Source organism: Halobaculum rarum (assembly GCF_040025155.1).
In the GTDB taxonomy this organism is placed as follows: Archaea; Halobacteriota; Halobacteria; order Halobacteriales; family Haloferacaceae; genus Halobaculum; species Halobaculum rarum.
Window position 1 is genome coordinate 506,107 of record NZ_CP157275.1, and the last position, 107,137, is coordinate 613,243.

At 70.0% G+C, this 107,137-nt stretch carries 118 protein-coding genes and 1 tRNA gene (2 of these 119 running past the window's edge); 50 read left to right on the top strand and 69 right to left on the bottom strand.

Annotated features, from left to right (window positions below; all coding sequences use genetic code 11):
* Positions 1-346, bottom strand: the 5' portion of a protein-coding gene (locus ABJD39_RS02640) for an adenylate kinase (protein WP_348611767.1). Its footprint begins 281 nt before the window's first position; 346 of the gene's 627 nt are visible here — the first part of the coding sequence; its start codon is at positions 344-346; its stop codon lies beyond the left edge, outside the window.
* A gap of 153 nt (positions 347-499) precedes the next feature.
* On the opposite strand from ABJD39_RS02640, the gene ABJD39_RS02645 reads away from it, so the two are divergent.
* Positions 500-979: a hypothetical protein gene (locus ABJD39_RS02645; RefSeq protein WP_348611770.1), complete on the top strand. Its 480-nt coding sequence runs from the start codon at positions 500-502 to the stop codon at positions 977-979.
* A 65-nt stretch (positions 980-1,044) separates the two neighbouring features.
* Here the strand turns inward: ABJD39_RS02645 and ABJD39_RS02650 are convergent, their stop codons facing one another.
* The 5 genes from ABJD39_RS02650 to gatD all read right to left on the bottom strand — a co-directional run bounded on the left by ABJD39_RS02650 (position 1,045) and on the right by gatD (position 4,241).
* Positions 1,045-1,293 (bottom strand): hypothetical protein, encoded by a 249-nt coding sequence (locus ABJD39_RS02650; RefSeq protein WP_348611773.1) that lies wholly within the window; start codon positions 1,291-1,293, stop codon positions 1,045-1,047.
* A gap of 51 nt (positions 1,294-1,344) precedes the next feature.
* The gene (locus tag ABJD39_RS02655) at positions 1,345-1,596 is read right to left on the bottom strand and encodes a hypothetical protein (RefSeq protein ID WP_348611775.1); all 252 of its coding nucleotides are present in this window, start codon (positions 1,594-1,596) and stop codon (positions 1,345-1,347) included.
* A 64-nt stretch (positions 1,597-1,660) separates the two neighbouring features.
* Positions 1,661-1,975 (bottom strand): hypothetical protein, encoded by a 315-nt coding sequence (locus ABJD39_RS02660; protein ID WP_348611778.1) that lies wholly within the window; start codon positions 1,973-1,975, stop codon positions 1,661-1,663.
* A gap of 41 nt (positions 1,976-2,016) precedes the next feature.
* Positions 2,017-2,970, bottom strand: coding sequence for a GNAT family N-acetyltransferase (locus ABJD39_RS02665; RefSeq protein ID WP_348611781.1), 954 nt, complete (start codon positions 2,968-2,970; stop codon positions 2,017-2,019).
* Positions 2,967-4,241, bottom strand: a complete 1,275-nt coding sequence (gene gatD, locus ABJD39_RS02670; protein WP_348611784.1) for a Glu-tRNA(Gln) amidotransferase subunit GatD — start codon at positions 4,239-4,241, stop codon at positions 2,967-2,969. The genes ABJD39_RS02665 and gatD overlap by 4 nt, the downstream gene beginning before the upstream one ends.
* Positions 4,242-4,423: 182 nt before the next feature.
* On the opposite strand from gatD, the gene ABJD39_RS02675 reads away from it, so the two are divergent.
* Together ABJD39_RS02675 and ABJD39_RS02680 are read left to right on the top strand one after the other, a co-directional pair.
* A complete protein-coding gene (locus tag ABJD39_RS02675; RefSeq protein ID WP_348611786.1) occupies positions 4,424-4,951 on the top strand; it encodes a hypothetical protein in 528 nt (175 codons plus the stop codon).
* Positions 4,952-5,070: 119 nt separating this feature from the next.
* Positions 5,071-5,598, top strand: a complete 528-nt coding sequence (locus ABJD39_RS02680; RefSeq protein WP_348611789.1) for a hypothetical protein — start codon at positions 5,071-5,073, stop codon at positions 5,596-5,598.
* Positions 5,599-5,658: 60 nt separating this feature from the next.
* On the opposite strand, the gene ABJD39_RS02685 is transcribed toward ABJD39_RS02680, so the two are convergent.
* Both ABJD39_RS02685 and ABJD39_RS02690 read right to left on the bottom strand, forming a co-directional pair.
* Entirely contained in the window at positions 5,659-6,345 is a 687-nt protein-coding gene (locus tag ABJD39_RS02685) for an ArsR family transcriptional regulator (RefSeq protein WP_348611792.1), read from the bottom strand.
* A 26-nt stretch (positions 6,346-6,371) separates the two neighbouring features.
* Positions 6,372-7,091: a DUF1405 domain-containing protein gene (locus ABJD39_RS02690; RefSeq protein ID WP_348611795.1), complete on the bottom strand. Its 720-nt coding sequence runs from the start codon at positions 7,089-7,091 to the stop codon at positions 6,372-6,374.
* A 184-nt stretch (positions 7,092-7,275) separates the two neighbouring features.
* Here ABJD39_RS02690 and ABJD39_RS02695 point away from each other — a divergent pair, with 184 nt between their 5' ends.
* Genes ABJD39_RS02695 through ABJD39_RS02705 form a run of 3 tightly spaced genes read left to right on the top strand, consistent with a single transcriptional unit; the run spans position 7,276 to position 10,184 of the window.
* A complete protein-coding gene (locus tag ABJD39_RS02695; RefSeq protein WP_348611798.1) occupies positions 7,276-8,034 on the top strand; it encodes a DUF1405 domain-containing protein in 759 nt (252 codons plus the stop codon).
* A gap of 56 nt (positions 8,035-8,090) precedes the next feature.
* Positions 8,091-9,233, top strand: coding sequence for a hypothetical protein (locus ABJD39_RS02700; protein WP_348611801.1), 1,143 nt, complete (start codon positions 8,091-8,093; stop codon positions 9,231-9,233).
* Positions 9,234-9,290: 57 nt separating this feature from the next.
* The gene (locus tag ABJD39_RS02705) at positions 9,291-10,184 is read left to right on the top strand and encodes a carbohydrate ABC transporter permease (RefSeq protein ID WP_348611804.1); all 894 of its coding nucleotides are present in this window, start codon (positions 9,291-9,293) and stop codon (positions 10,182-10,184) included.
* 48 nt (positions 10,185-10,232) lie between these two features.
* Here the strand turns inward: ABJD39_RS02705 and ABJD39_RS02710 are convergent, their stop codons facing one another.
* From ABJD39_RS02710 to ABJD39_RS02720, 3 genes are read right to left on the bottom strand one after another with little or no spacing between them, the layout of a single operon-like run.
* Entirely contained in the window at positions 10,233-11,171 is a 939-nt protein-coding gene (locus tag ABJD39_RS02710; protein WP_348611807.1) for a DUF6293 family protein, read from the bottom strand.
* Between the two features lie 46 nt (positions 11,172-11,217).
* Positions 11,218-12,696: a sodium:solute symporter family protein gene (locus ABJD39_RS02715; RefSeq protein WP_348611810.1), complete on the bottom strand. Its 1,479-nt coding sequence runs from the start codon at positions 12,694-12,696 to the stop codon at positions 11,218-11,220.
* Positions 12,689-12,916: a DUF3311 domain-containing protein gene (locus ABJD39_RS02720; protein ID WP_348611813.1), complete on the bottom strand. Its 228-nt coding sequence runs from the start codon at positions 12,914-12,916 to the stop codon at positions 12,689-12,691. Before ABJD39_RS02720 ends, ABJD39_RS02715 begins: the two co-directional genes overlap by 8 nt.
* Positions 12,917-13,159: 243 nt before the next feature.
* Between ABJD39_RS02720 and ABJD39_RS02725 the strand changes: the two genes are divergently transcribed.
* Positions 13,160-14,278 (top strand): glycosyl transferase family 2, encoded by a 1,119-nt coding sequence (locus ABJD39_RS02725; RefSeq protein WP_348611816.1) that lies wholly within the window; start codon positions 13,160-13,162, stop codon positions 14,276-14,278.
* 78 nt (positions 14,279-14,356) lie between these two features.
* Positions 14,357-14,956, top strand: a complete 600-nt coding sequence (locus tag ABJD39_RS02730) for an NUDIX hydrolase (protein ID WP_348611819.1) — start codon at positions 14,357-14,359, stop codon at positions 14,954-14,956.
* Between the two features lie 21 nt (positions 14,957-14,977).
* On the opposite strand, the gene ABJD39_RS02735 is transcribed toward ABJD39_RS02730, so the two are convergent.
* Both ABJD39_RS02735 and ABJD39_RS02740 read right to left on the bottom strand, forming a co-directional pair.
* Positions 14,978-15,118: a hypothetical protein gene (locus tag ABJD39_RS02735; RefSeq protein WP_348611821.1), complete on the bottom strand. Its 141-nt coding sequence runs from the start codon at positions 15,116-15,118 to the stop codon at positions 14,978-14,980.
* 40 nt (positions 15,119-15,158) lie between these two features.
* On the bottom strand, positions 15,159-15,323 hold the full coding sequence (locus tag ABJD39_RS02740) for a hypothetical protein (RefSeq protein ID WP_348611824.1): 165 nt from the start codon (positions 15,321-15,323) through the stop codon (positions 15,159-15,161).
* A gap of 279 nt (positions 15,324-15,602) precedes the next feature.
* On the opposite strand from ABJD39_RS02740, the gene ABJD39_RS02745 reads away from it, so the two are divergent.
* The 3 genes from ABJD39_RS02745 to ABJD39_RS02755 all read left to right on the top strand — a co-directional run bounded on the left by ABJD39_RS02745 (position 15,603) and on the right by ABJD39_RS02755 (position 18,457).
* A complete protein-coding gene (locus ABJD39_RS02745) occupies positions 15,603-16,409 on the top strand; it encodes a DUF7388 family protein (RefSeq protein WP_348611827.1) in 807 nt (268 codons plus the stop codon).
* Positions 16,410-16,490: 81 nt separating this feature from the next.
* Positions 16,491-17,258: a creatininase family protein gene (locus ABJD39_RS02750; protein WP_348611830.1), complete on the top strand. Its 768-nt coding sequence runs from the start codon at positions 16,491-16,493 to the stop codon at positions 17,256-17,258.
* Positions 17,258-18,457, top strand: a complete 1,200-nt coding sequence (locus ABJD39_RS02755) for an NAD(P)/FAD-dependent oxidoreductase (RefSeq protein ID WP_348611833.1) — start codon at positions 17,258-17,260, stop codon at positions 18,455-18,457. The genes ABJD39_RS02750 and ABJD39_RS02755 overlap by 1 nt, the downstream gene beginning before the upstream one ends.
* Positions 18,458-18,474: 17 nt before the next feature.
* Here the strand turns inward: ABJD39_RS02755 and ABJD39_RS02760 are convergent, their stop codons facing one another.
* Entirely contained in the window at positions 18,475-19,083 is a 609-nt protein-coding gene (locus ABJD39_RS02760) for an Hsp20/alpha crystallin family protein (protein ID WP_348611836.1), read from the bottom strand.
* A 2-nt stretch (positions 19,084-19,085) separates the two neighbouring features.
* Positions 19,086-19,244, bottom strand: a complete 159-nt coding sequence (locus tag ABJD39_RS02765; protein WP_284061866.1) for a DUF7559 family protein — start codon at positions 19,242-19,244, stop codon at positions 19,086-19,088.
* 119 nt (positions 19,245-19,363) lie between these two features.
* Here ABJD39_RS02765 and ABJD39_RS02770 point away from each other — a divergent pair, with 119 nt between their 5' ends.
* From ABJD39_RS02770 to ABJD39_RS02785, 4 genes are all read left to right on the top strand, one after another.
* Positions 19,364-20,245, top strand: coding sequence for a DUF429 domain-containing protein (locus ABJD39_RS02770; protein ID WP_348611840.1), 882 nt, complete (start codon positions 19,364-19,366; stop codon positions 20,243-20,245).
* Positions 20,246-20,326: 81 nt separating this feature from the next.
* A complete protein-coding gene (locus ABJD39_RS02775) occupies positions 20,327-20,569 on the top strand; it encodes a hypothetical protein (RefSeq protein ID WP_348611843.1) in 243 nt (80 codons plus the stop codon).
* Positions 20,570-20,730: 161 nt separating this feature from the next.
* Complete coding sequence (locus tag ABJD39_RS02780) at positions 20,731-22,512, top strand: radical SAM protein (protein WP_348611846.1); 1,782 nt, start codon at positions 20,731-20,733, stop codon at positions 22,510-22,512.
* On the top strand, positions 22,512-23,321 hold the full coding sequence (locus ABJD39_RS02785) for an MBL fold metallo-hydrolase (RefSeq protein WP_348611849.1): 810 nt from the start codon (positions 22,512-22,514) through the stop codon (positions 23,319-23,321). Before ABJD39_RS02780 ends, ABJD39_RS02785 begins: the two co-directional genes overlap by 1 nt.
* Before the next feature lie 28 nt (positions 23,322-23,349).
* On the opposite strand, the gene ABJD39_RS02790 is transcribed toward ABJD39_RS02785, so the two are convergent.
* Positions 23,350-23,562 (bottom strand): DUF7511 domain-containing protein, encoded by a 213-nt coding sequence (locus ABJD39_RS02790; protein WP_348611852.1) that lies wholly within the window; start codon positions 23,560-23,562, stop codon positions 23,350-23,352.
* Positions 23,563-23,704: 142 nt separating this feature from the next.
* Here ABJD39_RS02790 and ABJD39_RS02795 point away from each other — a divergent pair, with 142 nt between their 5' ends.
* Both ABJD39_RS02795 and ABJD39_RS02800 read left to right on the top strand, forming a co-directional pair.
* Complete coding sequence (locus ABJD39_RS02795; protein ID WP_348611855.1) at positions 23,705-24,463, top strand: YkgJ family cysteine cluster protein; 759 nt, start codon at positions 23,705-23,707, stop codon at positions 24,461-24,463.
* Between the two features lie 129 nt (positions 24,464-24,592).
* A complete protein-coding gene (locus ABJD39_RS02800) occupies positions 24,593-25,006 on the top strand; it encodes a TRAM domain-containing protein (protein ID WP_348611858.1) in 414 nt (137 codons plus the stop codon).
* A 74-nt stretch (positions 25,007-25,080) separates the two neighbouring features.
* Here ABJD39_RS02800 and ABJD39_RS02805 read toward each other — a convergent pair whose 3' ends face one another.
* The 3 genes from ABJD39_RS02805 to ABJD39_RS02815 form a co-directional block, all read right to left on the bottom strand.
* Entirely contained in the window at positions 25,081-25,623 is a 543-nt protein-coding gene (locus ABJD39_RS02805) for a CARDB domain-containing protein (RefSeq protein WP_348611861.1), read from the bottom strand.
* An 86-nt stretch (positions 25,624-25,709) separates the two neighbouring features.
* On the bottom strand, positions 25,710-26,135 hold the full coding sequence (locus ABJD39_RS02810; RefSeq protein ID WP_348611864.1) for a universal stress protein: 426 nt from the start codon (positions 26,133-26,135) through the stop codon (positions 25,710-25,712).
* Between the two features lie 118 nt (positions 26,136-26,253).
* Positions 26,254-28,239 carry an ATP-binding protein gene (locus ABJD39_RS02815; RefSeq protein ID WP_348611867.1) on the bottom strand — a complete coding sequence of 662 codons (1,986 nt, stop codon included), beginning with the start codon at positions 28,237-28,239 and terminating at the stop codon, positions 26,254-26,256.
* 150 nt (positions 28,240-28,389) lie between these two features.
* Here ABJD39_RS02815 and ABJD39_RS02820 point away from each other — a divergent pair, with 150 nt between their 5' ends.
* Positions 28,390-28,722 (top strand): DUF7113 family protein, encoded by a 333-nt coding sequence (locus tag ABJD39_RS02820; RefSeq protein ID WP_348611870.1) that lies wholly within the window; start codon positions 28,390-28,392, stop codon positions 28,720-28,722.
* A 234-nt stretch (positions 28,723-28,956) separates the two neighbouring features.
* Here the strand turns inward: ABJD39_RS02820 and ABJD39_RS02825 are convergent, their stop codons facing one another.
* Complete coding sequence (locus tag ABJD39_RS02825) at positions 28,957-30,213, bottom strand: DNA double-strand break repair nuclease NurA (protein ID WP_348611872.1); 1,257 nt, start codon at positions 30,211-30,213, stop codon at positions 28,957-28,959.
* A gap of 116 nt (positions 30,214-30,329) precedes the next feature.
* Between ABJD39_RS02825 and ABJD39_RS02830 the strand changes: the two genes are divergently transcribed.
* Positions 30,330-30,995: an HAD family hydrolase gene (locus tag ABJD39_RS02830; protein ID WP_348611874.1), complete on the top strand. Its 666-nt coding sequence runs from the start codon at positions 30,330-30,332 to the stop codon at positions 30,993-30,995.
* A 43-nt stretch (positions 30,996-31,038) separates the two neighbouring features.
* On the opposite strand, the gene ABJD39_RS02835 is transcribed toward ABJD39_RS02830, so the two are convergent.
* The 3 genes from ABJD39_RS02835 to pan1 form a co-directional block, all read right to left on the bottom strand.
* A complete protein-coding gene (locus ABJD39_RS02835; protein WP_348611877.1) occupies positions 31,039-31,440 on the bottom strand; it encodes a hypothetical protein in 402 nt (133 codons plus the stop codon).
* Positions 31,440-31,949 (bottom strand): DUF2240 family protein, encoded by a 510-nt coding sequence (locus tag ABJD39_RS02840; RefSeq protein ID WP_348611879.1) that lies wholly within the window; start codon positions 31,947-31,949, stop codon positions 31,440-31,442. The genes ABJD39_RS02835 and ABJD39_RS02840 overlap by 1 nt, the downstream gene beginning before the upstream one ends.
* Positions 31,950-32,072: 123 nt before the next feature.
* Positions 32,073-33,290 (bottom strand): proteasome-activating nucleotidase Pan1, encoded by a 1,218-nt coding sequence (pan1, locus tag ABJD39_RS02845; RefSeq protein ID WP_348611882.1) that lies wholly within the window; start codon positions 33,288-33,290, stop codon positions 32,073-32,075.
* Between the two features lie 127 nt (positions 33,291-33,417).
* On the opposite strand from pan1, the gene ABJD39_RS02850 reads away from it, so the two are divergent.
* On the top strand, positions 33,418-33,684 hold the full coding sequence (locus tag ABJD39_RS02850; protein ID WP_348611885.1) for a MarR family transcriptional regulator: 267 nt from the start codon (positions 33,418-33,420) through the stop codon (positions 33,682-33,684).
* 51 nt (positions 33,685-33,735) lie between these two features.
* Here ABJD39_RS02850 and ABJD39_RS02855 read toward each other — a convergent pair whose 3' ends face one another.
* Positions 33,736-34,509 carry a helical backbone metal receptor gene (locus tag ABJD39_RS02855; RefSeq protein ID WP_348611888.1) on the bottom strand — a complete coding sequence of 258 codons (774 nt, stop codon included), beginning with the start codon at positions 34,507-34,509 and terminating at the stop codon, positions 33,736-33,738.
* Positions 34,510-34,706: 197 nt separating this feature from the next.
* Between ABJD39_RS02855 and ABJD39_RS02860 the strand changes: the two genes are divergently transcribed.
* The 3 genes from ABJD39_RS02860 (at position 34,707) to ABJD39_RS02870 (ending at position 36,973) form a co-directional block, all read left to right on the top strand.
* Positions 34,707-35,705, top strand: coding sequence for a transcription initiation factor IIB (locus tag ABJD39_RS02860; protein ID WP_348611891.1), 999 nt, complete (start codon positions 34,707-34,709; stop codon positions 35,703-35,705).
* Between the two features lie 57 nt (positions 35,706-35,762).
* Entirely contained in the window at positions 35,763-36,470 is a 708-nt protein-coding gene (locus ABJD39_RS02865) for a type I 3-dehydroquinate dehydratase (RefSeq protein ID WP_348611894.1), read from the top strand.
* 110 nt (positions 36,471-36,580) lie between these two features.
* Positions 36,581-36,973: a DUF7575 domain-containing protein gene (locus ABJD39_RS02870; protein ID WP_348611897.1), complete on the top strand. Its 393-nt coding sequence runs from the start codon at positions 36,581-36,583 to the stop codon at positions 36,971-36,973.
* Between the two features lie 45 nt (positions 36,974-37,018).
* On the opposite strand, the gene ABJD39_RS02875 is transcribed toward ABJD39_RS02870, so the two are convergent.
* The 5 genes from ABJD39_RS02875 to trpC all read right to left on the bottom strand — a co-directional run bounded on the left by ABJD39_RS02875 (position 37,019) and on the right by trpC (position 42,280).
* Positions 37,019-38,212: a 3-dehydroquinate synthase II gene (locus tag ABJD39_RS02875; RefSeq protein WP_348611900.1), complete on the bottom strand. Its 1,194-nt coding sequence runs from the start codon at positions 38,210-38,212 to the stop codon at positions 37,019-37,021.
* A 165-nt stretch (positions 38,213-38,377) separates the two neighbouring features.
* The gene (locus ABJD39_RS02880; protein ID WP_348611903.1) at positions 38,378-39,175 is read right to left on the bottom strand and encodes a 2-amino-3,7-dideoxy-D-threo-hept-6-ulosonate synthase; all 798 of its coding nucleotides are present in this window, start codon (positions 39,173-39,175) and stop codon (positions 38,378-38,380) included.
* Between the two features lie 44 nt (positions 39,176-39,219).
* Positions 39,220-40,146: a tryptophan synthase subunit alpha gene (gene trpA / locus ABJD39_RS02885; RefSeq protein ID WP_348611906.1), complete on the bottom strand. Its 927-nt coding sequence runs from the start codon at positions 40,144-40,146 to the stop codon at positions 39,220-39,222.
* A 2-nt stretch (positions 40,147-40,148) separates the two neighbouring features.
* Positions 40,149-41,477, bottom strand: a complete 1,329-nt coding sequence (gene trpB, locus ABJD39_RS02890) for a tryptophan synthase subunit beta (RefSeq protein ID WP_348611909.1) — start codon at positions 41,475-41,477, stop codon at positions 40,149-40,151.
* Positions 41,474-42,280 (bottom strand): indole-3-glycerol phosphate synthase, encoded by an 807-nt coding sequence (trpC, locus tag ABJD39_RS02895; protein ID WP_348611912.1) that lies wholly within the window; start codon positions 42,278-42,280, stop codon positions 41,474-41,476. Before trpC ends, trpB begins: the two co-directional genes overlap by 4 nt.
* Positions 42,281-42,369: 89 nt before the next feature.
* Between trpC and ABJD39_RS02900 the strand changes: the two genes are divergently transcribed.
* Positions 42,370-42,861, top strand: coding sequence for an MGMT family protein (locus tag ABJD39_RS02900; protein ID WP_348611914.1), 492 nt, complete (start codon positions 42,370-42,372; stop codon positions 42,859-42,861).
* A 51-nt stretch (positions 42,862-42,912) separates the two neighbouring features.
* On the opposite strand, the gene ABJD39_RS02905 is transcribed toward ABJD39_RS02900, so the two are convergent.
* From ABJD39_RS02905 to lonB, 3 genes are all read right to left on the bottom strand, one after another.
* Positions 42,913-43,260, bottom strand: a complete 348-nt coding sequence (locus ABJD39_RS02905; RefSeq protein WP_348611917.1) for a hypothetical protein — start codon at positions 43,258-43,260, stop codon at positions 42,913-42,915.
* A gap of 121 nt (positions 43,261-43,381) precedes the next feature.
* Complete coding sequence (locus ABJD39_RS02910) at positions 43,382-44,290, bottom strand: CPBP family intramembrane glutamic endopeptidase (RefSeq protein ID WP_348611920.1); 909 nt, start codon at positions 44,288-44,290, stop codon at positions 43,382-43,384.
* Positions 44,291-44,299: 9 nt separating this feature from the next.
* On the bottom strand, positions 44,300-46,435 hold the full coding sequence (gene lonB / locus ABJD39_RS02915; protein ID WP_348611923.1) for an ATP-dependent protease LonB: 2,136 nt from the start codon (positions 46,433-46,435) through the stop codon (positions 44,300-44,302).
* A 166-nt stretch (positions 46,436-46,601) separates the two neighbouring features.
* Here lonB and ABJD39_RS02920 point away from each other — a divergent pair, with 166 nt between their 5' ends.
* From ABJD39_RS02920 to ABJD39_RS02930, 3 genes are read left to right on the top strand one after another with little or no spacing between them, the layout of a single operon-like run.
* Entirely contained in the window at positions 46,602-47,165 is a 564-nt protein-coding gene (locus tag ABJD39_RS02920; protein WP_348611926.1) for a nicotinamide-nucleotide adenylyltransferase, read from the top strand.
* Between the two features lie 7 nt (positions 47,166-47,172).
* On the top strand, positions 47,173-48,006 hold the full coding sequence (locus ABJD39_RS02925; protein ID WP_348611929.1) for an SAM hydrolase/SAM-dependent halogenase family protein: 834 nt from the start codon (positions 47,173-47,175) through the stop codon (positions 48,004-48,006).
* Between the two features lie 39 nt (positions 48,007-48,045).
* Positions 48,046-48,642: a trimeric intracellular cation channel family protein gene (locus ABJD39_RS02930; protein WP_348613687.1), complete on the top strand. Its 597-nt coding sequence runs from the start codon at positions 48,046-48,048 to the stop codon at positions 48,640-48,642.
* Positions 48,643-48,718: 76 nt separating this feature from the next.
* Here ABJD39_RS02930 and thsA read toward each other — a convergent pair whose 3' ends face one another.
* A complete protein-coding gene (thsA, locus tag ABJD39_RS02935) occupies positions 48,719-50,278 on the bottom strand; it encodes a thermosome subunit alpha (RefSeq protein WP_348611932.1) in 1,560 nt (519 codons plus the stop codon).
* A 213-nt stretch (positions 50,279-50,491) separates the two neighbouring features.
* Between thsA and ABJD39_RS02940 the strand changes: the two genes are divergently transcribed.
* On the top strand, positions 50,492-51,325 hold the full coding sequence (locus tag ABJD39_RS02940) for an amidohydrolase family protein (protein WP_348611935.1): 834 nt from the start codon (positions 50,492-50,494) through the stop codon (positions 51,323-51,325).
* 41 nt (positions 51,326-51,366) lie between these two features.
* On the opposite strand, the gene ABJD39_RS02945 is transcribed toward ABJD39_RS02940, so the two are convergent.
* Positions 51,367-52,281: a glycosyltransferase family 2 protein gene (locus ABJD39_RS02945; protein ID WP_348611937.1), complete on the bottom strand. Its 915-nt coding sequence runs from the start codon at positions 52,279-52,281 to the stop codon at positions 51,367-51,369.
* Between the two features lie 99 nt (positions 52,282-52,380).
* Positions 52,381-52,653, bottom strand: coding sequence for a MarR family transcriptional regulator (locus ABJD39_RS02950; RefSeq protein WP_222607189.1), 273 nt, complete (start codon positions 52,651-52,653; stop codon positions 52,381-52,383).
* 295 nt (positions 52,654-52,948) lie between these two features.
* Between ABJD39_RS02950 and ABJD39_RS02955 the strand changes: the two genes are divergently transcribed.
* A complete protein-coding gene (locus tag ABJD39_RS02955; protein ID WP_348611941.1) occupies positions 52,949-53,341 on the top strand; it encodes a PPOX class F420-dependent oxidoreductase in 393 nt (130 codons plus the stop codon).
* 120 nt (positions 53,342-53,461) lie between these two features.
* Positions 53,462-54,166 (top strand): class I SAM-dependent methyltransferase, encoded by a 705-nt coding sequence (locus ABJD39_RS02960; protein ID WP_348611944.1) that lies wholly within the window; start codon positions 53,462-53,464, stop codon positions 54,164-54,166.
* Positions 54,167-54,220: 54 nt separating this feature from the next.
* On the opposite strand, the gene ABJD39_RS02965 is transcribed toward ABJD39_RS02960, so the two are convergent.
* Both ABJD39_RS02965 and ABJD39_RS02970 read right to left on the bottom strand, forming a co-directional pair.
* On the bottom strand, positions 54,221-54,712 hold the full coding sequence (locus tag ABJD39_RS02965; RefSeq protein ID WP_348611947.1) for a universal stress protein: 492 nt from the start codon (positions 54,710-54,712) through the stop codon (positions 54,221-54,223).
* A 284-nt stretch (positions 54,713-54,996) separates the two neighbouring features.
* Positions 54,997-56,421 carry a KaiC domain-containing protein gene (locus ABJD39_RS02970; RefSeq protein ID WP_348611950.1) on the bottom strand — a complete coding sequence of 475 codons (1,425 nt, stop codon included), beginning with the start codon at positions 56,419-56,421 and terminating at the stop codon, positions 54,997-54,999.
* 202 nt (positions 56,422-56,623) lie between these two features.
* Here ABJD39_RS02970 and ABJD39_RS02975 point away from each other — a divergent pair, with 202 nt between their 5' ends.
* Positions 56,624-57,445 (top strand): NAD(+)/NADH kinase, encoded by an 822-nt coding sequence (locus ABJD39_RS02975; RefSeq protein WP_348611953.1) that lies wholly within the window; start codon positions 56,624-56,626, stop codon positions 57,443-57,445.
* 34 nt (positions 57,446-57,479) lie between these two features.
* Here the strand turns inward: ABJD39_RS02975 and ABJD39_RS02980 are convergent, their stop codons facing one another.
* The 4 genes from ABJD39_RS02980 to ABJD39_RS02995 all read right to left on the bottom strand — a co-directional run bounded on the left by ABJD39_RS02980 (position 57,480) and on the right by ABJD39_RS02995 (position 62,724).
* Positions 57,480-58,148: an HD domain-containing protein gene (locus ABJD39_RS02980; RefSeq protein ID WP_348611956.1), complete on the bottom strand. Its 669-nt coding sequence runs from the start codon at positions 58,146-58,148 to the stop codon at positions 57,480-57,482.
* Between the two features lie 93 nt (positions 58,149-58,241).
* Complete coding sequence (gene carB / locus ABJD39_RS02985) at positions 58,242-61,595, bottom strand: carbamoyl-phosphate synthase large subunit (RefSeq protein WP_348611959.1); 3,354 nt, start codon at positions 61,593-61,595, stop codon at positions 58,242-58,244.
* Positions 61,596-61,770: 175 nt separating this feature from the next.
* Entirely contained in the window at positions 61,771-62,304 is a 534-nt protein-coding gene (locus ABJD39_RS02990; RefSeq protein ID WP_348611962.1) for a DUF5815 family protein, read from the bottom strand.
* A gap of 123 nt (positions 62,305-62,427) precedes the next feature.
* Positions 62,428-62,724, bottom strand: a complete 297-nt coding sequence (locus tag ABJD39_RS02995; RefSeq protein WP_348611965.1) for a hypothetical protein — start codon at positions 62,722-62,724, stop codon at positions 62,428-62,430.
* A gap of 130 nt (positions 62,725-62,854) precedes the next feature.
* On the opposite strand from ABJD39_RS02995, the gene ABJD39_RS03000 reads away from it, so the two are divergent.
* Positions 62,855-64,216 carry an NAD(P)/FAD-dependent oxidoreductase gene (locus ABJD39_RS03000; RefSeq protein WP_348611968.1) on the top strand — a complete coding sequence of 454 codons (1,362 nt, stop codon included), beginning with the start codon at positions 62,855-62,857 and terminating at the stop codon, positions 64,214-64,216.
* 82 nt (positions 64,217-64,298) lie between these two features.
* On the opposite strand, the gene ABJD39_RS03005 is transcribed toward ABJD39_RS03000, so the two are convergent.
* Entirely contained in the window at positions 64,299-64,592 is a 294-nt protein-coding gene (locus tag ABJD39_RS03005) for a translation initiation factor (protein WP_348611971.1), read from the bottom strand.
* 126 nt (positions 64,593-64,718) lie between these two features.
* Positions 64,719-65,981, bottom strand: a complete 1,263-nt coding sequence (gene icd / locus ABJD39_RS03010) for an isocitrate dehydrogenase (NADP(+)) (RefSeq protein WP_348611974.1) — start codon at positions 65,979-65,981, stop codon at positions 64,719-64,721.
* Between the two features lie 121 nt (positions 65,982-66,102).
* Here icd and ABJD39_RS03015 point away from each other — a divergent pair, with 121 nt between their 5' ends.
* The 3 genes from ABJD39_RS03015 to ABJD39_RS03025 all read left to right on the top strand — a co-directional run bounded on the left by ABJD39_RS03015 (position 66,103) and on the right by ABJD39_RS03025 (position 69,935).
* Positions 66,103-68,163 carry an aldo/keto reductase gene (locus ABJD39_RS03015; protein ID WP_348611977.1) on the top strand — a complete coding sequence of 687 codons (2,061 nt, stop codon included), beginning with the start codon at positions 66,103-66,105 and terminating at the stop codon, positions 68,161-68,163.
* Positions 68,160-68,999, top strand: a complete 840-nt coding sequence (locus tag ABJD39_RS03020; protein ID WP_348611980.1) for a CDP-alcohol phosphatidyltransferase family protein — start codon at positions 68,160-68,162, stop codon at positions 68,997-68,999. Before ABJD39_RS03015 ends, ABJD39_RS03020 begins: the two co-directional genes overlap by 4 nt.
* A 72-nt stretch (positions 69,000-69,071) precedes the next feature.
* Positions 69,072-69,935 carry an isoaspartyl peptidase/L-asparaginase gene (locus ABJD39_RS03025; RefSeq protein WP_348611983.1) on the top strand — a complete coding sequence of 288 codons (864 nt, stop codon included), beginning with the start codon at positions 69,072-69,074 and terminating at the stop codon, positions 69,933-69,935.
* Positions 69,936-69,951: 16 nt separating this feature from the next.
* Here the strand turns inward: ABJD39_RS03025 and ABJD39_RS03030 are convergent, their stop codons facing one another.
* Positions 69,952-70,761 carry an alpha/beta fold hydrolase gene (locus ABJD39_RS03030; RefSeq protein ID WP_348611985.1) on the bottom strand — a complete coding sequence of 270 codons (810 nt, stop codon included), beginning with the start codon at positions 70,759-70,761 and terminating at the stop codon, positions 69,952-69,954.
* Positions 70,762-70,939: 178 nt separating this feature from the next.
* The gene (locus tag ABJD39_RS03035) at positions 70,940-71,797 is read right to left on the bottom strand and encodes a DUF63 family protein (RefSeq protein ID WP_348611987.1); all 858 of its coding nucleotides are present in this window, start codon (positions 71,795-71,797) and stop codon (positions 70,940-70,942) included.
* Positions 71,798-71,933: 136 nt separating this feature from the next.
* Between ABJD39_RS03035 and deoC the strand changes: the two genes are divergently transcribed.
* A complete protein-coding gene (gene deoC, locus ABJD39_RS03040; RefSeq protein WP_348611989.1) occupies positions 71,934-72,635 on the top strand; it encodes a deoxyribose-phosphate aldolase in 702 nt (233 codons plus the stop codon).
* A gap of 43 nt (positions 72,636-72,678) precedes the next feature.
* On the opposite strand, the gene ABJD39_RS03045 is transcribed toward deoC, so the two are convergent.
* Complete coding sequence (locus ABJD39_RS03045) at positions 72,679-73,866, bottom strand: PQQ-binding-like beta-propeller repeat protein (protein WP_348611991.1); 1,188 nt, start codon at positions 73,864-73,866, stop codon at positions 72,679-72,681.
* Between the two features lie 200 nt (positions 73,867-74,066).
* Between ABJD39_RS03045 and ABJD39_RS03050 the strand changes: the two genes are divergently transcribed.
* From ABJD39_RS03050 to ABJD39_RS03060, 3 genes are all read left to right on the top strand, one after another.
* Complete coding sequence (locus tag ABJD39_RS03050; RefSeq protein ID WP_348611994.1) at positions 74,067-75,317, top strand: tRNA (N(6)-L-threonylcarbamoyladenosine(37)-C(2))-methylthiotransferase; 1,251 nt, start codon at positions 74,067-74,069, stop codon at positions 75,315-75,317.
* Positions 75,318-75,407: 90 nt separating this feature from the next.
* Positions 75,408-75,986, top strand: a complete 579-nt coding sequence (locus tag ABJD39_RS03055) for a S26 family signal peptidase (RefSeq protein WP_348611997.1) — start codon at positions 75,408-75,410, stop codon at positions 75,984-75,986.
* 119 nt (positions 75,987-76,105) lie between these two features.
* Positions 76,106-76,567, top strand: a complete 462-nt coding sequence (locus tag ABJD39_RS03060; protein WP_348612000.1) for a hypothetical protein — start codon at positions 76,106-76,108, stop codon at positions 76,565-76,567.
* 50 nt (positions 76,568-76,617) lie between these two features.
* Here the strand turns inward: ABJD39_RS03060 and ABJD39_RS03065 are convergent, their stop codons facing one another.
* The 8 genes from ABJD39_RS03065 to ABJD39_RS03100 all read right to left on the bottom strand — a co-directional run bounded on the left by ABJD39_RS03065 (position 76,618) and on the right by ABJD39_RS03100 (position 82,242).
* Positions 76,618-77,583, bottom strand: coding sequence for a cation diffusion facilitator family transporter (locus tag ABJD39_RS03065; protein WP_348612003.1), 966 nt, complete (start codon positions 77,581-77,583; stop codon positions 76,618-76,620).
* A 102-nt stretch (positions 77,584-77,685) separates the two neighbouring features.
* On the bottom strand, positions 77,686-77,946 hold the full coding sequence (locus tag ABJD39_RS03070; protein ID WP_348612006.1) for a DUF7314 family protein: 261 nt from the start codon (positions 77,944-77,946) through the stop codon (positions 77,686-77,688).
* A gap of 4 nt (positions 77,947-77,950) precedes the next feature.
* Positions 77,951-78,415, bottom strand: coding sequence for a DUF7315 family membrane protein (locus ABJD39_RS03075; RefSeq protein ID WP_348612009.1), 465 nt, complete (start codon positions 78,413-78,415; stop codon positions 77,951-77,953).
* A 193-nt stretch (positions 78,416-78,608) separates the two neighbouring features.
* Positions 78,609-79,376 (bottom strand): cytochrome bc complex cytochrome b subunit, encoded by a 768-nt coding sequence (locus tag ABJD39_RS03080; RefSeq protein ID WP_348612012.1) that lies wholly within the window; start codon positions 79,374-79,376, stop codon positions 78,609-78,611.
* A 4-nt stretch (positions 79,377-79,380) separates the two neighbouring features.
* Positions 79,381-80,187, bottom strand: coding sequence for a cytochrome b (locus tag ABJD39_RS03085; RefSeq protein WP_348612015.1), 807 nt, complete (start codon positions 80,185-80,187; stop codon positions 79,381-79,383).
* 4 nt (positions 80,188-80,191) lie between these two features.
* Positions 80,192-80,578 carry a DUF7318 family protein gene (locus ABJD39_RS03090; RefSeq protein ID WP_348612018.1) on the bottom strand — a complete coding sequence of 129 codons (387 nt, stop codon included), beginning with the start codon at positions 80,576-80,578 and terminating at the stop codon, positions 80,192-80,194.
* 3 nt (positions 80,579-80,581) lie between these two features.
* The gene (locus ABJD39_RS03095; protein ID WP_348612021.1) at positions 80,582-81,211 is read right to left on the bottom strand and encodes a plastocyanin/azurin family copper-binding protein; all 630 of its coding nucleotides are present in this window, start codon (positions 81,209-81,211) and stop codon (positions 80,582-80,584) included.
* A 77-nt stretch (positions 81,212-81,288) separates the two neighbouring features.
* The gene (locus ABJD39_RS03100; protein WP_348612024.1) at positions 81,289-82,242 is read right to left on the bottom strand and encodes a DUF7319 domain-containing protein; all 954 of its coding nucleotides are present in this window, start codon (positions 82,240-82,242) and stop codon (positions 81,289-81,291) included.
* Positions 82,243-82,530: 288 nt separating this feature from the next.
* Here ABJD39_RS03100 and ABJD39_RS03105 point away from each other — a divergent pair, with 288 nt between their 5' ends.
* Positions 82,531-83,490 (top strand): cupredoxin domain-containing protein, encoded by a 960-nt coding sequence (locus ABJD39_RS03105; protein WP_348612027.1) that lies wholly within the window; start codon positions 82,531-82,533, stop codon positions 83,488-83,490.
* Positions 83,491-83,568: 78 nt separating this feature from the next.
* On the top strand, positions 83,569-84,054 hold the full coding sequence (locus ABJD39_RS03110; RefSeq protein ID WP_348612030.1) for a DUF7321 family protein: 486 nt from the start codon (positions 83,569-83,571) through the stop codon (positions 84,052-84,054).
* Positions 84,055-84,143: 89 nt separating this feature from the next.
* Here the strand turns inward: ABJD39_RS03110 and nth are convergent, their stop codons facing one another.
* A complete protein-coding gene (gene nth / locus ABJD39_RS03115; RefSeq protein WP_348612033.1) occupies positions 84,144-84,827 on the bottom strand; it encodes an endonuclease III in 684 nt (227 codons plus the stop codon).
* A 148-nt stretch (positions 84,828-84,975) separates the two neighbouring features.
* On the opposite strand from nth, the gene ABJD39_RS03120 reads away from it, so the two are divergent.
* Complete coding sequence (locus tag ABJD39_RS03120; RefSeq protein ID WP_348612035.1) at positions 84,976-85,110, top strand: hypothetical protein; 135 nt, start codon at positions 84,976-84,978, stop codon at positions 85,108-85,110.
* Between the two features lie 128 nt (positions 85,111-85,238).
* Here ABJD39_RS03120 and ABJD39_RS03125 read toward each other — a convergent pair whose 3' ends face one another.
* From ABJD39_RS03125 to ABJD39_RS03150, 6 genes are all read right to left on the bottom strand, one after another.
* Positions 85,239-85,541 (bottom strand): hypothetical protein, encoded by a 303-nt coding sequence (locus ABJD39_RS03125; protein WP_348612037.1) that lies wholly within the window; start codon positions 85,539-85,541, stop codon positions 85,239-85,241.
* Positions 85,542-85,680: 139 nt separating this feature from the next.
* Entirely contained in the window at positions 85,681-86,940 is a 1,260-nt protein-coding gene (locus tag ABJD39_RS03130) for a YihY/virulence factor BrkB family protein (protein WP_348612039.1), read from the bottom strand.
* An 87-nt stretch (positions 86,941-87,027) separates the two neighbouring features.
* A tRNA-Gln gene (locus tag ABJD39_RS03135) sits at positions 87,028-87,131 on the bottom strand.
* Positions 87,132-87,214: 83 nt separating this feature from the next.
* Positions 87,215-87,364 (bottom strand): hypothetical protein, encoded by a 150-nt coding sequence (locus ABJD39_RS03140; RefSeq protein WP_348612042.1) that lies wholly within the window; start codon positions 87,362-87,364, stop codon positions 87,215-87,217.
* Positions 87,365-87,456: 92 nt separating this feature from the next.
* Positions 87,457-87,894: a metal-dependent transcriptional regulator gene (locus ABJD39_RS03145; protein WP_348612045.1), complete on the bottom strand. Its 438-nt coding sequence runs from the start codon at positions 87,892-87,894 to the stop codon at positions 87,457-87,459.
* A gap of 2 nt (positions 87,895-87,896) precedes the next feature.
* Positions 87,897-88,382: a ferritin-like domain-containing protein gene (locus ABJD39_RS03150; RefSeq protein ID WP_348612048.1), complete on the bottom strand. Its 486-nt coding sequence runs from the start codon at positions 88,380-88,382 to the stop codon at positions 87,897-87,899.
* A 185-nt stretch (positions 88,383-88,567) separates the two neighbouring features.
* Between ABJD39_RS03150 and ABJD39_RS03155 the strand changes: the two genes are divergently transcribed.
* Together ABJD39_RS03155 and ABJD39_RS03160 are read left to right on the top strand one after the other, a co-directional pair.
* Positions 88,568-89,869, top strand: a complete 1,302-nt coding sequence (locus ABJD39_RS03155; protein ID WP_348612051.1) for an MFS transporter — start codon at positions 88,568-88,570, stop codon at positions 89,867-89,869.
* A gap of 75 nt (positions 89,870-89,944) precedes the next feature.
* The gene (locus tag ABJD39_RS03160) at positions 89,945-90,610 is read left to right on the top strand and encodes a DUF2391 domain-containing protein (RefSeq protein ID WP_348612054.1); all 666 of its coding nucleotides are present in this window, start codon (positions 89,945-89,947) and stop codon (positions 90,608-90,610) included.
* A 16-nt stretch (positions 90,611-90,626) separates the two neighbouring features.
* On the opposite strand, the gene sufD is transcribed toward ABJD39_RS03160, so the two are convergent.
* The 4 genes from sufD to ABJD39_RS03180 all read right to left on the bottom strand — a co-directional run bounded on the left by sufD (position 90,627) and on the right by ABJD39_RS03180 (position 97,178).
* Complete coding sequence (gene sufD / locus ABJD39_RS03165) at positions 90,627-91,835, bottom strand: Fe-S cluster assembly protein SufD (protein ID WP_348612057.1); 1,209 nt, start codon at positions 91,833-91,835, stop codon at positions 90,627-90,629.
* Positions 91,836-91,872: 37 nt separating this feature from the next.
* Positions 91,873-93,303, bottom strand: a complete 1,431-nt coding sequence (sufB, locus tag ABJD39_RS03170) for a Fe-S cluster assembly protein SufB (RefSeq protein ID WP_348612060.1) — start codon at positions 93,301-93,303, stop codon at positions 91,873-91,875.
* A 56-nt stretch (positions 93,304-93,359) separates the two neighbouring features.
* Entirely contained in the window at positions 93,360-94,274 is a 915-nt protein-coding gene (locus ABJD39_RS03175) for an ABC transporter ATP-binding protein (RefSeq protein WP_348612063.1), read from the bottom strand.
* Between the two features lie 138 nt (positions 94,275-94,412).
* Positions 94,413-97,178, bottom strand: coding sequence for a DNA-directed DNA polymerase (locus ABJD39_RS03180; RefSeq protein WP_348612066.1), 2,766 nt, complete (start codon positions 97,176-97,178; stop codon positions 94,413-94,415).
* Positions 97,179-97,415: 237 nt separating this feature from the next.
* Here ABJD39_RS03180 and ABJD39_RS03185 point away from each other — a divergent pair, with 237 nt between their 5' ends.
* From ABJD39_RS03185 to ABJD39_RS03195, 3 genes are all read left to right on the top strand, one after another.
* Positions 97,416-97,586 (top strand): DUF7331 family protein, encoded by a 171-nt coding sequence (locus ABJD39_RS03185; RefSeq protein WP_348612069.1) that lies wholly within the window; start codon positions 97,416-97,418, stop codon positions 97,584-97,586.
* 83 nt (positions 97,587-97,669) lie between these two features.
* Positions 97,670-98,182: a DUF7322 domain-containing protein gene (locus tag ABJD39_RS03190; RefSeq protein ID WP_348612072.1), complete on the top strand. Its 513-nt coding sequence runs from the start codon at positions 97,670-97,672 to the stop codon at positions 98,180-98,182.
* A gap of 47 nt (positions 98,183-98,229) precedes the next feature.
* Complete coding sequence (locus ABJD39_RS03195) at positions 98,230-98,649, top strand: DUF7346 family protein (RefSeq protein WP_348612074.1); 420 nt, start codon at positions 98,230-98,232, stop codon at positions 98,647-98,649.
* Between the two features lie 36 nt (positions 98,650-98,685).
* Here the strand turns inward: ABJD39_RS03195 and rad50 are convergent, their stop codons facing one another.
* Genes rad50 through ABJD39_RS03210 form a run of 3 tightly spaced genes read right to left on the bottom strand, consistent with a single transcriptional unit; the run spans position 98,686 to position 103,120 of the window.
* Positions 98,686-101,394 (bottom strand): DNA double-strand break repair ATPase Rad50, encoded by a 2,709-nt coding sequence (gene rad50, locus ABJD39_RS03200; RefSeq protein ID WP_348612077.1) that lies wholly within the window; start codon positions 101,392-101,394, stop codon positions 98,686-98,688.
* Complete coding sequence (gene mre11, locus ABJD39_RS03205) at positions 101,391-102,689, bottom strand: DNA double-strand break repair protein Mre11 (protein WP_348612080.1); 1,299 nt, start codon at positions 102,687-102,689, stop codon at positions 101,391-101,393. The genes rad50 and mre11 overlap by 4 nt, the downstream gene beginning before the upstream one ends.
* Positions 102,689-103,120: a hypothetical protein gene (locus ABJD39_RS03210; RefSeq protein WP_348612083.1), complete on the bottom strand. Its 432-nt coding sequence runs from the start codon at positions 103,118-103,120 to the stop codon at positions 102,689-102,691. Before ABJD39_RS03210 ends, mre11 begins: the two co-directional genes overlap by 1 nt.
* A 94-nt stretch (positions 103,121-103,214) precedes the next feature.
* On the opposite strand from ABJD39_RS03210, the gene yjjX reads away from it, so the two are divergent.
* Positions 103,215-103,748: an inosine/xanthosine triphosphatase gene (gene yjjX, locus ABJD39_RS03215; RefSeq protein WP_348612086.1), complete on the top strand. Its 534-nt coding sequence runs from the start codon at positions 103,215-103,217 to the stop codon at positions 103,746-103,748.
* A 43-nt stretch (positions 103,749-103,791) separates the two neighbouring features.
* Here the strand turns inward: yjjX and ABJD39_RS03220 are convergent, their stop codons facing one another.
* Complete coding sequence (locus tag ABJD39_RS03220; RefSeq protein ID WP_348612089.1) at positions 103,792-105,681, bottom strand: flippase-like domain-containing protein; 1,890 nt, start codon at positions 105,679-105,681, stop codon at positions 103,792-103,794.
* Between the two features lie 192 nt (positions 105,682-105,873).
* Between ABJD39_RS03220 and ABJD39_RS03225 the strand changes: the two genes are divergently transcribed.
* Complete coding sequence (locus ABJD39_RS03225) at positions 105,874-106,152, top strand: DUF7123 family protein (protein ID WP_348612092.1); 279 nt, start codon at positions 105,874-105,876, stop codon at positions 106,150-106,152.
* An 87-nt stretch (positions 106,153-106,239) separates the two neighbouring features.
* Positions 106,240-107,137, top strand: partial view of a pyruvate kinase gene (gene pyk / locus ABJD39_RS03230; RefSeq protein WP_348612095.1) — the 5' portion only. 860 nt of this gene lie beyond the right edge of the window; only the first 898 of its 1,758 coding nucleotides appear in the window; the start codon lies at positions 106,240-106,242; its stop codon lies beyond the right edge, outside the window.

The window sequence follows — 107,137 nt, forward strand, 5'->3', positions numbered from 1 at the left end:
CCAGCAGCTCGTCCTCGGGCACCTGGAAGAAGACCACGTGATCCAGCTCCGTCTCCTCGCTCAGGAACTCGGCCTGGTCGAGGTTTCGCGGGTAGCCGTCGAGGACGAAGCCGTCGGCGTTCTCCAGGGCGGCGACGACGATCTCGTTGACCACGGGGTCGGGAACGAGCTCGCCGGCGTCCATGAACTCGCCGGGCGTGCCGTACTCCGTCTCCATGTCCTTGTTCTGCCGGAGCGCGTCGCCGGTCGTGATGTGGTCGAGGTCGTACTCGTCGGCGAGTCGGGTCGCCTGGGTACCCTTGCCGGCGCCCGGCGGACCGAGCAGCAGGATTCGGTGGTCTGCCATATCTGCACGCTCCGGGGCCACGGTGAAAGGCGTGCTGAATCCGGCGCGGTTCGCGGGGTCGAGCCCCCGTGGCGACCGGCGGCGGACGGGCGCGACGTATGGCAGCCGAACGGGAGCACCCGGTTTTTACGCCGGTTCGCCGTATGAACGGACATGACCCGATTCGACGCCGACACGTCGGCCGACCGGCGGAAGCTGTTCGCCGACGCCGTCACGGCCCACCGCGAGCGCGGCAGCGCCTTCCTCACGGTCGAGGTGGAGCCCCCCCGCGAGGAGATCCGATTCGACGAGTCGAGCGACGAAGACGACCCCGATGAACCGGCAGACGGCGAGGCGCACACCGAGGACGGGGAGTCACCCGAGGGGGAGGCGCCCCCGCCGTGGGTCCAGTTCGCCGAGAAGACGTTCAACCTCGACTGCACCGACGGGGAGCTTGCGCGCCTGCACGACCTGCTCGAGGAGTATCCGGAGTTCCGGATCGACGAACAGGAGACGCCCGAGGAGGCCGAGGGAACGAACGTCCGCATCTCGGCGCGGTCGGACGCGAACCGCCTCGCGGGCTTCCTCGACCGCGCGTTCGCGGAGGTGTACGACCAGCCCGACGACTACCGGGCGTGGGTCGTGCAGGTCTGAGGCGGGAGCGACGCCGGCGACCGCGTCGGCGGCCCGGGACGGCCGTCGTGCGACGCCCGTTCCGCTTACTCGCGCTCGATGAGGAGGTACAACAGCACGACCGCGCCGGCGCCGAAGACGGAGACGAACAGGCCCGCCAGCACCGTCGCCAGCGCCCACAGGGTCTCGTCGGTTCCTCGACGGTCTTTGGCGTCCTGATACACCCAGTACGCCATGCCGACAGGGAGCAACAGCGAGAATATCAACAGGAGGATGAAGAACACGACCAGCAACTCAACGCCGCCGGGGACTCCGAACAGTGGAAGGGGGACCATGTCCGGCCGATCAGACGCGATCAGCAAAACCGCGTCGGTTTAAGCCGTGATCTAGTCGCGGATGACGACGAAGTAGTACACCGCGAACGCGATGAGGAACCCGATGAGGTTCAACAGCAGCGACGCCAGCGCCATCGCCCCGGCCCACAGCTTCGGGGAGTCCGTCCGGCGGCTCTTGGCGTCCTGGTAGGTGAAGTAGCCGACGACGACGGCGACGATAACGTTCAGGAGGCCCAGAATACCGGGGTCGATGAGACCGAACTGGAGCGGGAGCGCCGCCGCGGTCGCGATTGTAACGTCCATGCCACCGGACGCCGCGCCCGAGGGATAACTCCTCCGGCACCACTCGTCGCGGCTCCTGCCGGACTCACTCGTCGCGTTGGGTGTTTCCGTACCGCTCTCCGGCGTCTGGCACCGGATGGTCGCGGCCGGCGACGACGTACAGCGCGGCGAGAACGAACAGGGCGATCGTGCTGGTCACGCCGACGAGGACCGCGGCGGTCGGCCACGCGCGGGGATTGTCGCTGCGGAGCCCGGCGTCCCAGCCGACGAGGCCGGCGACGCAGGCGGTCGGAACGAGTCGGAGCAGCAGCGTCCACGCGAGATCGGTGCCGCCCGGGAGCGTCCCGAACAGGGGTGGCAGCGACGGGAGAACCGGAAGGAGGATGTCGGCGGGGAACACGCTCCGAGACACCTGATGACGGACGAAAAACGGTTCGGTCCTCAGAACAGCGACTCGTCGGTCAGGTCCGCCGCGAGCACGAAGTCCGGCTCGTCGGAGACCGCCGTTCGCGTCGCGGCGGCGTCGGACACCCAGCGGACGCCCTCGGGGATCAAGATCCGGGTCGCGTCGATGCCGCGGTCGGCGGCGTCGCGGGCGATCGCGTCGATCAGCGCGTCCAGCGCCTCGGTGTCGTCCCACGCGGCGGCGTGATAGACACCCCACGTCTCCTCGACGCCGTCCTCGTTCTCGCGGTCGTACGTGTACGCCAGCGCCGACATGGCCCGGGTGCCGCCGTCGACGACGGCGAACAGGGCGTCGCGATCGGCGGCGTCCCGGAGGTCCGCGCGCGTCAGCTCCGAGCAAGCCCACGATTCCTCGTCGTCCATCGCCAGCCCGCGGAGGTGCTCGCGCGCGTCGCTGCGGCTCCAGTACGCCCACGCCGCGTCGGGGTCGGCGACCACGTCGAGCGCGGGCTCGGCGTCCGCGTCCGGATCTGGCTGGAGCCAACGGAACTCCGTCGCCGGATCGAAGCCGACCGAGCGCGACTGCCCCAGCCCGGCGACGTTCCACGAGAAGACCATGTTCCGGCAGACGACCGCCCCGCGGTCGCGCGCCCAGCGAAACGCCGCCCGCGAGAGCTCCGGCGAGAGGTTCCGGCCGCGGTAGTCGGGGTTGACGCGCATCGCCTGCGCCCACGCCTCGGTGTCCGAGAGCATGACGCACTGGAGGACGCCCGCCACGTCGGCCCCGTCGTCCACGTCGACGACGAGCGTGCGCTGATCCGGCCCGTCGGTGTCGACCATCTCGTCGAACACGTCCGGGAGGTAATCGCCGTGTCTGTCCCCCCAAGTGTCCTGCGTGAAGCTGACGACGTGTTCGACGTCCGACTCGCGGGCCTGCCGGATCGCGAACTCGTGGTCGGGGTCGTCGCGGGCGAGTTCCCGTCCGGTCATACCCACGGTTTCGACTCCTCGGTCAGCTCGCCCGCCAGGTCGCGGCCCATCGCGTCCTCGGCGTCGGCGACGTTCGCGAGCGCCCACAGCAGCTTCACCTTCGCCGTGCCCGGGAGGGTATCGCCGGCCTCGACGACGCCCGCGTCGAGGAGGTCGCGGCCGGTGTCGTACACGCGGTCACAGACCCGGCCCTCCAGACACTGACTCGTCATGGCGACCGTGGTGCCGTCGTCGACGAGTTCCTCGAATCGCGGGATCAGGTCGGTGTGGACGTGTCCGAGGCCGGTGCCCTCGATCACGACGCCGGACTTCCCGTCGAGGTAGTCGAGCGCGGCGGGGTCCATCCCGGGCGTGAACTTCACCAGTTCCACGTCCTCGACGAGGTCGGACGCGAGCGCGAGGTCGTCGTCGCCGCGGCGGGCGTACGCCTTCCCCTCGCGGTAGGACACGTCGACGTGGTCATCGTGAGGGTCGTACTCGACGCGACCCAGCGGCTCGGCGCCGACGGTCTCGAAGGCGTCCCGGCGGGAGGTGTGGTTCTTGCGGACGCGCGTGCCGCGGTGGAGCGCGCAGTGGTCGTCCGAGGGCGTCCCGTGCATACAGACCATCACCTCCGCGCAGTCGGATTTGGCGGCCTCGACGGCGCAGACGGCGTTCATCACGTTGTCCGAGGAGGGACGGTCGGCCGAGCGCTGGCTGCCGGTGAACACGACCGGAACCGGCGTGTCGAGCATGAACGACAGCGCCGACGCGGAGTACTGCATCGTGTCGGTGCCGTGCATGACGACGACGCCGTCGGCGCCCGCCTCGATCTCCTCGCGGACCGCCTCGGCGAGGTCGGTCCAGATCTCGGGGTTCATGTTCTCCGAGAGGATGTTGGCGACGACGCGACCGCGGTAGTTCGCGCGGCCCGCCAGATCCGGCACGGCGCGGAGGACGTCCTCGGCGTCGAAGCGGGCGGTGACCGCGCCGGTGCGGTAGTCGACGGTGGAGGCGATGGTGCCGCCGGTGGAGATGAGCGCGACCGTCGGGAGGTCGTCGTCGAACGCGACCTCGGAGGCGTCTGCCTCGTCGTCGTCACCGTCGGCGTCGACGGCTCGGGCGCCGCGTTCGAGCACATCGACGGCGGCGTCGGCGCGGTCGACGCCGACGTTGTACCCGCCCTCCAGCTTGAGCACGAGATGCTTCTCGTCGCTCGACGGCATCAACACGCCCTCGTCGGTGACGCCCGCGTGCTCGACGCGGACGCGGTCTCCGGGGCTCGGGGTCATACGCGGTGATAGCGGCCGGGGCGAACTTGAACCTGCCCGTCCGCGGTTCCGGCGGGGGGTTTCGGTTGCGGGCGCCGGGAACGCGCCGTGTGTCGAACTGGCGCGGTCACCACCCGCATGCGAGCGGTTGCGTCCCCACGGATGGCACAAGAGCCATGAGCGAGCGCCGCCGACGTGGAGGCATGTCGAAGAGTCTGGAGGAGCTGCAGGAGCTCGCCGAGCGCGACGGCGCCGGCGACCCGTCCACGGACTCGGCAGCGAACTCGCCCGACCGGGGCAGCGAGGTCGGGGAGGCTGACCGCGGGAGCGCCGACGGGGGCTCGCGCGCGCTGCTGGGACGGACGCCGTTCTCGGCGAAGGGCTTTCTCCTCACGTTCGTCGTGCTCCTCGCCGGACTGATCGCGGGCTCCGCGGTACCGCTGGTCGGCGGGCTCGCACGGTACCTCGGGCTGTTCGCCGCCGCGTTCGCCCTCGGTCTGGGCCGCTCGCGTCGAGCGTACCTCGAAACCGCCATCGCGGGCGCGCTCGCGGCCGGCGGCGCGTTCCTCCTCGGGACGTTGACGACGGGAACGCTCCTCGTCGGGACGAGCCTGCTCGCCGACTACGGGCTCCCGGTCGCGGGCGTCGGCGTCACGGTCGGCGTTCTCCTGTCGGTCGCTGGCGTGTACTTCGGGCGAGACCTCCGCGACGGGTTGACTCGAGATATCTGAGCGCCGTCGCCGTTCGGGGCGGGTCCAGGAAGTCTCGCGGGCGGTGGTGCTCGTCGACCGCGACGCCGAGCGATAGCTCCCGGCTAACTACGACCACGCTCCGAGTCGGCGATGCCACGGTGCAACTCGACGCGTTGGGCGGGCTCCTCGGGCTGGCTCTGGTCTTCCTCGTCGTGATCCTGATCGTGTCTCTCGTGCTAGCGATCGGGGCGATCGCGGTCGCACTCGTCTCGCTGCCGTTGCTCACGGTACTACCGACCGTCAGGTCGGGATTCCTCTCGGCCGCGACATCGCTCTCGGGTACCCCGGCGGACTCCGTGACTGAACCGTGGCCGCTCGCCGTGTACGTCGTCGGCGTCGACAGCTACGGGCTCGCAGTGCTCCTCGTGGTCGTGATAGCCGTGAACGGGATCGGACTGTTCGAGCCGTCGAGTAGCCCCGACGTCGGCGCTGTCCTCTACGGACTACTTATCGCCGCGACGCTCGCGGTCGTCGTCATCGTCGCTGGCCTCCGTCTGCTGTCCCTCGGTCGGATCCGGGCGCTCGGCGAGTGGGCCGTATTTCTCGTCGTCGTCGCGGCGCTCACGCTGGTTGCATCGTTCGTGGTTCCGGCGGCGCTGTTCGGACTGCTCACGCACTTCCTGTAGGTTCACGAACGGAGATCGCCCGGGAGGGTCACCAGCTCGCTGCCGGGGACTACCCGACGGTCACCCGACGAGTTGCCAGCGGTCGGACTCGAGCGCGAGCAGGTCTGCATCCGCGAGCCGTCGCAGCCCGTCCTCGACGGCCTGCGGATCGGCGTCCACTTCCTCGACGACGGCACGGTGTGAGCCGTCGGTCGAGGTGACCGCGGCCAGAAGCTTCGCATAAAACCGGGAGTCCGCGTCGACGCCGAGTCGGTCGTTCACCCGGTCGAGGAGGTCGCTCATTCGCCCGTGAACCCACCGCTGTGCGAGCGAGAGCTCGTTCTCCAGATCCTGTAACTCGTCGAACTCGGCGGCCAGCTCGGCCAGCTCCCCGCCGTCGGCGGCCGCGTCAGCGCCGCTGTCGACCGATCGAAGCTCCAGATCGATATGCATGTGCGGGCAGCTGCCCTGGATATCGAGGCTCGGGTTCGCGGGGTACGCGGACTTCGTGCCGAACCCGTGCCGGGAGACGTTCACCTCCAGGCGCACGTCGCGGGCGATGTGGAAGTACTTCCGCCGTCGGTCGTCGGTGTGGCTCTCGATGAGGCCCGCGTCCTCCAGTTTCCGCAGGTGGTCGATGACCGCCTTCGGCGACACGCCGAGGTACTCGCTGATCTCGGTGACGTAACACGGCTTGTGCGAGAGCAGCCGGAGAATGCGCCGGCGGTTCTCGTTTCCGAGGAGATCAAGCAGTACCGCGGAGTCCATACACGCGAGGTAACTGCTCGGTGTATTTAAGTACCGCGTCGACGGTCGTCGCCATCGCCCGACGGCAGGACGGCGGCCGCGACCGCGACCGCGACGAATGTCGCCGCGAGCGACCCCAGCGCGAGCGTCCAGCCGGGGTCGTACCGGACGGGCGGGTAGTTCGCGAGCGGGAGTCCGAGGAGGTAGCCGTAGTCGAAGAGGTCGTTCGCGAGCGCCAGCAGCGCGACGCCGCCCAGGATCGGCCGCGAGGTGCGCCCGACGCGAGCGATCAACAGCGCCTCCGCGAGGAAGGCGGCGTGCGTGGCGAGGATCCCCCAGTACGCCCACAGCGAGTCGGCGTCGAAGCCGACGTACAGGTCCGTCGGAAGGTCGGGCCGAATGAACGGGACGTTGAGCGCGACGAACGTCCACAGCCCCGTCTTGACTAGCCACACGACCGCCAGCGTCGACAGCACCGACAACAGCGTCGATCGCGGCACCGACGAGAGTCGGTACCCGGCGAACGGAACCAGCGCCGCGAGCACGAGTGTGCCGAGCGCGACCGCCGTGGGCGAGTCGCCGTACAGCGGCCACAGGTACGTCGCCACCGCGGGCATCGTCTCTACGTAGTAGCGCACGCCGACGAGGAAGGCGAGCGCGTTGACGACGAGGAGCAGCCCGAGCGTAACGGGCGTCGTGAGGTAGAACTCGGCGAGCGCCTCCGGGACGGGGTTGCGCGTCCGTCGCGCCTCGGTGTCGTCAGCCACGGTCTTGGCGCGACTTCGACCGCCGCCGGCTTAATCGGGAGTGGTTCCGGTTCTGCTTTTCCGCGGCGACAGACGCGGCGGCGACGCGGAGGCAACGCGGCGTCGTTACGAGCCGGCCACGCGTCGACGCCGTCGCGCACCGCCACGGCTAAGCCGCCGACGCGACACCACACGCCACACCCGAATGAGCCTCCTCGCCGACCTGACCGCAGCCGACGGTCTCCCCGAACGTCCCGACCTCCCGTGGTACGTCGCGCCGCTTCCCCGCGCGGTCGAGAACCTCGGCCTCCGGCTCGCGTGGGTCGTCGTCGCGGTCAACCTCGTCGGCACCGCCTTCGGCTTCTGGTACTACGGCGTGCACCCGCTGCCGCTGTCGGATCCGCTGATCACCTGGCAGCTCGGCGGCACGCCGCCGAGCATGTGGGCCTTCGTCCCCGACTCGCCGGTCGCGACGCTGTTCATCGCGCTCGCGCTCGGCCTGTGGAAACTGGGGCGGTCGAACGAGTACGTGAACGCCCTGGCCTTCTTCGGCTGCTGGAAGCTGGGGCTGTGGACGCCGTTCGTCCTCCTTGCGTTCGCCGACGGCTTCACGGCCGCCAACCCGCTCCCGATGTATCTGTTCCTCCTGTTCTCGCATCTCGCGATGACCGTCGAGGGCTTCCTCCTCTATCGGATCTCGGGGTTCCCGGTGCGCGCGGTCGCCGTCGCAGTCGCGTGGTACGGCCTCAACGACGTGGTCGACTACTTCCTCCCGATCGCCGGGACGCCCCACCACACGCTCATGCCCGGACAGGTGCCCCTCGGGTCGGGGATCGGCTTCACCCACCCGTCGCCGACCCACGAGATCGCCGCCGCCGGCGCGGTCGTCCTCACGCTCACGGCGACGTTCCTCGTGCTGGCGACGCGGGTGAAGCTGCTCGAAGCCGGCGCGGACCGCACCTGATACCGGGAGCCCACGGACGGGCAAGGACTATCTCCCGCGGGGGAGACACGTCGGCCGTGAGCACACCCACCCTCTACCGCGCGATCGCCGACCTCCCGCTGACGATCGAGTCGGTGGGGCTCAGGCGACGCGCACGCGACACCTCCTCCGGGTTCGAGCGCGTGAGCACGACGTTCAGGCTGCGCGGCGACGGCGAGCTCGGCCGCGGCGAGGACGTGACCTACGACGCACCCGACCACGACGCGCTGTTCGCCCACCCCGAGCGCGACCCGCGGACGACCGCCGAGGGCGTGGAGTTCGCGGACGCGTTCGCCGGCGACTGGACGTTCCGCGAGTTCTCCACCCACCTCGACGACGTCGACCTGTTCCCGGCGGGCGAGCCCGAGCGGGAGACTGCCTACCCCTATCGCCGTTGGGCGGTCGAGTCGGCCGCGATGGACCTGGCGCTGCGACAGTCCGACACCGACCTCGCGAGCATCCTCGGACGCGAGCGCGACCCGGTCTCGTTCGCGGCGTCGACGCGACTGGGCGAGCCGCAGAGCGAGTCGGGAACCGACTCGGAGAGCCGAGCGGCGCAGCCGCGAGGCCCCACAGCGGACCGCGTGACGGCCATCGCCGAGCGCGTTCCCGGGATCGGCTTCAAGCTCGACCCGACCGACGACTGGACCGACGAGGTGGTCGCGGACCTCCCGACCGAACAGGTCCGCGTGCTCGACCTGAAGGGACTGTACGAGGGGACCGAGGTGGACCAAGAGCCGACCCCCGAGTTCTACGAGTGGGTGCTGGAGTCGTTCCCGAACGCCGTCATCGAGGACCCGGCGATCACCGACGAGACGCGCGGCGTCTTCGCGGGCGATGAGCACCGCGTCTCATGGGACTATCCGATCACCGGCGTCGCGAGCGTCGAGGACCTCCCGTGGGAGCCGGAGTGGCTCAACGTCAAGCCCTCGCGGTTCGGGACGCTGGAGTCGCTGTCGGACACGCTCGAGTGGGCCCGCGAGCGCGACGTGACGCTGTACGGCGGCGGGCAGTTCGAGCTGGGCGTCGGTCGCGACCAACTGCACGCGCTGGCATCGGTGTTCTACCCCGAGGGTCCGAACGACGTGGCGCCCGGCGCGTTCAACGACCCCGCGGTTCCCGAGCGCCTGCCGGGGACGCCGCTCGCTCCGTCGGCAGCCCCGCGCGGGTTCGAGTTCTGAGTTCGAGGGCTCCCTCGGAGGTAAATCGTTATCTGTCGTCTCACGCACGGGGAACCCATGGCGAGGGACGACGGTCGGGTCGCACGCGCGACCGACAACGCGATCCGGCATCCGACCGCCGTCTACCGACTCCTGTTCGCGGTGGCGACGGGTTTCTTCCTGCTGTTCGCTCTGTTCCCCCTCTACTGGCTGTTGGTCGTCTCCGTGACGCCGACCGGAACGTCCCCGGCGCTCGTCCCCGCCGCAGTGACGCCCACGAACTACCTCGCGGTCGCCGCGTCGGAGTTCCTCAGGTACGTGTTCAACAGCCTCGTCATCGCCGGGAGCACGACCGCCGTCGTGGTCGTCGTCGCGAGCCTCGCGGGGTACGCCTTCGGACGCTTAGAGTTCCCCGGAAAACGGGGGCTGCTGCTGGTCACGTTGTGCGTCGCGTACTTCCCGCCGGTGGCGTTCATCGTCCCGCTGTTTCGGCTGCTCTCGGGGGCGCTCTCCTGGTCGGCGTTCGGGGTCACCGTGACGAGCCCGGATCTCTTCAACACCCCGGCCGGGCCCGGCGTCCCCCTGACGGGGCTGACGATGCCGCTGGCGATCTTCGTGTTGACGACGTTCTTCGACCGGATCCCGGACACCCTCGAGGACGCCGCGCGCGTCGAGGGGACGACGCGGCTCGGCGCGCTCGCCCGGGTGATCGTTCCGCTGTCGCGTCCGGGGGTCGCGACGGCGGCCGTGTTGACGTTCCTCCAGGTGTACACCGAGTTCTTCTTCTCGCTGCTGATGACGAACGGCGACCCCGGGGACTGGGCGCCGTTCGTGCCCCCGCTTCGCGGGCTCGCCCCGGCGAACGCGTCGTTCGCCGCCGCGGCCGCGGTGACCGCGCTCCTCCCGGTTCTCCTTCTGCTGGCGCTGGCCGACGACCACATCGTGACCGGACTGACAACCGGGTACAGGTAGCCGGCGCGGTCGGACGGTCGATCGAGAGCGGGGGTCGTCGGTTCGGTGTCACCAATCGTAGTCGGTCGCGTCGTCGGCGGCGTGGGCGCGCACCCACAGCTCCCCAATGCGCGAGAGGCGCGTCCGGTAGGACTTCCCGTGTGACTCCTGTTCGACGTACCCCTTCCCGCCGGGGCCGAGGCGGTCGACGTTGTAGATGACCTTCGAGCGGAACGAGTCGGTGTACTCCTCGTTCAGCTCGGCCGCCAGCGCCTTCGCGAGTTCGCTGACCGACTCGAACTCGCCGTCCTCGCCGAGCTTGTAGAGGATCACCTCCTCGAAGGGCTTCACGTTCGAGAAGGAGGCGACCGGGAGCTCGATGATGTGTTTGCCGTCGACCTCCTTGGCGCCGATGGTCGTCCCGCGCTCGTCGAACTCGGCGAGCAGGTCCGTCGCCGTCGAGAGCCGCTCGCGGATGCGGTCGGCGGCGACGCCGGCGACGGATTCGGCGTCGCCATCCTCGACGGCCGCCAGCAGATCCCGCAGGAGGTCCCGGTTCGACCGGAGCTCCTCGGCCAACTCGGTTTCGAGGTACTTCTCGGGCGCCGTGTAGTAGGTGTGGATGCGGTCGCGGTCGGCCTGCCGCTCCAGCGTGACCGAGTGGGCCGCGGTCGCGAACGCGAACGAGACGGGCCGGGGCATCGAGGAGACGTTCACCCACACCTCGCGGCCCGCGTCGAGCTCCTCGTTGATGAGGTCGTACGCCTGCTCGAAGGCGGCGTCGTAGTCGTACACGTCGGCGATGGGCACGCGCTCGGTTTCCGCGCCGAGCAGGTTCCGGAAGTCCGTCTCCAGCTTCTGCGAGAGCTTCCGGGAGTACTCCACGTTCGCCTCGCTCCCGACGGCGCCCTCCAGCAGCACGACCCGGTCCACGTCGAACTGGTCGCGGACCAGCGGCGCGATGAGCCGGTCGTAGTCGAAGCCGACCGGGACGACGTGCGTCTGCATGCTCGGGTGGTGATCCGGTGGCGGGAAAAGCGTGCCGTGGCGCGGTTCAGTCGGCGCCGACGCCGAACTTCTCGGCGTTCTCCGCGGGCGCGCTCGCGGTCACCGTCGACACCGCGACCGTCGCGGCCAGCGACAGCAGCATGCACCACAGCGCGAAGTCCCACGTGAGATACGTCGCCGGCAGCGGGAGGAACACGTGCGCGAGGTACGCGACCTCCGCGCTCGCGACCCCCGCGAGCATCCCCCACTCGGTCGTCCCGCCCCAGTACAGCGCCAGGATCAGCGGGATCGTGAGCTGTGCGTACCCGCCGAAGGCCGTATCGCCCAGCGTGACGAGCACGTCCAGGCCCCCGCCGCCGCCGACGAGCAGCGACGCGAGGAACGTCGAACCCGCGAAGACGGCGACGCCGACGCGGGCGACCCACCCCTCGCGCTCGTCGCTCGCGTCGGGCGCGACGAACGGCCGGTAGAGGTCGCGCGTGAAGTACGACGACCCCGACAAAAGCATCGAGTCCGAGGAGGACATCATCGCCGCCAGCGCGCCCGCGATCACGAGCGCCGCGAACCACGCGGGCGTGTACTCGTTCAGAAGGATCGGGAGGACGTTGCTCCCGTCGGGCACCTGAATCCCCAGCCCGACGGCCCACGACCCGAGCAGGAACGCCGGGACGAACAGCAGGAGCACGAGCACCGGCCACAGCGCGAACGAGCGCTTGAGCGTCTCGACGCGGTCGGCCATGAAGAACCGCTGGTTCACCTGCGGGAACGCGGCGACGCCGAAGGCGATGACGACCGCCTGCGCGATCATCCACTGCGGCGAGTAGAGCCCGCCGCCCAGCGAGGCGAACTCGGGCGCCGCGTCGGTCATCCCGGCCGTCAGCGCCGAGATCCCGCCCGCGGTGGAGGCGATCCACGCGACCGCAAGCCAGATCACGCCGAGCATGAACACGCCCTGTAGCGTGTCCGTCCACGCGACCCCGCGCAGCCCCGAGAGGCCGACGTACACGATCATGAACACCGTGATCAACGCGGCGCCGGCCCAGTACGGCACCACGCCGTCGGTCAGCCCCACCAGCGCCTGCCCGGCGCCGATCTGCTGGAGCATCACGTACGGGAACAGCCACAGGAGACTCACGCCGGCGACGAGCCCGCGCAGCGCCGTCGAGTCGAAGCGGTCGCCCAACATCTCTCCGAGGGTCACGTAGCCGTGCGCCTTCCCGACGAGCCACTGCTTGTACCCGATCGCGTACCACAGCAGCGCGAACAGGATGCCGTCCATCAGCCCCATCACGAGGATCCACTCCGGACCGGCCGAGAACGCGAGGTTCGGCCCCCCGAAGAACGTGAACGCCGACAGCAGCGTCGCGAACGTTGTGAACAGCAACACGACCGTCCCGACCGAGCGGGACGCGAGGTAGTAGTCCTCGGCCGTGCGGTCGGTGAGCCGGTACGCCAACACGCCGATCGCGAGCGCGATCACCAGATAGCCGACGACGACGCCCAGCGAGACGGCGAGATCAGCCACGCCGGATCACCTCCGCGTCGACGCCGCGGTCCCACGCGCCGCCGCGCGCGAACGCCGCGAACGTCACGCTCGCCAGCGCCATCCAGCCGACGTGCCACCACAGCCACAGCGGCAGCCCCGCGACGACCGTCGCGTCGCCCCAGAGGAACCAGGGGACCGCGAACGCGACGAGCAGGGCGAACGCCGCGATCCACAGCGCGTCACTTCGAGTTCGCGTCATCACGCGGTGGTAGTCGTTCATACACAATGAATGTTGTCTGATTACCTCTCCGTACACAAGTTCGAAGAGAAATTCTCTTCGATACGTCGGTCGGTGCTGTCGCGTTCCTTCCGTCCGCGGTCGAGTCGGGTCGCGGCGGGAGCGATCGGGCCGACTGGAGCGAACGGGACCGACGGGACACGTTCCCCGTCGGCGCGCCCGCTATCCCCGGATTTATTCGCCGCGCAGTCCTGTGATCCCTCGATGGAATACGTGCAGGAGCGCGTCGCCACGCTCCACGCGTTCGGCGAGGGAGCGCCCGACGCGCCGGCCGACCGTGCGGCGGTCGTCGTGCCGATGACCGAACGCGAGTACGCCGGGCTCGCCGCCGAGCGCGTGCTCTCGGAGCTTTCGGCGCTCGACCCCGCGAAGGTGATCGTCCCGCTGCGCGCGCCCGCCGACCGCGTCGGCGCCTTCCGCGAGTGGCTCGACGGCTTCGACCTCCCGCTGGAGACGCTGTGGTGTGACGGCCCCCGCGTGGCGGACCTGCTCGACGACGCCGGACTCAACGGCAAGCGCGGGAAGGGACGGGACGTGTGGCTGGCCCTGGGGCGCGCACTCGACTCGGAGTACGTCGTCCTCCACGACGCCGACACGAAGTCGTATTCGCGGGAGTACGTCCGGCGGCTGCTGTTCCCGCTGGCGAACGGCTTCGAGTTCTCGAAGGGGTACTACGCCCGCGTGGAGAACGGACAGCTGTACGGGCGCCTCTTCCGGCTGTTCTACACCCCGTTGGTGCGCGCGCTTCGCGACTCGGCTCCCGACTCGGAGTTCCTCGAGTACATGGCGGCGTTCCGCTACGCGCTCGCCGGCGAGTTCGCCGCGACCAGCGACGTCGTCGCCGCGTTGCCCGTCCAGCGCACGTGGGGGCTCGAGGTCGGGACGCTCGCGGCCGCCTACGACGCGGTCGGCGTCGACGGCGCCGCGCAGGTCGATCTCGGCAGCTACGAGCATGACCACCGAGCAGTATCCGGGCCGACCGGACTCTCGGATATGAGCCGGTCGGTCGGCGCGGCGCTGTTGCGCGCGGCCGAGGCGCACGGCGTCGACCCCGACTACGACGCCCTGCCGGACGCCTACCGCACGGCCGCCGAGTCGTACGTCGACCGCTACGCAGCCGACGCCGCGTTCAACGGGCTCTCCTACGATCGGAGCGGCGAGCGCGATCAGGTGCGCACGTACGCCGCGTCGATCGCGCCGCCGGGCCCGGACACGCGGCTGCCGCCGTGGGAGGAGGTCGCACTGTCTCCGGCCGAGGTGGCCGCCGCGGCGACGGCGGACGCCCGCGACGCCGCGAACGGCGAGGTTGCCGACGACGACTGAACGTGTTCGGGTCGACGGCGACCGCGCCACGTCTGACACGACCGCACGGTTGAAGCCGGACGGGCGACCATAGCTGGTATGGACTTCGAGCGCGCTCGTCGGTACACCCCCGTCGAGGTGACGGACGCCGAGCGACGCGCCGCGGTGCTGGCGCCGGTCGTCGACCGCGGCGGCGCGCCGCATATCCTCTTCACGAAGCGGGCCGACCACCTCGGGAGCCACCCCGGCCAGATGAGCTTCCCGGGCGGCGGGGTCGAACCCCAGGATATCGATCTCACCGCGACGGCGCTGCGGGAGGCGAACGAGGAGATCGGCCTTCGGCCCGAGGAGGCCGACGTCGTCAGCCGCATCGACGACATCCGGACCGTCTCGGAGTACGCGGTCACGCCGTTCGTCGGCACCGCGCCCGACCGGACGTACGTCCCCAGCGACGACGAGGTCGCCGAGATCGCGATCCTTCCCGTCTCGGAGTTGACCGCCCGCGAGAACTACGAGTCGGAGCGTCGCGATCACCCCTACTACGGTGAGATCCGGCTCCACTTCTTCCGTGTCGACGGCTACACCGTCTGGGGGGCGACCGGCCGCATGCTCGTCCAACTGCTCGAACTGCTCACCGACTGGGAGATGCCGCCGGACGTCGACCGCGTCGTCGACCCGGACGCCGACCTTCCGGTGTGATCGCGGTCGACTGACCCGCCCTCAGACGTAGCTGAGAACGACGAGCGCGAGGAAGAACAGTCCCAACGTGCCCGCCAGCACGAGGATGGAGACGACGCGGCTCGACTGGACGACGCTCCGGCCGCCGTCGTCCGCGCCCACGATGAGGTTGCTGATGTCCACGGTACCGATAGGCGGCGGGTCCACAAGTAGTCGGCGCCGTTCAGACGTAGCTCACGACGACGAGTGCGAGAAAGAACAGCAGGAGGACGCCCGCAAGCGCGATCGACGCCTTCACCCACCCGTCGACGCTCCCGTACCGGTCCGAGATCGACCGCTCCCCGCTCGTGACGATCGGACCGCGATCGGCGCCGCCTGGGTCGGACATACGACGCTCGTGTTCGGCTAGAGACAAGAATCCTCGGCCCGCGGCGCCGATTCTGACGAGAACGCCACGCTTATTCCCGCGAACGTGTTCACGGGAGATATGGCCGCACAGGCGATGGATCGCGTTCCGCGACGGTCCTAGTTCTCTCTCGACGACACCGCCGCCGCCGGGATCCGATTCTTCGACGAGACGGCAGTCGCCCCGTTCGACCGTTCCGACCGACCCCGCCGACTCGACGGACTCGGCCGGCTCCGCCGACCAGCCTCACCGCTCCTACCAATGACACTCACCGCATCCGAAACAGCCGACAGCGTCGCCGCCCGAACAGGACTCGACGGGATCGCCCTCAAGCCGACCGAGTGCGACGTGTCCGTCGCCGCCGACCTCCCGGTCGACCTCGTGTGTCTCGACTACGAGGGCCGCGAGGCGTTGCCGGACGCCGACGCGCTCGCGGACCTCGCGGGGTCGGTCGACCTCCGGGTGACGACGCCCGTTCGCGCCGACGGGTTCGACCCCCGCGGCGACGACTCGCTGGTCGCGACGCTGCCCGACGCCGCCGAGCGCGTGCTCGTGGCGGGCCACGGCGCGTACCTCACCGACGACGAGCGCAAGCGCGCGGTCGCGCCCCGCCTCGGCGACGCGGCGGCGACGGTCCGCGAGGCGGGGGGAACGCCGTGGGTCGGCACCGAGGGCGTCGAGCGCCTCGCGCTCGCGGCGGGCGGCGTCCAGTACGACCTGCTCTCGCGGTCGACCGAGCGCGACGTGCGTGGGCTGCGGGCGGCCGGCTTCGAGGGCGAACTCGCACTCTATGCGCCCGTTGTCCCGACAGACGACGAGGACGCCGTTCTCGACGCCGTGGGCGCGTACACGGCGCGTCGCAAGCCCGTCCGCGAGGCGCTCCCCGAGGGCGCCGCGACCGATTCTGCGGCGACGGGGCGTGCCCGCGAGGTGCTCTCGGCGGCGGTGCGCGACTTCGCGCTCGTCGGCGACCCCGAGACGGTCGGCGAGCGCGTGCGCGACCTGAAGGCCGTCGGCGTCGACCACGTCGTCGGTTACCCGGCGATCGGCGTCGACAGCCTGCGTTGACATCCTCCCCGCGGTAAGTCGCGACGCCTCCCCCCGGTCCACCACCCGAACGCCTACCTTCCCGCACGCGGACCGGCCGGTATGCGACTGCTCCACGAGGAGACGACGACGAGCGCGGGCGAGGCGGTCGACGACGCTGTCGAGGTGGCGATCCTGCCGACCGGCTCCGTCGAACAGCACGGGCCGGCGCTCCCGCTGGGCACCGACTTCCTCGCGGCCGAGGCCGTCGCCCGGGGGATCGACCGCGACGACGCCGTGGTGCTGCCGACCGTCCCGGTCGGCGTCTCGGCGCACCACCGCCAGTTCGACGGGACGCTGTGGGCCGAGCCCGAGACGTTCGAGGACTACGTCGGCGAGATCGCGGCCTCCGTCGCCAGCCACGGCGTCCGTAAGCTCGTGTTCTGCAACGGCCACGGCGGGAACAGCGACGCGCTTCGCCGCGCGGCCCGACGGCTCCGCGGCGATCAGATCGCGTACGCCGCGCCGTGGAACTGGTGGTCGAGCCTCGAGGGCCTCGACGAGGAGCTGTTCGACCAGTCCGGGATCGGCCACGCCGACGCGATGGAGACCAGCATGGTCGCCCATCTCGCGGGCGATCTCGTACGCGACGCGCTGCTGGAGGAGGCCGAGGCGGGCGCGGCCGACTCGTGGGGGAAGGAGGTCCACGGCGCGGCGGTCGGCTTCGACACCGCCGACTTCTCCGAGTCGGGCGCTGTCGGGGCGCCGACCGAGGGCACCGCCGAGAAGGGTCGGAAGCTGTTCGAGCAGGCGACCGGCGAACTCGACGCGCTCGTCGGCTGGCTGGCTGAGCAGCCGTTCGACGCGCTCACCCCGGAGCCGCACCGCTGATGGCCGGGCGCGACCCGAGCACGGGTACCGGCTCGGCGACCGGCGACGGCGTGCGCGTCGCGGTCGTCGGCGGCGGCGCCGTCGGCGTCACCGCGGCGTACGACCTGGCGGTCGCCGGCGCGGACGTGACGCTGTTCGAGAAGGGCGACATCGCCTCGGGCGCCTCCGGCCGCGCCGCGGGTGTCCTCTACGACGCCTATGCCGAGGACGTGGACGCCGAGACCGGTGCGCGCGCGCTGGAGCGCTTCCGGCAGCTCTCGGGCGTCGGCGACTTCACGTTCACCGACTGCCCGTACGTGATGCTCGCGCGCGAGGGCGACGACGACCTCGCGGAGGCGATCCGCGGCGCGGCCGAGCGGATGCGCGTCCACGACCGCGAGGTGGAGACCGTCGACGGCGACGAGCTGGGGGAACGGTTCCCGAGCCTCCGCGTCGACGACGTGGCCGTCGCGGCCGTCGCGCGCAACGCGGGCTGGACCGATCCCGGGAGCTACGTGACCACGGTCGCCGACCTCGCCGCGTCCGTGGGCGTCGAGATCCGAACCGACAGCGAGGTCGCGGTGTCGACGGCGCCCCCGGGCGTGGCCGTCGTCGACGAGGCACCCGTGACCCGGCGGTTCGACGCCACCGTCGTCGCCGCGGGCGCGCACACGAAGCGGCTGCTCGCGGACGCCGGGATCGCGGTCCCGCTGAAGCCCTACCGCGTGCAAGCGCTCGTCTCCGGGCGCCCGTACGACGGCCCGATGTGGTACGACGCCTCGTCGGGCGTGTACGCGCGCCCGCACCCCGCGGGGCTGCTCGCGGGCGACGGCACCGTCCCGGCCGAGGCCGACCCGGACGAGTGGGATCGGGAGGCCGACGACTGGTTCCTCGCGGACGTGGGCGGGACGCTCCGCGACCGTGCGGGCCACGATCCGGACGTGGAGCGCGCGTGGGCCGGGCTGTGCACGGCGACGCCCGACGGGGATCCCCTGCTCGGCGAGGTCGCCGACGGCGTCTTCGTCGCCGCCGGCTGGCAGGGTCACGGGTTCATGCGCGCGCCGGCGACGGGAGAGGCGATCGCACAGCAGGTGCTCGGCGAACGCGAGGGCATTCGGCAGTTCGATCCCGGGCGCTTCGACGGCGACGAGGCGTTCGAGATCAGCGAGGGGATGGCCGTCGAGACGGACGCGGACGACGGACCGGAGAACCGAGACTGAGCGTCGGTCGGGAGCGACTACGTCTCGTCGGTGTCCGCGTCGTCCGTGTCGTCTGCCTCGGCGTCCGCGTCGGCCGCAGCGTCCCCATCCTCCGCGTCCTCATCGTCGTCTCCGGCGTCCGCGTCCTCCTCCATGTCCAACTGGACCGGCTCGTCCACCTCGTCGTCGGCTTCGGCGTCCGCGTCGGCGTCACCGTCCTCGACGGCGACGGAGCCGCCGGCCACCTTGGGAACGCGAACGCGGAGCGTGCCGTGGTCGGTGAGCGTCGAGGAGGCGTCCTCGGGTTCGACGGCGGCGCCCGGGGGAAGCTCCGCGCGGCCGTCGAGCGCGAGCCCGCGGCCGGGGAAGCGCATGTCGAACCCCTCGTGGAAGTCGCGGAAGCGGTCGATCCGGACCTCGACGGCGCCCTCGTTGAACCGAACCTGTACGTCGCTGCGCTCGGCCCCCGGGGCGTCGAAGACGACGAGGAACGCGTCCTCGGACTCCAGCAGGTCGTACGCGAGCGGCGACTTCTCCTGTACCGTCGCGACACCGCGCCCGACGCGGTCGAGCACCGTGTTCACGGCCGACTCCCCGACATCCTTCAGGCGGTCCGCCCCCTCGGCGAACTGGTCTCGTTCGGGCATGGTTACAGCTCGATCTCCTCCAGGCAGTCGGTCCCCCCGCACAGCGGGCACGACAGGTCGGCGACCGTGTGGTCGTCGGCGATGTCGTAGGTGTAGTGGTTCTCGAACATGTCGAGCTCGCAGTCGGCGCTGGTGCACTTGACTTCCTTCGTGGCGGGCATACCCCGACTTGGGTCGCACGCGGCATAAACGACGTGGGGAGGGCGGGGCGTTCCGGTATCTCGAAGCCCTGCCGTCCGGACCCGCCGCGGCTTTGGTCGTCGCATCCGTTCGGACGGACGTGTCTCAGATCCCCGACCCGAAGGCGGTGTACGGCATCGACCTCAGCGCCGCCGCCGCGAGCGCGGGTGCCGACACCTGGGTCGCGCGCTGCGCCGTCGACGGCGACGCGCTCGTCGTCGACGAGTTGGCGTCGGCCGCCGAGTTCCTCGACCTCGATTCGACCGCCCGCGACGACGTGCTTCCGGCGCTGGCCGAGCGTCTCGGCGGCGTCGACGGCCCGTCAGCCGCAGGGATCGACGTGCCGTTCAGCCTCCCGGCGTGGGTGCTCGGCGACCGCACGTGGCGCGAGTTCGTGGCGGCGACGCCCGAGCGGTGGGGCGTGCTCGACGAGGTCGACGACCCCCGTGACCTGTACGACGCGGTGCGAGAGGCGGCCGACCCCGACGCCGGACGCCCGCTCCGGCGCGCGACCGACGACGCTCACGGCGGACAAGAGCCCGCCGGGTTCCGGATCAAAACGCAGACCTACTACGGCATCTCCGTGCTGCTCCGGCGGCTGATCGAGCGCGAGGGCGTGTGCGTCCCGCCGGCACTGCCCGTCTCCACGGTCGACGGCGCCGACGGCGATCAGCGTCCCCGCCTCGCCGTACTGGAGACGTATCCCGCGTCAGTGTTCGACCGCCTCGACGGCGCCGACCGGACCGGCTACAAGAAGACCCAGCGCCGGCACGTCGAGGCGCGCCGTCGGAACGTCGCGGCGCTCGTCGACGACGGCGTTCGCTTCGCCGACGACGCCGCCCGCGACTGCGCGGTCGCGACCGACGACGCGCTCGATGCGGTCGCGGCAGCGTACGCCGCCGCGCGGAACTACCGGACTGCGCTCGATCAGGACGACGACCCGGATGCGCGCGACCGACTGGAAGCGCGGATCTACGCCTGAGGCGGCGTTCTGGGCGTGGAGCGGAGGATCCGACGCAACACTGAATAGCTCGGCCGTTCCACACAATGTGGGGTGACACCAATGCGCACGAGACGGCGAGAACACGAGCGAGAACGGCGCGCCCGGGAGGCGGCCGACCGGGAGGAACGACGGGACGCCGAGGCGACGGTGGCGGAGCCGCCGCGGACGGTCGACGACCTGCTCGACATACTGGCCGACGGCGACGGGCTGACGTACGAGGAGGCGGCGCTCGTCGGCGGGATCGAGGAGGGGGTTGGCGGGTTCGAGGCGGACGGCGACGCGCGGACCCGCGGCGGCTGGTGACTCGGGAGTGCCGTGCCCGCGAGGGTGAACGACCGACGACCAACGGAGCGCGACCCCGGACCGGCGGAAAGCGATCCCGGACCGCCGGGGAGCGATCCCGGATCCCCGGGGATCGACCCCGGACCGCACGGCTTTAGCCGCTCGGCCCGCCATCGACGGCTATGACCGCGCCGGACCCCAGCGACCTCTCCGTCACGATCGTCGACGGCTACGTTGACGAGCCGGCGCACTTCGGCGTGCCCCCCTACATTTCGACGTACCCACGCTTCACCGCGGGCGCGCTCGTCGACGCGGGCGTCCCCGAATCGGGAATCACCTACCATACCATCGACGAGCTGCGCGACGAGCGGCGCAAGTGGGCCGACGTCGCCGACGCCGACCTCATGATCTACGTCGGCGGGATGACCGTCCCCGGCAAGTACGTCGGGGGGACCCCCGCCGAGCCCGACGAGGTGCGCGAACTCGCGTGGACCGCCGACGGCGTCACCCTGCTGGGCGGCCCGGTTCGCTTCGGCGTCGGCGACGAGAACGCCGGCGCACAGGAGATGGAGCGCGACGACCTCGACTACGACTTCGTCGCGATGGGCGACGTGGAGGCGGCCGCCTTCGACATCGTCGAGAGCGGGCTGGAGGGGTTCGGCAACCGCATCCGCGACTACGACGAGGTGGCCCGCTGGTCGAGCATGGGCGCGTTCGTCGTCGAACAGCACCCCAACCACCCCGACTACCTCATCGTGGAGCTGGAGACCTCCCGCGGCTGCGCCTACCGCTGTTCGTTCTGCACGGAACCGCTGTACGGCGACCCCGACTTCCGTACTGCCCCCGACGTGGTGTCGGAGGTGGACGCCCTCTCGGATCACGGCGTCCGCCACTTCCGGCTCGGGCGGCAGGCCGACATTCTCGCGTTCGGCGGCGACGGCGAGGCGCCCAACCCCGACGCGCTCCGACAGCTGTACGGCGGGATCCGCGAGGTGGCCCCCGACCTCCGCACGCTCCACCTCGACAACATGAACCCCGTGACGATCACCGACTACCCGGAGGCCTCTCGCGAGGCTATCGAGGTGATCGCGCGGCACAACACCCCCGGCGACACGGCCGCATTCGGCCTCGAATCGGCCGACCCCGAGGTCCGCGAGAAGAACAACCTCCTCGTCAGCGCCGAGGAGTGTCTGGAGGCCGTCCGCGTCGTCAACGAGGCCGGCGGCTGGCGCCCGGGCGAGTCGCCCGCGGACGCGCCCAGTTTCGGTGACTCCGCCCCGCGGCGACTCCCCAAGCTCCTGCCCGGGATCAACCTCGTCCATGGACTGGAGGGCGAGACCAGCGAGACGTTCGAGCACAACAAGGCGTTCCTCGATTCCGTGATGGACGAGGGGCTGATGCTCCGGCGGGTGAACGTCCGACAGGTGATGGCGTTCGAGGGCACCGAGATGGCCGAGACCGGCGCGCGCCTCGCCCGCGAGCACAAGAAGGAGTTTCAGGCGTACAAACGCGAGGTGCGCGAGACGGTCGACCGGCCGATGCTGGAGCGCGTGATGCCCACGGGAACCGTCCTCCCGGACGTGTACCTGGAGTACCACGAGGACGGCACCACCTTCGGTCGGCAGCTCGGCACCTACCCGATCCTCGTCGGCATCCCCGGCGAGCGCGAACTGGGCCGAACCGTCGACGTGGCCGTCGTCGACTGGGGCTACCGCTCGGTGACCGGTGTCCCGTACCCGCTCGATCTCAACGGCGCCTCGATGGACGAGCTGACCGCGATCCCGGGAATCGGCAAGGGGACGGCGGGCGACCTGATCGTGAATCGCCCGTACGCGAGCGCCGCCGACGCCGCCGAGGTCGCGGGCGCCGACGTCGACCTGACGCGCTTCGCCGGGGCCGGCATCCCCGGCGTCGACGCCGATGCGGAGTACCCCGGCGCGCCGGCCCCGCGGAGCGCGGACTGATGAGCGAGTCGACGGGCACCGGCGAAGCCGGCACACACGTCGACCGCTTCTCGGTCCCCGTCGACACTCGCGCACCGGGCGGGACGACGAACGCGTACGTCATCGGGACCGACGAGACGCTGCTCGTCGACCCGGCGGCCCGCACCGACACGCTGGACACCGTCGTCCGCGAGAAGGTCGCCGACCACGTCGCCGTCACGCACGCCCATCCGGACCACGTCGGCGCGGTCGCGGCGTACGCCGCCGAGACGGACGCGACCGTCTGGGCGCGGCGGGGGTACGAGGACCGCTTCGTCGACGCGACCGGCGTCGAGCCCGACCGCACGTTCGTCGCCGGCGACCGCGTCGGCCCGGCGACGGCCGTCGAACTCCCCGGCCACGCCCCCGACGGGGTCGGCTTCGAGACCCGGAACGGCGTCGTCTGCGGCGACGTGGCCGTCGCCGAGGGGAGCGTCGTCGTCGCGGCCCCCGAGGGGGACATGCGCGCGTACCTGACGGCGCTCCGTCGCCTCCACGCCCGCGATCCGCCCGCGCTGTTTCCCGGGCACGGCCCCCGGATCGACGACCCGCAGGGCGTGTGCGCCCGTTTGATCGACCACCGGCTCGCCCGCGAGCGCGCCGTGCTCGCGGCGGTTCGTGGGGGCGCGACCGATCTGGACGAGGTGCTGGAGGCGGCCTACGAGAAGGACCTCACGGGCGTCAGGGATCTCGCTCGCGCGACGGTGCGGGCGCACGTCGAGAAGTTGGCATACGAACGGCGCGTGCGCTGGGAGGCGTCGACGGGGACGGTCGAAGCCGCCGGCGAGTGAGCGTCGCCGTGGGGCCGTGGTTGTCTGCTTAGCGGGCGTCGTCGAGCGCGACGAGGCAGTCGGCGTTGACCGAGAGCCACGTCGTCACGAGCTCCACATCGTCGGCGTCCTCGGGGTACAGCGTACACCGGTCCGGCTCGCCGTCGTGGCGAACCACCGCCGCTCGAAGGCCCGAAGGGGCCGAAAAGCGGGGGTCGGGCGTGCGCACGTCCTCGGGTGACCGGTCGGATGTGGCCGACATACTCGTGTCAAAACAACGAAACTACTTAAATCTCGCTAAGACAGGTCCGGGCCGATACCGAGCACTCCGGAGAGATGGAGATCGGACGGATCCCGACGGGGCGCCCGACGACGTTTTGTTCGCGAGGGGCCCACGACCAGGCGTGCAGCCGCTAGAGGACGAACTGGAGCGCGCGCGGGCCCTCGACGTGGGCGAGTTGGCCGACGCCGTCGAGGCGATCGGCTTCGAGTGCACGCGCTGTGGTGCCTGCTGCAAGAGCGAGGCGGACGATCCCCACACCGCGACCGTGTTCCCCGACGAGGTGCGGCGGCTCCAAGCCGCAACCGCCGCGGACGCGTCCGACGGCGACGGTAGCGACGGCGACGGCGACGCCCGCGACTGGCGCGACGTGGCCCGTCCGATGCCGTACGGACTGACCGAGGGCGACGACGGCCCGGAGGGGGAGACGTTCGAGTGGGCCCTCCAGACCGACTCCTGCGGCGACTGCGTGTTTTACCGTGAGGACGATGACGGCGTCGGCGCCTGCGGCGTCCACGCCGACCGGCCGCTCATCTGCGAGACGTACCCGTTCTCGGTCGACCTCGGCGGGACGAGCCAGCCGATGGGAGAAGTGGTCGACAGCGTCGCGCTGGGAGCACAACGGGAAGCCGGTGAAGCCGGCGACGCCGACGGGAGTGTCCGCGCCCACGAGTGTGAGGGACTCGGCCGCGACATCGACCGCGCGGACGCCGAGTCGCTGGCGGCCGCGCTGAAGGAGCGGGCGGTTCGCGAACTGGAGGAGGCGATCGGCGTCCGCGACGCCTACGAGCCTGTGTCCACGGGTCCGGGGGAAGTCGTCGTCCACGACTCGGAGGGAGCCAAGCGACCGGACGGAAGCCGGCTCGACGAGGGACGCGACTGATGAGGGAACCGTAGCGCGACCGGCGGCGGGACCGATTCACTCCGCGACCGGACACGGGGATCGGGTCGCTCCCGTGCGGCGGTAGGTATATGTCACATCGCCCGAACGTGCCGGTGGAGGGATATATCCGTGGAAATCTCCGACGAACTCATCTGTCTGTTCAGCGCGGACGTCCGCGAGAAGGGCGACCGATACACGATCGAGATCCCGAAGCGCGAGGTCGACGCCGGGTCGGTGGTCCCCGGCGGCGTGTACCGCGTGGCGCTCATCGAGCGCGACGGGGCCGACGCCGGCGGCGACGACGCCGACGCGACGGAGTCGACCGCGACCATTGACGGTCCGCAACCGCCGGTCGAGCGCGGCGAGATCCGGTACGTCGAGATAGAGGACCTCGGGAAGCAGGGCGACGGGATCGCCCGCGTCGAGCGCGGGTACGTGATCATCGTCCCCGACACCGAGGTCGGCGAGCGCGTGAAGATCGAGATCGCCGAAGTGAAGTCCAACTTCGCCGTCGGCGAAGTCATCGACGAAGACGACGACTGACGACGCCGCCGGTCGGTTTTCAAGCCAACCGACGAGCGGCCGCGTCGCCGGCGCGGCCGTGGTTGATTGTCCCGTTACCGTCGTCTGTAGACGGTTCCGGCGATGACCGCCAGCGACCCGACGAGCGCGGCGAGCGCGTACTCGGGCGTGTCGATGTCGCCGCCGAGCCCCTGGCGTTCGACGGTGACGCTCATCGGCTCGGAGGCGTCGTAGCGGTGCGCGTAGCCGTCGCCGTACACGACCACCTGTAGCCCGTGGTCCCCGGGCGTGCTCGCGTCGACCGACTGCGTGACCGAGACCGTCTCGCCGGGCGCCAGCGACTGTTTCCGTAGCTCGTAGGAGTTCGTCTCGTTGGCGGGACTCACGACGTTGAGGACGACGATCGCCGTCGTACGCTCCTCGCCGGTGTTCTCGACGGTCACCGACAGCTCCGTCGACTCCCCGGCGGTCAGCGTCTCCCCGTCGAGCGTCGCCTCGGTGAGACACACCTGCTGGGCTCCGTTCGACTGACACGACGCCGCCTGGGCGCCGACCGTTCCCCCGACGGCCGGCCCCACGAGCAACCCCGCGATGATCAGTACGACTGCGCCGCGAACGACCGCGTTCCGCGCTCCCATACCCGCACTCGGTCCGGGACCCGACCTAAACCCTCGCCCGCGGCTATCGAAGTTGAAACCGTGCCGGCACGGACGGCGGGGTCACCTCACCTGACGACCGTTACCGGCATCGGGGCGTTGCGGACGACGGCCTCCGCGACGCTGCCGAGCACGATCCGCGAGATCCCGCTGCGACCGTGGCTCCCCACCACGATGTGGTCGGCGTCGTGGTCGCTCGCGTACCTCACGATGGCGGCTGCGGGCTTGCCGACGGTCGTCCCGGTCTCGACTGAGCCGTCGACGTCGAGCGACTCGACGGCGTCCGCGAGCAACCCCTCGGCCTCGGACTTTCGGCGCTCGTACCACTGCTCGGCGCCGCTGGGGATCCCCGCGCCCGCCGCGTGTCCTGCCTCCGCCGGGTCGATAACGGTCACCAAGAACAGGTCGGCGTCGCCCCACTCGTCCGCCGCGAACGAGAGGGCGGCGCTCGCCTGCTCGGAATCGTCCACGCCGATCACGATGCGTTCGGTCATAGCTGAACGATCCCCACACGACGAGAAAAAGGTCCTCCCGGCGCCGACGGAATCGACGGTCGAACGGAGGGTACACGCGGTGCCCGCGGCGAACCGCCATCCGCGGTCTCGCCGGCGATCACTCCCCGTGGCGAGTGAGACAGATCGGCAGCCCCGTCACCTCGACCGGCTCGGAGTTGTCCGGGGAGTAGACGACCTGCTGGCCCTTCTCCATGTACGGGACCTTCTTCGCGAGCGACGGCGGGATGTTGACCGAGGAGATCGCCTCCTCGTCGCCGAGGTTGAGCACGAGCCGGGTGTTCACCTGCTTGAACACGGGGTCGGCGATGTCCTGCGGGTCCTGCGTGACGAGGAACAGCCCGAGCCGCTCCTTGCGCCCCTGCTTGGCCGCCTCGGTGAACGTGTTGACCACCTGCCGCGCCTGGACGTTGTCGGCGCCCGAGAGGAAGTTGTGCGCCTCGTCCATGCCGAGCACGAGCGGCGTCTCGTCGATACGGGCGCTTCGCGGCGAGTTCGAGAGCTTGTCGTCGACGAGCATCGCCGACACCGCGAGCACGAACATCTCCTTGGCGCGCGCCGACGAGAGGTGATACGTGGGCACGACCGTCAGCCCGCCGGGGCGCACGAGCGTCGTGTCCAGCTCCGTGATCGGCTTGGCGTCCTGATCGAACACGCCGGAGGGAACGCCCCGCACGCGCCGCTTCACCGCGTCGAACGTCGCCTCGTGGACGCGGCCGGTCTCGTCGAGCTCCTCCTTCAGCGCCGGGTCGTCGAGGAAGTTCAGGAACTGCTGATACGTGCCGCCGTCGTAGTTGCGGAAGAACCGGTTGAGGAGCGTGAGCAGCGCGGGGTACTGGTTCTCGTTGAGCGAGGCGCCGGCGACGAGCCACGGCATGTCGTACTCGTCGACGACCGAGAACGGGATCGTGAACTCCACCTGCTCGGCGCGGTGTCCCCTGCCCGGGTAGCTGACGCCGGCCTCCTTCGGCACGAGCGCGACGGTGTCGTCGTGGCCGCCGTAGGCGACGCGCTCGCGCTCCAGCCGCCGCGCCCACTCGTCATCGAGCGCGGGGTTGTCGTCGTGCATCTGGGCGTACTCGTCCTGCGGGTCGAACATCACGACCGCCGCGCGCGCGTCGCGCCCGTCGTCGGTCTCGTAGGTGCGGCCGAGGTACTGCCGGAGGACGTTCTTCGCGCCGTGGGTCTTCCCCGAGCCCGTGCCGCCGGCGACGAGCGTGTGCCGGAACACCAGCGGGTCGCCGTCCGCGTAGTCGTCCTTCAGCCGGTAGTCGACCGTCGGCGGCTCGGCCGCGGTTCGGACCTTCTCCCCGCCGACCGAGAGGTGGCCCAGGAAGACGCCCTCCTCCGGGATCGCGAGCCCGGTTTTGATCTGTTCGGCGTCGCGGGCCTGCCGGACGAGCGCGCCCGGCTTGGGCACGCGGTCGACCATCCGGCGTTTGAGTTCATCGCCGTCGCCGGACTGCGTCCGGCTTTCCGAGGCGCTTCGCGCCTCGCCGTCGGTAAACAACACCGCGACCGGTGACAGCTCTGCGATGTACTTGTAGTCGGCCTCGGTGAAGTCGCCGGGGCCCGTCCGCATCCGCCGGCGCGCGGTCAGCTCCGTCGCGTCGTCGGTGCGGAACTCCTGGTCGTATTCGAGCGCCGTGATCCGGCAGAACAGCTGCTCTCCGTCGGGGTACGGGACGAGCAGATATTTCCCGATCCTGACGTCCTCGCGGTTGCCGGCGGTGACGAACGCCTTCAGGCTCGTCTCGTCGTCGTCCTCGGCCACGCGCAGCCCCTGTGCGACCGAGATCGTCCCGAGGCCGTCGGCGGTGGCCGCCTCGGCGGCGTCCATGGCGTACTGGGCGAACCCGGAATCCGGGTCGGCCGTCGCGTCCGGGCCAGTTCCGGCGCCCGCCTCGGCGTCCGTACTCGCCTCGCTGTCGCTGCCGGCGGTCGAGTCGGCGCCGTCCCTGCTCACCTCGGCGTCGTCGCCGGCGGTCACGTCGGCCCCGTCGGCTTCCCTGTCCCCGCCGCTCGACTCGTCGAATCGCCCGGGGTCCTCGAAGTCGCCGAGGTTCGGCTCTCCGGCGTCGGTCATGTCACGCCCTGTGGCGCGCGGGGTGAAAACCGTATCCGTCGCCAGACGCGTTCGGGCGCCTCGCCCGATGCGACCGGTTCCATTGCTCGGTGTGACCGGTCACGTTACCCGATGCGACCGCTTTTCCGACTCGGCCGGCTACCTGCGGATATGTTACTGGTCCGCGGGAGCGGCGGCGGTACGGCGCTCACCGGCACGATCTACGAGCGTGGCGAGGAGGCGCCGTCGTTCAAGGGCGCGCCCGACGAGGACGCGCCGTACGTGTGGGTGTGCGACGCGTTCTACCAAGTCGAGTCCGGCGGCTCGGAGCTGATCGTCGACGGCGAGCCCATCCGCGTCGCCTTCGAGTCGCCGGCGCCCCGCGGCTTCGACACCCGCGATCAGGCGGTCGCCGCCGCCGAGGAACACGTCCGCACGCAGTTCGCCCGCGTCGGCGTCCCCGAGCGCGACGTGGAGGTCGAAGTCGAGAAGGCGGAGCCGTAGCGCGGATCGGATCTCACGACTCGCCGGTTCAGTGGACGGCTCGGCACGGGGACCTCGCCGTCGTGATCCGAGCCGTTCACCGTCGCGGTCTCATGGTTCGAGAGACGGCTCCGCCGTCTCTCGTCATTACCAGACGCCGCCGGCGTCTGGTCAGTAGTCGGATTCCACCGGAATCCGACGACATCACGAAAGACGGCAAAGCCGCTTTCGAACGACTTCGTTCGACCGCGCACCTCACGGCTCGCCGTCCCCCCACCGGACGTCGTCATACGTCCGTAGGTGCTCCGCGCCGAAGCGTTCCTCGAACTTCCGCCGCAGCGCCTCCGTCTCGCCGACGCCGATCCGCGCCAGCTCGTCGGCCTTCGCCACGGGCGTCGGCGGCCCGGCCTCGGCGGCGACTTCCGAGACGACCTGCCGGGTGAGCCGCTCGCGTGTCTCCGGGTCGCCGGTGAACGCCGCCGGCGCCTCAACCTTGAACAGCACGTCCTCGCGGGGCTCGTACACGTGCATGTACGTCACCTCGTACCCCTCGGGCGCCGCGGCGCGTTCGACGCCGAGCGCGTCGCCGTCGCTCGCCAGCGGCGCGTCCGAGCCGCCCCGGGATCGCAGCCACGAGGTGAACGTGATCGCGTCGTCCGCGCGGTCGCCGTCCGGACGCCGCTCCAGCAGCCGGGTGAACAGCGCGGCGTCGTCGGGCCACGGCGCCTCGACCCCCTTTCGGTCGAGCGTCCGGGTGATGTACCCCGAGGTGGGGTTCTTCACGAAGCCCACCACGGGCACGCCGCGCTCGATGCACGACTCCACGAGCCGGACGTACGTCCGGACGGCCTCCCGAACCGTCTCGCCGTGGGCGACCTCGCGAAGCTCGCTGTCGCGGGTCGCCCAGTTCAGCAGCCGCTTGGGGTACAGCGGCCCGTCGAGCACGAGGAGGTCCGACACCTCGCCGCGTTCGAGGTGCTTGCGGGCGTGGTGCCCCTCCGCCAGCGACAGGGCGAGTTCGTGGACCATCTCGTCGGCGAACCGGCGACTCCGGGGCACCTTCAGCACGCGACGCTCGGAGTTGCCGTCGTCGTAGGGCATCCAGCCGTCGGGCACGTCGGGGAAGAACACCGTCGCGTCGTTGGCGTGGACGGTGACGACGATCGAGCGCGCGCCGTGGAGGTCGAGATCCGTGGGCTCGGCGCCCATCGCCGCCTGCGCCACGTCGACCACGAGGCCGTTCTTGAACGACGTGGGGTTCAGCGTCCCGGAGTCGACGCCGTGGCTCGTCTCGAACGGCCGGTCCGCGAGCGCGGCGTCCTCGACGGGCGTTTGTCGAAGTTCGTGGCCGCCGAGCGCCTCCAGCACCACCCGGCCGTCGTCGTTCAGCGGGTCGAGCCACTCCGCCCACGCCGTGCTCGCGAGGCCGTCGTGGTCGGCGTCATCGACCCCGTCGGCGATGGCCGAGGCGAGGTACGCGATGGTGTCGACGTGTACGGGGTCCAGCGTCACGGCCGAACGCGGGCGCCGGCGGCGCAAAAGCAGTGCGGTCGCCGTCGTGGAGGAACCGTGTCGACAGATCCACCGCCGTCGCTGTCTTCATACGCTCCCGTGTCCATCTCCCGCACGTGATACGCGCGGTCGGATTCGACCTCGACGACACGCTCGCCGTCCCCGAGCGCTCACGGACGCGGCTGCTCGCGGACGCGCTCGACGCCGGCGGCGCCACGGAGTTGACCGGCGCCGTCGACCGGGCGGCGTACCTCGACGCCCACGCCAACCACCGGACGGCGGACAGCAGAGTCCCCGTCTTCGCGGAGCTGCTCGACCCCCACGACGTCGAGGCGGACCCCGTCGACCTCGCGGACGCCTACCGCGAGGCGGTGACGACCGCCCTCGTCCCGGTGCCCGGCGTTCGCGACCTCGTCGCCGACCTGCGCGAGACGTACCGCGTCAGCCTGCTCACCAACGGCCCGGTGCGCGCGCAGTCGGCGAAGCTCGACTACCTCGACTGGTGGGACGCGTTCGACACCGTCCACATCTCCGGCGACCTCCCGGCCGGAAAGCCCGACGAGCGCGCGTTCGCGGCGCTGCTCGACGGGCTCGGAAGCGACCCGGAGGAGACGGCGTTCGTCGGCGATCACCCGGTCGAGGACGTACGAGGCGCCGCCGCGGCGGGACTGCGGACCGTCCACGTCCTCGGCGAGGGGGACGATCCGGCGCCGGAGGCGGACGCGACGGTCGCGCGCGACCGACTGGCCGCGGAGCTTCCGGGGATCCTTCGGGAGTTGTAACCCGGCGAGGACGCTGCTGTCGCCGCTTGTCCGGTCGCCGGTGTTACTCCGCGTCGGCGTTCACGACCGCACGAAACGCCGGCAGCACCCGCTTCACCTGCGCGCCGTCCTCGACGAAGACGACGGTCCGCGGCGGCGTGACCGCCTTCGGGCGGACGCGCACGCCGGCGTCCTCGGCGGCCTCGGCCGCGGTATCGGGCGCGGCGACGAACTCGACGCGCGCGCGGTCCGGGTGAACGAACACCTCCGCGATCGGGCGCTCGAAGCCCGACCCTTCTCCGACATCGACTCGGACGCGGTACGCGAGCGCGCCCTGCGTCGTCGGCTCCACCTCGGTATCCGCGTCGCTCACGCCCACCTCCGCGAGGATGTCGCGGTCGCCGACGAGTTCGGAGGCAAGCAGTTGCGCGATACGGACCCCGTCGGTCGTTCGGTCGGTGACCATCACGTCCCCCCCGTTGCGGCGTCGTCGCCGGCGGCGTCTCCTCCGTCGGGCCCGGAGTCGTCGCCGACAAGCAACTCCTTGCGTGCCGCGTCGGCGACGGCCTCTACGTCGACGCCGCGCTCACGCGCGACAAGTACCGCAGCCGTCTCCAGGGTCACGCCGATCTCGCGCTGTCGGCGGTTCGCGGCGGCGACGGCGTCGCGCTTCTCCATCCCGTCGGCGACGATCGCGTCGAGCGCCCGCTCGAACGTCGACTGTTCCCGGAGGATCGACTCGTCGGGAACGAAGTCGGCGGGGACGTGTACCTCGGCGGGGTCGAACGCCGCCACGAGGTCGCCGTCGTCCTCGGCGAGCAACCCCCTCGCCGTCGCGATGTCGACGAGGCGCTTCGCCTGGTCGGGGGAGAACCAGTCGCGGTCGAGCGAGAGCGCGACGACGAACTCCCCCTCGCCCATCCGATCCGTGCCCGCGCCGCGAAACGGCGCGGCGACGGCGGCCTCCAGCGTCATACCCGTCGGTTCGCCGCCTGCACCAAAAGCCGCTCGTTGCGCGACGCTCGCGCGAGTGAGGGGAAGCGGAACGCGGCGAAAACACGGGGAAACAAGCCCGGTGGGAACCGGAGACTGTCCCGATTACGCGAACGCGAGCGAGTCGTCGGCGTCGGTTCCCTCGGCCTGAGAGGTCTTCTCCCAGGCGCTGCGGAAGTCCGCCATCGTGATCTCGGTGCGGTCCTCGCGGATCGCGAACATGCCGGCCTCGGTGCAGACGGCCTTCACGTCCGCGCCGGAGGCGCCCTCGGTGAGCTCCGCCAGCTCCGCGAACTCAACGTCGTCGGCGACGTTCATATCGCGGGTGTGGATCTTGAAGATGAGCTCGCGGCCCTCGGCCTCCGGCTTGGGAACCTCGATGAGCCGGTCGAAGCGGCCCGGACGGAGGATCGCGGGGTCGAGCATGTCGAAGCGGTTCGTCGCCGCGATGATGCGGATCTCCCCGCGCTCGTCGAAGCCGTCCATCTCCGCGAGCAGCTGCATCATCGTGCGCTGGACCTCGGCGTCGCCGGAGGTCTTCGAGTCCGTCCGCTTGGAGGCGATGGCGTCGATCTCGTCGATGAAGATGACCGCGGGCTCGTTCTCGCGAGCGACCTCGAACAGGTCGCGCACGAGCTTCGCCCCCTCACCGATGAACTTGTGGACCAGTTCCGAGCCGGCCATCTTGATGAACGTCGCGTCGGTCTGGTTCGCGACCGCCTTCGCGAGCATCGTCTTGCCGGTGCCCGGCGGGCCGTGCAGGAGCACACCGCTGGGCGGAGTGATCCCGACCTCGGTGAACATCTCGGGGCTCTTCAGCGGCATCTCGACGGTCTCGCGCACCTCGTTCATCTGCTCGTCGAGCCCGCCGATGTCCTCGTAGGTGACCTCCGGCGAATGCTCGACCTGCATGACGCGGGCGCGCACGTCCGTCTCCTTCTCCAGCTTCTTCACCACGGAGAGGGAGTTGTTGACGGCGACGCGGTCGTCGGGATCGAGGTCCTCGCGCATCTCGTCGGTGACCTCGGTCAGCGCCTCCTGATTGTTGCCGTGCTGTTTGATCACCACGCCGTCCCCGGTCAGTTCCTGTACCGTCGCGACGAACAGCGGCGACTGCTTGAGCTTCTTGTTCTCGTGGGTAAGCCGCTCGAGCTTCTGCTGGTACTTGTTGTTCTCCGCGTTCGCATCCAGGAGCTTGTCGCGCATCTCCTCGTTTTGCCCCTCGAGAACCTCGAGGCGCTCCTGGAGGGCCTCGATCTTCTCCTGCTGCGACGCCGCCTCGTCCTCATAGGGGAGGTCGACGTCGTCAACGGTGTCAGTCATCGGCGAGACTAGGGCGGTGAGTACTAAGAGACTTCGGGTCGGGGTGAGGACCGTGGGAATCGGATGTTCTAGAATAATATCTCGAATAGAAACTATTAACAGTCGGTATCGCGTGGATCGAGACAGCATGAGCGCATCCGACGCCGAGGCCGTCGTCGACGACGCCTCGATCGACCGCTGGGAACGCGTTCGCGACCTGCCGCCGAGCGCGAAGCTGGTTGCGAAGGTACTGGAGTACGAGGACACGCTGAGCCAGAGCGATCTCGCCGAGGAGACGCTGCTCCCGCCACGGACCGTCCGCTACGCGCTGACTCGCCTGGAGGAGGTCGACGCCGTCGAGTCGCGGTTCTCCTTCACCGACGCGCGCAAGCGGCTCTACTCGCTGAACTTGTAGGCACTCCCCGCTGGATCTGTTGGCCGCCCGCGCACGGGTCGTCTCGTCCGTTCACCGCGTCGACTGCTCCGCCACGTCTACGTCGTGGAGCAGTTCGGCGAGTATCTCGATGCCATCGACCAGCCGCGAGCTCGGCTGGTTCAACAGCGAGTCGTCGATCACGTGAACCGCGGGATCGATATCCCACCCGCGGTCGGCGAGCGGCTCGGACTCGGGTTCGCGGTCCGCGCCACACCAGTGGAGCACCGCGTGATCCGGATCCGCGCGCTCGATCGCCGCGGCGTCGACCTCCCGCGAGCGCTCGCCAGCCGGGACGAACGGGCAGCGTCCGCCGGCGGCGGAAACGGCGTCCGGGACCCAGTTCCCGGCGGCCATCGGGGGCTCACCCCACTCCTCCGCGTAGACCACCGGGCGCTCCGCCGAGTCTTGAGGCACCGCCGCCCGGACCCGATCGACACGGTCCCGCAGGTCGCTCGCCAGCCGCTCGCCCGCGTCCCCGCGTCCGATCGACGCTCCGACGTCCGCGACAGACGCGAACACGTCGGCGAGCCGCGTCGGCTCGGCGTGAACGACCTCGAGCCCCCGATCCCGCAGTGCGGTCGCCGTCTCCCGCTGCAAGGGATCGCACGTCAACACGACCGTCGGTTCCAGCCCCTCGACGGCATCGAGGTCGGGGTTCGGCCAGCCGCCGACGACCGGCGGCCGCGAGCCCGAGTCCCACGGCTCACACGCGTGCGTCACCCCTACGAGCGCCTCGGTCGCATCCAGCGCCGCGACCGTCGCCGTCGCACTCGGCGCCAACGAGACGACGCGCTCGGTCACCATCGCGGAACGTTCACCATCGATAGGGCGTGAGACACACTCACATAAATACCTCCCGTCGTACGGTTTTACGATCACGTGACGGCGTAGCACTGCCGTCGTGACACCGTTTGATTTTTATACTGATCACACATCCTTTTGGCACAGAGTCACCCGGGGTTTTTTGTATCCCCTTTCGGGCTCACGCCCCCTCAGACGCAATGAGCGAGAACACACACACCCGACGCCGACCCGCCGGGCGCGACCGACGAACAGCACACGAACACGAGCACGAATCCGAGCAGGAGGAGCAGTCGGGCGACGAGCTCGCCTGTCCCGAGTGCTCGGGTAACGTCATCACCGACGAGGAGCACGGGGAGACGGTCTGTGAGGAGTGCGGCCTCGTTATCGAGGAGGACTCCGTCGACCGCGGCCCCGAGTGGCGCGCGTTCGACGCCGCCGAGAAGGACCAGAAGTCCCGCGTCGGCGCCCCCACGACGAACACGATGCACGACAAGGGGCTGTCGACCAACATCGACTGGCGCGACCAGGACGCCTACGGCCGCTCGCTGGGCGCCCGCCAGCGCCAGAAGATGCGCCGCCTGCGCAAGTGGAACGAGCGGTTCCGCACGCGCGACTCCAAGGAACGCAACCTCAAGCAGGCGCTGGGCGAGATCGACCGCATGGCTTCGGCGCTGGGGCTCCCGGACAACGTCCGCGAGACCGCTTCGGTCATCTACCGCCGCGCGCTCGACGAGGACCTCCTCCCGGGCCGCTCCATCGAGGGCGTCTCCACCTCCTGCGTGTACGCCGCCGCCCGCATGGCCGGTGTCCCGCGCAGCCTCGACGAGATCGCGGACGTCTCCCGCGTCGGCAAGGACGAGGTCGCGCGCACCTACCGCTACGTCGTCCGCGAGCTGAAGCTGGAAGTGAAGCCCGCCGACCCCGAACAGTACGTCCCGCGGTTCGCCTCCTCGCTGGAACTGTCCGATGAGTCGGAGATGCGCGCGAAGCAGCTCCTGCGGAACGCCAAGGAGAAGGGCGTCCACTCGGGCAAGTCGCCCGTGGGGCTGGCGGCCGCGGCCGTTTACGCCGCCGCGCTGCTCACCAACGAGAAGACGACGCAGGCGGCCGTCTCGGAGGTCGCGGACATCTCCGAGGTCACGATCCGCAACCGCTACCACGAGCTGCTCGAGGCCGAGGACGGCCTCGTGGCGTAACGCCGCCCGGCGACCCGGACCACCCACGGTTTTGCGTTCCGCCTCCGTCCTGCACCCATGAGCGACGCGTTCGCCATCGACCTCGATTCGTTCTCGCTGTGTGCGAGTACCGCCGATCTCGGCGAGGAGCCGGCCGCCCGCGAGCACGCCGACTTGGTCGAGTTCCGGATGGACCTCGCGGACGGCCCGCTGGACGCGCTGGCGGCCTACGACGGCGATCTCCCGCTGCTCGTGACGAACCGCCCGCACTGGGAGGGCGGGGAGACCGCGCCGTACGGTCGACTCGACGCCCTCGCCGCGGCGGTCGAGCACGAGGCGGTCGCCGCCGTCGACGTGGAGTTGGCGACCCTCCGCGGGCGACCGGCGGGGACGAACGAGATCGACGCGGCGGAACTGACCGCACACGCCCGCGATCACGGCGCGGCGGTCGTCGCGTCGGTCCACGACTTCGACGGGACGCCCGCGCCGGCGATGCTCGACGGACTTCTCCGGGCGGCCGCCGCCGCCGGCGACGTGGGGAAGCTCGCCGTCACCGCGCGGACGAACGGCGAGGCGCTCGACCTGCTGGCGGCGACCCACCGCGCGACGATCCGCGGCGACCGCGTGGCGACGATGGCGATGGGCGAGGCCGGACGCCACACCCGCGCGGTCGCGCCGGTGTACGGCTCCCGGCTCGGCTACGCCCCGGTCGACGCCGCCGACGCGACCGCGCCGGGACAGTACGACCTCGCGACGCTTCGGCGGCTCGTCGACGACCTCCGGTGACCGGTGACCCGGTCGGCCGGCGACCGAGACGACGCGGAGCCGTCGTCGGGCGGACGCCCGTCTGACGGCCCGCACGAAGGTTGATAGCGATAGAGCGGAAGCTACGGGGCATGCAACGACGACCCGTCGTCGCGGCGGCGCTGGCGGTGGTGCCCGCGCTCGGGCACGCGTACCTGCGCCGGTGGGGCCGCGGTGTCGCCTGGCTGTCGCTGTTCGCCGGAGCGGCGCTCGTGTTCGCGGGACTGTTCGGCGGTGGGATCGGCGATCCGCTGGCGCCGGCGGGGCTCTCGACCGCGACACTCCCGACCGCGGCGGTCGACGCCGCGGCGCTCATCGTCCCGCTGGGTGTCGTCATCGCGCTGTCGGCCGCCGACGCGTACGTCCTCGCCCGGAGAGAGAACCGCCGAGGCGTCCTCACGTGCCCGCGGTGCGGGCGCGGCGTCGACCTGTCGCTGCGCTTCTGTTGGTACTGCGCGGTGGAGTTCCAGTACGTCGAGCGGTAGGCGTGTCGCGATGCGTGGCGAGGTGTCGCCCGCTCGCACGGTGACTTACTGCTCGATGATCGACTCCTCGACGGCCTCGCCGAAGTGGCGGGCCACGTCCTCGTAGTAGACGAGCACCTCGTCGCCCTCCGCGAGGTCGGTGACGGCTTTTCGCCCCGCGGTCGTCGCGACCTTCACCGTCTCGGCGTTCTGGATCAGCGTCTCGACGCGGTCCACCTCCCCCGACTCCGTCTCGACTTCCGCCTGCACGCGGAACATGGGACGCTTCTCGATCTTCACCCGGCCGACGACGGCCTGGCGGGTCTTTCCGTCGGTGTCGAGCACCTGCACCTCGTCGCCCGAGCGCAGCTCCGAGAGGTACTTCGTGCCGCCGTCGGGCGTGCGGACGTACGCGTGGACGGCGCCGGCGTTGACGCGGAACGGTCTGGAGGCGACGTACGGCGAGTCGGCGGTCTCGGCGTGGACGAAGAACAGCCCCCGCGACATCGACCCGACGAGCATCCCCTCGTCGTGGTCCATCATGGTGCCGGTGTCGACGCAGACGCGGTCGGCCGAGCCCGTGCGCTCGACGGCGGTGACGGTCGCGACGGTGAGATCGAGCGTCTCCCGGTCGGCCTCGTCGCGGACCTCGACTGTTTTGCGGATCTCGTCGGGGTCATCAGTGTCCAGCAGGACGCCCTCCGCGCCGAGTTCGAGCGTCTCGAAGGCGGTGCGCGCCTCCTCGGCGGTCGTTGCGCCGGCGACGAGCGTCGTGTCGTCGCCGATGCGGGCGATGAGGTTCTCCAGCGGGATGATCTGCCAGTTCTCGCTGGCGACGACGACGAACTCCGCCTCCCGGGCGGCGGCCTCGGCGAACGCCTCGTACTCCTCGTCGAAGATCCGGACGAACGCGCCCTGCGCGCGGTTGTCGTCGCGGCGGAGCGTCGAGAGGTCCGCGGAGCCGGAGAAGTCCGAGGGGAGGTCGACCGTTCCGTCGCCCTCGCCGTTCTTGCCGACGATGTAGGCGTCCGCGACCGCCTCGTCGCCGGACTCGGCGTCGTCGATCACGTCGACGTCGGCGTCCGACCGGAACGCCGCGACGTTCACGTCGCCCAGCTCACGCACCTTCGCCACGTCGCGCTCGTCGACGAGCACCCAGTCGACGCCGGCCTCGAGGCCCGCGGTGATTCGCTCGCGTCGCGTGTCCCAGTCGCCCACGTCGCCGTCGGCGCGGATCCAGACGGATCGCGTTCGTGTCATTGTGGGTCGCTATCGTGGACGCCGCTTGAACTTGGCGGATACGGTGACGATGGCGGACGAACCGTGGACCGAGTGTCCCCCGTCGGCCGCCGCGTCGCTCCTGGGTGTCGCTGCAGGACGGAGGGTGTTCCGGGGAACCGACAGAACAGCCGCTTCGATGCCTCGCTACAGGCCGGACGCCGACAGCGCGTCCTCGGCGTCGGCGTCGTCGTGGACGACCGCCGACACCGCCGCGGTCATCGCCTCGGGGTCCTCGTGTTGGAAGATGGTGCGCCCCATCGAGACGCCGGCGCCGCCGGCGTCCATCGCGCCGCGCACGTTCCGCAGCGTCTGGAGGTCGCCCGACGGGGACCCGCCGGCGATGATCACCGGCAGGCGCGTCGACTCGCAGACGTGCTCGAAGCTCGCGGCGTCGCCGGAGTACGCGGTCTTCACCACGTCGGCGCCGCACTCTTCCGCCAGCCGGACGGCGTGACCGAGGTACTCGGCGTCGTGTTCGGGGTCGTCGCCCTCCAGGTTGGCGCCGCGGGCGTACGCCATCGCGAGGACGGGGATCCCGTAGTCGCCGGCCTCCTCACACAGCTCCGAGAGGAACGTCATCTGTCCGGGCTCGTAGTCGGAGCCGACGTTGATGTGCATCGAGACGGCGTCGGCGCCCGCGCGGATGGCGGCCTTCACGGTGCCCGTGGGGCGTTTATCGTTGCTCTTGGGGCCGACCGCGGTGGAGGCGTTCAGGTGAACGACGTAGCCGGCGCCGTTGAGGTTCGCGTGGACCCGGGGGGCGATCCCCTTCTGAGTGAGCACCGCGTCGGCGCCGCCGCGCGTGACGGCGTCGATGGTGCCCTCGATGTCCTTCAGGCCCGTCACCGCGCCGAGGGTGATACCGTGGTCCATCGGTACCATGAGAATTCGGTCGTCCGTGGAGATGCGATCCAGTCGTGCTGTGAGGCCGGCGTGTTCCATTGGTGTGGTATGGCGTGATCGGGCGTAAATGGCTTGCGAACGGCTCAATCGGAAGTACCTTCGGGTGTCGGCGTCCGTCGCCCGTATCCGTCGACGGTACCCCGCTTGAGTTCGCGCGCCTTCGTTTCGAGGCGAGCCGCGGTCTCCTCGGTCGGTTCTCCCCGTTCGTGGCCCTCGGCGACGATGTCCACCAGCGCGGAGCCGACGATGATCCCGTCGGCGCCCGCCTCGACGATCGTCGCGGCCTGCTCGCCCGAGGAGATGCCGAACCCGACCGCCTTCGGGAGGTCAACGTCCGAGAGCCGCGCGAGCGACTCGCCCGTATGATCGGACACCGACGACGACGCGCCGGTGACCCCGAGGCGAGCCTGTACGTAGAGGTACCCCGAGGACACCTCGACCAGCCGCTCCAGCCGGTCCTCATCGGTCGTCGGCGCAACGATGGAGATCAGGTGGAGGCCGAACTCGTCGCACGCCTCCCGGAGGGGACCGGCCTCCTCGGCCGGGAGGTCGGGGACGACGAACCCGGAGATGCCGACCGAGGCCGCCTTCTCGACGAAGTCGCGTGGACCGCCCCCTCCACCATACTGGTAGATGAGGTTGTAGTACGTCATGCACACGAGCGGCACGTCCACGTCCAGTTCCTCGACGAACTCGAAGAACCGCGTGGGCGTCATCCCCGACGCCAGCGCGCGCGCGACCGCGTTCTGGATCGTCGGCCCCTCGGCGATGGGCTCGGAGAAGGGGAGTCCGAGTTCGATCACGTCGGCGCCGCCCTCGGCGAGCGCCTCGACGTACGCCAGCGACGACTCGTAGTCCGGGTCGCCGACGGCGAGGTACGGGACGAACGCGGGCCCGTGGGCGAACGCGGCAGCGACGGCGTCACCGGAACCGTCGGCGACCGGGCGGTTATCGTCCCGACCGTCGCGGTCGTCGCTGCGGCGGTCGTCGCCACTGAGGTCGTCCGCCATCGTCACAGCCCCCCCTCGAACATCGACATGTCCGGCGCGTTCGGGATGTCCCGCCCGGTCGTCTCCTCGATCACCGACTCGAGGTCCTTGTCGCCGCGTCCGGAGACGTTGACGACGGTTATGTCGCCCAGTTCTCCGTGGTGCTCGTGGAGGTATGCGAGCGCGTGTGCCGACTCCAGCGCGGGGATGATCCCCTCCTCCTGAGAGAGCCGGTGGAACCCTTCGAGCGCCGCGTCGTCGTCGACGTTCACCGGGGTGACGCGCTCCTCGTCGACGAGGTGCGCGAGTTCCGGTCCGACGCCGGCGTAGTCCAGTCCCGAGGAGACGGAGTGGCTCTCGACGATCTGGCCGTCGTGATCCTGCAGGAGCTTCGTGCGCGCGCCGTGGAGCACGCCCTCGCTCCCCGTCGACAGCGACGCGGAGTTGGGCGCCACGCCCTCCTCCTCGTCGACCGCGAGCGAGGATCCGCCGGCCTCGACGGCGAACAGGTCCACGTCGCTATCGCCGACGAAGTTGTGGAAGGTGCCCATCGTGTTCGACCCGCCGCCCGCGCAGGCGACGACCGAATCGGGGAGGCCGCCGGTCGCGTCGATCACCTGCTCGCGCGCCTCCTCGGAGATGAGCGCCTGGAAGTCGCGCACCATCCGCGGGAACGGGTGCGGGCCGACGACGCTCCCGATGACGTAGTGGGTGTCCTCGACGTTCGTCGCCCAGTCGCGCATCGTCTCGGAGATGGCCTCCTTCAGCGTCCCCCGACCCGTCGTCACGGGGGTCACCTCCGAGCCGTTGATCTTCATCCGAAAGACGTTCGGGCGCTGGCGGTTGATGTCGCGCTCGCCCATGTACACCTCACAGGGCATGTCGAGGTGGGCCGCCGCCATCGCGGTCGCGGTGCCGTGCTGGCCGGCGCCGGTCTCGGCGATGATGCGCTTCTTGCCCATGTACTTCGCGAGCAGCACCTGCCCGAGCGCGTTGTTCAGCTTGTGTGCGCCGCCGTGGAGCAGGTCCTCGCGCTTGAGGTACACCTCGGTGTCGTAGCGCTCGGAGAGCCGGTCCGCCCGCTGGAGGGGGGTGGGGCGCCCGCCGAACTCGCGGATGCGCCGGCGGAACTCGTCCATGAAGCCGTCCTCGTTGTTGAGGACGTACCGCTCGTAGGCGTCGGTCAGCTCCTCGATCGCCGGCATCAGCGCCTCTGGCACGTACTGGCCGCCGTAGCGGCCGAACTTCCCGTCGCCGGCGGAGACCCACTCTCCGCCGTCGCGATCGTTCTCGCGGGTCGCTTCGCTCCCCGCTCGATCCGAGGTCTCGCTCCGCTCGCCCTCGCTGCTCATACGTCCTCCTCCGTCTCCGCGGCCGTAAACCGACGGGTGTTGGCGGAAACGTCGCCGCCGGTGCCGGCCTCGTCGTCGCCCTCGGCGTCCATGATCGCCGAGCCGATGAGCAGGCCGTCCGCGCCCGCCGCGCGCATCCGCCGCGCGTCCGCGGGCGTCGCGATCCCCGACTCCGCGATCAGCGTCACGCGGTCGGGCGCCTCCGGGGCGAGCGCCTCGAACGTCGAGAGGTCGACCTCCAGCTTCCCCAGGTCGCGGTTGTTGACGCCGATCAGGTCCGCACCCGCCGCGAGCGCCGCCGCGAGCTCCTCGCGGGTGTGCACCTCGACGAGCGGCTGGAAGCCGCGATCGCGGGCGGCCGCCACGAGGTCCGCGAGGTCGTCCTCGACGAACCGCGCGATGAGGAGCACCACGTCGGCCTCGGCGGCGTCGAGCTGGTCCTCGCGGACGAGGAAGTCCTTGCGCAGGACCGGAACGTCGACCGCCTCGCGAACGCGCCGGAGGTTCTCGACGGAGCCGTCGAAGTGCTCCGGCTCGGTCAGCACCGACAGCGCCGCCGCGCCGCCCTCGACCATCGCCTCCGCGAGCGTGACGGGGTCGTCGCGGCGCGCGCCGTCGGTCGTCGGACTCGTCGGCTTCACCTCGGCGATCACCGGCACGCGCCCGTCGGCTTCGGCGGCCGCGAACGCCGCCGGCAACGATCGCGCGTCGACGGACACCCGCTCGTCGCCGCCGGGCCGCTCGGCCGCGGCCTCGAGGATCGAGCGCACCGCCGGCGCGAGGTCCTCGGCTTGTGTGTTCATCTATGTACATCGGTGGGCTCTTTCGTTCAAAAGTGTTGCGTCGGCGCGGCAGAGGTGGATTCAAACGCCGTCGTCGCCTTCGATCAGATATGACCGCGGACACGGGCGTAGGGCTCGGCGACACCGGCGTGTTCGGGCGCGAGTACGACGCGATCGATCGGGCGGTAGAACTGGGGACCGCGAGCGGGCGACTTATCTCCGTCTCGTTCCCCGAGACGCTCCCGTCGGACGCCGACGGCGAGCACCCACTGTTGGATCGCATTCACGAATACCTCGACGGCGCCGAGGACGACTTCGCCGACGTCGAGGTCGCCATCACCGTCCCGACCGACCAGCGGTCGGTACTGGAGTCGGTCAGAACCGTCCCGTACGGCGAGTCGGTCGATCTCGTGCTGATCGCGAGGATGACCGGCGGCCTCGATCACGAGGAGGAGGCCGACCTCCGGATCGTTCGGGAGGCGCTACGCGCGAACCCGCTCCCGATCGTCGTCCCGGATCACCGCGTCCGCGACGCCGCGGGGGCGACGCCCGAGCCGACGGCCGCCCGACTCAGGGAGATCGAGGGTATCAGGTCGTTCTGACCGCGATTGGGCCGCCGTCCGGGCAGTCGTCCGAGCCGACGAACCGGGCGGTTACCGGCCGTACGCCCGGACAAGGAAGTAGGCGGCGGCGATGAGAAACAGCGCCTCTCCCGCTGTTTCGAGGGGGGCGACGCCGACCTCGACGCCGCCGATCTTCGCGCCCGCCGCGAGCGCGAACAGCCCGGCGTTCGAGAGCGCGCCGGCCTCGGTGGGCGCGCTGTGCAGCCACATCGTTCGTTGGCTCGCGAGGACGCCGACCGCCAGCATCGCCGCCCCGACCGCCATGTCCACGGGGACCAGGCCGCGGTACCACCCGCCGACGCCCGCGACGACGGCGGCGCAGGCGAGAAACACCGCCGCTCCCGCCGACAGGCCGGCTCTCCCGTTCGATGCGTACATACCGCACGACGGGAGCGGGACGTAGGTAAGCGTGGCGTCGCCGTCTGCCGATCGTCTGCCGTCCGTCCGACGCGTGGGTGGCCGCCGTCGTCACATCAGGGGCCGAGCGTTGGACAACGGGCTACCGGCGGTCGCCGAGGGCCGCGAGGTCGAACTCGTGGACCACGAGCGTGAGCGCGTTCACCACGTAGTGTGCGACGGCGACGAGCGCGAAGCTCTCGGTGAGCACGAACGCTCCGGCGAGGACGCACCCGAGCACGCCCGTGGCGACGATCCCGGCACGTCCCTGGGCGCCGTGCCCGAGCGCGAACGCGACCGAGGAGCCGGCCGCGAGCAGCCATGGCCACGGGTCGAGGCCGGCGACCGTCGCCGGCAGCCACGCCGGCGCGTCGAACCCCGCAGAGAGCGCGCCGACCAGCGCCGCGCGAAAGAGGAACTCCTCGAACAGCGCGACGATCGGAAGCACGGCGAGGAGCAACACCGCCCATCCGAGGGCGGTATCCGGCGCGAGCGCGCCCCGGAGGGCCTCGTTCACCTCGACGCCGGCCCGCTCGGCGAGGCGGCCGGCCGCCTCGCTGGCGAGCCACAGGGCCGCCCCGAGTCCAACGCCGAACGCCACGTCCGTCGCCGTCGCGACCGGGACGAGCCCCAGCGCCGCCGCGGGCACGTCGGCCCACACCGCGGCGGCGACGAGCATCGCGCCGAACAGGCCCTGCGAGAGCGCGACGTTCGCCAGCAGCGCGCCCGGCGATATCGCCGTCCGCGTCTCCGCGGCGGCGACGGGGCTGCGCTCTGGCGTGGAGAGGGTCGAGTCCGTGTCGCCGGCGGGATGATACGGCGACGGCGCCGCGGGGGTCGCGTCCTCGGGAGCCCAGTTGGATTCGTCGTCGCCGCCGCCGTCGCCGCCGACACGCTCGCGGCGCTCGGGCTGTGGAGTCGAGGAGAACTGCGCGGCCGAAAGCCGCGCGAGGCCGAGCAACAGAAAGAGGACGACGCCCGTCAGGCCGGCGAACGCCGTCCAGCGCGTCACGTCGGGTCGCTACTGCGGGCTGGGACTGGTCGGACCCGCGGTGCCGGTGCCGGCGCCCTCGCCGGTCTTCTCCAGCGCGGAGCCGGTGATGCTCTTGAGGCGCGCGACGAGCGAGTCCTTCTCGGGCTCGCCCTCCAGCGCGATGTCGAGTACCTCCGAGATGTGCGAGACCGGGATGATCTCGACCATCTCCTTGTACTCGTCCTCGATCATCACGTCCTGCTCGTTGGCCTTCGGGATGATGACCGTGTCACAGCCGGACTTGGCGGCCGCCTCGATCTTGTGGGTGACGCCTCCGACCGGGAGCACGTCGCCCCGGACCGACAGCGAGCCCGTCATCGCGAGGTTCTGGTCGACGCCCATCTCCTCTAAGGCGGAGATGACGGCGGTCGCGACCGTGATGGACGCGGAGTCGCCGTCGACGCCCTGCTGACCGGTCTGGATGAACTGGATGTGGATGTCCTTCTCGGTGATGTCCTCGTCGGAGAACTTCTTGATGATCGCCGAGACGTTCTGGACGGACTCCTCGGCCATCTCCTGAAGCTGGCCGGTGGCGATCACCTGGCCGGGCCCCTGCGAGGGCGTGACCTCGGCCATGACCGGGAGCATGATCCCCGAGTCCTGACCCATGACGGCCAGTCCGTTCACGCGGCCGACCTGGTAGCCGTCGGCGACCTGGAGCTCGTAGTCCTTGCGCCGCTCGATGTAGTCGTCGGCGAGCTGCTGTTCGATGGAGCGCGAGCGGCCCTTCGCCTGGAGCACGTGGTCTCGAGTGACGCGGTCGGCGTCCTCGCCCCGGGCGATGTCGCCCGAGACACGGACCAGCCCGCCGAGGTTCCGCAGCTCCAGGGTGAGGTGACCCTTCCGGCCGGCGCGGCGGCGCGCGGTGAGGATGACCTCCTCGATGGCCTCCTGGCTGAACGCCGGCAGACGGCCGTCCTTGGCGACCTCCTGGGCCACGAAGCGGGCGTACTTGCGGCGCATCTCGGGAGTGTCGTCGATGGTGTCGTCCATGTACACCTCGTAGCCGTACCCCTTGATGCGCGAGCGCAGCGCCGGGTGCATGTGCTCCATCGCGTCGAGGTTCCCCGCCGCGATCATGATGAAGTCCGTCGGGACCGGCTCCGTCTGGACCATCGCGCCCGAGGAGCGCTCGGACTGGCCGGTGATGGAGAACTCGCCCTCCTGGATCGCGGTCATCAGCTTCTGCTGGGACCGGATGTCGAGGGTGTTGATCTCGTCGACGAACAGAACACCCTTGTTCGCCTTGTGGATGGCGCCGGCCTCGACGCGGTCGTGGCTCGGCGTCTCCATCCCGCCCGACTGGAACGGGTCGTGGCGCACGTCGCCCAGCAGCGCGCCGGCGTGGGCGCCGGTGGCGTCCTCGAACGGCGCCGACTTCTCGTCGGCGTTGTTGACGAGGAGGTTCGGGATCATCGAGTCGCTGCCGCGCGAGCCGTAGCGGAACGCGAGGTAGATGATACCGGCCGCGAGGATGCCGAGCAGGATGTTGCTCACGACGAGCAGCGAGTAGCCCAGCACCACCGCGATGATGATCCACATGAGGAAGCTGCGCATCTGGTTGCGCTTTCTGGCCTCCTCCTTGTGGGCCTCCACGATCTGTTCGCCCTTCCCCGAGGGCACCGTCCGCACCTTGGGGTTGTTGCCGTCGTCGGGGTTGTGATACACGAGCACGTCCTGCAGCTCCTCCTTGGGGAGCAGTTCGGACATCGCCTTCGCGAGCATCGACTTGCCCGTCCCGGGCGAGCCGATCATCATCACGTGGCGCCGCTGTTTGGCGGCCTTCATCACCACGTCGCGGGCGTGCTCTTGCCCGATCACCTGGTCGACCAGACGATCGGGGACCTCGATGTCGTCCGTCGAGTCGATCAGGAGGCCGCCGAGGAGGTGGTCCTCCGCGATCTCCTCGTCGATCTCGGCGTCGATCTCGACGTCGCTCCCGAGGTCGTCGATGTCGGCCTCCTGGTCGGAGGGATCGTTGGAGGCACCCACCGACCGGCCGCCGGTCGTGCCGCCGGACCGCCCGCCGTCGACCCCGTTCGACTCGGGGTCGCGATCGGCAGGGGCGTCCTCCGGATCGAGGACATCACCGTCGTCCCGGCTGTCGTTTCGGTCGTTGCTCATAGAATCGTCGCTACCGAGAAACAGGGTCTGTCGATTCATATACTTTCTCCCCCTGTGAGCCGCGCCCACCCGAACGCGAACCGGCGATAGCGGCGCTGAAACCGACACTCGTCGCTGCCCGCGCCACTCGCCGGGCTTTTAAACTCGCCGTGAGATACGTCCACGCATGCGGGGGTTCTACATCGGGCGGTTCCAGCCGTACCACAACGGCCACCACCACATGGTCGAGGAGATCGCCGGCGAGGTGGACGAACTCGTCTTGGGCATCGGCTCCGCGGGCGACTCACACACCCGGCGAAACCCGTTCACCGCCGGCGAGCGCGTCATGATGGTGACGAAGTCGCTGGCGGACCTCGACGTGACCACCTACGTGGTTCCGATCGAGGACCTGGAGCGCAACTCGGTATGGGTGAGCCACGTCCAGTCGATGTCGCCGAAGTTCGACGTGGCGTACTCGAACAATCCCCTCGTGGTCCGCCTGTTCGAGGAGGCCGGCGTCGAGGTGCGCTCCTCGCCGATGTTCCGGCGCGAGGTACTGGAGGGGAGCGAGCTCCGCCAGCGCATGATCCGCGGCGACGGCTGGAAGGAGCTCGTCCCTGCCGAGGTCGCCGAGACGATCGTCGAGATCGACGGCGTCGACCGCATCCGTCAGGTGGCCTCCTCCGATGCCAACGGAACGGGTGACTCCCTCGAGTTCGACCACGACAGCTCGTCGGCCGATCCGGCGTGATCCCCCGATGCTGACGCTCGCTTCCGACTTCGGCTCGCCGTATCCCGCCGCGATGAAAGGTGTGCTCCGATCACACGGCATCACGGATCTCGTTGACGTGGCCCATGACCTGCCGCAAGGCGACCCTCGGGCGGCCGCGTTCTGGCTTCGCTTCGTCCTCCCGGAGTTCCCGCCGGGCGTTCACCTCGTCGTCGTCGATCCCGGCGTCGGCACCGACCGCGCGGCCGTCTGCGTCCGCGCGGGCGACCACGCGCTCGTCGGCCCCGACAACGGCTGCCTGCTCCCCCCGGCTCGCGCGCTGGCGGACGCCAGCGTCGGCCCCGACACGGATCCCGCGGAGGCGATCGAGGTGTTCGCGGTCGACGACGACGAGCCGCGATCCAGCACCTTCCACGGGCGCGACGTGTTCGCGCCTGCGGCCGCCCGCGTCCACGAGGCCGGCGTCGACGGAATCGAGTCCCTCGACGGGTTCGTCCGGGTCGACGACTACGACGACTACGCGATCCCGAGCGCGTGGGTCGAAGCCGAAACGGCCGCCGGCGAGGTGCTCGTCGTCGACGACTTCGGCAACGCCGTCACGAACGTCCCCGGCTCGTTCCTCGACGGACGCGTCGGCGAGACCATTGCGGTCGAGACGGCCGCCGGGGTCCGCGAGGTGCCCGTCGTCGAGACGTTCGCCGACGTGGACAAACACGACCCGCTGGTCACCGTCGGCAGTCACGGCTTCGTGGAGTGCGACGCGAACCAGGGGCGCGGCGACGAGGCGTTCGACCTGGCGCCGGGGCGGGCCGTGACGCTCTCCTTCGAGGAGGCCGTCGCGGCGACGGTGCCGACGGCCTGACCCGTGGCCGTCGTCTCCGCCGCCGACGCGGTCGCCGCGATGAACCTCGTCGGCCTGTTTGCGTTCGCCGTCGCGGGCTCGCTCAAGGGCGCAGACGCGGACCTCGACCCGTTCGGCGTCGCGACGCTGGGCGTCCTCACCGCGCTCGGCGGGGGCACCATCCGCGACGTGCTCGTCGGGCGCGTGCCCGCCGCGCTCCGCTCGACGGGCGACGTGCTGGTCGTCCTCGCGGGCGTCGGCATCGGCCTCCTCGTCGCGTGGGCGTTGTCCGGAGGGGCGGGCCGCGTCCGCGATCACCCGGCGTTCCTCGTCGCCGACGCGGTCGGGCTCGCGGCGTTCGCCGCCTCCGGCGCGGCCGTCGGCGCAGATGCCGGCCTCTCGGCGTTCGGTATCGTCGTCACCGCGACGCTCACCGGCGTCGGCGGCGGCTCGTTGTCCGACTTGTTACTCGCGAGGGTGCCAGTCGTGCTCCGGGAGGACTTCTACGCGACGCCCGCGCTGCTCGGCGGCGTCGCCTACGTCGTCGCCAGTTCGGCCGGGGTTCGCGCCGCGACCGCGACGCTGGGTGTCGCAGTCGGCGTGTTCGGCCTCCGGCTGCTCGCGGTTCGGCGCGGGTGGTCGCTGCCGAACATCTGACTCGGCACTCGTCGGATCTCCCTCGAAATCGTGAAAACCTCCCCGAACACGTGGAACCGACGTCCGCGTCGCGCGCTCAGTTCGCCGCGATCACGTCGTCGATGCGGAGGATCATCGTCGCCGCCTCGGTGGCGGACTCGAGCGCCTCGCGCTTGACGGCCGCGGGGTCGACGACGTGCTCGTCGCGGGGGTCGGTTATCTCGACGGACGGGCCGTCGATGACGATGCCGGCGACGCCCTCGCGCTCGTGACGCGCGCGCAGATCGACCAGCGCGTCGATGGGGTCGAGGCCGGCGTTCTCCGCGAGCGTGCGCGGGATCGCGTCCACGGCGTCCGCGAACGCCTCGACCGCCAGCGCCTTCCGGCCGGTGACCGCGTTGGCGCCCGAGCGGACCCGATCGGCGATCGCGATCTCGACGGCGCCGGCGCCGGGGACGATCTCGCCGTCCTCGGAGGCGGCGACCGTCACGCCGAGGGCGTCGTCGATCGCCCGCTCGGTCTCGTCGACCACGTGGTCGGTCGAGCCGCGAACGTACAGCGTGACGGTACGAGAGTCGTCGCTCCCCTCGAGGAAGGTCACGTCGTCGCCGCCGTGGCGCTCGACGCGGACGGACGCGGCGGCGCCGAGGTCCCCGGCCTCGATGCCGGCGAGCGTTCCCAGCCGACGCGCGCCGGTCGCGCGGGCGAACGCGCGCGCCTCGCTCCCCTTCACGTTCGAGAATGCCAGGATTCCGACGTCGGCGAGGTACGCGGCGACGGGGTCGGAGATCTTCTTCGAGCAGACCACCACGTCGACGCCGGCCGCCGAGAGCGTCTCGGCGATACCGCGACGCTCGGCGTCCTCCGCGGAGAGAGCGGCGTCGAGTTGCTCGACGGAGGTGATCGTGTACTCGGTGTCGACCTCGCCCGAGCGGACATCGAGCTTCGTGTCCAGCACCGCGACGGTCGCGTCCTCGACGCTGCGGGGCATGGTGTCGTTGGCGGGTTCCCCTTCGAAGACGACGCCACGGACGAGTTCGGTCGCGGCCGCGGAGGCGCCCGTCCGGGTGAACACCCGGATGTCGTCGCGGTCGACACGGCGGTCGTCGTCGGCCACCTGGAGCACCGCGTCGACGACGATCTCCGCGAGCACGCCGGTGGCGATATCGCCCGTGCCCTTGCCGGTCATGGCGGACTCGGCGACCGTCACGAGCGCCTCGCGGTCGATCTCGTCGTCGATCCGCATTCCGTCGACGGCGTCCAGTGCGAGCCGGAGCGCCTCGTGATATCCCTCGACGACGGCCGTCGCGTGGATGTCGTCGTCGAGGAGGTCCTCGGCGCGCGCGAGCAGCTCGCCCGCCAGTATCGCGGCGGTCGTCGTGCCGTCGCCGACCGCCGCCTCCTGTGACTCGGCGACCTCGACGAGCATCCGCGCGGCGGGGTGCTCGATGTCCATCTCGCCGAGGATCGTCGCGCCGTCGTTCGTGACGACGACGGTGCCCGAGGAATCGACGAGCAGCTTGTCCATGCCGCGGGGCCCGAGCGTCGTTCGGACCGCGGCCGCGACGGCTCGGCCGGCGGCGACGTTCGACCGGCGCGCGTCGGCGCCGCTGGTGCGCTGGGTCGACTCCGTCAGGACGTAGAGGGGCTGCTGCATGTAACTCATGGAATGATCAACGAGTAGAATGGTCGCGGTTCGATATGAAGTTATCGTAGACGATCGCCGCGGAAACTACCCGACTACGCCGTGATAGCTCGCAACAGCGTCGCCGGCGGATCGTCCCGGAACCGACGGCGCGACGCTCGGGGACGACACCACCCGCCCGGAGACTGCAACACTCAAGTCGAGCGGGTCGTTGGGAGGGGATAGATGCTGGAGTTGGAGCACGGGTTCCGCGCGGTCGACGTGCACGCCCGCCTCGACCCCGACGACGGAGCGGTCGTCGCCTCCCGCGGGCGCGATATCTCCCCCGAGCGGCTTCAGCGCGAGATGCACCAGGCGGGCGTCGTGCAGTCGGCGGTCGCGCCGGGGCCGCGCCCGGCGGGCGAGGGGTACCTCCGCGCGAACAACGCCGTCGCGCGCCTCTCGGTCGACCGACCGTTCCGCGCGATGGCGCGGCTGAACGGCCCGCGCGACCCGGGCGACTCCGCCGTTTCCCGGCTACGAAACCTCACGGCCGCCCCCGCGGATCACCACACCGACCCCGGCGACGTGGAGCAGTACGCCTACGACAGCCGCCTCCACGGCTTCGTGCTCGACCCGGTGAACGACGGGCTCCCCACGGAGGCGACGCTCGAACAGATCGCGGCCGCCGGCGAGCCCGTGCTCGTCCACGGCGGGCGCGGCTATCCGCCCGACGCGGTCGCCGAAACGGTGCTGTCGTACGACTTCCCGGTGATCCTCTCGTCGTTCGGTGGCTACCCGCTCGACCGAGCGCTGATGGACGAGGCGCTGGAGCTGTTGGACTCGTACGACGATCTCTACGTCGACACCGCGTTCGTGCGGTTCCGGGACGTCCTCGAACGCGGACTGTTGGAACACCCCGACCGCGTCCTGTTCGGCTCGGGGGCGCCCGATACCCACCCTGACGTGGGCGTGATGGAGGTGCTTACACTCGACGTGTCCGAGGACCTGCTCGACCGCGCGCTCTCGAAGAACGCCGCGCGCGTCATCGAGGGACTGGCGCCCGGCGCCGACGCCTGACCCGTATCGACCGCCTAGTGGTTCTGACCCCGCATGACCGCCTAGTCCGTTCGCCGGTCGTACCGCGCGACGGCCCGGTCGGCGCGCGTGGTGACCCCGTTCGGGTTCCGCTTGGGAGAGCGGTCTCGCGCGCGAGCGACGAACCCGTCGGACGCGCCCGCGGAGATCCCCGCGACCACGTCGCGCCCGTTTCGTGCCCATGAGGTGGGGGTCGCGTCGCCGCCGAGCACGTCCCCCATTGCGCCCGCGGCGTCGCCGACGGCGTGGCTGATCGTTCGTCGGAGCACCGTCGGGCGAAGCCCGTAGTTCTTCGTGAGCCGGTACGCGAGCGCCCGGTACTTCCAGCCGAGATCGCGGCGCTCGATCCCGCCGTCGGTGGCCTCCGTGCGGCGTCGGGCCGCGACATCGGCGTGCCAGGTCACGTCCACGCCCATCCCCGCGAGGCGGTGGGCGGCGTCGCGCGCGCCGCCGGTCTCCAGGTACTCGTCGAAGCCGTCCAACTCGTCCAGCACGGGCCGCGCGAAGGCGACGTTGCGGCCGTTGAAGTACGACACCTCCCGGTCGGCGATCCGCCGACGCTCCAACCCGTCGCTGGTCGCGCCGCCGCGCACCGTCCGCCGAAGCGGTCCGGTGACGACAGACGCGCCCTCGGCGAACGCCTCCTCGACAGCCGTTCGCCACCCCGGCTCCAGCTCGTGGTCGTACCCGAGGAACGCGATCGCATCCCCCTCTGCCACTTCGAGGCCCGCGTTGCGGGCGACGTTCACGTTGCGCGCCGCGATCTCGACGAGGACGTCCACGTCGTCGCGGTCGCGCACCATCCCGGTCGTCCCGTCGGCGGAGGGGCCGTTCACCACGATCACCTCCACGTCCGGCGCGACGGCCGCCAGCGCGTCGAGGGCGACCGCCAGCCTGTCCCGACCGTTGAGCGTCGGGACGACCACCGAGAGCTCCATAGCTCACGGTAGGAAGTCGGAGACTTAAAAGGGGGGATTCCGCTCGGGATCCGGGGCGAACGCACGGCCGCCGGCGACGAGGCGGCGGAGTTCGATCGGTTAGCGGTTCAGGTAGTAGACCTGCTTGCGCGCGTCCTTGAACGAGTAGCGCGAGCCGACGAGCCCCTGCTCTTCCAGCCGGTTGAGGGCGTAGCGTACGGTGCGGTCGGGGAGCAGCGACTCCTCGGCCAGTTGACCCTGCGAGAGCGGCGCGTCGCCCTCGAGGACCTTGGCGACGAGCTTCGCGCTCGGCGGGAGATCGCTGAGGAGATCGCGATATTCGGTGTCGGTGAGCGCGTCTGCGGCGTCCGGGTCCGCGGTACTGGTGCTCATACCTCATCGGAGTTCGAGGGTGCTGGTAAAGGTTGCCTCAATACAAGCCCAACCCCTGCATATCCCTTATACGCATTATATCACGCCGTCGATTCAAGCGATATCTGTCGTCTCGGACAGTCTAGTCGGCAGTAAGCGACGGATTCCGATCGGCAGTGTCGGAACGCCGACCGTTCAGGACCGAGTACGCAGTCGGCGATATAACCGACACTCCACTGAAATGACGGCCCGTTCCGGTATGATCACACGCTCGCGACGCCAACGACCAAGTAGATCCCGAGCGAGAAGGGCGCACGTGATCCCCGAGTCGCACGTCGACATCTTCGAGTCGGAATCGTTCGCCCACCTCTCGACGGTCATGCCGGACGGCACCCCGCAGGTCACGCCGGTGTGGGTCGACCACGAGGACCGAGAGTACGTGCTCGTGAACACCGCCCGCGGGCGCCGCAAGGAACGGAACATCCGGAACAATCCGAAGGTCGGGCTCTCGGTCACCGACCCCGACGATCCGTACCGCTACGTGTCGGTCATGGGCGAGGCCGAACTCACGGAGGAGGGCGCCGTCGAACACATCGACGAACTGGCGAGGCGCTACTTCGACGTCGACGAGTACCCCCACCACGGCGAGGAGTCCGGGCCGCGTGTCATCGTCCGTATCCCGACGGAGCGGATCAGTACCAGCGGATGAGCGATCTGGCGATCGCGGCTCCGAGTCCGATCGACCCCGAGGGGCGAGGCCGGCAGACGGCATCCCGGTCGTCGGGGTATCAGTATCGTTTTACCGCTCGCCCGAGCACCCCGAGGTAGTGTGAAGGGCCAGGAGTGGTACCAGGCCGACTCGGTCGCCGAGGAGTACGACGACAAGCGGTTCTCGAAGGGCGGACGGCTCATCGACCGCCGCGAGAAGCGTGCCGTGCTCGAGGCGCTCGGGCCGGTCGACGACGAGCGCGTGCTCGAGATCGCCTGCGGCACCGGACGGTTCACCGTGATGCTCGCCGAGCGTGGCGCCGACATCGTCGGCCTCGACATCTCCGACGCGATGCTGGCGCAGGGCCGCGAGAAGGCCCGCCGGGCCGGCCTGGAGTCGAGCGTCGAGTTCATGCGGGGCGACGCCGCCCGGCTTCCGTTCCCCGACGACCACTTCGACGCCGTGTTCGCGATGCGCTTCTTCCACCTCGCGGACACCCCAGCGAAGTTCCTCGCGGAGATGGCCCGCGTCTCGAAGGACGTCGTCTTCTTCGACACGTTCCGGGGGTCCTCCTTCCGCGTGCTGTACAACTGGGCGCTTCCGATGGGGTCACGGCTGTACGGGCGCGAGGAGGTCGAGCGACTCGTCGACGGTGCCGGGCTGCATCTCCATCACGCCGACCACGACTTCGTGTTCCCGTACGGCTTCTACCGCGAGGTTCCCAACGCCGTCGCCGACCCGTTCTGGTCGCTCGATCAGACCATCGGGAGCAACGCGATCGGGGAGAAACTCTCGTCGGTCTCCTACTGGACTGCCGAGGTCTGAGACGCGCGATCGGCGCCGGCTTCGGCGTTTCGAACCGTGAGCTACCGCCGCACGTCACTCGTTCGTCGGCACGGAGACCACCGGCACGTCGGTCGCATCCCGCACGTTGCTCGCCAGGTTTGACGGGGAGAACAGTCGTTTGAGCCCGCTCCGGTTCGGCTCGGCGACGACGACGAGGTCGACGTCGTTGCCGTCGGCGTACAGGCCGATCTCCTCGGCCGGCGTGCCGTAGCGAAGCTGCTTGCGTACCGGAACGTCCGTCTCTCGGCCGGCGTCGCCGACGGCGTCGAGCGCCGCCTCCGCCTCGTCCTCGCGCCGCTCGACGACCATGTCCCAGTGGTCCACCGACACGTCCATCGGGACGACCGACAGCGCGTCCAACTCCGCGCCGTGTGCGGCCGCCAGCGAGATCGCTACCCCGTGTACCCGTTCGTCCGTGTCGCCGTCGACCGCGAGAAGCACGCGGTCGAACGTGCCGGCCGGTGCCGCACTCGATCCGACCGACCGATCGTCCGCCGCGTCGATACTCGAACTCGTAGTTGCCATTACGACACCGAAATGGCGCCAGCACCAAATATTTGTCCATGCTTGCGCCGGATATCCATACATTATCGACTATTATAGACTGTATGCCGCGTGAATGTCCATTATATTGGTGACGTTCGTGATGGATCGAGATTTGGAATCGTCGGACCGACGGGTCGGTGGTCACGACGGAGGCGTCTTCGCCGAGGAAGGCGCGGCACTGACGCCCCGAGAGGGGTGCGCGGCGACCGTTCCCGCAGGTCGTCGGCAGCGACCAAGGACCTCCCCGTCGTGAAACCGGTTCCTCAGAAGATGTTCGCCTGCCGGTACACCGAGATCCCGTCGTTCATGATCTCGTAGGGCTTGGTCTCGCGCGAGTGGTTCGCGTCGCGGATCTTCTGGATCTCGACGGCGAGGCGGGTTTCCCGGAAGTCCGACGGGCGAACGTACTGCAGGACGAACACGGCGTCGGTGAGGTACTCCACGATGCCGTGGCGGGAGGCGAAGGAGTTCTCCTGGGAGGCCTCGCTCGTCAGCATCGTCGTCACGCCGGCCTGCTTCAGCGAGCGGGCGAAGTCGAACACCTCCGAGCGGCGCTTGCTCGGGTGATCGTACATCATCTCCAGGAGGGAGACGGAGTCGAGCACGAGGCGGTCGGCCCCGAACTCGGTGACGAGCCGGGAGATGTCGTCCCGGATGGAGTCCAGCGAGTTCGCCATCTCGATGGGATCCATCGCGACGACCGCGAGGCGGTCCGCCTCGGCGTACCGGCGATACTCCCAGCCCTTCTCCTCGGCCGTCGAGAGGATCGCCTCGCGTGACTCCTCCAGCGTGATGTAGACGCCGTTGCCGCCGTTCTCCAGCGCCTCGTTGAGGAACTGGAGCCCGAACGTCGTCTTGCCGGTTCCCGCGCTCCCGATGACGGTCATCAGCGACCGCTCGGGGACACCGCCGAGGATCATCTCGTCGAGCCCCTCGATACCGATGTCGATACGGGCGATATCCGAGTCGAACTCCTCCTCGTCGAACTCGGGCCCGCCGCCCCCGAAGTCGTCGCCGCCGAACCCGCCGCCGAAGTCCCCGAACCCGCCGTCGAAGCCGTCGCCGCCTCCCGGCACACCCCCGTCCGGACCCCCGGATCCGGGCGCACGCTGCATCGCCGCGCCGAAGTCATCGCCGAACGGGTCGTCCGCCGGGCCCTCGTCCCCGTCGACGGGGGCGGGGTCGTCGGACACAGTTCCGTCCGAGTCTTGATCCGCGCCGCCGAAGGGGTCGGCGTCGTCCGGCGCGGCCGACTCCGCCGGCTGGTCCGGTTCCGCGTCGCGCGTCGAACGGCTCGGAGTCTCGCCGCCGGCGCCGTCGTCGATGTCGCCACTCCCGTCAAGGTCACCGAACCCGTCCTCGTCGAACTCGTCGCCGCCGAACCCGTCCTCGTCGAACTCGTCGCCGCCGAACCCGTCCCCGTCGAACGAGCCGTCGTCGATATCGTCGAATCCCTCCTCGGCCGGGTCGAGGTCGGCATCGAACGCCGAATCGCTCGGGACCGCGCCTTCCTGCCCGTCGTCGGACGCGCCTCCGACGCCCGCTCGTTCGTCGTCAGGCCCGTTATTGGGGTCGGCAGCGCCGTCCTCGCCGGTGTCCGCTCCCGTTTCGCCGTCATTCGCCCCCTCCTCACCGTCGTCCTGCTCGGCCTCGCGGAGCCCGCGTTCGAACCAATCGTCGTCGCTCACGGTCGATCCCTCCCGCGAGTCCGACCGACCAGCGCCCGCCGTAGCCGGTCGCGGGCACCGTACACCGTCGTCGGCCGTTCGCTCATCGTCATCTCGGAGACGGTCCGCGGGCATGAATGTTCCCCAGTGACCCGTCGGAGCCGCGTGCGGGCAGTGGACCGCTGTCGGATGGCTTTTTGCCCGGGGATGGCGACGTGCGCGTATGGAAGTCGGCATCGTCGCCCAGAAGGGGAACAATCGCGCGGCGTTCCTCGCGGAGGACCTGCGCGACAGGCTCCGCGAGGCCGAGGTGCGCGTCGCCGTCGACGAGGCGACCGCCGACACACTCGATCTCGACGGGACCCCCGTCGCCGCCATGGACGGCGTCGACCTCGTCGTGTCCATCGGCGGCGACGGGACGTTCCTGTTCGCGGCCCGCGGCGCCGGCGGCGTGCCGATCCTCGGCGTGAACCTCGGCGAAGTGGGCTTTCTCAACGCCGTCGCCCCCGAGGAGGCCGTCGACACCGTGCTCGCGGAGGTCGACGCCTTCCGCGACGACGGAATACGGGTCCGGGAGGCACCCCGCCTCGCCGCCAGCTGCGACGGCTGGCGCTCGGAACCGGCGGCCAACGAGGTCGTCGTCCAGGGCGGCCGCCGGGGCCGCGGCGGGGGGATCGGCTACGAGGTTCGCGTCGACGGCTCGCTGTACTCCAGCGGCCACGCGGACGGCGTGCTCGTCGCGACCCCCACGGGGTCGACCGCGTACAACCTCTCGGAGGGCGGTCCCCTCGTTCACCCGTCGGTCGACGGGCTGGTCGTCACCGAGATGTGCGCCGAGGGCGGGATGCCGCCGCTGCTTGCGGACCCCGACGCCGCGGTGAGCGTCACGCTCACCGACGCGGACGAGGCGGTCGTCATCACCGACGGCCGGGGGCAGCGCACTCTCGATGTGCCCGCGGAGGTGACCGTCGCGGCGACCGAGCCGCCGGTCCGGATCGCCGGCCCCTCATCTGACTTCTTCGAGGCGCTCGGGAAGCTGCAGTAACCCGTACCGGTCGGGACGTCCCCGACCGTCCGATTCACGCGTCGCGCAGGTCCGCCAGCGCCCGCGATCGGATCGCCCCGCCGGCGACCTCGTCCGCGTGCTTCACGACCTCGGCCTCTAGCGTCGCCGGCTCCACGCTTGTCCGTCCGGTGTGCGAGAGCACGATGTGCGACAGCGCGACCGGCAGCCCCGCCGCCTCGCAGACGTGGACGCCGACGTACGGGTGCCCGAGGAGGTCGTAGTAGTCGGTGCCATGCGAGCCGTCGTCGTCGTCCGCTGTGTCACCGGCGGATTCTCCGGTGTCGTCGCCGTCGACGGCGTCCTCGGGAGCGAACTCGTACAGCTTACTGATGTCGTGGACGAGCGCGCCGGCGACGACGAGGTCGCGGTCGATCCCCAGGTCCGGGCGGCGTGCGAGCAGTTCGTCCGCCAGCGCCGTCGCCAGCGCGGCCACGTCGTTGACGTGCTCGACGCTCGTTTCGTCCGGAAGCCCGAGGCGCGCCTGCTCGTCCGGGAGCCACGGAACCGCCCGCAGGTCGTCCCACCCGGTCTCGGCCAGCGCGAGCACGTAGGCGTCGCGGACACCGGCGCGGAGGACCGGATCGTCGATCTCGTCGTACGCAGGGAACACGTCCGCGAGATCCACGGGTAGCGGATCCGAACTGTCGGGAGTGCCCGCGGGGCCGGTCCGGTCGTCGCTCATGTGCGACCGTACGTGGGAAGCGGTGAAAAAACGGTCCGCGGCTGCGGCCGACGGGTCGCGGCGTTCGTCGCGCGTCGCGGTCGTCCCGCGCCGCTAGTCGTCCGCGCGTCCCCACGCCTCAAAGCGGCGTGGGCGCTCCGAGACCGCGAGCACGTCGAGGTCCTTACCGCGGGAGGCAAGCGCCTCCAGCGACGCCTCGACCGACTCGGCCGTCGAGAGGTACGCGACCTCCTCGGTGACGGCCGCGCGCAGCGCGTCGACCTCGTCGGAGATCAGCAGGTCCACGTCGCCGCGGCGCAGCGCCTCCTCGACGTCGCCGACGGGTTCGACGTCGTAGTACTCCTCCAGCCCCACGCGGAGGTGTTCGTACTCCTCGCTCCCCTTCAGCGGGAGACTGTCGCCGACCGTCTCGAAGGTGACCGTGCCGCCGTCGGGGAGCCGCTGGCCGGCGGCGTCGAGCGCCTTCCCGTAGGCGACGCCGAAGTCGCTGGCCGTGCCCATCACCTCGCCCGTCGACTTCATCTCGGGACCCAGGCGCGGGTCCGAGTTCGGCAGGCGGTCGAACGGGAGGACGACCTCCTTCACGGAGAAGTGCTCGGGGACGGCCTCGTCGACACCCATGTCGGCCAGCGACTCGCCGGCCATCACGCGCGCGGCCAGCTTCGCGATCGGGACGCCCGTCGCCTTCGAGACGAACGGGACCGTGCGCGAGGAGCGCGGGTTCGCCTCCAGCACGTACACCTCGCCGTCCCGCACGGCCAGCTGCACGTTCATGAGGCCGACCGTGTCCAGCGCGTCGGCGATCTCCTCGGTCACCTCGCGCACGCGAGTCATCGTCTCCGCGTCGAGCGAGCGCGGCGGGATGACGCACGCGGAGTCGCCCGAGTGGACGCCCGCGGCCTCGACGTGCTCCATCACGCCGCCGATGAGCACGTCCTCGCCGTCCGAGACGGCGTCCACGTCGAGCTCGACCGCGTCCGCAAGGAACTCGTCGACGAGGATCGGCTTGTCCGGCGAGACGCGGACAGCCTCCTCGATGTACTCCTTCAGCTCCGCGTCGTCATCGACGACGCGCATCGCGCGCCCGCCGAGGACGTAGCTCGGGCGGACCAGCACCGGGTAGCCCAACTCCTGGGCAAGCTCCAGCGCCTCCTCCTCGCTGGTCGCGCTGCCGCCCTCCGGCTGAGCGATGCCGCGCTCGTCCATGAGGCGGTTGAAGCGGTCGCGGTCCTCCGCCAGGTCCATCGCCTCGACCGAGGTGCCCATGATGTCGCAGTCGACGCCGCGGCGCTCCAACTCATCGCGCAGCGGCTCGCCGATGTCGACGGAGGTCTGCCCGCCGAACTGGATCATCACGCCGTCGGCGGCGGTCGCCTCGATCACGTCGGCGACCTCCTCGGCGGTGATGGGCTCGAAGAACAGCCCGTCGGAGGTGTCGTAGTCGGTGGAGACCGTCTCGGGGTTGTTGTTGACGACGTGCGCCTCGATCCCCTGCTCGCGCAGCGCGCGCACCGCGTGGACCGAGCAGTAGTCGAACTCGACGCCCTGCCCGATGCGGATGGGGCCGCCGCCCACGACGACGACGCTCTCGGCGTCGCGGTCGACGCGGAGCTCGCCGCCGGCGGCCTCGCCCTCGTAGGGACCGGAGAACCACTCCGGCTTGCGCGAGGAGTAGTAGTACGGCGTCGACGCCTCGAACTCGCCGGCACAGGTGTCGACCTGCTTGTACGTCCGGCCGGGGACGTTCGCCTCGACCTCGCCGACGCCCGCGCGGGCGGCCGAGACGGGAACGCCGTCGTCGGTGGTCTCGAGGCCGGCGGCGCCGGCGGCGGCCGCCTCCGTCGCCTCCGCGGTGCGCCACGCGCCGCGCGTCTCCGGCAGCCACGTGAGGCTGCTGTCCTCGAAGACGTTGCCCGCGAGCGCCGAGATCTCCGCGTTGGTGAAGCCGGCGATCGCCGCGGGCGTGAACTCCCCGTCGACGACCTCCTTGCTCGCCTCGACGATGCGCGCGAACCGCTCGACGTACCACTCGTAGATGCCGGTCGCCTCGACGACCTCCGCCACGTCGAAGCCGCGCTCGAACGCCTCGAACATCGCGTACGGCCGGTCGGGGCTGGGGCGGACGAGGTACTCCTCGGTGAGTTCCTCGTCCTCGAGGTCGCCGAAGTCGACCGCGGGGTCGTATTCGGAGGAGCGCAACGCCTTCAGCAGGCTCTCCTCGAAGGTGCGCCCGATGGCCATCGCCTCGCCGGTGGACTTCATCGCCGTCGAGAGCGTGAAGTCGGTGTCCTCGAACTTGTCGATGGGCCAGCGCGGCACCTTCGTCACGACGTAGTCGATCGCGGGCTCGAACGCCGCCGTCGTCTCGCCGGTGATCTCGTTGGTGATCTCGTGGAGGCGCTTGCCGAGCGCGACCTTCGCGGTGACGCGGGCGATGGGGTAGCCGGTCGCCTTCGAGGCCAGCGCCGACGAGCGAGACACGCGCGGGTTCACCTCGACGACGCGGTACTCGCCGCCGGGGGTGCCGTCGTCGCGCCACGCGAACTGGATGTTACACCCGCCCTGGATGCCCAGGTCGCGGATCACTTCGAGGGCGGCGTCGCGCATCTCCTGGTGCCCGTCGTCGGGGATGACCTGCGAGGGCGTGACGACGGTGGACTCGCCCGTGTGGATCCCCATCGGGTCGAGGTTCTCCATGTTGCAGATGATGACACACGAGTTGTCCGCGTCGCGCATCACCTCGTACTCCAGTTCGACCCACCCGGAGATGGACTCGGTGATGAGCACCTCCGAGTTGCGCGAGAGGCGCAGCCCCTTGCGCACGCGGTCGATCAGCTTCTCCATGTCGTCGACGACGCCCGACCCGCTCCCGCCGAGGGTGTAGGTGGTACGCGCGATGACCGGAAGCCCGCCGACGGCGTCGACGGCGTCCTCGACACGTTCGCGGAGGTCGGCCTCGGTCAGCTGGGCCACCTCCTCGCCCTCGTCCAGCGAGATGGTCGTCGAGGCGGGGACCGGCTGGCCCAGCCCCTCCATGCGCTGGCGGAACAGGTCGCGGTCCTCCGTCGCGTAGATGGTGTCCAGCGGCGTGCCCATGATCTCCACGTCGTACTCCTCGAGCACGCCCTCCTCGGCCAGCTCGGCCGTGACGTTGAGACCGGTCTGACCGCCGAGGCCGGCGATGACGCCGTCCGGCTCCTCCTTCGCGATGACCTCGGAGATGGCCTCGACCGTGATCGGCTCGATGTACACCTTGTCCGCCATCTCCGGGTCCGTCATGATCGTCGCCGGGTTGGAGTTGACGAGGACGACTCGCGCGCCCTCCTCCTGCAGCGCGCGACACGCCTGCGCGCCGGAGTAGTCGAACTCTGCCGCCTGTCCGATCTGGATGGGCCCGCTGCCGATGAGGAGGATAGTGCGGTCCTCCCCGTCGGTGTCCTGACTCATTACCGCCACCGAGTGCGCTCATCGTAATAAGGACCACGACTCGTGCCGATTTTCGCAGCGACGTTACGAAATTCGTAATGCTACGGCGTACCACACCGCGCTGCACGGACGGACACCCGGTCGCCGTCGCTGTCGGAGTGCACCCGAAACCGCGGCAGAAAGGGGCTACGCCGGGTCAGACGTACACGTCGTCGGCGTCGAGATCCCGCTCCGCGCGGTACTGGTCGACGAACTCGCCCACGTCGAACTCGAGCATCTTCTCCTCGAACTGCGTCATCGCCGTCGAGTCGTCCGCGTGGCTCACCGCGTGCTCCATCAGTTCGATCACCAACTCGACGATGATCTCGTGGAGGCGCCGCGAGTCGAACTCCGTCACCCACAGCATCGAGTAGCCCATGTCGGGGTTCTCGCTGGCGTCGGCGGCCGTCACCCGGTCGGGGAACTCCTCCAGCACGACCCCCATCAGGTGCGGCGTTCCGAACTCGGGCATCTCCTCGCTGGTCGTCTCGACGGCCTCCCGCAGCGTCGTGACGAGGAACTCCGGGAGGAAGCGCTCGGGCGGATTCACGTCGGTGACGACGCCGTGGGTCGCCCCGCACGCGCAGTCGTACTCGCGCATGCCGAGGTCGAACACCGACATCGGCCGCGTCTCGCCGCACGGCAGCTCGACGGCGTCGTCCCCGCCTCCGGGGACGCGCGGTTCGCTCATACCCGCCGTTGGCGCCCGCGTGGGTTAAAAAGCGCGTTCATCGCCGACGCCGATGCGGTCGCGCGTCTTCCGGCCGGGGTCGCGTCCGACCGACAACCTCGACCACGACTCCGTCGCCCGCGTTCACTCGTAGTTCTCGTGGGCCGGTCCCTCCGAGTCGGGGTCCGGCTCTGCACCCACGTTGGATTCGTGTTCCGACTCGCCGACCTCTTCATGCTCTTCGTGTTCCTCGTCCTCGTGATCGTGTTCCTCGGCGTCGCCCCCGCCGTGGCGCTCCACCTGCACCTCCACCTCGATCTCCAGCCCGTCGGTCTCCAGTTCGGCCTCGTACTCGGTGGCGTCGCCGACCTCGACCTCCAGTTCGTCGCCGTCGACCTCCACATCCACCTCGACGTCGACCTCGATGTCGTCGTCCGTCATGTCGCCACGTTCGTGCGCCAGCGGTTTCAGCGTTCCCGCCGGGTTCCCTCGCGCCGACAGGTTGAGGTGCCGGGCCGCTGGCCGCCGACCATCCACAAGCGACTTGCCACGCCGTCGCGCACGCACCGACATGATCGCTATCGTCGGCGGCGGCATCGCGGGTCTGGCCGCCGCGCGTCGCCTGCGCGCGAACGGGCGCGAGGTGACGGTGTACGAGGCCGGCGGCGACGACGCGCTGGGCGGGCTCGCACGTACCTATGAGACCGCGGGCGACGACATCGAACAGTTCTACCACCACCTCTCGAAGTCCGAGGAGACGATCGTCGAGTTAGCCGAGGAGTTGGGGCTGGGCGACCGCCTGGAGTGGCTCGTCGGCAAGAACGCCTACTACGTCGACGGCGTCGTCCACCCGCTGGACACGCCCTGGCAGATCCTCGCGTACCCGCACATGAGCGTGTACGACAAGTTCCGGCTGGGAATGCTCACCCTCGAGATCGACGTGCGCGGCGGGATCCCCTCCTTCGACACGTATGACGACCTCGCGGACTTCGAGGACGTGCCGATCAGGGACTTCCTGATCGAGCACACCACCCGCGGCGTGTACGAGAACTTCTTCGAGCCCCTCCTCGACGCCAAGTTCGGCTCCCGCAAGGACGACGTGAGCGCGGCGTGGCTGCTCGGCCGCGTGAAGTTCCGCGGCGAGCGCGACCTCCTGCGCGGGGAGATCCTCGGCTACTTCGACGGCGGGTTCGCGCCCGTCATCGACGCGCTGATCGAGGACGTGGGCCGCGAGCACATCGAGACGAACGCGCGCGTCGTCGACCTCGACACCGACGATGCCGGTGGCGACGCCGGCGGCGACGTGGACGAGACGGGAGACGGGAACGCGGTCTCCACGGTCACCGTCGAACGGGACGGCGAGACGCGGACGGAGACCGTCGACGGCGTCGTCGTCGCGACGATGCCGAACGTGCTGGAGGACCTCACCGGCTACGTCTGCGACATCGACTTCCAGGGCGCCGTCTGTGCGGTCGCGACGATTGACGGGCCGCTGACGGACACCTACTGGCTCAACATCGGCCATGACGCCCCCTTCGGCGCGCTCATCGAGCACACGAACTTCGTGCCGCCCGAGCGCTACGGCGGCGACCACCTCCTGTACGTCGCCAGCTACGTCCAGTCGCCCGACGAGTGGCTCTGGGACGCGAGCGACGCGGAGGTGGAGAAGCGCTGGCTCGACCACGTCGAGGAGATGTTTCCGGACTTCTCGCGAGACGCCGTCTCGGAGTTCCGTATCGCCCGCGCGCCGCGGGCCGCGCCCGTCTACGAGCGCGGCTACCGCGAGATGGTCGTTCCCTACGACCTCGCGGACGAGGTCGCCGACGGGCTGTACTACGCGGGAATGGCCAGCGAGGCGCAGTACCCCGAGCGGAGCCTGAACGGCGGCGTCGTCGCCGGCTACGAGTGCGCCGACCGGATCCTCGGGAACTAGTCACCGGAATCGTCGCGGGTGCGGCGTCGCTACGGGTCCGGTTCGTGAGTGTGGTTCGGGACGGTCGCGCCCGAAACGGGAGCTACGCGAGCCTGAATCCGCGCTCCTCGAGGAGGCCGCGGACGCGCTCCTCGTGGTCGCCCTGCACCTCGATGGCGGCGTCGTCGACGGTGCCGCCCGCGCCGACGGCGCGCTTCAACTCCGAGGCCAGTTCCTTCAGGTCGGTCGCGTCGGGGTCGAACCCCTCGATCACGGTGACGGGCTTGTTGTACGTGCGTCGCTCGACGCGAACCGAGAGCGTCTGCTCGGAGCGGTCCAGGTCCGCGGTCAGGTCGTCCGGGATCCCGTCGAAGGGATCCCCTTGGGTATCTCCCACGCTCACTCGTACGTAGCGAGGCGTGAAAAACGGAAGTGCGTTCGTGCGTGTGTCGCGCCCGAGTCGGCGTCGCACCGCGATTTCGACGGGGTCGGCCGCCGGCGACGCCGCGACGGGGTCGTCGGCTTACGCGAGGTCGTGGATGCGCTCGACGACCTCGTCGGCGAACTCGGAGGTGGCGAGCTTCGTGGCGCCCTCGCGCTGGCGTTCGAGGTCGTAGGTGACGCGACCCTCGCTGATCTGCTGCTCGACGGCGTCGCGGACGAGGTCCGCGGCGTCGCTCCAGCCGAGGTAATCGAGCATCTCGCGGCCCGAGAGGATCATCGCGGTCGGGTTGACCTTGTCCTGACCGGCGTACTTGGGGGCGGAGCCGTGGACGGGTTCCGCGAGCGCCTTGCCGTCGCCGTAGTTGACGCCGGGGGCGATGCCGAGGCCGCCGATCTGGGCGCCGGCGGCGTCGGACATGTAATCGCCGTTGAGGTTCATCGTCGCGATGACCGAGTACTCGTCCGTTCGGGTCAGGAGCTGCTGGAGCATGTTGTCGGCGATGCGGTCCTTGACGACGACCGTGCCCTCGGGCTGCTCGCCGTCGTACTCCTCCCACAGCTCGTCCTCGGAGATGACGTCCTCGCCGTACTCCTCCTCGGCCAGCTCGTAGCCCCAGTCACGGAACGCGCCCTCGGTGAACTTCATGATGTTCCCCTTGTGGACGAGCGTGACCGAGTCGCGGTCGTTGGCGATCGCGTAGTCGATGGCCTGGCGGATGAGGCGCTTGGAGCCGAACTCCGAGATGGGCTTGACGCCGATGCCGACGGGGCCGTCGTGGATGGTCGAGTCGAAGCCCATGTCCCCCTCGACGAACTCGCGGACCTGCTCGACCTCGTCGGTGCCGGCCTCCCACTCGATGCCGGCGTACACGTCCTCGGTGTTCTCCCGGAACGTGATCATGTCCATCTCCTCGGGGTTCTTGACCGGCGACGGGACGCCGTCGAGGTAGAACGTCGGGCGGACGTTCGCGTACAGGTCGAGCGTCTTCCGCAGCGCGACGTTGAGCGAGCGGAAGCCCGACCCGACGGGCGTCGTCAGCGGGCCCTTGATGCCGACGCGGAACTCGCGGAGCGCCTCGACGGTCTCCTCGGGAAGGTGCTCGTCGTACTTCTCGCGGGCGGACTCGCCGGCGTATACGCGCATCCACGCGATGGAGCGGCCCGTTTCCTCGGCGGCCGCGTCCAGTACTTTCTGGGCCGCAGGGCCGACGTCGGTACCGATCCCGTCGCCGTGGATGATCGGGATGATCGGGTTCTCGGGAACGTCGAGTTCGCCGGTCTCCTCGTCGGCGAGGCTGATGACCTCGCCGTCTTCGGGACGCTCGGCAATATCGTAGCTCATAGCACCTCCGGCTTCCGACGGCGCGAGAAAAAGTCTGCCGTTCTCCGTCTCCACCCCGATTCGCCGGAGGGCGCGGCGGTTCGACCTCCGGTTATTTGTCCGACCGGGACGTGTCACGACCGTGAACTGCCTGTTCGTCGGCGCGGGCGCCGTCGCGCGTCAGTACGCCGCCGGCCTCGCGGACTCGCCGCTGTCGCCGGCGGCCGTCTGTGACCTCGACCGCGACCGAGCGGCGTCGTTCGTCCGCGCCGTCGCCGACGGCACCGGCGACGCGGACGACGACGGCGTCGACGCCGCCCCGCTCCGCGACACGCCCGCCGTCTACGCCGACCTCGACGCGATGCTCGACGCCGAATCGGCCCCGATCGTCGTGAACCTCACGAGTCACGCCGCCCACGCGCCGGTGACGCGGACCTGCCTGGAGGCGGGGAGACACGTCTTCTCCGAGAAGCCGCTGGCGCTCGATCCGGCGGAGGCCGCCGATCTCCTCCGGATCGCCCACGATCGCGACCTCGCGCTCGGCTGTGCGCCGATCGCCCCGGACTGCGACGCCCAGCGTCACGCGCGGACGCTCCTGTCGGACGGCCGCCTCGGCGACGTGGGGCTCGTGTACGCGACGGCCCACGTCGGCCGCGTGACCGAGTGGCACGAGCGGCCCGACTCCTTCCTCTCAGTCGGCCCGCTATTCGATGGCGCGGTCTACCCGCTGTCGGTCCTCGTCGACTGGTTCGGCCCCGTCGCGCGCGTTCGTTCGGCCGACGCGGTCGACGCCTGGCCCGACCACGAGACGCGCCGGCCGGAGGCGCCCGCGCACGTCGAGGCGACCGTCGAGTTCGCCGACGGGCCGGTCGTCTCCCTGCGCGCGAGCCTGTACGCCGACCACCGCAGCCGCGAGTTCTACTCGCTGGAGTGCCACGGCGACGACGGCACCCTCTATCTCGCGGACGCGGGCGCGATGGCCGCCGAGCGCGACGCGGTCCGTGTCCGCGGCGGCGACCGCGACTCGGTGTCCGCGCCGCAGCCACGCCCGCGACGCGAGCGCTCGCACCTCGACGGCCCCGAACGGCTCGCTCGGGCGATCGATCGCGGCGACCGTCCGCGAGCGTCGGCGCGGCGCGCGGCACACGTCGCCGCCGTCTGCGCCGCGATCGAAGCGGAGGCGACCGATCCGGAGGGGACGGGTCGTGCGGTCGGCGGCGTCGGCGCGACCGGAACTGACGACCGCGACCTCGCCGCCCTCGCGGGCGTCGACTCCCGGTCGGCCCCGACCGTCCGACCGCCCGCGTCCGGGGTTCCCGACGGCGCCGCCCTCCGACTTCCGCCGGTCGGCTTCGGGTGCTCGCGCTATCGGGACGGGGAGTACGTCGACCGGGTCGATTCGATCGGAACCGCGCTCGACTCGGGGTACCGCCTGCTCGACTCGGCGGAGCTGTACGGCAACGAATCGCGGATCGGCGACCTGCTCGCGTCGCCCGGGACGCCCGATCGAGAGGGGCTGTTCCTGCTCGGGAAGGCGTGGAACACGAACCACGGCCACCTCCGGGAGGCGTGCGAGGGGTCGCTGTCGGAGCTGGGCGTCGACGCGTTCGACTGCTACGCGCTCCACTGGCCGGAGGCGTGGACATACCAGGGGCCACTGCGTCGTCTCGCGGACCGCCCGGTCGACGAGCAGGAGGCGCTGACGTTCCCGACCGACGACGAGGGGGAGCGCGCGGCGGCCGACCGCGACCTCGCGGACACGTGGCGCGACCTCGCCGCGCTCCGCGAGGAAGGACTCACACGGACGATCGGGATCTGCAACGTCGATCTCTCCGTCCTGCGCGACCTCGTCGCCGAGACGGGCATCGAGCCCGCACTGGTACAGGTGGAGCGCCACCCGTACGCGCCGAAAGCCGATCTCGTCGACTGGTGTCACGAGCGGGGAATCCGCGTGATCGCGCACTCGCCGCTGTCCGCGCCGGGGTTGCTCGACGACCCCGTCGTCGGCGCGGTCGCCGCGGAGGCGGACGCGACGCCCGCCGAGGCCGTCCTCGCGTGGAACGTCGCCGCCGGCGTCGTTCCGATCCCCGCCAGCACCGACCCCGAGCACGTCGTCTCGAACCTCGCGGCCGCGCGGGTCGAACTGACCGCCGACCAGCGCGCGCGCCTCGACGCGCTGGCCGACCCCGACTTCGAACGATGATCCTCGGTCCGGTCGCCGTCGCGACGGTACTCGCGATCGCGCTCGCGGTCGGCGCCGGAGCGATAACCGCCGGGGTCGGCCCCGAGGTCGCCGGCGCGTGGCTGCTCCCGGCGGCCGTCGTCGTCGCCTGGGAGGGCGTGTTCCTCTCCCGTCGAACCGAGCTGAATCATCCGCCAGGGGACCCGGACGCGCTCGCCGACGGCGTCGGCGTCGCGAACGCGGTGACGCTCGGACGCGGGCTGTTGTACGCCGGCGTCGCCGGGTTCGTCCTGACCGGGGCGCTCGCGGGACCGTGGGCGTGGGCGCCGGCGCTGCTGTACGGGTCGGGCGCGGCGCTAGACGCCGTCGACGGCGCGATCGCGCGCCGCCTCGGTCGTCCGACCGTCCTCGGGGAGAAACTGGACATGGGGATCGACACGCTCGGGTTCCTCGTCGCGCCGCTTGCGGGGGTCGAGTGGGGACGGATCCCCCTCTGGTACCTGACGCTGTCGGCTGCACGCTACCTGTTCAAGCTGGGCTGCTGGCGCCGCCGGCGACGCGGTTTTCCCGTGTCCGACCTCCCGCCGAGCCGGGTTCGGCGACCGCTTGCGGGAATCCAGATGGCGTTCATCGCCGTCGCGCTCGCGCCCGTGCTCCCGCCGTCGGTGGTCGCCGTGATCGCCGGCGTGGTCGTCGTGCCATCGCTCGCGGTGTTCGTTCGCGACTACCTCGTCGTCGCGGGGCACCTCGGGGGCGGCGACGGGGATTCCGAACCGACCGGCGGCGACGGGGGCGAGGACACGGGTGACGAGCCCACGAACGCGAGCGACGTGGCCGGCGCCGGCGGCGACGACTGACCGACCGTCCTCGTGCCCCCCCGCCGCGCCGGTTCCCGTGGATTGATGCGGGCCGACGCCGCCGGGACTCCCATGCGAGTTATCTGCCACGGCGGCGCCGGCGGCGTCCCCGACGAACCGGAACCCCGACAGGCGGTCCTCGACGAGGCCGCCGAGACCGGCGCGGACGAGTCGACCGTCGTCGACGCGGTCATTTCGGCGGTCGAGGTGCTGGAGGAGTCCCCCCGATTCAACGCCGGCTACGGCGGCGCGGTCCAGTCGGACGGCGTCGTCCGCACCGACGCGGGGATCATGACCGACGAGCGCGAGGCCGGCGCCGTCGCCTCGATGCCGGGCGTCGCAAACGCGGCCAGTGTCGCCCGCGTCGTCATGGAGGAGACGCCCCACGTGTTCGTCTCGGGCGTTCACGCGGTCGACCTCGCCGACGACTTCGGGGTCGAGGTCGAGCGCGAGCTGCTGACCGACGACGGCCGCGCGGACTACGAGGACGCCGATCCCCCCGAACCTACCGGCGGGCCGAAGGCTCACTTGGAGTGGCTGGAGGAGAAGTTCGGCGGTCACGACACGGTCGGTGCAGTCGCACACGATCCAGAGACGGACACCTTCGCGGCCTGCACCTCCACCGGCGGGCGCACGTTCGCGCTCGCGGGCCGCGTCGGCGACGTACCCCAGATCGGCTCGGGGTTCTTCTGTGCGCCCGCGGGCGGCGCCAGCGCCACCGGCGCCGGCGAGGACATCGCGAAGGCGACGCTCACGCGCCGAGCCGTTCGTCACCTGGAGAACGGGCTAGACGCGCAGGCCGCGGCGGACCGCGCGATCGCGGAGTTCGGGGAACTGACCGGCTCCTCGGCGGGCGTCATCGTCCTCGACGAGGCGGGCGCGGGGTCGGCGTACAACTCCGAAGGGATGCAGACGAGCGTCGCGACCGACGAGTAGTCCGATCCTCCGCGGGTTACCCCACGAAGGAGGCTACCTCCTCGTTGAACTTCTCCGGCTCCTCCCAGAACGGACAGTGGCCGCTCTCCTCGAAGGGGACGTGCCTCGCATCGGGGATCTCGCCCTCCAGCCACGCTCCCACGTCGGTCGGGAAGATATTGCTCTGTTCGCCGTAGAGCAGTAACACGGGCACGTTGATCTCCCCGAGCACCGGGCGGAGGTCGGAGTAGGTCATATCGAGGAAGACATCGACGGTGACGTTCGTCGGTGTCTTCGTCGTCTGGGCGTACATCTCGTCGACCGTGTCCGGATCCGGCGGGTCCGCGAACATCGCCTCGATGAACGGCTTGCCGGCCGACGGACGGTCGTACTCCAGGTTCGTCGCGAGTTCGGTCGCGGCCTCGCCCGAGAACTCCCCGAGAAGCCCGTGTGGCCACTCCTCGTCGTTGTGGAACTTCGGGCTCTGGTCGGCGAAGACGGCACCCGAGAGGCGGTCGGTCCCGAACTGGTCGACGTAGCTGAGGATCACGGCCGTCCCCATGGACCAGCCGACGGGAGTCACGTCGGTCAGTCCCAACGTCCGGACGAGCTCACGCACGTCACGAGCGTACTGCGCGAGCGTGTGTCCACGGTCGGTCTTCCCCGAGAGCCCGTGGCCGCGGAGGTCGAGCGCGACCACTCGGTGCTCCTCGGACAGCGCTTCGACGTTCTTCTGCCACCAGTACTCGGCGTTCATCGTCCAGCCGTGTATCAGGAGGATCGGGTCCCCCTCCCCGTGGTCCTCGTAGTAGATCGGAACGCCGTCGTTCGTCTCGAAGTACGACATGATAGACAACTGTATATTCCACGTATTGTCCATAAATGTTCGTTCGGATTCGGGCGGCCGTGGGTATGCCTCCGTTCCACATAGCGAGTCGATTCCGAGAAGGAACCGAGAGCGGTCGCCCATGGATCCGAAATCGGTCGGTCCGGCGATGGGAGGCAGCTCCGGAGTCCGAGTCGGATCAGGCGACCTCCACCGCGAACAGCAGCGCGTTGTGGACGCCGGGACCCAGCCCGACGGCCGTCACGAGCGCGAGCAGGGCGTGGCCGTAGCGTGGCTCCTCGCGGACGGTCGGCGCGACGGCGACGACGACCAGACACGCGACCGCGAGCTTCACGAGCACGAACAGCCAGCCGGCGCCGAGCGCGTCGGCCGTCGGCAGGCCGGCCGCGAACTCGATGATCAGCCGGGAGGCCGGCGTTCGTTCCCCGAAGCCGAGCAGGTCGATCCCCACGGCGGTCGTGACGCCGTCGACGCCGTGGGCGGCGACGGCGAGCAGCCCCGCGCGGCCGGCGATCCGGGGCGGCTCGCGAACGCGGTACAGCAGCGCTCCGACGCCGATGCCGAGGGAGCCGCCGCCGACCAGCCCGGCAGCGGGGAGCACGGGGGAGAGCGTCCCGTTCGCGACCCCGTGACCGACGACGCCGACGACGGCCGGAACGAGCGCGACCGCGCCGGCGACGCCGAGCGCGAGGGCGTCGTCGCCGACGCGGTCGACGGAGAGCGCGGCGAGCCACACGATCCCCGCGACCGCCGCGGTCGTGAGGTACGCGCTCGGCGTGCCGAACAGCGGCATGACGGCAGCCGGAAGCGCGCCGAGGGCGTACAGGACGTGACCGGCGGCGCCGACGCACATCCACGGGACCAGCGCGAGCACGTGGCGCCCGCCGAAGTCGGGGTCGCGCCGCCGGAGACCGAGGCCGACGGCAGCGAGCGCGAGCGCCAGCCCCAGCAGGTACGGCAGCGGCGGCAGCCCGAACCCCGCCGGGAGCACCTGTCCCGGGAGCGCGGGCCGGCGGATGGGGGCGAGAGCGTCCATGCCCGTGGGGGCACGCCGGCGGGTGAAAGCGTTGGGGAATCGGCGCGCACTCGCTCGATCGCGCCGAGGCGTGACCGGCGAGTCCCGATCGCCGCCACTCGGTAGCTTTTCCGGGCGGCGCGTCGGAGTGACCGACATGACCGACGACGCCGACACTGCCGACGCGTTCGACGCCCACGCCATCGACGACCCCGCGTCGCTCCCGCTCGCGGAGTTCGCCGCGACCATCGACCACACGGTTCTCGGGCCGGAGACGACGCTCGCGGACGTGGAGCGCGTCCTCGACGAGGCGGCCGACCACGGCATGAACGTCTGCATCCCTCCGTGTTACGTCGCCGAGGCCGTCGAGTACGCCCCCGACGTGACGACCGCGACGGTGGTCGGCTTCCCGCACGGACAACACACCCCGGCGGCCAAGCGCGCGGAGGCGGAGGACGCCTGGCGCGCGGGCGCCGACGAACTCGATCTGGTGATCAACGTCGGCCGCCTGAAGGCTGGCGATGACGACGCGGTCCGCGAGGACATCGCCGAGGTGGTCGCCACCGCCCCGCTCCCGGTGAAGGTGATCATCGAGACCGCGCTGCTCACCGACGACGAGAAACAACGCGCGTGTGCGGCCGCTCGCGACGCCGACGCCGCGATGGTGAAGACGTCCACCGGATTCGCCGGGGGCGGCGCGACCGTCGCCGACGTGGAACTGATGAGCGAGTACCTCCCGGTGAAAGCCAGCGGCGGCGTCGGCAGCTACGAGGAGGCGATCGCGATGCTGGAGGCGGGCGCCGTCCGCATCGGCGCGTCCTCGGGCGTCGCCATCGTCGACGGCCACCCGGACGCCTGAGCTTCCTTCACGTCCGCGGGCGTGACCGCGGTGCCACCGCCGATCACTCCAGCACGACGACGCCCGACGAGCCGTCGAGGTCGTCGGACGCGACGACGAGCGCGCCGTCGGCGATCGCGAGGGTTCTGACGGGAAGCTCGCGGCGCCAGCGCTCCACGTCCGCTCGATAGGGACCGACGCCGATCCCGCCGCCGAGCGCGTACGCCCGGAGCGCCCCGCCGACGCCGGCGTACAGCGTGTCGCCCGCGGCGACCGCCGGGGACACCGGGGCGACGCGGTCGACGGCGACGCGCCACCGCCGGGTGCCGTCGGCGGCGCCGAACGCCGAGACGCCCTCCGAGCCCGCGCCGGCGACGAGCCCGTTGGCGTGCACGAGCGCGCCGGTCACCGTCGGCGCCTCCGGCGCGTGCCACTCCGTGCGCCCTGCCGCGGGTCCCGTCGCGAGTCGGGCGATCCCGCCGCCGAAGGTGCCCGCGTACACCGACCCCGGCGCCGCCGTCAGCGCGCGAACGGTGCCGGGAAGCTTGCGGCGCCACAGCGGGACGCCGCGGGGGTCGCCCGCCTCGGTCTCGACGACGTGCAGCTCGTACGCCTCGCCGCCGGTGGTCCCCACGTAGATCCGGTCGTCGCGCGCGGCCAGCGAGTAGACGCCGGTGAACGCCTCGAACGTCCAGCGGGGCTCCCCGGTTCGAGGCGCCAGCGACGCGACCCGCCCGGCGGTGTCGCCGACGATCACCGCGTCGGCGGCGGGCGCGGGAAGCGGGGCCGCCGCGAAGTCCGCGCTCGTCTCGACGCGCCAGCGCTCCTCGCCGGTATCGACCTCGAAGGCGTACACCAGCGGCTCGTCACGACTCGACACGTACGCGACGCCGTCGGCGACCGCGACGCCGTACGGCCGGATCGAAACGTGCCAGCGCTCCTCGCCGTCGCGCAGGCGCAGCGCGGACAGCCCGTCCTCGGCGGCGACGAACACCGTCCCGTCGGCGACGACGACCCGACCGACCGCCCGCCCCGTCTCCGCGCGCCAGCGCTCGGTCGGCGGCGTGCGCGGCGCGACGGCGTCGGGGACGTAACTCCTCGCGCGCGGGCCGTGCCCCGGGAGCGGCCACTCGGTGTTCGACTCGCGACCGGGCGAGAAGTTCGCGCCGCCGGAGCCGCCCCCGGAACACCCCGCCAACCCCGCGGCTCCGGCGGCGGCGAGCCCGGAGAGGAGCCGGCGGCGCGAAGGCATTAGTTCGCCGGATCCTTCGACGGACGGCGTATATCCGTTTCCCATCCGCGGGGCAGATCAGAGTGGACCGGACCGTGACCTCGAACGGTTCCGTCACCCCGAACCGCTGCGGCGCCCCCGACCGTACCCTCACTCCGGGCCGCATCCTCACCCCGGACCGCACCCCTTAACCTCGCGCGCGGGTAGATCCGTCCACGCGAATGGCGACGTACCACATCGAGACCTACGGCTGCACGTCCAACCGGGGTGAGAGCCGCGAGATCGAGCGCCGGCTCCGCGACGGCGGCCACCGCCCCGTCGACGGGCCGGCCGAGGCGGACGTGGCCATCCTCAACACCTGCACGGTCGTCGAGAAGACCGAGCGCAACATGCTGCGTCGGGCCGAGGAGCTGTCCGAGGAGACGGCCGACCTCATCGTCACCGGCTGCATGGCGCTCGCGCAGGGCGAACAGTTCGCCGATGCGGACGTGGACGCGCGGGTGCTCCACTGGGAGGACGTCCCCACGGCCGTCATGAACGGCGAATGTCCGACGCCGACGGAGGGGACCGCCCCCGTCCTCGACGGGGAGGTCGGCATTCTCCCCATCGCCCGCGGCTGCATGAGCAACTGCTCGTACTGCATCACGAAGTTCGCGACCGGCCGCATCGACTCCCCGCCGGTCGCCGAGAACGTCGAGAAGGCCCGGGCGCTCGTCCACGCCGGCGCCACCGAGATCCGGATCACCGGACAGGACACCGGCGTCTACGGCTGGGACGAGGGCGAGCGGAAGCTCCCCGAGTTGCTCGACCGCGTCTGCGACATCGACGGCGAGTTCCGCGTGCGCGTCGGGATGGCCAACCCCGGCGGGATCCACGGCATCCGAGAGGAACTGGCGGACGTGTTCGCCAGCAACGAGGAGCTGTACAACTTCATCCATCTCCCGGTGCAGTCCGGCAGCGACGACGTGCTCGAGGACATGCGCCGGCAACACCGCGTCGAGGGGTTCCTCGAGATCGTCGAGACGTTCGACGAGCGCCTCGACGAGTGGACGCTCTCGACGGACTTCATCGTCGGCTTCCCCACGGAGACGGACCACGACCACGAGCAGTCGATGGCACTGCTGCGGGAGATCCGTCCGGAGAAGGTGAACGTCACCCGGTTCTCCAAGCGACCCGGCACCGAGGCGGCCGACATGAAAGGGCTGGGCGGTCAGACGAAGAAGGACCGCTCGAAGGAGATGAGCGCGGCCAAGCGCGAGATCGTCGGCGAGGCGTACGAGGCGATGGTCGGCTCCCGGCGCCGCGTGCTCGTCGTCGAGCAGGGCACCGGCGACTCCGTCAAGTGCCGCGACGGCGCCTACCGGCAGGTGATCGTCCAGCACGCCGACGAGCACGGCGTCGAACCCGGCGACTTCCTCGACGTGGAGGTCACCGGACAGAACACGATGTACGCCTTCGGCGATCCGGTCTGACGCGGCGAACGCCGGCCGCACTCCCGCGTCTCGGACGGTCGAGCCGCGTCCGACCCGAAGACTGATTCTCTCCCGCCCGTACCTCCGGTCGTGATCCGCGCCCTCCGACAGGCACTCCGCGACGCCGCGAGCACGGCGCTGGCGGTGGCCGTCGTCGCGGCGCTGCTGTTCGCCGTCGTCGGCGTGTGGCCGCCGATGGTCGCCGTCCAGTCGGGCAGCATGGAGCCGCACATGGAGCGCGGCGACCTGGTCGTCGTCTCCGAGCCGACTCGCTTCGGCGCCGACGGGACGGCCGCCGGCGTCCGAACCGCCCACGAGGCGCCGCCCGAAAGCCGGACACTCGGCGCACGCGGCGACGTGATCGTGTTCTCCTCGCCGGCGCTGCCCGGGACGCCGATCATCCACCGAGCGCACTTCCACGTCGAGCGGGGGGAGAACTGGTACGACGAGGCGAACCCCGAGTATCTCCCGGCCGGCGTCGACTCCTGTGCGGAGTTGACTCGCTGTCCGGCGCCACGGACGGGGTTCATCACCAAGGGCGACGCCAACGGACAGTACGATCAGGTGAACGGTAACTCCCCGATCGTCACAGCCGACCGGGTTCGGTCGGAAGCGCGCGTCAAGATCCCGCTGCTCGGCCACATCCGACTCGCGCTCACCGGCGCCTGAGACGCCGGGTGCGCCCGAGAACGCTCGGGAGCACTCGGGCGCGGCCGACGCTGACGGCGGCGCGCGTCCCCGTTCGGATAGCCGCCGGATTGATACACGATAGCAACGTACTGACAGTCATGTCCCCACCTCCCCGCGAGGGCCGCGCGGGCGACCTGTGCGCGACGCCGACCGAGCGCACCCTCCGGGATATCCTCCACGAGATCCCGGTCGACGCGCTCGTTCCGGCGGGCTGGCGCGTCGGCACCGAAGTGGTGCAGTTCGAGGATCGGCTCCCGGCCGACGGCGTCACGCTCCGCCACGACGACTACCCGCGCGACCTCGTGATCTCCGGCGCGGGCGCCCGCGACGACGAAGCGCTCGCGGTCCACGAGCGCGACCGCGTCGCCGGCCGTCGAACCGTCGTCGCGGGCGTCGCGACGACCGGCGACGAGCGGGCGGAGCTGGCGGCCGCGATCCGTGCGGCGAGCCGGCTGGCCGCGCGCATCGAGACGGGCGACTCGGGCGAGGCGACCGTCGACCGGGCGGACCCGTTGGTGTCGCTAACGGGCGATGACGGGCACCAGGTGAACTTCTACTGACGGGACGAGCCGGCCGGGACTGACCCATCCGGAGGTCCCGTCACGAGCGCTTAGCGGTCGACAGCGTCGGGCGGACGGACGTCCGGCTCGGCGCCGTCGGCCTCCTCGGCGGCGATCCGCGCGTCGTCGGCCTCCTTCCACTCGCCGAGCTCTTTCGGGTCCACGTGCACGAACACGTCGTCGACGGCGGCGATCGCCCGGATCGACTCGACCACCTCGGTCTCGATGTCGTGGGCTTCGAACAGCGAGCGCTCGCCCTCGACCTCGATGTGGAGGCTCACGTCGACTTCGGGGCCGACGTAGTGGGCGACCACGTCGTGGGCGCCCCGGACCTCCGGATGCGAGAGCGCCCGGTCGAGGATCTCCGCTCGCAGGTCCGCCGGCGGCGCCGAGCCGACCAGGTAACCGACGTTGTCGCGGACGATCTCATAGCCCGTGTAGAGGATACCGACGGAGACGGCCACCGCCGCGAGCGGGTCGAGCATCGGGTATCCTGCTGCCGCCCCGAGGACACCGATCAGCGCCGCGAGCGCGGTGAACGTGTCGTTGCGGTTGTCGAGGGCGGTCGCGACCAGCGCCGGCGAGTCCCGCTGTCGACCGACGCGCACGCAGTAGCGGTACAGGAGGAGCTTCACCGCACCCGTGGCGACGAGCACCCCGACTGCGAGGGGCCCGCCGGTGACTGTTCGCGGCGGGCCGGCCGAAAGCAGTGCCGTGACCCCGGAGTAGGCGACGGCGATCCCGGCGACGAACACCCCCGCCGCGACGAACAGCGAGACGAACGGCTCGATGCGCTCGTGGCCGTGGGGATGCTCGAAGTCCGGGGGTTGCGTCGTGAGGAACAGCCCGGCGACCACGACTGCGGAGTAGGCCACGTCCGCGACGGAGTTCACCGCCTCCGAGCCCACGGCCAGGCTCCCAGTCAGATGCCAGACGATCGCCTTCGCAACCGCCAACAGCAGATTGACCGACAGAATGACGACGCCGACCCGGCGGACGGTCGCGCGGCGATCCATACCGGCAGTGGGACCGCGGGCGATGAAAAGCGCTCCGCACCTCGGACCGGGGGAGAGCGGAGAATCGAGGAGGGCGCGGCGGCGTCGCCGGTACCGAAGCGGTTACGCGGACGACGACTCGCGGATCTGGTTGAGCGCCGGAATCAGCACCCAGAACGTCAGCGCGCCCATGATCGCCGTCCAGAAGAACACGTCGTTGAGGAAGATGCTGACGGCGTCGAAGACGGTGTTCGGCTCGGGGGGCGCCGCGATCAGTTGCTTGGGGCTCTCGAACGAGGGGGTCCGGTACCAGCCCGCGAGCACCAGCCACGCGAGGCCCGCGCCGCAGAACAGCCCGAGGCCCTTGATGAACTCGTCTGCCATTGTCCTACACTTCGGCGTCGTCGTCTTGAGAGTTTCCGTTCTCCGCGCCCATCCCGGCCGCCCGAAACCGTGACCCCAGCACGTACACGCCGGCGCCGAACGCGATCGATCCCAGGCCGACGAGCGAGAACAGCGCCGTCAGGAGGGTTTCCGGAGGAACGATCCCGACGGTGCCCACCACGCCCACCACGAACCGCCGCATCAGCGACACCTGGAGGGTTGCCGCATCGAGCATGACGAAGCCGAACACGACCGCTACCACCGCTGCCAGCGTTGAGTACGCGGTGACCCGCTTGTACAGCGCAAGCGGCACAACCACGTCGCGGGCGCGACCCTCACCGCTCGCGACCGGCGCGTCGGGCTCGGACGCGTCTCCTCGTGCGGCGGCGCTGTCGGCGCTGGCCGTCGTCCCCGGCGGACCGTCGTCGGACGCGCCCGCGGCGTCCCCCTCGGGGGGCGTCTCGTTCATGCCTCGCTGAAGGGGCTCGACGGTACTATGTCCTGCGGCATCCTCTCGTACGGGGATCGATCGAGGTGACGGCGGCCCGGACGAGTTGAGCGCCACGGCGGTCGCGAAACGGACCCGGCGAGAACGATACGGGCTCGGCGAGAACAGGACAACTCGCGAAACGAGGAGGCGGGACCGGCGCGCCCGACCGCGTCTACTTCGGGGGGCGCAGCCGGTAGTACCGACGGTTGAGGTCGTACATGTACCCCTCCCGCATCGTCTTCAGCACCGCGTAGGTGATCGCGGCGACGATCGGCGGGGCGAGGAACGTCAGGTCGAACAGCAGGTCGACGTTCATCGGCATGAGGTTCTTGACCGACAGCATCGACAGCGTGAACGCGAGCGTCACGCCGAACATGCCGACGGCCGCCCAGAACGGCTGCTCGACGGGTCGACGCGCGCTCCCCTTGTTGATGAAGGGGACGACGGTGATCGCGCCGACGATGACGCCGTTCGCGAGCACGCCGTACGTCCGGTCGGCCATCAGCTTCTGGCCGCCGAGGATGGCGAGTTCGGGGTTGAGCGGGCCGAGCTTGAGCAGGCCGAACGACCAGTAGAGGTACCAGTCGGGCAGGATGATCGCCGGCGTCGAGTTGGGGTTCGCCGGGGCACCGATGTGCGGCGGTAGCGTCGCCGACAGGAACATGATCATCCCGACGAAGAAGCTGGTGAGCGCGAGGTTGCGGACCGTCTCGTGGGGCCACGTCGGGAACGCGAGCACGTCGCGCTCGACGTAGTCGGACTCGCGGCGGAGGTTCTCGTCCTCGCTGCGCGCGCGCTCGAAGTACTCGTACGTCAGCCGGGAGAGCCCCTCGGTGCGCTCCTTTCGCTCGCGCCACGTCGGGGTCTCGTCGTCCGGCGCGACGATGCCCGTTCCACCGTCCGTCTCGATGTCGTCCGTGTTGGTGTTGTCGTCGGTCATTGTCTTAGTGCGGCTCCGCGATGCCCTGCACCCACACGATGCCGATGTGGATCGCGATGAGCGTCGTCACCACGAACGGGAGCAGGAACACGTGCAGGATGTACATGCGCTGCAGCGTCGCCTGGCTCAGCGAGAAGCCGCCGAACAACAGCTGGGCGACCCACTCGCCGATGAGCGGGATCGAGAGGCTCATCTCGACGCCGATCTGGCCGGCCCAGAAGGCAAGCTGGTCCCACGGCAGGAGGTATCCGGTGTACCCGAACACCATCGTCAGCGAGATGAGCACGATGCCGAGCAGCCAGTTCAGCTCGCGCGGTTCCTTGTACGCGCCGGTGAAGTAGACGCGCAGCATGTGCAGGAAGACCGCGGCGGTCATCACCTGCGCGGACCATCGGTGGATGGAGCGCAGCATGAAGCCGAACTGGAGGTCTCGCATGATGAACGCGATCTGGCTGTACGCGATCGACGCCTCGCCCGGCCCCGCGGAGCCGACCGCGGGCACGTAGTAGAATCCCAATAGTGCTCCCGATATCGCCGCCACGACGTACGCGAGCGTGCTGAAGAAGCCCAGCGTGTACAGCGCGTACCAGTACCAGAACTTGTTGTCCAGGTCGTACTGCTCCGTGTGCGACTTCGGCATCTGGAGGTTCGATCGGTAGTACAGCGACTCCAGCAGTTCGAGGTAATCGACGATGCGGAGGCGCTTGTCGACCCAGATGAGCGCGGTGAGGAACGTCGCCTCCACCGGCGTGAGGTCCTTGCTCTCGAGCCAGTTCTTGTGGTCGTACTCGTCTTTCTTTTCCAGACTCATCGTCTCACCGTTTGTAGTAGGGGTAGACGGCGCGTTTCACCTGATCCCACGCGCCGGTACCGAGGGTCTCACCGTCCACGTCCTCCTCGCGAATGTAGAGGTCCTCCCACTTGCGACGTCGCTTTTTCACGATCACGACGTCCGGGAGGAACTCCTTCCGGTACAGCGCCAGGATGAACGCCAGGTCGATGAAGACCACCGCGAGGATGGCGCCGAGGAACATGTTCCCCGTGTCCGAGAGGCCCCACCCGTTGACGAGGCCGTAGGTGAACATGAACACGAACACGACCTCCACGACCGTCAGGAGGACGATCGCGATCGCCGCGGCGGTGCTCTCGCGTGCCGGTTCGTAGCGGTGGATGTCGCCGTAGGTTGATCCGGTACTGGACATGGATTACCTCCCCGTCCCCGTGTGAGCGGACTCCCCGTACTTCACCAGGTAGAACGTGAAGATCACGCTCATGATGATGCCGAGGATGGTCGCGGCGCCGACCCAGTGGGCCTGAATGGCGACGCCCAAGTCGTGCAGTTCCTTCGGCCCGCCACCGCCACCCGCGGACACCGTGGGGACGTCCTCGCCGACGGCGATCCCCCCGAGCATCCCGAGCGAGCGGTGCGGGTCACAGTAGTACGTGTAGATCCCGCCGGACTCGAACGTCACTTCGAAGGAGAACCCCTCGCCTTCCAGCGGTTCGTGGCCGGAGACATCGCCGGGGTTGTCGTCGAACAGGACGTTGTGTCCGTCGGAGACCCAATCGAACACCACGGTGGTTCCCGTGTCGATCCATAGCTCGGTCGGCAGGTACGCGAGGCCCCCGCCGCCGCCGACCTCGACGGTCACCTCGGACTCGCCGCGGGCGTCGAGATACTCGCCGCCCTCGGCACCGTCGGTGTAGCCGCCGAAGTCGGGCCGTTGGCCGCCGCCGCCCTCCTGGGCCGCGGCGGTGCCGGCCGTCGCGGTCGCGCCCGCCCCGATGGCGGCCGTCGCACCGCCGGCCTGTCGCATAAAGTCCCGCCTCTTCATGGGTGTTTGAGGGTCGGGGTTGGGCGCGCATAAACCCACCGACCTCTCGGCCGGCGCGTAGCCCATACAACGGCCCGCTATCCGTCGGTTTCGTCCACGGTCGCGCCGGCGGACGCACCGGCGGACTCCCCGGTGCGGTCCGCGGGTGAAACGGTCGTGTCGAGCGGGTCCGGTTCCTCCCCGCGGGCGGCCGCGAGCGCCTCCTCGGCGACCTCCTCGAACGGAATGAATTCGGCGTCCTCGCCCGGGTCGGTGATACCGGCCGCGCGGAGTCGGTCGCGGTACTCCTCGGAGCGGAATCGATCCGACAGCCTGGCGTTCGCGACCAGCCCGAACAACAGCACTCCCAAGAGGAGGAAGAACCCGCCCATGACGGGGGCGACGATCGTCTCGACGCCCAAGAACAGCCACGCGACGAACAGGCCCAGTCCCCCGAGGATCTGCATCGCCGCGACCACTTGGATCATCAGGTTCCCGAACTCCCCGGTCCCTCCCTCGACCTCCTCCGGAGTCGGGAGCTCGTACTCCTCGGGCGGGTCACGGACCTCGTAGGAGTCCATCGAGCACAGGGCCACGGTCGGTTTCACGTCCCTGAGCACCGTCCCTTCCCCTTCGACGCTCCCGTCCTCGTAGACGATCGCCCATCCCTCGTCGGAGTAGGCGACGACCGACGGCGGATCGCTACGCCGGTCGAGCACCGCGAACACCTCCCGGGACGCGATCTGGTTTCGCAGGTCCCGTTCGACGCGGTCGAGCAGATCCCGTCCGGTGATCCAGGCGTCGGGGTCGAACGCCGCGTCCCACTCCTCCGCGGTCATCTCGGCCATGTCGGCCGGGCCGAAGTCGTCGAAGTCGTACTTCTCCTCGACCTCGGCGCGAAGCGCCTCGATGGAGTCGTCACCGGGCGCGTCCCCGCCGGGTGTGTCGTCGTCGGATACGCCGTCGTCGGAACCACCGTCGCCAGGAGCGTTGTCGGCCGACCCGGCGTTGACGGCGTGTGCATCCGTCGACTCGTCCGAGGCGTCGGTCATCCCCTTTACGTCCGGGTCGTAGGCGCATAAGCGCCGCGACGTTCGACGCAGCGGGGGCGGCGCAGACGAGGCGGCATTGGCCGACCGTACCGGGATCCGTCCGCGGTATGTTGCGGTTTCGTGACAGATCGTGAGCGGTTCCGGGCGCGTCCTCCCGCCCGGACAAGCCAGAACGCCGAGACAGCTGACCACGGGTCGACGAAACGTCGCTGACTGCCGCAGAACAGGGCCAGCTTGCGGACATTCATTCAGCGAGTAACGAACGTATTCGCCGTCGATGGTACGTCCATGGGAGACAATCGAATCCCAGGATACGGACAGTCGCGGCGTGACGTGATGAAGGCGCTCGGCATCGGAGCCGGGCTGTCAGTCGCCGGCGGAAGCGCGGCCGCACGAACCGACGACACCCGCGTGCCAGCCCAAGCCGACGACGAGGAACCGGGGACCATCCCGGACGAGTCCGAGCGGGGCACAGTACACGAGGTTCGGACGATGATCGGCGGTCCGCCGTCGAACCCCGAACGTCCGGCCGATTTCTACTACCAGCCGACGGGACTCCACGTGGATCCGGGTGACGTGATCGAGTTCGTCTTCGCGACGCCGGATCACAACGTCGTTGCGTACCATCCGGCGTACGGCATGCGCCGACGCGTCCCGATCGGAGTCGAGGCGTTCTCCTCGCCGTTGCTCGGCTGGAACGCGTCCTCTATTCCCGGAGACATGATCGATCCGCCAGCGGAGCCGATGGACGGGGACGACGAAGGAGCCGATGACGACGGAGAATCCGACGACGACGGCGGAACCGGTGACGACGGAGAGGCTGCGGCCGGCGGGCCGGTTCCGGACACCTGGCTCCACAGCTTCGACACGCCGGGCGTGTACGACCTGCTCTGTTCCCCGCACGAGGGGTTCGGGATGGCGATGCGCGTCGTCGTCGGCGACGACCCTGACGCCCCGTTCGAGACCGAGGACCCGTCCGCGCTCCCGGAGCCGAGGGCGGGACCGGTCGGACTCGCGCGGGTGACGCTCACCGACCCCGCGCTGCAGCCGTCGGCGATCGTCGAGGCCGGAGCCGTCGAGTGGCAGTCGCTCGAATCGGTGCAGTCGGGGTCCGGTGGAGGCGGCGGAGGCGGCGGAGGCGACGGCACTGGCGACGACGGCAACGGTAGCGACACTGGCGACGACACCAACGGCGACGGCACCGGCGACGACGCAAACGGCGACGGCGATACCGGCGGCGACGAGTGAGGCGCTCGACCGCCGTCACTCCGAGGATGCGGCCGCCGTCGGAGGGCTTAGGGGGTCCCCGCCCCGAGAGCCGGACGGATGGTCTCCGATGCGACGACGGCGACGGCTGCCGCGGCGATGGTGACCGCGAGTCTGCCGTTCTACCTCTACGGGGCGTGGATCATGGTCGGGCGCGACCAGGATCACGTCACCTGGGATCGACTCATGCGCCACCTTCGGATCATCGTCCCGGGGTTGGTTCTCAACACGATCCCCGTCGCCTTCTGGATGGCGCCGCGGCTGCTCGACCAGTTCGGCGGCGTCGCCGCGCTGCACGCGTTTCTCGGGCTGCAGGCGTACGCGCTGCTCGTGTTCGGGCTGACCGGCATCGTCCGCATCTTTCAGGTGAAGCGTGGCGCCGACCTTTACGAGCTCGAGGACCCGGACACGAACCTCAACGACCTCCACGAGCACATGGCCGCCTGGCGCGGGCGCCTCCGGGTCGGGGTGTTCGGCTACGTGCTGTTCTGGCTGTTCGCGTATGCCGTCGGGCTATACCGCTACTACGGACTGTACATCGCGTGAGTCGATGTCGCGGGTCGTCGCTTCCACACGCAGGCTCTGTGGGGTTCAGCTCGGCTGGAACCGACCGCCGTTCGGTTCGACCGCGGGGGTCACCACGCCTCGCCGCTGGCGAGGTCGACCCCGGCGTCGCCCCGCTCTGACGGGCAGATGTCCGCGAGCACGCAGTCGTCGCAGTCGGGGGTTCGGGCCGTGCACGTCGCCCGCCCGTGGCTGATGAGTAGGTGAGTGAGCATCCGCCAGTCCTTCTCGGGGACGACGTCGACCAGGTCCGACTCGATCGCTTCGGGACGCTTCTCCTCGGTGATCCCGAGGCGGCGCGAGATGCGCTGGACGTGCGTGTCGACGACGATCCCCTCGGTCACGTCGTGGGCGTGCTGGAGGACGACGTTCGCCGTCTTCCGGCCGACGCCGGGGAGATCGGTCAGTTCGCTCATCGTGTCGGGGACCTCGCCGTCGTGCTCCTCGACGAGGATCTCGCCGATCCCCTTCAGGTAGCCGGCCTTGTTGTTGTGGAAGGTGATCCCGTAGATGTCCTCCGCGAGCTGTTCCTCCGTCGCCGCGGCGTAGTCCTCCGGGGAGCGATACGTCTCGAAGAGGTCCGCACAGACGTCGTTGACCCGCTCGTCGGTGCACTGTGCCGAGAGAACGACCGCGACGAGTAGCTCCAACTCCGTCGAGAAGTTCAGCGAGATGTCCGTGTCGGGATACTCCTCGTAGAGCCGATCGAGCACCTCGACGACCTGCGCCTCGCGCGAGTCCAGCGGCGTTCCCATACCCGCCCCTCCGCCGCCGCGGGCTTCAACGGTTCGGACCCGGGCGGCAGAGTGTGTCGCGACGGGCGGTGTCGACGGACGTCTCGGACGCCGCGGCGCCCGAGACGTCGAGGGGAACGACTTAGTCGAGCCCCGCGAATCACGGGATATGAACCTCGGCCTCGGCCCCCTCGATCACGAGTCGTTCCGCGCGGCCGTCGGCACCGCCGCCGGCTACGGTGTGATCCTCGCCGTCATGACGCTCCTGCTGTTCGGCGTTCCGTACCTCCTGTTCAGCCTGTGAGCGTCACCGTTTTGTCGGTCCCACCGGACACGACGGTATGGACCGTCAGCAGATGCTCGCGCTGTTTCTCGTCGGCCTGATGGTGTTCTCGTCGTTCGCGTACGCCGTTTCATTCCTCTGACTCCGGGTCAGTACAGCGGCTCCGGCTCGTCGTCCTCGACGGGCTCGACGCCGAGCGCGTCGGCGATCGCTTGCAGTTCCGGCTTCGAGAAGCTCCCCGTGTCGGCCTCCTCGATCGTCTCGGCGACCCCGACGGCAACTCTGACTGCCGCGCGGGTCGTATCGTTCGTCGAACGATGGCGTGTGGGTACGTCGAGCGCGTCCGCGAGCGCCGCCAACTCCTCCTTGGTGAACGTCGCGGTCGTCTCGCGCTTGAACCGGCCGACACCGCCTCGGATGCCGTTGCGGATGTCGTGAACGGTGAGTGTCACGGTGGGTGGTTGACGCGGGCGGTGAAAACGTCGCCGGCAACGAACGCGATGACGAGCGGTCTCGTTCCACGCGACTTCCCCGGGACGGGACGACAGAACGCCACCCGCCGGTTCGGCGAACGGTGTCGAAGCCATCGCGTCAGCGGCGGTCCGACGGGTCGTCCTCCGCCTCCGGTTCGGCGGTCCGCCACGTGATCACGACCTCGTGGGCTCGCTCGTCGTCGTCGACGCGCGACCGCTCGATCACCGCCACCGGATCTCCCGGCAGCGAACGCGGCCGGAACGTCCGCAGCGTCCCCCGGATCTCCCGAATCTCCACGTCGGTTCCCCGGCGGCGACCCGGCCTCGTCGCACGCTCGTCGGCCAGCACGGTGGCGTCGCCGGCGTTCTCCGGAGCCGCGCCCGTCCAACGGGGACTCGGCGCCCCCGACCCGGCCGTCTCGCCGTTCGACTCTACACCCGCCAGTTCGTCCGCCGGGTCCAGTTCCTCGTAGCGCCCGGTGAGCCGCTCACGGAGGTCGCGAAGGTACCCGGACAGCTCGTCCCGCTCCATCGAGGTGTCGAGCTCCGTGTCCGTACCGCGCTGAGCGACGGTGGCGCCGACGCCCCCCGGCTGTCCCGTCGAGTGTCCGCCGAGAACCGAGTTGAAAACGGCCCCGAGCAGGAGCACGAGTCCCGAGAAGTAGAGCCAGGTCACGACGACGATCACGCCGCCGAAGAACCCGCCCGAGCCGTCGCCCTTGAACACGAGGTACACCTGAAAGATCCCCTGTAGCGCGGCCCAGCCGACCCCGCCGACGACCGCGCCCGGGAGCGCCTCCCCCCACCCGAGGTCGGCGTCCGGGAAGCGCCGGTACATGGGGAGGAACGCGGCCACGAGCCCGGCGATCAGCACGAGCGGCGTCAACAGTCCGACGAACGGGATCGTGTCCGAGAACACCGAGAAGAGGACGGTGACGCCGGCGGTCGCGACGATCGCGGCGACGAGCACGCCGAACACGACGACGCCGTCGATGAGTTGATCGCGGAGGGAGTTCTCCGCCGTGGTCTCGTAGATCTCCGAGAAGGCCGTGTCGAGCCCGCGAAAGATCTTGAGCGTCCCCCACAGGAGCACGACGACCCCGACGACGGACACGCCGGCGAGCGACGGCTGGCCCTCGGCGATGCCGGCGATCGCGTCGGCGATCGGGCCCGGCAGCGAGTCGGTCGCCACGGCGAGCAGTCGCTCCTCCAGCCCGCCGCCGGCCGCGGAGACGACGAGCAGCGACAGGATCACGAGCGGGGCCAGCGAGACGAGGGCGTTGTAGGCGATACCGGCCGCCATGAACGTCACGTTCTTGTCCGAGAAGTCGGACGCGACCCGCTTGACGACCTGCGTGACCTCGGAGAACGCGACCATGGCCAACCGTTCACGAGATCGACACTAAGGGGTTGTTACGAGGTATCGACATCGCCGGCGGCGGCGACCGCATCGTTCTCGGTAGAATAGTCCCGGGCGGATTCGAACCGCCGTCGAAGGCTGTCTTCCGCGCCCGGAAGAACCGAGTCGCGTCCAAAGGCCCTCATGATTGGCCACTACACCACGGGACTGCGCACTCGACTGTACTGGACCGACGTACAATAGGATTGCCTTCCGCACTCGTCGGACCGGCCGCATCGTTCCCGGCCACTGATCACGCCCGCCGAATGTCGAACCCGTCGCACTCGGGACACTGCTGTCTGTTCGCCTCGAACCCCTCCCCACACCCGCCGCACACGAAGTCGGGATCGTCGCCACCTGCCCCCACGAGCGACTTGATCCGGTCGGCCACACCACCACTCATGTGCTATTCGACTATCGATGGCCCCCACTTAATCCCGCCGGGTCCTCGCGGTCGGGCGCGCTCGATCGAGCCGAAGCGACGCCGAAACCCGCTCAGTCGGCCGGGTTCTCCGACTCGACTTCCGCGAGGTACTTGCAGGCGTCCGTCTCGGCGTCGAAGCAGTCGGGACACTCGGAGGAGCGGTCGATGATGGTGTCGAGGCGCTCGGCGACGGTGTCGTCGATGACCGCCTCCAGCGAGCGCGCCTCCGCGCGGAACTCCTCGACCTCGAGGACGTTCGCGAGGAACCGCTCGATGATGCAGTAGTTCGACAGCGCCTCGCGGGCCCGGACGATCCCCTCGTCGGTGAGCGAGACGCCCTTGTACTTCTCGTGTTCGGCGAGGCCGCGCTCCTCGAGTTTGCCGATCATCTCGTTGGCGGAGGCGGGGCTCACGTCGAGCGCGTCGGCGACCGCGCCCGTCGACGCGGGGCCGTCCTCCGTCTCCTGAACGAGATAGATGGCTTTCAGGTACTGATCTGCCGTGTTCATCGTTATCGCCGCTCCATGATCGCCGTTACCTCCTCGACGCCCTCTGCCTCCTCCGCGCGGATCCCCCGGAGCGTGTCGAGCACCCGATCGCGGTCGACGGAGAACGACGAGTCGCTCCCCTCGATCGCGTCGATGAGGTCGTCGTAGAACTTGTAGGCGGTCTCCTCGTTACACAGCTGGTCGTACAGCACGCCGTCGAAGTCCTCCGGCTTCGTCTTGCCGTACTGCGCCTCGACGAGCGCTTCGATCTCCTCGTAGGAGACGGACTCGGCGTCGAGTTCGCCGATGAGATCCTCGAGCCGGTCGCGGTGGTCGGCCGACTCCTCGGCCGCGTGCCGCAACAACGTCTCGAGCTCGGCGTCGACGTCGCCGTCCATCTCACGGTAGTGCTGGATCGACCGCGCCTCAACGACTTCCTCGAGTACCACGCCGATCTGGAGGAGCCGGGCCAGCTGGTGGTCGGACGCGACCCGTTGTCCCACGCTCACGGGCGATCACCCGTCAGCGTGACGGCGAGGACCCCGTCGCCGATCTGTTCCACGGTCATCGATTCAGCGTCGGAGGACGGCGACCGTAAGCCTTCCCCTCGCCTTCCACCGGCGCCGCTACCACCTCGAAGCCACAACCGTCCAGACGCCGAACGCTCAAGCCGGCCGGCGTCCAACGACCCCCGATGGCAGCCCCGAGCGACGCGCCGTCGGCGAGGACGACTCCGGCCAGCGAGCGCCGCGATCGGGTGGCCCTCGCGCTGGTCGTATACGCCGTGTTGCTCGCGCAGACGCTGGTGTATCCCGGCGTCGACCTGCTCACGGCCGAGTTCGGCGGGAGCGGCGTCGCCGGGCCGACGCTGTTTCTCGCCGTCGAGTTCGCCGCCTTCGCGCTCTTTGCCGGCCCCTGGGGGACGCTTTCCGACCGGCTCGGCGAGCGGCGCCGGCTCGTCGCGCTCGCGGCCGGCGGCGGCGCGGCCGGCTACCTCGCGCTCGCGGCCGTCGCCGGCGGCGGATCCTCCTTCCTCGTGGCATTACTCCTGCGGGGGATACAGGGTGCGATGACTGTCGGCGCGCTCTCGCTTGCGATCTCGGCGCTCGCGGATCGGTCCGGCGGCAACGGCCGAAACATGGGCGTCGCCGGCATCGCGATCGGTCTCGGGACCGCAAGCGGCGCCCCGCTCGGCGGCCAGTTGTTCGAGATCGGCGCGACCGTCCCGCTGTACGCCGCCGCCGGACTGCTCGGCATCGCCGCGGCGGGATCGCTCACGATCCCCGACCGACCGGCGGTTCCGACGGGATCGGCGGGAGGTACGGCCGACGCGACCGGCGACGCCGACGGCGACGATGGCAGCCACGACGGTCACGGCGGGCTCGCGGCGCTGCTCGCGGGTGTGCGGGACAGACGCGAGCTCACGATCCCGTACGCGTTCGCGTTCGCCGACCGCCTCGTGGCCGGCTTCTTCGCGCTCGTCGGGACGTTATACTTCCGCGAGGCGTTCGGGCTCGGACCGGGGGCGACGGGGCTGCTGCTGGCGGCGTTTTTCGCGCCGTTCGCGCTGCTGCAGTACCCGTTCGGCCTCCTGTCCGACCGGATCGGTCGAGTGATTCCCATTGGCGCCGGGTCGGCCGTTTTCGGCCTCGCCGTGATCGCGGTCGGCTTCGCGCCGTCGGTGCCGGCGGTCGCCGCGACGATGGTCGTCGTGGGCGTGCTCGGCGCGCTGATGGCGCCGGCGACGCTCGCGCTCGTCGTCGACCTCGCCGGCGACGACGGCCGCGGCGCCGCCGTCGCGGGGTTCAACGCCGCGGGCAGCCTCGGCTTCCTCGCGGGCTCGCTGGTCGGGGGCGCCGTCGCCGCCGAGTTCGGCTTCACCGCCGCGTTCGTCGTCGCCGGCGGGAGCGAGTTCCTCCTCGCGGTGGCGGCGCTTCCGGCGCTGGTGCGACTGGGTCGACGGAGCGGACGGACTGCGGTGTTCAGCGGCGACTGAGCCGCCTGACCGGACGACAGTGGGCTGCGACGAGTTGAGGGCCAAGACTACGTTCGGCCGAGTGCATCCGACACCATGAGCGCGAAGTCACCCGACGGCGCGGACAGAGGGCGAGGAAACGTCGACGTCGCCGACGTGATCGATCAACTCGATCGGCTATACGAGACAGTCGACACGCCTCAGGAGTCCAGAGAGGTAGAGCACACGAGGGAACTCGTCCGGCAGCTCTCGGTGGGCGTGTTCGGCGAACGCGTGAGCAAATACACCACCCGCGACGTCGCGGAGGCGTTTGTCGGCAGCCTCGTGTTCCTGATCCCGTTGCTCGTGGAGGACGGCGTCTACGAGATCGCGGAACATCTGTTGACCCCGGGACCGTTCGGTGTTCCGGTGATGTTGGCCGGAAACATCGCGCTCACCCTGATCCTCACCGGGGCGCTGATCTACTGGTCGGACATCCAGCGCGTCGACGTGACGACGTACGTCGCGGGCGTTCCGGTCCCGCGCCGGCTGGTCGCCACTCTGGTCGTCGCGTTCGCCACATCCGCGGTGATGATGACGCTGTGGGGGCGCGTCGACGGCTGGGCGGACCCGACTGCCGCGCTCGGGAGGATAACCGTCGTCTGGTCCGCGGCCGCTGTCGGCGCGGCTCTGGGGGATCTCCTCCCCGGCGAGAGCACGGGCGAGGACATCACCCGCGCGGTCGAACAGGAGATCGCAGAACGGCTCGGGTTCGGCGAGTGAGGCCGACCCTGCCCGGTCAGTCGAGCCGCGCGACGATCAGGTCGTCGATGTCCTCGCGGAGCTCGTCGACCTCGACCTCCTCGAGGACGGGGACGAAGAAGCCCTCCACGAGCATGTTGCGCGCGGTGTTCTCCGAGATGGCGCGGGAGGTCATGTAGAACAGGTCCTCCGCGTCCACCTGCCCGACGGTCGCCGAGTGCGACGCCTCGGTGTCGTGGTTGTGGATGATGAGCTTCGGCGAGGCGTCGGCCTCCGAGTCGTCGCTCAACATCAGCGTGTTCTCGCGCTGGTAGGAGCTGGTGTCCCACGCGTCGCGGCCGACGTCCTGAACGCCCTCGTACACCGAGCGCGCCTCGTCGTCGAGTACGCCGCGCGTGACCAGGTCCGCGGTCGTGTGCTCGCCGTTGTGCCACACGCGGGCGTTGATGTCGAAGTGCTGGTCGTCGTGGCCGAAGAACGCGCCGACGATCTTCGTCTCCGAGGAGTCGCCGTTCAGCTCCGTCTCGATGTCCGAGCGGGTGAGGCGGGAGCCGATGTTCCCCTCGATCCAGTCGATCGTGGCGTACCTGTTCGCGTCGCCGCGCTTCAGCGTGAAGTCGTACACGTCCTCGTCGAGGTTCTGGAGCGAGCCGTACTGGACGTACGCGTTCTCGCCCGTGACGATCTCCACGAGGTTGCTGAAGTAGCGGTCCCCGTCGACCTCCGAGCCGTTGGAGATCCGCTCGAGGATCGTCGCGGAGGCGTTGTCCTCTGCGACGACGAGCGTGTGGCTGAACAGCGAGGTGCTGTTCATCTCGGCGCGCACCTTCACGTCCTCGGCGTCGACGCCCTCGGGGACGTAGATGACCGTGCCCGTGGTGAACAGCGCCGTCGACAGCGCGGTAAGGTAGTTCGTCTGCGGGTCGGTGACCGAGCCGAAGTGCTCCTTCACGAGCTCGGGGTGCTCGTCGAGCGCGGTCTCGAAGTCGAGGACCTTCGCGCCCTCCGCCGAGATACGCTCGGTCTCGTCGCGCTGGTCGAGGGGGTCGACGATCGACTCGTAGTCGAGGTCCTCGAGGTTCGTCCAGCGGCGGCCGGGCGTCTCGATGACGCTCGGCATCTCCAGCTCGTCCAGTGCCGACAGCGCGTCGAGGCGCGTCTGGAGGAGCCAGTCCGGTTCGTCGCGCTCCTCGGAGATGGATCTCACCGTCTCCTCGGAGATGCTTGCGGGTAGCTGTGTGCTCATTGTGTGTGGTGAGTGGGTGGAAACGGAGCGCCGGGGGTTACCCGAGCGAGCCCTCCATCTCCAGTTCGACGAGCCGGTTGAGCTCGACGGCGTACTCGATGGGCAGTTCCTCCGTGATCGGCTCGATGAAGCCCGAGACGATCATCTGCTTCGCGTCGTCGTCGTCGAGGCCGCGCGACTGCAGGTAGAACACGTCCTCGTCGCCGATCTTCCCGACGGTCGCCTCGTGGGCGACGTCGACCTTCGACTCGTTGATCTCCATGTACGGCATGGTGTCGGAGGTGGACTCGTTGTCGAACATCAGCGCGTCACACTCGACGGCCGTCGAGGAGCCCTCGGCGCCGTCGGCGATGTGGACGAGGCCGCGGTAGTTCGTGCGGCCGCCGTCCTTCGAGATCGACTTGGACTCGATGGTCGACTTCGTGTTCGGCGCGTTGTGGTACACCTTCGCGCCGGTGTCGATGTTCTGACCCTCGCCGGCGAAGGCGATGGTGATGTGGTTGTCGGAGGCGCCGCGGCCCTTGAGGATGGAGCTGGGGTACAGCATCGTCGCCTTCGACCCCATCGATCCGGAGATCCACTCCATCCGGCCGTTCTTCTCGACGAGCGCGCGCTTGGTGTTGAGGTTGTACGTGTTCTTCGACCAGTTCTGGACGGTCGAGTACTGGACGTGGGCGTCCTCGCCGACGAACACCTCGACGCCGCCGGAGTGGAGGTTGATCGCCGAGTATTTCGGGGCCGAGCAGCCCTCGATGTAGTGGACCTCCGAGCCCTCCTCGGCGACGATGAGCGTGTGCTCGAACTGGCCCATCCCCTCGGAGTTCATCCGGAAGTACGCCTGCACGGGCATCTCGACGGTGACGCCCTCGGGGACGTACACGAACGAGCCGCCCGACCAGACGGCGCCGTGGAGCGCGGCGAACTTGTTGTCGCTCGGGGGGACGCACGTCGTCATGAAGTGCTCGCGGACGATGTCCTCGTGCTCACGGACGGCCTCGTCCATGTTGCAGAAGATGACGCCCTTGTCCTCCCAGCGCTCCTGCATGTTCTGGTAGACGACCTCCGACTCATACTGGGCGCCGACGCCCGAGAGCGCGTTCTTCTCGGCCTCGGGGATGCCCAGCTTGTCGAAGGTGTCCTTGATCTCGTCGGGGAGCTCCGTCCAGTCGTCGACGCCCGCGCGGACGTCCACATCGGGGCGGATGTACGGGACGATCTCGTCGATGTCGACCTCGCTCAGGTCCGGCTGGCCGGGCCAGTCGGTCGGCATCGGCATCTCCTGGAACTGCTTGAGGGCGCGGAGGCGCCGCTCCAGCATCCACTCGGGCTCGTCTTTGTCCTCGGAGATCGCGTGAACGGTCTCCTCGGTGAGCCCCTTCTCGGCCGCGAACGCCGCCTTCGACTCCTTCTTGAAGTCGAAGCGCTCCTCCGTGTCGGTCTTCTGCAGGTGGTCCTGATCCGAACTCATGTGTTGATCGTGTTTACGGGTGTGTACGCATTAGGCTGTTCAGTAACCATTGTCGGTTACGCTGCCTCGTAGACTTCCTCGCGGACCCAGTCGTACCCCTTGTCCTCGAGCTCCTCGGCGAGCTCGGCGCCGCCGGACTTGGCGATCTTCCCGTCGATCATCACGTGGACGTGGTCCGGCTCGACGTAATCGAGGATGCGCTGGTAGTGAGTGATCTGGAGGATACCGGTGTCCTGCTCGTCGCGGAGGGCGTTGATACCCTTCGCGACGTCCTGCAGGCGGTCGATGTCCAGCCCGGAGTCGATCTCGTCGAGCACGGCGATCGAGGGCTCGAGGATCGCGGCCTGCAGCACCTCGTTCTGCTTCTTCTCGCCGCCGGAGAAGCCGGCGTTGAGGTAGCGCTCGGCGAACTTCTCGTCCATGTCGAGCAGCTCCATCTTCGCCTTCAGAAGCTGCTGGAACTCGGCGACGCCGACGTCGCCGTCGTCGGTGGGCCCCTCCATCGGGGAGGTGTCGTAGCCCGAGTCGTCCTCGGCGTCGGCCTCCTCGTCGTTCTCGTCCTCGAAGAGCTCCTCGCGCTCGTCGAGCTTGGCGTTGAGCGCCTGCCGGAGGAAGTTCACCATCGTCACGCCCTCGATCTCGGCCGGATACTGGAACGCGAGGAAGATACCGAGCGCAGCGCGCTCGTTCGGCTCCAGGTCGAGCAGGTCCCACGTGAGGTCCTCCTCGTCGATGTCGACGTCGATGTCCGCGACGTCGGCCTCCGAGAGGGTCAGCGTCACCGACCCGCCGGTGACCTCGTAGGCCGGGTGGCCCGCGATGACCTTCGCGGTCGTCGACTTCCCGGACCCGTTCGGCCCCATCAGGGCGTGGATCTCGCCGTTGTTCACTACGAGGTCGACGCCCCGGAGGATCTCTTCGCCCGTCTCTGCGACCTCCGCCTGGAGATTTTCGAGTTCGAGTGTGGCCATGTTCGTGTATACGCCTCTACGGGTGAATGGGGTCGTTCGACCCATGAAGGTTTCGCATCCGCACGCGTGTGATTCTCTCTATAGAAAAATCATTTTTCGTATCCGAAAGGCAGGCCGGGAGTTGGCTCCCCGACCGCGTCACATGAAACTGCCGAGCCCGGTCTGTTCTTGCCCGCTTTTGACTTCCTCCCAGGACATCCCGAGCGCCTCGATGATGCGAGCGATCGGTCCCTCGAGCGTCTTGTCCAACATCTTGTCCCAGTCGACGGCAAACTCCTCGGGGACCTCGTCGGCGTACTCGAAACAGATCACGTCGGGGTCGCGCTTGAACTCGCCGTACAGGGGGTCCGTCTGTGGGTCGAGTCCGTGCTCGTTCTCCATGCGGGCCCAGAAGTCCGGATGGATCTTCTCGAGGTAGAGCCGCTTGGGCTTCGACCCGCGCTGGAAGTTCGTGCCCAGCATGAGGTTCGCGTACTTCGCCCCCCGCACCTGGGCGGTATCGGTGTCGTAGCTCTCCAATCGCTTGCCGATGCCGCCGGGGATGCCCACCTCGTCGAGGTCGGCGTCGCCGTCGAGGAAGTTCTGGATCTCCTCGTGCAGGTAGTCGGTGATGTCCTCGGTGTCCTCCCCGTGGACGATCATCTCGATGACGCGCTTCTGGACGCGCTTGGTGACGGGTGCGATGTCCGAGCGTTTGTACTCGAAGCCGGTGATGTCGATGTCGTCGACGTCCTTGCCCTCCTTCCAGACGATGTGGCCGGCGTAGCGCTTCTTCTTGCCCGCCTGGAAGAACCTGCGATACAGCTTCTCGAATTCGATCTCGAACCGGTGCTCCTCGGCGTCGAGCTCCTCGCGCGCGAAGTCGTCGTAGCGGCCGTTGATGTGCTCTTCTATCTCGAAGGACTGCTCGATCGCCTCCTCGGTCGAGATGTCGCTTCCAAGCGCGAGCATGATACTGTCGGTGTCTCCATATGTCACTTCGTGGTCGATTTCACGAGCCGCCTCCTCGGTGAACTCGATCACGCGCCGCCCCATCGCCGTGATCGCGGCGGCGTTGTCCTTGTCGTACAGGCGGAACCGATCCCAGCCCGACACCCCGTATAACGAATTCATAATCACTTTGACACTTGCCTGCTGCCGGTCGTACTGCTCGTACGCGTCCGACCCGGGGTCGTGGTCGTCGCGCGCGCCCTTCAGGCGCTCGCGCTCGGTGAGCAGTTCGTCGACCATCTCGCGCATCATCCCGTCGGGCTCCTTGCGGAACCGCGTGCCGTTGGGCGCGCGGTACGTCTCCCCGTCGAAGGCGTCGGGGTCGTCGACGATGGTCTCGGGGCTGGCGTTGATCGTCACCATACACATCGGGTACAGGCTCTTCAGGTCGAGCACCGACACCATCTCCTCGACGCCGGAGATCGGCTCGAAGACGGCGCCGCCCTCGAAGTCCTCGCTCGCCTGTTGTCCCTTCGTCGGGAGGACGAAGTCGCCGAAGGCGTTGTGGAGGACGTACATGTCGACGGCGTCCCCGGGGGTCGGCGCGTCCTCGAGCTGGCAGCCGACGAACTTGCGCGCGTCGTCCCAGAACGCCACGATGTTTTGCTTGCGGTCGATCTCGACGCACAGCTCCACGTCGCGGACGTTGTACTCCAGCAGGCGTTCGGGTTCCTGCTCCCAGAGGTCGCCGATGTCGCCCGTGTACCGTTCCTTCCCCACGTCGAGTTCGAGTTCGCCGACCGCGTCGAGGCGGTACGACTCCAGCTCGGAGAACTGGGTGCGCTGGTAGGCGTACAGCAGGTCGAAGACGACGCGGCCCTTCACGTCCGGTCCGCCCCAGCCGGAGCGCCACGTCTCGTCCACGCGCGAGAGCCGGTCCGGGGAGAGGTCGTGCTCGCTGGCGCCGTCGAGCACCTCACAGCGGTCCATGAAGTACGGCGCGTCGAAGTCCTCGAAGTTCCAGCCCGTGAGCACGTCGGGGTCCGTCTCATCGATGTACGAGATGAACGCGTCGAGCATGGTGTCCTCCTCCGCGAACGTCCGTACCTCGATGTCACTGTCGGCCTCGCCGATCTGCTCGTAGCCGTCGAGCACACCGGGCGCGTCGACGCCGCCGACGGGCGCGTCGTACAGCCACGCAATGTACTCGTCGCGGTAGGAGTCGTGGGAGGTGAGACAGACGATCGGCTCCTCGCCGTCCTCCGGGAAGCCGTTGCGGTCGTCGACCTCGATGTCGAAGGTGTTCACCCGGATGTCCGCCCCGATATCCGCCGGTTCGAGGTGGTCGGGCGTCACCTGCAGCCGGCCTCGATCCTCTCCGTCGCGCGCGTCCAGCCGCCGTTCCTCGACGCGAATCCCCGAGGTGACGCCGTGGTCGATGAGGAAGCGGTTCGGGAACAGGATGTCCGCCTCGTAGGTCCGCTCGAAGTCGTCGCGGATCTGCCCCACGTCGCGGGGTGTTCGGGCGACGATCTTCGACACCGGTTCGCCGCGAATAGACTCGAAGCGCTGGCCGTCCGGTCCCGTTTCACGAGTGTCGAGGATCACGTCGTACTCCTCCGAGAGGGTCCGTCCCTCGATGTCGGCCGTCGGGACGTAGAAGTACGGCTCCGTTCCGAGCAAGCGGACGTGTTCGGGCTCGTTGTCGGCGGTCCGGCCGAACACGTGAATGACCGGGTACTCCTCGGCACCGGTGCCCTCGACGGTGTAGTCGACTGCGGTGACCATGAACTCGACCGTCCCCTCGGAGTCGGGGACGACGATGTCCTCGCGGTCGACGACCGCGCTCACGCGCCCCTGCCCGGTGCCCGCGACGTGCGCCGCCTCCGCCTCGGGACGGTCCCCGTGTCCGTTCCCGTCGTCGGCGTCCCCGCCGCCGGCGAACTGGTCGAGGCCCGACTGCGAATCGCTCATTGCCGGGCCTTTGCCGTTCGCCGGTAAAAACCTCCCTTTCGGGCACAGACCCGTTCCGTCGACCGACTGACACCGCCGCGCTCGACGGAAGTACGCTCACCATTCGATCCGGTACTCTCGTCGTACTCGGCGTCGACGCGCCCCGATCCTGGCGCGATCCGTCCGCCGCCGCGGCGATGGCGAGGACCACCGCCACGGAAAGGCATATACCGTGCCATTGCATACCACGGTTCAGAGATGACCCACGCATCCGATACCCCGTTGGAGCGCTCGGGCGCGAGCCCGGACGAGGCCGTCGAGACGGTCGAGGCGTACGAGGACGGCGGGCGAACGGTGCTCTACGACGCGGAGAACCCGCTCGCGTGGGTTGAGGCGAGCGAAGTAGTCGCGCTCGCGGACGCGACGTGAACTCCGATGCCCGCTGACTACGTCGATCCCGCCTACTACGTGGTCTGACAACCCTTTTCCCGGTTGTTCGCCAACTGACCTCCGTGTTCGGCGAGGACGACGATGACGGGGAGCTGTTCGACCTCGAACGGCAGGCCAGCGAGGCCGAAGAGCGCGGCCCCCGCGTCGACATCCCGTCGGTCGACGACCCGTCGGACTCGCTGCCCGACCCGTCGCGAGTCGACCCCGACATCCAGCAACCGTTCCTCGCGGCGGTCGTGTACGCCAACGTCGCGCTCCTTGGCGTCTCGCTGGGACTGATGCTCGTCGGCTTCCGCGGCAACTGGCGAGTAGGCGGCACGGCGATCGCGATCGGCGTCCTCGCGGCCGTCCGCGTGTATCAGACGGTTCGCGCGTTCAAACAGCGTGACCGGGACGGGGACGTTACTGGCGACGGAGACGGGGACGATGCTGGCGACGGAGACGGGGACGAAGACGGGGACGGCGCCGGTGATGGAGACGGCACTGGCGACGGAGACGAGGATGCTCCCACCGAGGTGGACGACGACGACGCTATCGACGCCACCGCCACGACGTCCGGCCCCGAGGACGGCTGACCGCCGGCACCGACACGTCTTTTCGCGCACGTCCGTTTCTATCCGCCATGCAGTCGGTTCGGGACACGGACGGAACGCGGTACCTGCTCGTCAAGCGATCGTCGGAGTCAAGCCTCGTGCGGGACCCGGCGACCGGCGAGGAGCGCTACGTCCCGACCGACGACCTCCGATCGGAGGGGGAGTCGCCGCTGTCTGCCGCCGCGGGCGGGCTCCCCGCCGAACTGCGCCGAGCGGTGCTGGCGTGTCGCGACGAGCGCGCGCTCGGACTGCTCGTGGAGTTCGCCGACCGCGGGGCGCTGTCAGTGCGAACGCTGTTGGACGCCTATGACCTGTGTGAGTCGGACCTCCATGGCCTGCTCGCGGAGTTTCGCGCGGCGGGACTGCTCGCGGAGACGACCGTCGCCGGCAAGCGCGGCTACGAGCCGACCGACGAGGCGCTGGAAGTCGTTGCGCGGTTTCGGGACTGACCCGCGCCGGTTCCCGGCCTGCGAGGGAGCAAGCGATCAGTCGTCCGCGTGCTCGGCGTCGCCCGCCGGGATCTCGACCGCCGACAGCGACGGGTCGGCCATCCGCTCGACCGTCGACCGGTTCGACGTGGGGTTCTTCTCGACGCGCACGAGTTCGTCCGCGGCGCCGACGAGCTCGTCGTCGTGGCTGACGATCAGGATCTGGCGGACGCCGAAGCCCCGCATCTCGTCGATCAGGTCCGCCAGCCGCGAGACGTGTCCCGAATCGAGGAACACCGTCGGCTCGTCGAGAATGAGCGGCGGCGTCGGCGCCGCACCCTCGATCCCCTCCGCGAGCAGCCGGTAGATCGCACACCGCAGCGAGAGGTTGAACAGCGCGCGCTCGCCGCCCGAGAGCTGTTCGGGGTCCAGCGGCTCGCCGTCCTTCTGGTAGACGGTGAGCTCGTACTCGCCGTCCAGCTCGATGTGCGAGTAGGCGTCGTTGCCGTACACCAGCTCGAACGTCTCGTTGAGCATCCGTTCGAGGCTCTCGACGTTCGCCCGCCGAAGCTCCGCCCGGAGGTCGCCGTACATCGCCTCCAGATCCCGCGTCTCCTCGTGGATCGCGTCCAACTCGGCGACCCGATCCGCCAGCTCGTCGCGGCGCTTGCGCAGCGCCTCCAGTTCCTCGAGTTCGTTTTCGACGGCGCCGATCCGGCTCGTGAGGTCGTCGCGCCGATCCCGAAGGTCGGCCAGGGCGTCGTCCACCTTCTCGATGTATTCCACGGCGTTCTCGAGGCGCTCCCGGGCGGACTCGACTTGCTCGTCGTCGAACGCCGCCCGGAGTTCGTCGCGGCGCTCGCGCTTCGTCGCGAGGAACTCCCGGCGCTCGTCGTTGCGGTCGGCGATGTCGGCCCGCTTCTCGGTCAGGCGCTCGATCTCGTCCTCCGCGTCGGTGGCCTCCTCGCGCGCCGCCTCGACGGCGTCCAATCGGTCGCGGGCCGTCTTGATCTCGTCAAGGTCACCCTCGAGCGCGTCGGCGTCCGTCCGGGCTTCCTCGGCTTCCTCTGCCTTCCGTTCGCCGATCTCGCGCTTCTCGGTCGCCTGCGACTCCAGGTCGTCGGCCGCCTCGCGTAGCTCGACGGCACGCTCGCTCGCCTGCTCGATCTCCGCCTCCTTTTCCTCGATGCCGTCCTCGAGCAGCTCGCCCGTGTCCGCGATCTGGCCGAGTCGGTTCTCCGCCTCGACGAGTTCCTCGGCGCGGTCGAGTCGCTTCTCGAGGTCCGTCTCGCGCTCGGTCACCTCGGCGAGTTCCGCCTCCAGTTCCTCGAGGCGGTCGCGCTCCTCGTCGAGGCCGTCGACGTGCGGGGAGCCGTCGACCGGCTGGCCGCACTCGGGACATTTCCCCTCCGCCAGCAACTCCTCTGCTTCCTCGACACTCGACCGCACGGCGCTCGCCTCGTTGCTCGTCTCGCGGATCTCCGCGCGCACGGCCTCTAGGTCCTCGCGAACCGACTCGCGGTGGGCGGACGCCTCGCCCACCGAGACGGGGGCGTCGTCGAACTCCGCCCGGAGCTCCTCGCGCTCCGTCTCCAGCTCCGCGAGCGACTCCTCGCGCTCGGCGAGCGTCTCCGCGGCCGCCTCGGCGTCCCCGTCGAGTTCCGCCGCACGAGTGCGCTTCTCGGCGGCGCGCTCGGCCGCGTCCTCGGCCTTCTCCGCGAGGTTCTCCGCCTGGTTCGTGAGGGCGTTCACCTGCGAACGCGTCTCGCGAAGCTCCTCGCGAACGTCGTCCTCGCGGTCGTCGAGTTGCTCGCGGCGCGCGTCGAGCGTCTCCGGGTCGGCGTCGTCGACGACGACGGCCGAGAGCCGTTCCTCCAGCGTCGCCTCGGCGTCGTCGACGCGGTCGCGGAGGTCCGCGATCCGGTCGGCGAGTTGCTCCCGCTCGGCCTCGTCCTCGCGGATCGTCGCCTCCAGCTCCTCGATATCCGACTCCAGCTCGGTGAGCTCCTCGCGGCGCTCCTCGTACTCGTCGAGCACGTCACGGGCCTCCTCGCGCGTGGACGACGCTTTCTCGCGCTGCTGCTCGTAGTTCTCGATCTTCTCGGTCACCTCCGAGAGCGTCGACTTCAACGAGTTGAGCCGGCCGTGAAGGTCGCGATCCTCCTTCGCGTCCACCTGTTGTTCGACGCTCTCCAGCGCGCCCCGCGTGGTGGAGCGCACGTCCTCGACCCCGAGGCGGGCGTCGCCGGCGCGCTCGCGGTACTCCTCCAGCGTGCCGAGCTGGAGGAGGTCGTCGATCATGTCCTGGCGCTCGGTCGGCGTGGCGTTGATCAGCTTGTTCACCTCCCCTTGCCGGACGTACGCGCAGTTGACGAACGCCTCCGCGTCCATGCGAAGGAGGTCCGAAACGAACGCCCGCACGTCCGTCGCGCCGTCGCGGTGGACCGTCTCGTCGTCCGAGTCGAGGGTGCAGGTCGTCGTCTGGATCTGATCGCCGTAGCGCTTCAGCTCCCGGCGCACGTGGTACGACCGGCCGTCGTGGCTGAACCACAGTTCGACTTCGCTCTCCTCGGCCCCGTTGGTCACCACGCCCTCCAGCGTGCCGTCGAGCGCCTTCGAGCCGTACAGCGCGAAGAAGCACGCCTCCAACAGCGACGACTTCCCGCTGCCGTTGAGCCCGTGAATGACCGTCACGCCCTCGGACAGGCGGAGGTCGGTGTCGGCGTACGGCTTGAAGTTCCGCAGACGGAGACGGTCGAAGATCACCGCGAATCACCCAGCGTGAGTTGTCCGTCGTCGTCCGGGTCGTCCGGGATCGCTTCTCCGTCCGTATCGGCATCCTCGTCGGCGCCGGAGTCGCTGTCCACGGCGGTATCGACCTCAGTGCCGTCGCCGGCGTCCACACCGTCGGCCGCGTCCGCACCGTCGCCCGTCTCCGCGTTCTCAGCGGGATCGTCCTCGTCGAACCGCGTCTCGATCCGCCGGTTCACCTCATCGCGGACGTTCGAGTCCGGGAGGTCGCCGCGGACCACGTCGTCGACCTCGCGGGCGGCCTCCGACAGCCCGAGGTCGCCGATACGCTCGCGGACGGCCTCGTCGGGGTCGGCGAAGCTCACCGACAGCTCCGTCTTCGCCTCTACTTCGCGGCGGTCGGTGACGCGGGCGATGAGCGCGCCGCGCTCGGCGGCGAACTCCTCGACGGCCGCCGGCGCGATCGGCTCGCCGTCGCCGGTGACCCGGACGATGACGACCGCGTCCGCCACGTCGCGCTCGCGGACGCGGTCGCGGACGCGATCGAGCCCCTCGCCCTCGCCGAGTTCCACGTCGACGAAGACGAACGGGCGCGTCTCCAAGGTTCGCCGGCGGATATCGACGGGATCGTCGCCGTCGTCGGCGTCCGCGCCGAGGCGAACGAGGTTGTAGCCGCGGGGGTCGCGCTCGCCCGCGGAGGCGCGCTCGGTCGACCCGCAGTAGGTCACCCACGCGCCCTCGACCTGCACGGTGTCCGGCGCGTGGTTGTCGCCGAGGAGGACCGCGTCGAAGTCCACGGTGGACTCGCGCAGGACCTCCTCGGTGTCCCAGTCGGCGTACGCGAACGGCTCGAACAACCCGTGGCTCACCAACACCGCGACGTCGGCGTCGTGGGGTGCGAACTCGTAGTCGAGGGCGTCGCGCCGGCTCTCGGGGACGTGATCGAGCCCGTAGAACGCCGTGTCGCCGACCACGGTCGGCTGGTCGCCCAGTCGGGTCGCCAGCCCCATCGACTCGAACAGGTCGAGCCACTGCCCCCCGCGCGTGGACTCGTGGTTGCCGACGACCGCGAGGAACGGGATGTCGGCGTCGTCCAGCGTCCGGAGCGCGGAGAGCACGCCGAGCAGGTCCGGGAGATCCGGACGGCGGTCGTGGAACAGGTCGCCGGCGTGGACGACCGTGTCCGCGTCGGTGTCGACCGCGTCGGCGACGACACGCTCGAAGGCGTCGAGGAAGTCCGCTCGCCGCTCGGGCGAGTGGTACTGACGGTATCCGATGTGGGTGTCGCCGGTGTGGATAACCCGCGTCATCAGTTGTCCTCCGGTTGTTCCGCCGCCGGGATATGCCTATCGCGAGCGGAGTGAAAGTGATCCGTGGTGTCCGCAGGGTCCGCGGTGTCGACGGAGGTCGCAGAGTCTACAGAGTCCGCGGGAACCGCGTCCCGGTACGCCGCCCGGTAGCGTTCGATCGTCTCGATGACCGCACGAGCACGGCGAGCCAACGCGGGGTCGGCGGTCGTCTCGGCGACCCTCCCCGTCCGCTGGAAGCCGTCGTCGTCCGCGAACGCCGCCGCGGTCCGGACGGTCGCCAGCGCCCGTTCCGCCTCGGCGACGAGGTCGCGCTGTGCGTCAGTCGTCCGCCGGGTCGAGCCGCCGCTGTCGCCGGCGCGAGGGTTCGGGTCGACCGCCAGGGATCGGAGCGCCTCGCGGACGCGCTCGGCGGCTGACGACTGTGCGGTCATTGTCGATGGTGGCCTCGGCATCGTATATCAACCCTCGCTGACGTCCCCCGTCGCGGAAGGCAAGACACACCTACCGTCGTGCGAACCCGTGGGTATGCGGATCGGCGTCGGTTCCGGCAACCCGGTGAAGCGTGAGGCGACCGAACGGGCGGTGGCGGGCGCGGGCGATTTCGGCGACGAGGCGGTCGTCGAGGCGTGCCCCGTTCCGTCGGGCGTGGCCGAGCAACCGTTCGGGCACGACGAGACCCGGACGGGCGCGATGAACCGCGCGAACGCCGTGCTCGATAAGGATCCCGAGGCGTACGACCTCGGCGTCGGCATCGAGGGTGGCGTCGCTGAGTACGAGGGTCGCGACGGGCTCTTTCTCGTGATGTGGGCGGCCGTCGGCGACGGCGAGCGCGTCGGGTTCGGCGCCGGCCCGAGCCTCGCGTTGCCCGACGTGATCGCGGCGCGCGTCCGCGACGGCGAGGAACTCGGCCCGGTGATGGACGACGTCCTCGGGGAGTCGGACGTGGCGAAAAATCAGGGCGCCGCGGGCGCGCTCACCGGCGGGCGGGTCGACCGAACCGACGCGCTCCGAACCGCCGTGGCGGGCGCGCTCGGCCCGTTCGTGACGGACCTGTACTGAACGGACTGCACGCACCGGCAGCGCGAACGCTTGGTGGGGGCGCTCAGTCGCCGTCGGTCGCCAACTCGCCGCCCTCACGCTCGGCCTCCTCGTCCAACTCGGCCGTCTCGTCGACGGCGTCGGTGAGCGAGACGTTGAAGCCGATCATCGACGCGACGCCGCCGACGACGGTGACGGCGTTCTTGACGGCGTGGTCCAGGACCGCAGCCGCGAACGCGACCGCCGCGGGCACGCCGCCGAGGCCGACGACGAGCGCGGTGAAGGCGGCCTCGTACAGCCCGATGCCGCCGGGCGACAGCGGGAGCACCTTCGCGAGGTTGCCGACGGAGACGGCGAAGAAGCCGACGACGACGAACTGCGTGAGCGTCATGGCGTCCATCGCCGCGGGGAACGCCGCCAACACGAGCAGCGCCGTCGCCACGTCTAGCGACCAGACGAGCACGGAGACCCCGCCGACGCGGACGAACGACCCGCGCGTGCCGGCGACCGTCTGGACGCCGGCGGCGAACTCCTCGATCACGCCGGCGACGTAGTCGACGTACGAGTCCGAGGAGAACCGCGAGACCACGCCCCGGACGTAGTTCCGGTCGCTGCGGGCGGTCGCGACGATGAGCAGGAGGCTCGCGACCGCGACGACGCCGATGGCGGCGGCGACCTGAATCGCACGCGAGACGGCGGCTGGCGGGACGCCCGGGACGTTTCCGGACACCGCCGTCGCGACCGCGTCCGTCCCGTCAGTGGCGAGCAGGCCCGCCAGCACCGCGCCGGCCATCGCGGTGATCGTGAGCAGGTCGAACACCCGCTCGGCCGCCAGCGAGGCGAACCCGGTCGGGTACGGGATCCCGCGGCGCGCCTTCACGACGTACGCGCGCACCGCGTCGCCGGCGCGAGCCGGGAACACGAGGTTGCCGGTCTGACTGATGAACACCGCGCCCGTGAGGAAGCCGAGTTTCTCACGATAGCCGAGTTCCTCGAGGATGTCCCGGTAGCGCAGCCCGCGCAGCGGCCACGAGACGAGATACACGAGCGTGGCGGCGGCGACCGGGACCGGGTCGGCGCCCTCGAACGCCGCCAGCACCGCCGACGGGTCGAGATACACCGTCATCAGCGCGAGCGCGGCGACCGTGAGAACCGCCCCCGCCGCGACGGTCCGCGTCCGGGTGATCCGCGGCGACACCGACAGCTGCCACCACAGCCGGACGACCTGACTCCCCATCCCGAACACGTCGCGCACGAGGTCGACCTTCGAGTCGCCCTTCGGCTCCCACTCGACGGGGAACTCCGCGACCCGCAGGCCGCGTCGCTGGGCGCGGACCAGCAGTTCCGTGTCCCAGAACCAGTGGTCGTCCTCGACGGCGTCGTGCAGCTCCTCGAACGCCTCCCGCGAGAGCGCCTTGAACCCACACTGGTGGTCGCGCACGTCCGAGCGGAGGACGGTCCGAACGAGGAGGTTGAACCCGCGCGAGGGAACCCCACGCTTCGCGGGCCGCTCCGCCTCGTCGCCGGGTACCCAGCGCGACCCCGTCGCCACGTCGTAGCCCTCGCGGTCGATCTTCGCCACCAGCTCCTCCAAGTGGCGCATGTCCGTCGCGAGGTCCGTGTCGAAGTAGACGAGCGTGTCGCCGGCCGCGCGCTCGAACGCGAACTCCAGGGCCCCGCCGCGACCCAATCGGCGGTCGCTGTGGAAGTGCTTCACCCGGTCGTCCTCACGAGCGAGGCGGTCGGCGATCTCGGGGGTCCGGTCGTCACAGCCGTCCTCGGCCACGATCACTTCGAAGGCGTCGGCCGGGAGGAACCCCTCCAGCGTCTCGACGGTCGTCCGGACGGTCCCCTCGATGGTCGCCGCCTCGTTGTACGCGGGGAGGACGACGCTGACGCGGATCCGACCGTCGTCGCCGACGGCGGAGCCACGGTCCTCGTCCGGACTACTCATTACCCGTTTGGTGGCCGGCGACCGGGTAAGAACCTTCTGTCATTCCAGCGGCGCGGGCGTGTTAGGCGACCGTACCGACGCGGCCGATCCGGGACGCCGATCGCGGTCGAGTCCAGCGCGCGATCGCCAGACTGCGGCGTGTTAACCCCACGTACCAAACCCCCTTTGAGGCGATACCTCGTGGACAGTGATATGAGCGCGACGAGCACCGTCGAGTCGATCGAGAGCGGGGACGCCGCGGCCGTCGAGGCGAGCGTCGACCTCAGCGACAAGCAACACCGGATCCTCGCGTACCTCCGCGAGCACGCCGCCGAGCAGACGTACTTCAAGTCCCGGCTCATCGCCGAGGAGCTGGGCCTGTCGGCGAAGGAGGTCGGCGCGAACATGTCGGCGGTCGTCGACGCCGCCATCGACATCGACGTGGAGAAGTGGGGCTACTCCTCGGGAACCACCTGGATGGTCACGCGGTAACCGGCGCGCGACGACCGAACTGTTCACTCGAAACCGAGTTTTCTCCGCAGGCCTTTATATCCGTGCGCGTGACCTTCGGGTAAGACTATGCGACGAGCCAAGATCGTCTGTACGCTCGGGCCCGCCTCCGACGACCGAGCGATGATACGGGCGCTCGCCGACGCCGGGATGTCCGTCGCCCGGCTCAACGCGAGCCACGGCGACACCGACCACCGCGGCGAGGTCATCGACCGCATCCGCGCGGTCGACGACGCGACGGAGGAACCGCTCGCGGCGATGCTCGACCTCCAGGGCCCCGAGATCCGGACCGCCGAGATCGACGAGCCGATCGAGGTCACGACGGCCTCCGAGGTGCTGTTCGTCGAGGACGACACGGCGACCCCCGAGCGGATCGGCGTGACACACGCGATCACCGAGACCGAACCGGGCGACCGTGTGCTCCTCGACGACGGCCGTATCGAGGCGACCGTGACCGCGATGACCGACGAGGGCGTCCGCGCCCGGATCGACTCCGGCGGCGAACTCGGCTCGCGCAAGGGTGTCAACATCCCCGGCGTCGACCTCGGACTGCCGACGATCACCGAGGCCGACGAGCGCGAACTCGACCTCGTCACCGACCACGATGTGGACTTCGTCGCCGCCTCGTTCATCGGCGACGCCGGCGACGTGTACGCCGTCTCGGACGCGCTGGAGGAGCGTGGCGCGGGCGACGTGCCCGTCGTCGCGAAGATCGAGCGCGCGGACGCCGTCGAGAACCTCGACGGGATCATCGACGCCGCCTACGGCGTCATGGTCGCCCGCGGCGACCTCGGCGTCGAGTGTCCGCTGGAGGACGTCCCGATGGTCCAAAAGCGCATCATCCGCAAGTGCATGGACACCGGCACCCCCGTCATCACCGCGACGGAGATGCTCGACTCGATGGTCCGCTCGCGACGCCCGACACGTGCGGAGGCGTCGGACGTGGCGAACGCGGTGCTCGACGGCA

What these genes read in the sequence shown, in the direction of transcription:
- ABJD39_RS02980 (WP_348611956.1), bottom strand. Translation starts at nt 58,148, where the DNA reads ATGAGCGACGACCGGACCGGCCCCGCGGGCACTCCCGACAGTTCGGAT.
- ABJD39_RS03110 (WP_348612030.1), top strand. Translation starts at nt 83,569, where the DNA reads ATGGTCTCCGATGCGACGACGGCGACGGCTGCCGCGGCGATGGTGACC.
- ABJD39_RS03050 (WP_348611994.1), top strand. Translation starts at nt 74,067, where the DNA reads ATGGCGACGTACCACATCGAGACCTACGGCTGCACGTCCAACCGGGGT.
- ABJD39_RS02920 (WP_348611926.1), top strand. Translation starts at nt 46,602, where the DNA reads ATGCGGGGGTTCTACATCGGGCGGTTCCAGCCGTACCACAACGGCCAC.
- ABJD39_RS02855 (WP_348611888.1), bottom strand. Translation starts at nt 34,509, where the DNA reads ATGGTGACCGAGCGCGTCGTCTCGTTGGCGCCGAGTGCGACGGCGACG.
- ABJD39_RS02755 (WP_348611833.1), top strand. Translation starts at nt 17,258, where the DNA reads ATGGCCGGGCGCGACCCGAGCACGGGTACCGGCTCGGCGACCGGCGAC.
- ABJD39_RS02930 (WP_348613687.1), top strand. Translation starts at nt 48,046, where the DNA reads ATGAACCTCGTCGGCCTGTTTGCGTTCGCCGTCGCGGGCTCGCTCAAG.
- ABJD39_RS03030 (WP_348611985.1), bottom strand. Translation starts at nt 70,761, where the DNA reads ATGTCGTACTTCGAGACGAACGACGGCGTTCCGATCTACTACGAGGAC.
- mre11 (WP_348612080.1), bottom strand. Translation starts at nt 102,689, where the DNA reads ATGACGCGGGTTATCCACACCGGCGACACCCACATCGGATACCGTCAG.
- ABJD39_RS02875 (WP_348611900.1), bottom strand. Translation starts at nt 38,212, where the DNA reads ATGACACGAACGCGATCCGTCTGGATCCGCGCCGACGGCGACGTGGGC.
- ABJD39_RS03155 (WP_348612051.1), top strand. Translation starts at nt 88,568, where the DNA reads ATGGCAGCCCCGAGCGACGCGCCGTCGGCGAGGACGACTCCGGCCAGC.
- ABJD39_RS03000 (WP_348611968.1), top strand. Translation starts at nt 62,855, where the DNA reads ATGATCGCTATCGTCGGCGGCGGCATCGCGGGTCTGGCCGCCGCGCGT.
- ABJD39_RS02785 (WP_348611849.1), top strand. Translation starts at nt 22,512, where the DNA reads ATGAGCGAGTCGACGGGCACCGGCGAAGCCGGCACACACGTCGACCGC.
- ABJD39_RS02650 (WP_348611773.1), bottom strand. Translation starts at nt 1,293, where the DNA reads ATGGTCCCCCTTCCACTGTTCGGAGTCCCCGGCGGCGTTGAGTTGCTG.
- ABJD39_RS02725 (WP_348611816.1), top strand. Translation starts at nt 13,160, where the DNA reads ATGGAATACGTGCAGGAGCGCGTCGCCACGCTCCACGCGTTCGGCGAG.
- ABJD39_RS03195 (WP_348612074.1), top strand. Translation starts at nt 98,230, where the DNA reads ATGCAGTCGGTTCGGGACACGGACGGAACGCGGTACCTGCTCGTCAAG.
- ABJD39_RS02865 (WP_348611894.1), top strand. Translation starts at nt 35,763, where the DNA reads ATGAGCGACGCGTTCGCCATCGACCTCGATTCGTTCTCGCTGTGTGCG.
- trpA (WP_348611906.1), bottom strand. Translation starts at nt 40,146, where the DNA reads ATGGCGGACGACCTCAGTGGCGACGACCGCCGCAGCGACGACCGCGAC.
- ABJD39_RS02840 (WP_348611879.1), bottom strand. Translation starts at nt 31,949, where the DNA reads ATGACGCTGGAGGCCGCCGTCGCCGCGCCGTTTCGCGGCGCGGGCACG.
- ABJD39_RS03220 (WP_348612089.1), bottom strand. Translation starts at nt 105,681, where the DNA reads ATGAGTAGTCCGGACGAGGACCGTGGCTCCGCCGTCGGCGACGACGGT.
- ABJD39_RS02760 (WP_348611836.1), bottom strand. Translation starts at nt 19,083, where the DNA reads ATGCCCGAACGAGACCAGTTCGCCGAGGGGGCGGACCGCCTGAAGGAT.
- ABJD39_RS02945 (WP_348611937.1), bottom strand. Translation starts at nt 52,281, where the DNA reads ATGGAGCTCTCGGTGGTCGTCCCGACGCTCAACGGTCGGGACAGGCTG.
- ABJD39_RS02905 (WP_348611917.1), bottom strand. Translation starts at nt 43,260, where the DNA reads ATGTACGCATCGAACGGGAGAGCCGGCCTGTCGGCGGGAGCGGCGGTG.
- carB (WP_348611959.1), bottom strand. Translation starts at nt 61,595, where the DNA reads ATGAGTCAGGACACCGACGGGGAGGACCGCACTATCCTCCTCATCGGC.
- ABJD39_RS03100 (WP_348612024.1), bottom strand. Translation starts at nt 82,242, where the DNA reads ATGACCGACGCCTCGGACGAGTCGACGGATGCACACGCCGTCAACGCC.
- trpB (WP_348611909.1), bottom strand. Translation starts at nt 41,477, where the DNA reads ATGAGCAGCGAGGGCGAGCGGAGCGAGACCTCGGATCGAGCGGGGAGC.
- yjjX (WP_348612086.1), top strand. Translation starts at nt 103,215, where the DNA reads ATGCGGATCGGCGTCGGTTCCGGCAACCCGGTGAAGCGTGAGGCGACC.
- ABJD39_RS02790 (WP_348611852.1), bottom strand. Translation starts at nt 23,562, where the DNA reads ATGTCGGCCACATCCGACCGGTCACCCGAGGACGTGCGCACGCCCGAC.
- ABJD39_RS03140 (WP_348612042.1), bottom strand. Translation starts at nt 87,364, where the DNA reads ATGAGTGGTGGTGTGGCCGACCGGATCAAGTCGCTCGTGGGGGCAGGT.
- ABJD39_RS02850 (WP_348611885.1), top strand. Translation starts at nt 33,418, where the DNA reads ATGAGCGCATCCGACGCCGAGGCCGTCGTCGACGACGCCTCGATCGAC.
- nth (WP_348612033.1), bottom strand. Translation starts at nt 84,827, where the DNA reads ATGGGAACGCCGCTGGACTCGCGCGAGGCGCAGGTCGTCGAGGTGCTC.
- ABJD39_RS02665 (WP_348611781.1), bottom strand. Translation starts at nt 2,970, where the DNA reads ATGACCGGACGGGAACTCGCCCGCGACGACCCCGACCACGAGTTCGCG.
- ABJD39_RS03225 (WP_348612092.1), top strand. Translation starts at nt 105,874, where the DNA reads ATGAGCGCGACGAGCACCGTCGAGTCGATCGAGAGCGGGGACGCCGCG.
- ABJD39_RS03085 (WP_348612015.1), bottom strand. Translation starts at nt 80,187, where the DNA reads ATGAGTCTGGAAAAGAAAGACGAGTACGACCACAAGAACTGGCTCGAG.
- ABJD39_RS03070 (WP_348612006.1), bottom strand. Translation starts at nt 77,946, where the DNA reads ATGGCAGACGAGTTCATCAAGGGCCTCGGGCTGTTCTGCGGCGCGGGC.
- ABJD39_RS02645 (WP_348611770.1), top strand. Translation starts at nt 500, where the DNA reads ATGACCCGATTCGACGCCGACACGTCGGCCGACCGGCGGAAGCTGTTC.
- ABJD39_RS03020 (WP_348611980.1), top strand. Translation starts at nt 68,160, where the DNA reads ATGATCCTCGGTCCGGTCGCCGTCGCGACGGTACTCGCGATCGCGCTC.
- ABJD39_RS02880 (WP_348611903.1), bottom strand. Translation starts at nt 39,175, where the DNA reads ATGGAACACGCCGGCCTCACAGCACGACTGGATCGCATCTCCACGGAC.
- ABJD39_RS03025 (WP_348611983.1), top strand. Translation starts at nt 69,072, where the DNA reads ATGCGAGTTATCTGCCACGGCGGCGCCGGCGGCGTCCCCGACGAACCG.
- ABJD39_RS02870 (WP_348611897.1), top strand. Translation starts at nt 36,581, where the DNA reads ATGCAACGACGACCCGTCGTCGCGGCGGCGCTGGCGGTGGTGCCCGCG.
- lonB (WP_348611923.1), bottom strand. Translation starts at nt 46,435, where the DNA reads ATGAGCAACGACCGAAACGACAGCCGGGACGACGGTGATGTCCTCGAT.
- ABJD39_RS02900 (WP_348611914.1), top strand. Translation starts at nt 42,370, where the DNA reads ATGACCGCGGACACGGGCGTAGGGCTCGGCGACACCGGCGTGTTCGGG.
- ABJD39_RS02805 (WP_348611861.1), bottom strand. Translation starts at nt 25,623, where the DNA reads ATGGGAGCGCGGAACGCGGTCGTTCGCGGCGCAGTCGTACTGATCATC.
- ABJD39_RS02675 (WP_348611786.1), top strand. Translation starts at nt 4,424, where the DNA reads ATGTCGAAGAGTCTGGAGGAGCTGCAGGAGCTCGCCGAGCGCGACGGC.
- ABJD39_RS02765 (WP_284061866.1), bottom strand. Translation starts at nt 19,244, where the DNA reads ATGCCCGCCACGAAGGAAGTCAAGTGCACCAGCGCCGACTGCGAGCTC.
- ABJD39_RS03080 (WP_348612012.1), bottom strand. Translation starts at nt 79,376, where the DNA reads ATGACCGACGACAACACCAACACGGACGACATCGAGACGGACGGTGGA.
- ABJD39_RS02965 (WP_348611947.1), bottom strand. Translation starts at nt 54,712, where the DNA reads ATGGCAACTACGAGTTCGAGTATCGACGCGGCGGACGATCGGTCGGTC.
- ABJD39_RS02780 (WP_348611846.1), top strand. Translation starts at nt 20,731, where the DNA reads ATGACCGCGCCGGACCCCAGCGACCTCTCCGTCACGATCGTCGACGGC.
- ABJD39_RS02740 (WP_348611824.1), bottom strand. Translation starts at nt 15,323, where the DNA reads ATGTCCGACCCAGGCGGCGCCGATCGCGGTCCGATCGTCACGAGCGGG.
- ABJD39_RS03210 (WP_348612083.1), bottom strand. Translation starts at nt 103,120, where the DNA reads ATGACCGCACAGTCGTCAGCCGCCGAGCGCGTCCGCGAGGCGCTCCGA.
- ABJD39_RS02925 (WP_348611929.1), top strand. Translation starts at nt 47,173, where the DNA reads ATGCTGACGCTCGCTTCCGACTTCGGCTCGCCGTATCCCGCCGCGATG.
- ABJD39_RS03075 (WP_348612009.1), bottom strand. Translation starts at nt 78,415, where the DNA reads ATGAACGAGACGCCCCCCGAGGGGGACGCCGCGGGCGCGTCCGACGAC.
- ABJD39_RS02745 (WP_348611827.1), top strand. Translation starts at nt 15,603, where the DNA reads ATGACACTCACCGCATCCGAAACAGCCGACAGCGTCGCCGCCCGAACA.
- ABJD39_RS02940 (WP_348611935.1), top strand. Translation starts at nt 50,492, where the DNA reads ATGCTGGAGTTGGAGCACGGGTTCCGCGCGGTCGACGTGCACGCCCGC.
- ABJD39_RS02990 (WP_348611962.1), bottom strand. Translation starts at nt 62,304, where the DNA reads ATGAGCGAACCGCGCGTCCCCGGAGGCGGGGACGACGCCGTCGAGCTG.
- ABJD39_RS02655 (WP_348611775.1), bottom strand. Translation starts at nt 1,596, where the DNA reads ATGGACGTTACAATCGCGACCGCGGCGGCGCTCCCGCTCCAGTTCGGT.
- ABJD39_RS02835 (WP_348611877.1), bottom strand. Translation starts at nt 31,440, where the DNA reads ATGGTCACCGACCGAACGACCGACGGGGTCCGTATCGCGCAACTGCTT.
- ABJD39_RS02975 (WP_348611953.1), top strand. Translation starts at nt 56,624, where the DNA reads ATGGAAGTCGGCATCGTCGCCCAGAAGGGGAACAATCGCGCGGCGTTC.
- ABJD39_RS02750 (WP_348611830.1), top strand. Translation starts at nt 16,491, where the DNA reads ATGCGACTGCTCCACGAGGAGACGACGACGAGCGCGGGCGAGGCGGTC.
- deoC (WP_348611989.1), top strand. Translation starts at nt 71,934, where the DNA reads ATGACCGACGACGCCGACACTGCCGACGCGTTCGACGCCCACGCCATC.
- sufB (WP_348612060.1), bottom strand. Translation starts at nt 93,303, where the DNA reads ATGAGTTCGGATCAGGACCACCTGCAGAAGACCGACACGGAGGAGCGC.
- ABJD39_RS02860 (WP_348611891.1), top strand. Translation starts at nt 34,707, where the DNA reads ATGAGCGAGAACACACACACCCGACGCCGACCCGCCGGGCGCGACCGA.
- ABJD39_RS03160 (WP_348612054.1), top strand. Translation starts at nt 89,945, where the DNA reads ATGAGCGCGAAGTCACCCGACGGCGCGGACAGAGGGCGAGGAAACGTC.
- ABJD39_RS02775 (WP_348611843.1), top strand. Translation starts at nt 20,327, where the DNA reads ATGCGCACGAGACGGCGAGAACACGAGCGAGAACGGCGCGCCCGGGAG.
- ABJD39_RS02810 (WP_348611864.1), bottom strand. Translation starts at nt 26,135, where the DNA reads ATGACCGAACGCATCGTGATCGGCGTGGACGATTCCGAGCAGGCGAGC.
- ABJD39_RS03180 (WP_348612066.1), bottom strand. Translation starts at nt 97,178, where the DNA reads ATGAGCGATTCGCAGTCGGGCCTCGACCAGTTCGCCGGCGGCGGGGAC.
- ABJD39_RS02730 (WP_348611819.1), top strand. Translation starts at nt 14,357, where the DNA reads ATGGACTTCGAGCGCGCTCGTCGGTACACCCCCGTCGAGGTGACGGAC.
- ABJD39_RS03120 (WP_348612035.1), top strand. Translation starts at nt 84,976, where the DNA reads ATGAACCTCGGCCTCGGCCCCCTCGATCACGAGTCGTTCCGCGCGGCC.
- ABJD39_RS02720 (WP_348611813.1), bottom strand. Translation starts at nt 12,916, where the DNA reads ATGACGCGAACTCGAAGTGACGCGCTGTGGATCGCGGCGTTCGCCCTG.
- ABJD39_RS03065 (WP_348612003.1), bottom strand. Translation starts at nt 77,583, where the DNA reads ATGGATCGCCGCGCGACCGTCCGCCGGGTCGGCGTCGTCATTCTGTCG.
- ABJD39_RS03185 (WP_348612069.1), top strand. Translation starts at nt 97,416, where the DNA reads ATGACCCACGCATCCGATACCCCGTTGGAGCGCTCGGGCGCGAGCCCG.
- gatD (WP_348611784.1), bottom strand. Translation starts at nt 4,241, where the DNA reads ATGACCCCGAGCCCCGGAGACCGCGTCCGCGTCGAGCACGCGGGCGTC.
- ABJD39_RS03045 (WP_348611991.1), bottom strand. Translation starts at nt 73,866, where the DNA reads ATGCCTTCGCGCCGCCGGCTCCTCTCCGGGCTCGCCGCCGCCGGAGCC.
- ABJD39_RS03175 (WP_348612063.1), bottom strand. Translation starts at nt 94,274, where the DNA reads ATGGCCACACTCGAACTCGAAAATCTCCAGGCGGAGGTCGCAGAGACG.
- ABJD39_RS03035 (WP_348611987.1), bottom strand. Translation starts at nt 71,797, where the DNA reads ATGGACGCTCTCGCCCCCATCCGCCGGCCCGCGCTCCCGGGACAGGTG.
- ABJD39_RS03130 (WP_348612039.1), bottom strand. Translation starts at nt 86,940, where the DNA reads ATGGTCGCGTTCTCCGAGGTCACGCAGGTCGTCAAGCGGGTCGCGTCC.
- ABJD39_RS02995 (WP_348611965.1), bottom strand. Translation starts at nt 62,724, where the DNA reads ATGACGGACGACGACATCGAGGTCGACGTCGAGGTGGATGTGGAGGTC.
- ABJD39_RS02815 (WP_348611867.1), bottom strand. Translation starts at nt 28,239, where the DNA reads ATGACCGACGCCGGAGAGCCGAACCTCGGCGACTTCGAGGACCCCGGG.
- sufD (WP_348612057.1), bottom strand. Translation starts at nt 91,835, where the DNA reads ATGAGCACACAGCTACCCGCAAGCATCTCCGAGGAGACGGTGAGATCC.
- ABJD39_RS02820 (WP_348611870.1), top strand. Translation starts at nt 28,390, where the DNA reads ATGTTACTGGTCCGCGGGAGCGGCGGCGGTACGGCGCTCACCGGCACG.
- pan1 (WP_348611882.1), bottom strand. Translation starts at nt 33,290, where the DNA reads ATGACTGACACCGTTGACGACGTCGACCTCCCCTATGAGGACGAGGCG.
- ABJD39_RS03095 (WP_348612021.1), bottom strand. Translation starts at nt 81,211, where the DNA reads ATGAAGAGGCGGGACTTTATGCGACAGGCCGGCGGTGCGACGGCCGCC.
- ABJD39_RS02695 (WP_348611798.1), top strand. Translation starts at nt 7,276, where the DNA reads ATGAGCCTCCTCGCCGACCTGACCGCAGCCGACGGTCTCCCCGAACGT.
- trpC (WP_348611912.1), bottom strand. Translation starts at nt 42,280, where the DNA reads ATGAACACACAAGCCGAGGACCTCGCGCCGGCGGTGCGCTCGATCCTC.
- ABJD39_RS02705 (WP_348611804.1), top strand. Translation starts at nt 9,291, where the DNA reads ATGGCGAGGGACGACGGTCGGGTCGCACGCGCGACCGACAACGCGATC.
- ABJD39_RS03060 (WP_348612000.1), top strand. Translation starts at nt 76,106, where the DNA reads ATGTCCCCACCTCCCCGCGAGGGCCGCGCGGGCGACCTGTGCGCGACG.
- ABJD39_RS03105 (WP_348612027.1), top strand. Translation starts at nt 82,531, where the DNA reads ATGGGAGACAATCGAATCCCAGGATACGGACAGTCGCGGCGTGACGTG.
- ABJD39_RS02685 (WP_348611792.1), bottom strand. Translation starts at nt 6,345, where the DNA reads ATGGACTCCGCGGTACTGCTTGATCTCCTCGGAAACGAGAACCGCCGG.
- icd (WP_348611974.1), bottom strand. Translation starts at nt 65,981, where the DNA reads ATGAGCTACGATATTGCCGAGCGTCCCGAAGACGGCGAGGTCATCAGC.
- ABJD39_RS03090 (WP_348612018.1), bottom strand. Translation starts at nt 80,578, where the DNA reads ATGTCCAGTACCGGATCAACCTACGGCGACATCCACCGCTACGAACCG.
- thsA (WP_348611932.1), bottom strand. Translation starts at nt 50,278, where the DNA reads ATGCAGCAGCCCCTCTACGTCCTGACGGAGTCGACCCAGCGCACCAGC.
- ABJD39_RS03145 (WP_348612045.1), bottom strand. Translation starts at nt 87,894, where the DNA reads ATGAACACGGCAGATCAGTACCTGAAAGCCATCTATCTCGTTCAGGAG.
- ABJD39_RS02710 (WP_348611807.1), bottom strand. Translation starts at nt 11,171, where the DNA reads ATGCAGACGCACGTCGTCCCGGTCGGCTTCGACTACGACCGGCTCATC.
- ABJD39_RS02950 (WP_222607189.1), bottom strand. Translation starts at nt 52,653, where the DNA reads ATGAGCACCAGTACCGCGGACCCGGACGCCGCAGACGCGCTCACCGAC.